The following is a 113,988-nucleotide window of genomic DNA, read 5'->3' as shown; positions in this document are numbered from 1 at the left end:
GTGTCGACCTGCCCGTGCACGACGGCAAGGTCGAGCAGGCTCACCAAGGTTCCCAGGCGCTGGAACTCAGCTGGGGTGGCGTCGTACACCTCGGCACCGGTCACCACCGGCCGGTTGGCGAGGAGCTTGTTGATGGTTCGTCCGACGGCACGCGGGCTGGTACCGGCGGCCAGCCGAAGGGCGGCTCGGTCCTCGGTGGGAAGCGTCCGGTGCTGCCCGGTGACTTCGACGACGACCTCCTGTGGGCCGTGGTCTCGCCATAGCTGGGTCTGGGAGATGTCGATGACGGCGAGAGGGCCCACGCCGAGCACGTCCTGCGGCACGTGCCGCAGCCCAGGCTCGGCCTGTACCCAGATGGCGCCGGCGTGCAGGGCGCGGTCGGCGAGGTTCAGCAGCCGCTGGTGTCGCCCATGGGCGGCGCGCGTCAGGAAGCGGCGCAGCGATGCGGACCAGCGCAAGTAGCCGTTCTGCACGTCGAGCTCTGCCGCGAGGAGGGTCGAGAGCATGCTGTCGAGTTCTTCACGTTGCGCGGCAGTCATGTGCTCGCGCGCGAACTCCTGGGCGAGAACCTGGTCGATGTCGGCGCGGATCTGTTCGGTCTGCCTAGACGACAGCAGCCGCGAGAACCCGAGGTATGCCGCGCCCTGGCTCGTCTTTGACAGCAGATCGTTCTCGCGAAGGTACTCCTCGACGAGGTCCGCCTTGGGCGGTCCATGGACCATGGCCCGCCGCGCGACCTCCTGGTGACGGTTCTCCACCATGGTGCGCAGCTGCCGGAAGTCAGCAGGCAGAGACCGTGTCATACCGAGAATCTCGCGCAGCTGCTGCGTCATCTCCTCCAGAGTCGCCAGGCGCACCCGGCCGGAGGCGATGTCGTCGCGTCTCTTGCGCAGCTCGGCGATCTGCTGATCGATTCGTCGCACCTGGACGCCCCGATCCGGACTGGCCATGTCAGCCAGGAGCCGTACCGCGTGCGAGATAGAGCCGAGGCGGGCGCTACTGACGGTCGTCTCACCTTCGACAAGCTCGCGGACGAACCGCAGCGCTCGCAGCGAGTACGGCGACAAGCGGTACCTTAAGCGTCCGTTGAGCGTCTCGGTCTCCAGCCAGCGCTTCTCAACCCAGTCGCGGCAATATTCGGCCGGCGTGACGTTGCCTTGCCACTCGGGGATCTGTACGCGCGCCTCGGAAACCCGTTCGTGGAACCACTCGGCGGAAACCGACCCGTCGGCCTGTTCGAGATGCTCAGCGAACAGGGGCAGCACCCAGTCCCTCGAGTACGCCTTAAGTAGCATCAGAGTCGGATTCGAATCCAGCGCCGCCCGGATCCGTTCGCTTGTGATCTCCATGATCGCCAATCGCGTCGGGCTTCGTGCCAACACCGCTGAGCCTGCCGGAGCCCACTGACAAAATGCGTCCACCCGGGCCTCGGGCCGCGCTGATTGCCGCGTGTAAGTGTGACCGATGAGTGAGACCAGACTTGGCGGTGTGCGGCAATCCTGCACTCATGTGGCACTTGGCATGATCAGACGCTCGAGGTTCGGACCTGCATTGAAAAGATTCTAAGGGTAAACGTTCAATACCTCTTGATTGATGGTTTTGCGTAGTTCATGCAGAATTCTTCTTTCGAATCGCGTATTTCCCGCTAGGTTCGGCTGGTGCACCGCTCAAATCGGACGCCCGAATTCATAGATTAATGTTCACGCGGGCTGGCTATCGGTGAGGCCGAGCAGGCCGGACTGGGCGTGGTCGTAGACGAGGGCGTCGCGTTCGGGGCCAGTCAGCCAGCGGGTTTGGGATCCGGTGGCGGCGCGTTGGACCCACAGGACGTCGTCGACTGCTTCGGCCACGGCGTGTAGGTGGCTGATGACCACGACGAGTTTGTCTCCGTTGCTTTCGTCGCGGAGGACGGCGAGGGCTGAGGCTAGCGTGGTGGAGTCGAGGGCGGCGAAGCCTTCGTCGAGGAACAGCGAGCCAAGGCGGGCGCCGTTGCGGCTGTGGAGTTCAACGAGCGCGAGCGCGAGGGCGAGGGAAGCGAGGAAGGTTTCGCCGCCAGAGGGACTGTAAGACGTTCGGTGTAACTCCCGATCATGGAAGATGCACCGATGAGCAGTGAGTACGTATCCGAGTCGGCGACCGCTTCGGAGGCGGTGCCGGCCAAGCCGGTTGATCAGCGGTTGGTCGATGAGCTGGTCGACCGGGCCCAGACCGAGGGCGTGCAGTTGACCGGTGAGGGCGGGCTGCTTCAGCAGCTGACCAAACGGCTGTTGGAATCCGCGCTGGAAGGTGAGATCACCGACCATCTCGGTTATGACAAGCACGACCCGGCAGGCCGTAACACCGGAATTCTCGTAACGGGTCCCGGTCCAAGACCGTGCTGACCGATGTCGGCCCGGTCGAGCTGGAGGTGCCGCGGGATCGTAACGGCAGTTTCGAGCCGAAGATCGTGGCCAAGCGGCAAAAACGTCTGACCAGGGTGGATGAGATGGTGATCTCCCTGGCGGCCAAGGGTCTGACGACCGGGGAGATCTCCGCGCATCTGGCCGAGGTCTATGGAGCCCAGGTCTCCCGGCAGACGATCTCCACGATCACTGACAAGGTGATCGAGGGGATGACCGAATGGCAGAACCGGCCCCTTGACGTGGTGTACCCGGTGATTTTCATCGACGCCGTCCACGTGAAGATCCGGGATGGCCAGGTCGCCAATCGCCCCGTCTACCTGGCCCTGGCGGTCACCTGTGAAGGTCACCGCGACATTCTCGGGCTGTGGGTCGGTGACGGCGGTGAAGGTGCCAAGTATTGGCTCCATGTACTCACCGAGATCAAGAACCGTGGCGTCGCCGATGTGTGCATGGTCGTCTGTGACGGCCTGACCGGACTTCCCGATGCCATCGGAACGGTGTGGCCGGCCGCGATCACCCAGACCTGCATCGTTCACCTGCTCCGCAACAGCTTCCGCTATGCCGGACGCCAGCACTGGGACGCGATCGCCAAAGCCCTCAAGCCCGTCTACACCGCCCCGACCGAGGCCGCGGCCAAAGAACGGTTCGCCGAGTTCACCCAGGCCTGGGGCGTCAGGTATCCGGCGATCATCCGGCTGTGGGAGCACGCCTGGGCCGAGTTCACCCCGTTCCTATCCTTTGACCCCGAGATCCGCCGGATCATTTGCTCCACCAACGCGATCGAGTCGGTGAACGCCCGGATCCGCCGCGCGGTCAAAGCCCGCGGTCACTTCCCCAACGAGCAAGCCGCGCTGAAGTGCGTCTACATGGCCGTGACGAGCCTGGACCCCACCGGCGCCGGACGAAAACGCTGGACCATGCGATGGAAACCAGCACTGAACGCCTTCGACCTCGCCTTCGACGGCCGCTTGGCCGCCGGACGTAAGTAACCCCCACAACCCGAGTTACACCGAACGCTGGACAGACCCACGCCCGGCGGGCAGTGGTCAAAGAGGCCAGGCCTGGGGCGATGTCCAGGTGCGATCCCAGCGCGAAGGGTGACCGCGGCGAGGACCTCGCCGCGGGGCCGATGGGGTGGAGCTGGCGTTGGGTCTGGGCGCTCTGATGATCACCTTGGCGCTGGCGTCTCCGGGCTCTTCGTACCCACGTTCAGTGGCTGGCGGACTACAAGAAACGCGATAAGTGCCGCTAAATAGTAATTAGTGTATCGGCGAGTGTGGGCGACGAGTTAGGTACGGCAGGTGATTCTGTCGTTTGTTATATATGTGCATCGTCTTTCGTGAATGCTGGAATCGCAGAGTTGTGTTGGGTTCGGTGAGAGGTACGAGTTATGGCTGTGTGGGTGCCAAGCGTGCTGGCGGAGGCGGCACAGGATGCGGGTGACACGCTCTGGCGTGGGCTGAACGGTTCGCCGATCAGCAGATGGTGCCCAGAAAGGGCGGGCTGCGTTTCGCGTTCTACGGGCGGGTGTCGACGGAGGATCGTCAAGATCCGGTGACGTCGCGGGCGCGGCAGCAGAATCAGGCTGCTGCACTCGTCCGCGGGCATGGATGCATCGTGGCTGAGTTCTTCGATGTGGGGCGGAGCAGGGTGCTGCCGTGGGCGCGGAGGCCGGAGGCTGCGGCTTTGGTGGCGGCGATGGCGGATCCTAATCGCGATTTCGACGCGATCGTGGTGGGGGAGTACGAACGGGCGTTTTACGGCAACCAGTTCAGCCTGATGGCGCCACTGTTCGCGCATTACGGCGTCCAACTGTGGATGCCCGAGGTCGGCGGCCGGGTCGATTTTGAGGCTGAGGGGCATGAGCAGCTGATGATTGGGCTGGGTATCCAGTCGAAGCGAGAGATCACCCGCACGCGGATCCGGGTGAGCACCGCGATGGCCACCCAAGTTCGCGAGCAGGGCCGGTACCAGGGAGGCCGTCCTCCCTACGGCTACCGCCTGGTGGACGCGGGCCCGCATCCTAACCGTGCACATGCCGCCTGGGGGCGCCGAGCCCATCGGCTCGAACCGGATCCTGATACCGCGGCGATCGTGAAGTGGATATTCGCTCAGCGGCTGGCCGGTCACAGCGTCGCGCGGATCGCGCGGGCGTTGAATGAGATCGGAATCCCCTGTCCGTCGGCGGCCGATCCAGAACGGAATGCGCATAGGTCTGGGCGTGCCTGGCCGCTGACGACCGTGCGGACGATCCTGGCGAACCCGCGTTACACCGGCCGGCAGGTCTGGAACCGGCAGCCTGCCGCTCATGATCTGATCGATCCGGCCAACACCGGGCTCGGGCACCGGCAGGTGCAGCGATGGAACCTGCCTGATGGCTGGGTCATCTCCACCCGGCCCGCCCATCCAGCGCTGGTCAGTGAGTCCGATTTTATCGCGGCTCAGAACATCCGTGCCCCACGCGGTAACCCCAGCCCCGATCGGTGCTACCAACTCGCCGGGTTGCTGGGCTGCGGGATCTGCGGGCGGCGCATGGAGTCGTGCTGGGCGATCAACCGGGTCGCCTACCGCTGTCGGCACGGACACACCAGTGCGTCCAAGGCGGATCCGGACCGGCCGAAAAACCTCTATATCCGTGAGGACCGGATTCTGCCCCACCTGAGAGCCCTATGGGTCCTGCTGTCTGGGGCAGACCTCGAACCGGGCACCGTTCCGCCGGCCACCACCGAGGTCATCAGCCACCTGCGATCCCAGAAGATCACTCTGACCTACGACCCCCAAGCCAGCGCTCTACAGGCAGACACACTGCAGGAGGTGAGGATCACCCTCGACCGCACACGCTGATACGCCTACACGCGACCACGGCGTACCGCTCTACATGCGGTGCCGATGACACCGGCGGGAAGCAGAGTGCGATTCGATGCCACACCGAAACTGGGCATCGAGAGGCGCTCCGTCATGTCCGAAAATAACCGGACATGTACAAATAGTGTGTCCGAGGGGGGACTTGAACCCCCATGCCCCGTAAAGGGCACTAGCACCTCAAGCTAGCGCGTCTGCCTATTCCGCCACCCGGACGTGGTGCGCCGCGCGGTCACCCGCGGCGGCTGCCACACGATAGCAAATCCCCGGTGATGCCGCGAAGTCACGTGCCCCACTGGGGTGGGGGCTCAGCGGGGATCGCCCTCGGCAGGCGGACCACGGGATCGGCGTCGCGGTCGGCTGAGCGTCTAGGTGCCACGGCCGGACGCGTGAAGACAGACCCCCCGGCCACCGGAGGCCCTCGAAAGCAACGATGCCCGGTAAACCGAGGGAGGAGTCCGGCTCGCATGCGCGGAGGGTGACTGCGGGAGGATGGAGGTCAGGAGTCAGCGAAACCCCGCCACCGGCTGCGGCGTCGGCCACCGGAGGCGTAAGGAGGAGAGACCGTGAGCAATCCTTCGGCGGAGGACGAGGTCGTCGAGCTGTGCAGTGACCTCATCCGCATCGACACGACCAACCCCGGGGACCACAGTGGGCCGGGGGAGCGGAAGGCCGCCGAGTACGTCGCGGACAAGCTCGCCGAGGTCGGGCTCGAACCCAAGATCTACGAATCGCACTCCAAACGATCCAGCCTCGTCGTACGGATCGAGGGGACGGACCCGCAGCGGGACGCGCTCCTCATTCATGGGCATCTCGACGTCGTGCCCGCGCAGAAGGAGGACTGGACCCGTGACCCCTTCGGCGGGGAGATCGCCGACGGCTGTGTCTGGGGGCGTGGGGCCGTCGACATGAAGGACATGGACGCCATGATCCTGGCCGTGATGCGTGAGCGCCTCAGGCAGGGCAGGCGACCCGAGCGCGACATCGTCCTGGCGTTCCTGGCCGACGAGGAGGCCGGCGGCAAGTGGGGCGCGCACTGGCTGGTCGACAAGCATCCCGAACTGTTCGAGGGCTGCACCGAGGCCGTCGGCGAGGTCGGCGGCTTCAGCCTGACCCTCCCGAATGACGAGCGCCTCTACCTGATCGAGACGGCCGAGAAGGGCCTCGCCTGGATGCGCCTGACCGCGCGAGGAACCGCCGGGCACGGGTCGATGGTGCACCGCGACAACGCCGTCACCGCCCTCGCCGCGGCCGTGCAGCGGCTGGGTGACCACGCGTTCCCGATTCAGCTGACCAAAACGGTGAGAGCGTTCCTGGAACAGGTCTGCGACGCGACCGGTATCGAATTCGACCCGGCGGACGCGGAAAAGATCGTCGAGAATCTCGGGCCGATGAGAAGAATGATCGGCGCAACACTCAGGAACACCCTCAATCCCACCGTTCTCGAGGCCGGCTACAAGGCGAACGTCATCCCTCAGAGCGCCGTGGCCCAGGTCGACGGCAGGTTCCTGCCCGGCCACGAGGAGGAGTTCTTCGCCACGGTCGACGAGCTGCTCGGCGAGCACGTGAGCAGGGAGTTCATCCACCACGACATCGCCGTGGAGACGGAGTGGGACGGGCCGCTGGTCGCGGCCATGGGGGCGGCGCTGCGCGCCCACGACCCCCAGGCGCGCCCCGTGCCGTACACCTTGTCGGGCGGTACGGACGCCAAGTCATTCGCGACTCTCGGCATGAAGTGTTACGGCTTCGCGCCGCTCAAACTGCCCAAGGATCTGGACTTTTCCGGAATGTTCCATGGCGTCGACGAACGCGTCCCTCTCGACGGACTCCGCTTCGGTGTGAGAGTTCTCGACCATTTTCTAGATCACGTCTGAATCCGCCACTTCGATCGCTCTCCGTGGTGCTACGGTAACCGACCGTACGGAACGCATCCGCGCTCCGTGAGGTGGTCGACGCCAAGGAGGGCGCGTGGTTCCTGGACGGTCGCGGGTGCGGAGGCTTGCCTCTGCGGTCGCATGCTGTCCGGGCGTCCTGCCGATGATGCGACTACCGGTGATGCGATCCGTCGCACGGCCGGTGACCAGACGCCTGCTGATGATGGTGGGCGTCGCGGTCGCCGGCTGGCTGCTCGGAGTCGCCGGCCAGGCACACGCCGACCAGGCACACGCCGACACCGTTCCGGGGGCACGCCTTCCCGGCGTCGCCGTGCGGACCGAGCACGTGACCGCGACAGCGGCTCGCGTGCTGGGCGAGCGCCGCGTCGTCCCGGCCGTGCGGAAAGCCGGAGCGGTCCTTGCGCCCGCCCGTCCATCGGCGATCCTCGCCCTGCCACCCGCGGTGATCGACAAGCTCGGCGAGCTTGACAAGTTCGACTCGCCGCGGCCCCGCACGCCGGTGGGCTCGGCCGGACCTTCTCGGACACGACGGCACGGCGATGCCGGTTCCCAAGCCGGAGTCTCCGGCGGACCGGTGAGCCACATCGGACCGCACGCCGTAACGGGGGCGTCCGAGAAGGCTTCTACCGATGGCGCGACGCATACGGCGCCGTCCTTCCCCAGGCAGCCACGACCGCTGCCAGAGCGGGGGCACGCACTGCCCCCGTCCGCCGGCGACGGCGGCACTCACCAGGCCGGGGTCCGTCGCAAGACCGAGCCGGGTACGGCCTACAGCCTTCCCGCCATCCCCATCCTGCGCATCGGGACACTTCCCCCGGCCGTTCGCACCGCGGCGGACGAGCCCTCCTTCTCCCCTGACTGACCCCACCACCGGTCCGTACGGACCGGTCTGAGACACGTCCACGTTCCAGCGGCCGTGTCCACCACCCCGAGAAGTTGTTCGGTTAACCCTGTCCAAAATGAGGAGCAACACATGCGTAAGTGGGCGAAAGGCACGACACGTGCCGCCCTGCTCACCGCGAGCTTCGTCGCGCTCGGGGCCGGTCCGGCCCTCGCCGACGTGACCAACGGCGACGGCAGCATCCTGGGCGGTAACCAGGTCAATGCCCCGATCTCCGTTCCCGTCGACATCAGCGGCAACGCGCTCGCGGTCCTCGGCCACTCTGTCGCCGGCTCGACCGGTGGCGCGGCAGTCCACGGCGCCGGCGCCGGCTTCGGCGGCGGTCACAGCCGTACCTCCGGCCGCCACAGCATCGGTGGCGGCAACCAGATCAACGCACCGATCAGCGTCCCCGTGAACGCCTGCGGCAACGGCGCCGCCGTGCTCGGCGGCGCGCTCGCCGGCTGCCGCGGCGGCAGCCTGGTCGGCAGCGGCGGCTACGACGACGACGGCTACCACGGCGGCGGTCACAACCGCACCTCAGGTCGCCACAGCATTCTCGGCGGCAACCAGGTGAACGCGCCGATCACCGCCCCGGTCAACGTCTGCGGCAACAGCGCCGCGGTGCTCGGCGCCGCGCTCGCCGGCTGCCGAGGCGGCGCCACGGCCGCGGGCCTCCCCGGAGGCGGCTTCCACGGCCGTACGTCCGGCCGGCACAGCATCGGCGGCGGCAACCAGCTGGACGCGCCGGTCAACACCCCCGTGAACGTCTGCGGCAACGCCATCGGCGGCCACGCGCTCGCCGGCTGCCACGGGGGAGCGTCGGTCGCCGGCTTCGGCGGCAGCGGCTTCCACGGTCGTACGTCCGGCCACCACAGCATCCTGGGCGGCAACCAGCTGCACGCGCCGGTCAACGCGCCCATCGACGTCTGCGGCAACACCGCGGCCGTCCTCGGCGACGCCGTCGCGGGCTGCGCCGGTGGCGCGGGCGTCGTCCCGGGCGCCGGCGGCTACTACGGCGGCTTCCACGGCCGTACGTCCGGCCGGCACAGCATCGGCGGCGGCAACCAGGTGCACGCGCCGATCTACGCGCCCGTGGACGTCTGCGGCAACGCCGCCGCCGTTCTCGGACGGTCCCTCGGCAGCTGCGGCGCCGATGGCGGCTACAACGGCTACAACGGGGACGACTGCATCACCCCGTCGAGCGCCCGGATGAGCGGCCTGCCGCAACTTCCGGTCGACCCCGACTCGCTCGGCGCCGGCGCCATGCCGGTGGCGATGGGCGCCACGCCCGCGCTCCCGAAGCTGCCGGTCCGTCCGGCGAACCTCGGGCTCCCGGGCAAGTCGCTCGACCTGTTCGGCCGGTCGATGACGCCGCAGTCCTCGCCCGTGCAGAACCTCACCGGCGGACTGCACGTCCCGTCGGTCGGCGGCCCGCCGAAGGAGCTGCCTCCGGTCAAGATCGCCGCGGCCGAGTCGTCGACGAGTTCGCAGAGCGGGGCACTTCTCGCGCTCGTGCTCGGTGGCCTGTTCGCGGCCTCGGCCGGAACGATCTCGGTGGCGCGCCGGATCACCGGTCGCCGCTAGCGAAAAGCCTTGCGGGGCCTGGCCTCGCAGGGTGAAGCGGTAACGCCTTGCCTGCCCCGGAGCCACGGCCCGGGGCAGGCAAAGCCCTATTAAAGGGACGACTGCTCCCGGATCGCCTCGGGTCGCGCGTTCGGCACATTGATGTAGCTTCGTAGGAGACAAGGGGTGGCTGCCGGTCAGAAGGTACGCTTCGCGCGAATCACCTTTCGGCGTAGTTGGATTCGGCGTCTGCCGTCCGGGTAGACCCGGACGCGGACGAGCTCCCACCCACCACGCTCGGCGTGCTCGACCAGGATTTGCCTGGCGGCATCCCGTGTGGTGCCACGCGGCAGACGCAGTACTAGGTAGGAGTACTCAAGCATTGCCCTTATTCTGCTCCGTCTAGGGTCCTAACGGGGGGCACGGATCCTCTTACGGCAGAACCGGTCTACTGTCTGTCAACGTTGACCGGGTGCAAGACGGCACCCAGAGCGACTCCCATCCGAGTCGAGACTTGCGAGGTTCAGGCATCGTGCCCGACAACAACGGCACAAAGAAGCCAGACGGCATCCGGCTGGTGATCGTCGAGTCACCCGCGAAGGCCAAGACCATCGCGGGCTATCTCGGCAGCGGATACGTCGTGGAGTCCAGTATCGGCCATATCCGCGATCTTCCGGAGAGAGCGGCCGATATCCCGCCCAAGTTCAAGGGTGAGGCCTGGGCCCGACTCGGAGTCAACGTCGATCATGACTTCGAGCCGCTTTATGTCGTCAACGCGGACAAGAAGCAGCAGGTCGCCAAGCTCAAAAAACTGCTGCAGGATGCCGACGAGCTCCTGCTCGCCACTGATGAGGACCGCGAGGGCGAGGCGATCGCCTGGCACCTGCAGGAGGTCCTGAAGCCCAAGGTGCCGGTGCACCGCATGGTGTTCCATGAGATCACCAGGGACGCCATCCGCGCCGCCGCGCAGAGCCCGCGCGAGCTGAACATCAAGCTCGTCGATGCCCAGGAGACCCGCCGCATCCTCGACCGGCTGTACGGCTACGAGATCAGCCCGGTGCTGTGGAAGAAGGTCATGCCGAAGCTCTCGGCGGGCCGTGTGCAGAGTGTCGCCACCCGCCTGGTCGTCGAGCGTGAGCGTGAGCGCATCGCCTTCGTCCCGGCGAGCTACTGGGACCTTTCCGCCACCTTCGACACCGGCAAGACCGAGAAGCCATCCGACTTCGAGGCCACGCTCGTGGCACTCGACGGCAAGCGCGTCGCCCAGGGCCGTGACTTCTCCGCCCAGGGGCAGATCAGGTCGGCCGAGATCCTCCATCTCGACGAGGACGCCGCACGCGGCCTCGCCGACCGCCTGCGCGACCGGCCGTACGCGGTCAAGTCGATCGAGCGCAAGCCCTACAAGCGCAGCCCGTACGCCCCGTTCCGTACGACGACGCTGCAGCAGGAGGCCAGCCGCAAGCTGGGCTACTCCGCCAAGTACACGATGCAGGTCGCGCAGAAGCTGTACGAGAACGGCTTCATCACCTACATGCGTACCGACAGCATCCAGCTGTCCGAGACCGCCATCAACGCGGCCCGCAGCCAGGCGCAGACGCTGTACGGCGCCGACTACATCCCGGACAAGCCGCGCGTCTACAAGAGCAAGGTCAAGAACGCCCAGGAGGCGCACGAGGCGATCCGTCCTTCCGGCGACACGTTCCGTACGCCGGGTGAGACCGGTCTGAAGGGCGACCAGTTCCGGCTGTACGAGCTGATCTGGAAGCGCACCGTCGCCAGCCAGATGAAGGACGCCGCCGGCCAGTCGGTCTCGGTCCGCGTGACGGGTCAGTCGACCGCCGGAGAGACCGCCGAGTTCGGCGCCTCCGGCAAGACCATCACGTTCTACGGCTTCCTCAAGGCCTACGTCGAGGGCTCCGACGACCCGGCGTCCGACCTGGACGACCAGGAGCGCCGGCTGCCCACGCTGGAGGAGGCCGACCCGCTCACCGCGACCGAACTGGCCCCCGAGGGGCACTCGACCCGGCCGCCCGCGCGCTACACCGAGGCGACCCTGGTCAAGGAGCTGGAAGACCGCGAGATCGGCCGCCCGTCGACGTACGCGACCATCCTCGGCACCATCCTCGACCGCGGCTACGTCTTCAAGAAGGGCACCGCGCTGGTGCCCTCGTTCCTGGCGTTCGCCGTGGTCAACCTCCTGGAGAAGCACTTCGGCCACCTGGTCGACTACGACTTCACCGCGCACATGGAGGACATCCTCGACGAGATCGCCCGTGGCGAGGCCGAGCGCGTGCGCTGGCTCCAGGCCTTCTACTTCGGCGTGAACGGTGACGAGGGGCTCAAGGAGCTGGTCTCCGACCTCGGCGACATCGACGCCAAGGAGGTCAGCTCGTTCCCGATCGCCGGCAGCGACATCGTGATCCGGGTGGGGCGCTACGGGCCCTACCTCGACCGCGACGGCGAGCGGGTCAACATCCCCGAGGACATCGCGCCGGACGAGATGACCATCGAGAAGGCCGAGGAGCTGTTCGCGCAGCCGAGCGGCGACCGCGAGCTGGGCCCCGACCCCGAGTCCGGACGTCTCATCGTTGCCAAGACCGGCCGGTTCGGCCCGTACGTCACCGAGATCCTGGACGAGAACGCGCCCAAGTCCGCCAAGCCGCGCACCGGTTCGTTGCTCAAGTCCATGACGCTCGACACCGTCACGCTCGAGGACGCGCTGAAGCTCCTGTCACTGCCGCGCGTGCTCGGCGACATCGACAAGGAGCCCGTCACCGCGCAGAACGGCCGCTTCGGCCCGTACCTCAAGAAGGGCACCGACAGCCGCTCGCTGGAGAGCGAAGAACAGCTGTTCACGGTGACGATCGAGCAGGCCAAGGAGATCTTCGCCCAGCCCAAGCAGCGCGGACGCGGGCGGGCCGCCGCGGCTCCGCCACTGCGCGAGCTGGGCAAGGACCCGGCGTCCGGCGAGAATGTCGTGGTCAAGGAGGGGCGTTTCGGCCCTTATGTGACTGACGGCGAGACCAACGCCAGCCTTCGTAAGGGTGACGAAGTCGAGTCGATCACGATCGAGCGAGCGGCCGAATTGCTCGCCGAGCGTCGCGAAAAGGTCGCCGCAGGTGGCGGTAAGAAGACGACGAGACGGCGACCGGCCAAGTCCCGCTCCTGACAGGTCTCTGTGTCGATACTCTGACACAATGACCAGAACGGGCAGCCCCGCCGGCGTGCTTTCGATCAAGCCGTTCCGGCGGCTGTGGATCGCCCTCTCCCTGTCCAGTTTCGGCGATTGGCTGAGCATTCTCGCGCTCACCGCGCTGGCCGGTTCCCTGACCAAGGGATCGGCGGAGAATTACGCCATCGGCGGCGTGCTCGTCGCCAAGCTGCTGCCGGCCCTGATCTTCGGCCCGCTCGCGGGCGCCGTCGCGGACCGCTTCGACCGTCGCATCACGATGGTCGTCGCGGACATCATGAGGTTCGCGCTCTTCCTGTCGATCCCGCTGGTCGGGCGGCTCGACTGGCTGTACATCGCGACGTTCCTGATCGAGGTCGTGACGCTGTTCTGGATCCCGGCCAAAGAGGCCACCGTCCCGAACCTCGTCCCCAAGGACCAGCTCGAACGTGCCAACCAGATCAGCCTGACCTCGACGTACGGGTCCGCGCCGGTCGCGGCGGCGACGTTCTCAGTGCTGGCGCTGATCTCCAAGGTGCTGTTCTCCCAGCCGCAGCAGCAGGCCAACCTCGCGCTGTACATCAACGCCGTGACGTTCCTCGTCTCCGCCGCGACGATCTTCTCGCTCCGGGAGATCCCGAAGCAGCGCGGCAAGGTCTCGGTGCCCTCGATCCTCAAGCAGATCGTGGCGGGCTGGAAGTTCGTCGGCTCGACGCCCCTCGTACGCGGCCTGACCATCGGCATCCTCGGCGCGTTCGCCGCCGGCGGCGCGGTGATCGGCATCGCCAAGGTCTACGTCAAGCAGCTCGGCGGCGGCGACGCGGCGTACGGCGTGGTGTTCGGGATGGTGTTCGTCGGCATGGCCGCCGGCATGTTCCTCGCGCCGCGCATCCTTCAGGAGTTCAGCCGCCGCCGGCTGTTCGGGCTCGGCATCATCGGCGCGGGCGTCGCGCTGGCGCTCATCGGCATCATCCCCAACCTGGTGATCGTCGCGCTGCTGACCGCGCTGTGCGGCGCGGGAGCGGGCATCGCCTGGGTGATCGGCTACACGCTGATCGGCCTGGAGGTGGAGGACAGCGTACGCGGCCGCACGTGGGCGTTCCTGCAGTCGCTCGTCCGCGTGGTGCTGCTGCTCGTGGTCGCCTCGGTGCCCTTCATCGCGGGTGTGGTCGGCAACCACCGGCTCCACCTTCCCGGCAAGAACATCTACCGCTTCGACGGCCCCAACGCCGTCCTGCTGATCGCCGCGGTGGTCGCAGTGATCGTCGGTCTGGTTGCATATCGGCACATGGACGACCGCCGGGGCATCCCGCTGATCCGCGACTTCGTGGCCGCCCTGCGCGGCGAGCACTACACACTGGAGGAATCCACCCGCGAGCACGGCGTCTTCATCGCCCTGGAGGGCGGCGAGGGCGCGGGCAAGACCACCCAGGCACGGCTGCTGTCGATCTGGCTGCGCGACCAGGGCTTCGACGTGGTGATGACGCGCGAGCCCGGTTCGACGAAGATGGGCATGCGCCTGCGCGCGCTGCTGCTCGACAAGGAGAGCTCCGGGCTGTCCTCGCGCGCCGAGACCCTGCTGTACGCCGCCGACCGCGCCCAGCACGTCGCCGAGGTCATCCAGCCGGCGCTGCGGCGGGGCGCGATCGTGGTCACCGACCGTTATATCGACTCCTCGCTGGCCTACCAGGGCTCCGGGCGCGAGCTGAAGGTGGGCGAGATCGCCGAGGTCAACCGGTGGGCGACCAACGGGCTGGTGCCCGACCTGACGATCATCCTGGACGTGCCCTCCGACATCGGCCTCACGAGGTTCGCCTCGCCGGCCGACCGCATCGAGTCCGAGCCGAGGGAGTTCCACGAGCGCGTACGCCGCGGGTTCCGTGCGCTCGCCGACGCGGAGCCGCACCGCTACCTGGTGATCGACGGCACGCAGTCCCAGCCGGACATCACGCGGAAGATCCACGACCGCGTGCGCGCCATCCTGCCCGACCCGGTCCCGCCGAGCGCCGAGGACGAGACCAGCACGATGCCCGCGATCAGGGACTGATCCGGGTCCACGCTGCAATAGCATCGCTGGTGTGACGGTCTACGACGACTTGGTGGGGCAGGGGCCCGTCATCGAGCAACTGGAGGCCGCGGCGCACGCCGCCGCCGGGGTTCTGACCGGTGACGCGGGCGCGGGCATGACGCACGCGTGGCTGTTCACCGGCCCGCCCGGCTCCGGGCGGTCGGTCGCGGCCCGTGCGTTCGCCGCCGCGTTGCTCTGCCCCGACCAGGGCTGCGGTCACTGCGCCTCCTGTCACCAGGTCCTGTCCGGCACTCACGCCGACATCGAGGTCGTACGGCCCGCCGGGCTGTCGTACAGCGTGCGCGAGACCCGTGAGCTGGTGTTGCGGTCGGCGTCGTCGCCGACCGGCGGCAGGTGGCGGATCGTGCTGTTCGAGGACGCCGACCGTTCCACCGAACAGGCCGCGAACGCTCTGCTCAAGGCGATCGAGGAGCCGCCGTCGCGTACGGTGTGGCTGCTCTGCGCGCCGTCGCCGGACGACCTCGTCGTCACCATCCGCTCCCGTTGCCGCCTCGTGACACTCCGTACGCCGCCCGCGGACGCGGTCGCGGACGTTCTCGTGCGCCGCGACGGCATCGAACCCGAGCTCGCGGTGGCCGCGGCCAGGTCCGCGCAGGGGCACATCGGCCGGGCCAGGCGGCTCGCCACCGACGAGGAGGCGCGGCGCCGCCGTGCCGACGTCCTCGCGGTGCCGTCGCGGCTGACCGGTCTCGGGCCGGCGGTCGAGGCGGCCGGGGCACTCGTCAAGGCGGCGGAGGCCGAGGCCAAGGCGGCCGGCGTCGAACGCGACGCGGATGAGACGACCGCGATGCGGCAGGCGCTGGGAGAGAGCGCGAAGGGCCGGATGCCGCGGGGTACCGCCGGCGCCATCAAGGAGCTCGAGGACCGTCAGAAGTCCCGCGCGACCCGTACGAAGCGCGACGCTCTCGACCGGGCGCTGCTCGACCTCGCGTCGTACTACCGCGACCTGCTCGTGGTGCAGCTCGGCGCGGACGTCGAGCTGGTCAACGTCGAACGCTCGCGTGAGTTGCGATCCTCCGGCGGCACGCCCGAGGCCACGTTGCAGCGGCTCGAGGCGATCATGACCTGCCGCGAGCGGCTCGAGGCCAACGTCAACCCGCAGCTCGCGGTCGAGGCCATGGCGATGGCGCTGCGTACCGGCTGACCTCGCTCTTTCCCCGCGCTGACCATAAGCGGCCACAGCTCACATAAGACGCAGTACTGGACATTCACCGCGCTGGCCGTTCTGATGCCTCCATTGCCAGAATTTTACTGGCGAGTCCTTGGAAACCCTTATGGAGGTGTGCAGTGCGGCGCGCCATCGTCTTCGTCGCCTGCGCCGTCGTCACGGCGGCGCTCGCGGCACCCGCGCAAGCGGGACCGAGCAGTAGCAAGACTCAGGGTCAGACCACTGAGTACGTCGTTCTGTACAAGGACGGAGTGTCGCTGGAGAAGGCGCACTCGGCCGTGAAGGCGGCCGGCGGCACCATCGTCAAGGAGAACGCCGCGGTGGGCGTGGCGACCGTACGCTCCTCCAGCACCGCGTTCGCCGTCGACGCGCGCAAGCAGTCGGCGGTCGACGGCGTCGCGCGGAACCGCGCGGTCGGCGAGGCGCCGAAGCTCGCCCGTGCCGCGGTGAACAAGAGCCAGGCGGTCGAGAAGGAAGGCCGCCACGGGAGCCGGGGATCCACCTCCTCCCACAAGCCGTCGGCGGAGCCGCTGGCGAACCTCCAGTGGGACATGAAGCAGATCCACGCGACGGCCGGCGGCTCGTACAAGAAGGAGCCGGGAGACCACCGCGTGCTCGTCGGCGTCATCGACACCGGCATCGACGGCACGCACCCCGACATCGCGCCGAACTTCAACCGCGCGCTGAGCCGGAACTTCACCACGGACATCCCGGTTGACGCGAACGGCACCGAGGTCGACGGGCCCTGCGAGCACCCCTCGTGCGTCGACCCGGTCGACGAGGACGACAACGAGCACGGCACGCACGTCGCCTCCACGATCGGCGCTCCGCTGAACGGGCTCGGCATCGCGGGCGTGGCACCGGACGTGTCGCTCGTGAACGTACGAGCCGGCCAGGACTCGGGCTACTTCTTCCTGCAGCCGGTCGTCGACGCGCTGACCTACTCGGGCGACCACGGCATCGACGTGGTCAACATGTCCTTCTACACCGACCCGTGGCTGTTCAACTGCACGAACAACCCGGCCGACTCCCCGGAGAACCAGGCCGAGCAGCGTACGGTCATCCAGGCCTCGGAACGGGCCCTGGCGTACGCGCACCGGCACGGCGTCACCCTCGTCTCCGCGGCGGGCAACGGCGCCACCGACTACACCAAGACGATCACGGACGCGTCGAGCCCGGACTACCCGTCCGTGCCCGGCGAGGCGCCGTACTCGCGGACGATCCCGCCGTCCTGCGTCTCCGAGCCGAGCGAGGGCCAGAACGTCATCGCCGTCTCGGCGCTGGGCATCAGCACCCGCAAGTCCTACTACTCCGACTACGGCAACGGCTACGTCGCGGTGTCCGCACCGGGCGGCGACTCGTACGACACCGCCGACAACAAGGCCGACGTGACCCACGCCATCCTGGCGGCGTACCCGAAGTCTCTGGCCGTCGCGCGCGGTGAGCTGAACCCGGACGGGACGCCGAACGTCCCGTACGTGGTCCGCTCGTGCAAGGGCTCGACCTGCGGCTACTACCAGTACCTGCAGGGCACGTCGATGGCCTCACCACACGCGACGGGCGTGGTGGCACTGATCGTGAGCCGGTACGGCTCGCGCGACCGCGTCCACGGCGGCCTGACACTGTCCCCGGCCCGCGCCCAGTCGATCCTGGAGGGTACCGCCACGGAACACGCCTGCCCGACACCGCGCGCGTTCACGTACACGCGCCAGGTCCTGCAGTCCGACGGCACCTACCTGACGGTGACCACCACTCACACCTGTGAGGGCTCGAAGAGCAGCAACGGCTTCTACGGCCACGGCATCATCGACGCCCTGGGCGCCGTGTCGCACTGATCGCGTTTCTCCGCGAGGGCACCCCGGGCCGCGGCCCGGGGTGCCTTCTCATATGCGTACTTCTGCCGTGGGTAGGGTCAGCACGGCTGCTCTGTCCGCTGAGCTACGTGGAGACGCGGCCGGGAGTCGAACCCGGACATCGGTCGGCTTTGCAGGCCGCCGCCCGCACCGGCGAGAACCGCGCCCTGGTGATATGCGGTCGTGGCGGGACTCGAACCCGCGGTCTCCTGTTCGACGGACAGGCGAGCACTCCACTGCTCCGCACGACCTCGATCGGGGCTATGGCAGCGCAGACGGGATTCGAACCCGCATGCACCGGAGTGAAAGTCCGGCGGCTGTATCCATTTTGCCTACTGCGCCAAGGCGCGCCGCCCGGGACTCGAACCCGGACCCTGCCGCTTAGAAGGCGGCTGCTCATCCTGTTGAGCTTGCGACGCCCAGTGCCGCCCAGAGGACTCGAACCCCTTCAGTCCGGCTTAAAAGGCCGGTGCCCGTCCCGTCGGGCGCGAGCGGCAAGTACTTACCGGGCCCCCGCTGGGCCCCGAGCCTCCGGCCGGAATCGAACCGGCGCCGTCGCTTTACAAGAGCGTCGCTCTGCCTGCTGAGCTACGGAGGCATCGTGCGCCGTCAGAGTCTCGATCTCTGTTCCCCGGGGTAAGAGCCCGGTGCATCACCTGTCATGCTCACGGCGCTGGAATGGGCTCTCGCCCACGTCGGGATGGCTGGATTCGAACCAACGTCCTCCCGGTTCCGAACCGGGCGCGCACTCCAAACTGCGCCACATCCCGTGCGGCCGACGTGGTCGGCCAGAGCCGTACCCGGGATTCGAACCCGGTTCCCCTGCTTGGAAGGCAGGTGCCTCAACCGTTTTGGCCTGTACGGCGTGATGAGTGGACCAACCGGGATTCGAACCCAGGAACTCCTCGGTGCGAGCGAGGCGTGATTCCGTTGTCACCATCGGCCCGTGCGCTCGTCGCGGGCCTGCCCGCCTACGGCGGCCCCACGAGCCCTGACCAGAGGTCAGCCATCCCCAGGACCCGAACCTGGGGGCGAACGGCGGACTGAGCCGCCTTTCTTTGGTGTGTTCCGCTGTTGATTTGTCAACGTACAAGCCCGGTGAGAAGGCATAAGAAAAGACCGCTGGGGATGTCTCCACCGGCGGCCTCTGAAATCAGGACTGATCGTCCCTACCCAGAGGCACCAACAGGCTCATCGCACTCTTTGGCCAGGCCACACGGCTTGGCGGTGGTTGCGTACGTCACTGCGAGAGTCCTTCCTTGTCGCCTTCTGATATCCAGCATAAGAAGTCGCTCCGGGGAATCAAACCGATTTAACCGCGAGGAAGCCTTCATAGGTTCTGACGCAGAGTGGACAGGTCGCGGTTCCATCGGAGAAGTGACGTCCGAGTAGGCTGATCGGCATGCCGTACCGCGTCACCTTCGTCTGCACGGGCAACATCTGCCGCTCGCCGATGGCCGAGCACATCTTCCGCCGCCACGTCGAGGACGAGGGACTCGACGTCGAGGTGGACAGCTCCGGCACCGGGCACTGGCACGTCGGCGACCCGGCCGACGAGCGTACGGTGGCGACCCTGCGCAAGGCGGGGTACCGCTCCGCGCACCGGGCGCGCCAGTTCGAGGCCGGCTGGTTCGGCCACTACGACCTGATCATCGCCCTGGACCGGAGCCACCAGACCGACCTGGAGGCGATGGCGCCCGACGAGGCGGCACGTCGCAAGGTCAGGTTGCTGAGGGAGTTCGACCCGGACGCCCGCGACCCCGACGTGGCCGACCCGTACTACGGCCGCGCCTCCGCCTTCGAGGAGGTACGCGAGCAGGTCGAGGCCGCCGTCCCTGGTCTGATCGAGTACGTACGCCGCGGAGCCAAGGAGCCCTCGGGCAGGTGAGGAGCCTGCTCGGCAGCACGGTCACCGAGGAGAGCGACCTCGGTGCCGGCCACGAATGGAGCCTGCGCCGCGTGACGCTCGCCGACGGACGCCGGGTGTTCGTAAAAGAGGCCGGTCGAGTGCTGGAGGGCCTGTTCGCCGCCGAGGCCAACGGACTGCGCTGGCTGGCCGAGGGCTGGCGCGCCTCCGCCCGTACCGAGCCACCGCCGGTGCCCGGCGTGCTCGCCGCCGACGACACGACCCTCGTCCTCCCCTGGATCGAGAGCGGATCACCGACGCCGCAGGCCGCCGAACGCCTCGGCCGCGACCTGGCCACGCTGCACGGGAGCGGCGCGGACTCCTACGGCGCCCCATGGCCGGGATACATCGCCGAACTCCCGCTCGACAACACCGGCGGCGACGACTGGCCGGACTGGTACGCCCGCCGCCGCGTCCTGCCGTACGTGCGCATCGCGGTGGACCGTGGCGCGATGTCCGGGCGCGACGCCCAGGAGATCGAAAGCGCCGCCGGCCACATCGCCGACACCGCAGGCCCGCAGGAGCCGCCCGCCAGGATCCACGGCGACCTGTGGTCCGGCAACGTTCTTTGGGGCCACGACCACGCCTGGCTGATCGACCCGGCCGCGCACGGCGGCCACAGAGAGACCGACCTGGCCATGCTCGCCCTGTTCGGCGCCCCGCACCTCGACCGGATCCTCGCCGCCTACGACGAGGCGTACCCGCTAGCGGACGGCTGGCGGGCCAGGGTGCCGCTGCACCAGCTGCACCCGCTCCTCGTCCACCTGGCGCTGTTCGGCGCCACCTACCGTGACCAGGTGCTCGCCGCGGCGCGGCGTCTCTGATCCGCGAGCGATGAACAGTCTTTTCCGGCGCGGTGCGAGCGGCGCTTCCCGTCTTGCCGTGAGTACACGGAGATCAAAAGCACGGGACCGGTCGTCGCTCCGCCACCGGCATTTCTGTCGATTCCCGAGTGGCATTTGACACGTAAATGCATCCGAGCTCAGGCGTTTCCTGGTTTTGGCCCTCACCTATCAACATTACATTAGAGCCAATATGGCGTGGTGTAACATTCTGATGCTCTTGTCGTATACGTCGGCAGGGGGTGATTTGGAACTGTGTCGCCGTATTCTCGGTCTAACTTGGGGCGAACGGGGGAGGCGAGTTTGAGCGACCCGCGAAAGATCTCAAGAGAGCTGCCGAGACTGGCTCTGTACACTGTTTTGTGGATCATGACGGTGGCCGGCACCCTCGGCGGCGTGGTCTTCGGGGCGCTGGGGGGCTCTCCCGGCAAGCATCAGGTCCAGAACCTTTTGATAGCGGCAGCGTGTGCGATCGCGCCCATCGCCGCCTCTGCGATCAATCAGCTGCGCGCCACGAAAGTGAGACGTGCACACCTGAATGATCAGAAGCGCGCCATCGTCGCCTTCCGCTCTTCGCTGAACACCGCGCATCATTATCTGGGCAGACTGGCAAGTGCCACCTCGGATGTGACGAAAATCCAACTGGGTGGCCACTTCATCCAGGCCGTCCTGAGCGCCGCCAGCCTGCTCCCCTCGGCTCCCGACACGCGGAGCCTGTTCTTCCGGGTGACCGACGCCAAGATGGAGTGCGACGGCTTCTCCGCCAAGGACGCACGCTCGGAGGCATCGACGACGATCTTCGCGGACGACCCAAGCGATCCGGGTGGCCGGAACATGTTCAAGATGATGAGGGAGGGACAGTCCCTCATCTACCCGGACCTGACAAAGGATGCACCCGAGGGGATGAGGCCAAATCGTTCGTACCGTACTTTTATCGCAGTTGCGGTCACCGCCGGGGACCTGCGTTTTGGTGCGCTCCTGGTCGATTCGCCGGAGGCCGATTCGTTCAGCGAACTCGATATGGCAATCATGAAGACGCTCGGCAATCTCTTGGGTGCCGGACTGGCTCTTATTCCAAAAAAGGCTTGAGAAGTGTTCGGTGGGGGAAGAAACTGTAATGAGTGTGTGGTTTGAGGAGGGGCTCATGAAACCACGAATCGAAACGATCGTTGATCAGGACTCCGTGCACTGGATCGAAAGTGAGGGCGCCGCCATGGACGCGCCTTATCTGCGATCCGCTTACGTGCAGGCATTGGATGAAGTCCGCACCTATCAGGCAAGTCGTGAGATCGCCCGGCTTCGCCGGCGGACCAGGCCGCTTACGCTCATCGGGTCGATCACTGCCGGTGGAGTCTTAGGTGCGGCCGCCACTGTTGTCACAAAAGGGCCGATCGTTATCGGCGTACTCATCAGCCTCATGCTCGTTGTGGCCGGAGCGGCTTTCGCGATAACGCTCGCCTCGGTCGAGCAGCCGGCCGGGTCCACACACGGCTGGAGCGGCCCGCACGCGAAGAAATCGCGCAACACCTGACCGATCCGGTCTTAACGCGATCAACCGCCGCGCACCGCGATCCTCAACGGCGCCCCGCATCGCGCGCGACGGCCAGGGCCCAGGCGACCAGAGGTGCCTGCAGGGGGAGGCGGCCGTACGCCGCGGCGCGGTGCGGCAGCGGCCGGTGGCGCCAGTCATAGGCCATTTTCACGTTGGCCGGGAAGACGCCGACGAACAGGCCCGCGGTGGCGAGCGCACCGGCCCGCCGCGTACGGGGAGTGGCCACCGCGACGGCGCACCCGAGCTCGGCGAGACCGCTCACGTACGTCCAGGTACGCGGCTTGCCCGGCAGCCGGGAGGGGACGATCGCGTCGTACGGGCGGGGGCGGAGGAAGTGGGTCATGCCGGCTCCGGCGAGAAACGCGGCGAGCCCGAGGGGTGAAAGGGACTTCATGGGCGCCCACCGTACTGAAGGGGACCGCCCAGGACGCCGCTGCGGCCCTGGACGGTCCCCCTCGGAGGAGTCAGCTCGGCAGCGTCCACTGCTGAGCGGTACTCGCGTTGCAGGTGTAGATCTGCAACTGGGTGCCATCCGTCGTCGTACTGTTCGGGTCGTCCAGGCACTTGCCCGACCCGGGGTTGGTCAGTGACTTGGCCGTGGCGTTGTAGGTCCATTGCTGGGCGCCGGAGCTGTTGCAGTCGTACAACTGGACCTTGGTGCCGTTCGCCGTGCCGCTGTTGCTGACGTCCAGGCACTTCCCGAACGCGGTCAGCGTCCCGTTCCCCGGCACCGTCCACTGCTGGGCGTTGGAGGAGTTACAGGTGTAGATCTGCACCGCGGTGCCGTTGGCCGTACCGCTGTTCTTCACGTCGACGCACTTCCCGGCGATGCCCGAGGTGATCGGACCGGTGTGCCCACCGGATCCGCCGGACCCCGCGTAGGACGGGGGCGCGGAGGACGCCGCGGTCGCCCAGGACGTGTTGGCGGCGGTGCCCAGCGTGGTGTTGAGCGTGCCGCCGCTCGACACCGCGGACGCCGGCAGGTACGCGTTGTTCCAGTTTCCGCCGTTCCACGTCGCACTCTGCACGTACGGCGCGTTGGTGGCGGCCTGGGGTGCGTTGATCGTCAGCTTGTTCCCGGTGCTGAGCGTGATCACGACCTGCGTGAACATCGAGCTGCCCAGTGCCAGGTCGGCCGTGCCGGGCGTCTCGGGGAAGATTCCCATCGCCGACCAGACGTACCAGGCGCTCATCGTGCCGAGGTCGTCGTTGCCGACGCCCCAGCCGGTCGGGGAGTCCGGCCACAGCTGGTTCTGCACGTTGCGGATGACCGACTGGGTCTTCCACGGCTGGCCGACGTAGTCGTACTCCCAGGGCAGTTCGACGCTCGGCTCGTTGCCGAGGTCGGCGTGGTCACCGCCGCTGCCGTTGAAGGCGCCGAGCACGTGGTCGAGGTAGGAGATCAGCCCGGCGTTGCCGCCCTTGGCGTCGGCGAGACCGCGCACGTTGAACGGCACCATGCCGGTGTACTGCCAGGATGTTCCCTCGACCATGTTGTCGCCGCTGGTCGGGCTGAAGCCGCCCGCCCACCCGCCGCTGGCCGTACGTGGCTGTACGAAGCCGCTGGAGGTGTTGAGGACGTTCTTCCAGTCCTGGGCGCGGTTGACGAACTTCGTCTGGTTCGCGGTGTCCCCGAGTGCCCCGGCGAAGGCCCCGAGTGCGAAGTCGGCGGTGTTGTACTCCAGAGTGGTCGAGACCGACCCGTAGTAGTTGCAGCAGCCGTACGACCCGTCGCTCGGCAGGTAACCGATGCTGTCAAGGTAGTTCAGGCCGGGGCGGTCGTTGTTGGCTACGGTCGCCCCGTGGATCATCGCGTTCTTGGCCGCGGTGGTGTCGAAGCCCTTACCGCCGAAGGCGTAGATGTCGGCGATGATCGAGTCGGCCGGGTCGCCGACCATGACGTAGGACTCGCCGTTGGCCTGGGCCCACTTGGGCAGCCGGGTGCTCTGCGCGTAGTCGTTGACCGCCGACTGCGCCACGTCACTCGCCTGCGATGGCGCGATCATGCCGATGAGCTGCGCCTGACTGCGATAGATGTCCCAGCCCGAGTAGTTCGCGTACTGGGCGTGGCCCGAGGCGACCGAGTGGACGGCGTTGTCGAAGCCCATGTACTGGCCGTTGGCGTCGCTGAACACGTTCGGGTGCAGCAGCGCGTGGTAGAGCGCGGTGTAGAAGACGTGCTGCTGCGCGGTCGTGCCGCCCGACGTCTGGATCTTGCCGAGCGCGTCGTTCCAGGCGTTGTAAGCGGCGGTGCGCTTGCCGTCGAAGTCGAAGTTCGCCACCTCCGCGTCACGGTTGGCCTTCGCGTTCGCGTCCGAGGTGAACGAGATGCCGATCCGGGCGTTCACGACGTGGTTCGTCGTGGTGTTGAACGTCAGGTAGCCGCCGTTCGGGTCCGCGAGCGGTGCCGCCTGGGCCTGTTGCGTACCGTGCAGCTTCGGCTTGCCGACCTGCTCGGCGGCGTTCTTGGCGGCCGCCTTGCGGGTCGTCTGCTGCGCGGACTTCGCCGAGATCGTCCTGGCGCCGGCCTTGACGCCCGAGGCGAGCCACGTGCCGGTGGTGAACGGCTGGTCGAAGGCGACCGAGAAGTGCAGCGTGTAGGTGTTGCCGGCGCCGCAGAAGTGGCCGCTCGTCACCGAGCCGACGACCTCGGTGTTGCTGACCGCCTGCCAGGAGTCGGCGTAGTCGCCGTTCTGGCTGCCGGTCAGCTTGAACAGCAGGTTCGCCTGCGTCGTGGCCGGGAAGGTGAAGCGCCCGATCCCGCCGCGCGTGGTGGTGGTCAGCTCGGTCTTGACGGCGTTCCCCAGCGTCACGCCGTAGTAGCCGGGGGAGGCGGATTCGTTCGCGTGCGTGTACGACGAGCTCGCCGTGCTCGGACTGCTGATCGCGCCGGTGGTCGGCATGATCGGCACGTCACCGTACGCGCCGCAGCCGGGGCCGGCCATGTGAGTGAGGCTGAATCCGGTGATCGTGGGGCTGGTGTAGGTGTAGCCGCCTCCCTGTGCGCGTGAGGCGGTGTCAGGGCTCCACTGGGTCATGCCGAACGGCACGTCGGCGCCGGGGAAGTCGTTCGCCCCGTTCGTCGTGCCGAGCAGCGGGTTGACCAGGGAGGCGGGGTCGGAGACGGCGGCGTACGCCGCTCCTTGGACGGGGACGATCAGTGCGGCGAGCAGCGTGCCGGCGGACACGAGCAGGCCGAGGGGGCGGGGCAAGGCCATGCGGATGCGCCCTTTCGCGGAGGGGAGACAGGGCTCATGACAACGTTGTCAGATCACTCGTACGCCGCCGCGGTGGCACAGTCAAGGAATCTGTCACCACCTGGCCACCCGATGATCTTGCCCGTTTGATGCTGGTTCGCGGGCGCGTAGGCTGACCATTGAGTCGACCGGACGGAGCGAGGCATGGGCATGATGATGGCCGTCAGCTTCACGCGGTACGGACGGCTCTACTACCTCGATCCGGGGCCGCACACCCCCAAGGTCGGCGACAAGGTGCTCGTGCCCACCGACTCCGGCCCCGAGGTGGCCGAATGCATCTGGGCGCCGCAGTACATCTCCGAGGACGTCGAGGGCCTGCCCCTGTGCGCGGGCATCGCCGACGAGGAGCACCTGGCCCGCGACGAGGCCAACCGGCGCCGGCGGGCCGAGTCCCGCTCGATCGCCAAGAAGCTGATCCGCAAGCACGAACTGCCGATGAAGGTCATCGGGGTCGACTATCTCGACGCCGACAACGTCTTCCGCGTCTACTTCTCCGCGCCGCACCGCGTCGACTTCCGCGCCCTGGTCCGCGACCTGGCACGTTCCATGAAGGCCCGGGTCGAGCTGCGGCAGGTCGGACCGCGCGACGAGGCACGGCTCCAGGGCGGCATCGGCCCCTGCGGGCGTGACCTGTGCTGCGCGACGTTCCTGAAGGACTTCGAGCCGGTGTCCGTACGGATGGCCAAGGAGCAGGACCTGCCGGTCAACCCGCTGCGCATCGCGGGTGCCTGCGGCCGGCTCATGTGCTGCCTGAAGTACGAACACCCGCTGTACGTCGAGGCGCACGACCGCATGCCCAAGCTCGGCGAGCGCGTCGGCACACCGTCCGGCAACGGGCAGGTCGTCGGCCGCAATGTCCCCTCCGACACCGTGAACGTCCGCCTGGACGGCGGCCGCAAATGCGCCTGCCCGGTCGCCTCGGTCTGCTCACCACGCCAGCAGCACGAGGAGCGCTACGACGACAATCAGGATGACTCGCCGAACGCTGGGTAACGGTGTTGTGGCAGTCAGCGAGCGTAGGCTGCCTGCGAACACATCGGCGACGAGAACGGTAACGGCGTGAAAAAGTTCCGTACGGTGACCGGGCTGGCCGTGGCCGCCTTCGTGGCGGCAGCATGCACGGGCACCCCGAATTCGAAGGCGGCCCCGTCGCCGAGCGGGATCGCGCATTTCTATGCGCAGCGCGTCTCCTGGAAGGACTGCGGCGGCGGCTTCCAGTGCGGAACCCTCCACATGCCACTCGACTACGCCCGCCCGGACGGCACGCGCATCACGATGTCGGTCATCCGCCTGCCCGCCGAGGGCCAGCGCAAGGGCTCCCTGCTGATCAACCCGGGCGGCCCCGGCGGCTCGGGCGTGCAGTTCGTCCGCGACGCCGCCCGCCAGTACGGCGCGGACCTGCGCAAGAACTTCGACCTCGTCGGCTTCGACCCTCGAGGCGTCAACCAGACCAAGCCCGCCGTCCGTTGCCTCTCGAGCAAGGAGCTCGACCGGTTCTTCGCCACCGACACCTCGCCCGATGACGCCGGCGAGATGAACGACCTGGTGCGCGTCAGCAAGAACTGGGCCGACGACTGCAGGACCCGCATCCCGTCCCTGCTGCCCTACGTCGGCACGATCAACGCAGCCAAGGACATGGACATCCTCCGAGCCGCCGTCGGCGACGCCGGCATGACGTACTACGGGGCGTCGTACGGCACGTACCTGGGCGCCTACTACGCCGACCTGTTCCCGCGCCGCGTACGCGCCATGGTCCTGGACGGCGCCGTCGACCCGAAACTGTCCGGCGACGCGGTCAACATCGAACAGGCCAAGGGCTTCGACACGGCGGTGCACGCGTTCGCCGCGGACTGCGTGAAGGTCGCCGACTGCCCCCTGGGCAGCGGCACGACGCACTCCGCGCTCGTACGGCTCCAGAAGCTGTTCGCCCAGACGGACAAGAAGCCGTTGAAGAACAACCTGGGCGACGGACGCGTGGTCGACGAGTCCCTGGTCGAACTCGGCGTGGCATCGGCGCTGTACAACAAGCAGACCTGGCCGATCCTGCGCCTGGCCCTGAAGAGCGCCATCGAACAGGGCGACGGCACGACACTGCTGCGCCTGGGCGACCTCTTGGTCGAGCGCAACAAGGACGGCTCGTACTCCAACCAGAGCGAGGCCAACATGGCCGTCAACTGCGTGGACAAGCCGTACTCGCGGTCGCTCGGCCCATGGAAGGACGAGGCGGCCAAGGCGAAGAAGGCCGCCCCGATCTTCGGCCAGTTCGTGGTGTGGGGCACACTGCCGTGCGCCTACTGGCCGGTCCAGAGCCACGAACAGCCCCGCCCCCTGCACGCCGGCGGCTCCAGGCCGATCGTGGTCGTCGGCACGACACGCGACCCGGCCACACCGTACAAGTGGGCCCAGAACCTCGCCGCCGAACTCCGGTCCGGAGTCCTGCTGTCGCTGGACGGCGACGGCCACACCGCATACCTTCAGGGCAACCCGTGCATCACGAGCGCGGTCGACCGCTACCTGGTCACGGGCAACCCGCCGAAGAAGAACAGCATGTGCCACTGACTGGGTTGCACGAGGAGTACGGGGAACCCGGTAGACTCGTCGGGCGTCGCACCCCTGGTGCGACAAGCCGCCTTAGCTCAGTCGGCAGAGCGATTCACTCGTAATGAATAGGTCATCGGTTCGATTCCGATAGGCGGCTCCCAGCTCAAAGGCCCCTTCCGATCTTCGGAAGGGGCCTTTTGCTAACGGCCTTGCTAACAGGACGGGTTACGCGGCCTTGATGGCCTTGGCGAAGACGTCCGCGGCTGCCGTCTCGGCGGATCGGATGACGTGGGCGTAGACCCTCAGGGTGATGGCCGGGTCGCCGTGGCCGAGCCTCGCGGCGACGACGTGGACGGGGACGCCGGCCAGGAGCAGCGTCGTGGCGTGGATGTGGCGGAGATCGTGCAGCCGCGCGTACGGGAGCGGCTCGGCCAGTGGCTTTCCGTCCTTCGGGTCGTTGTGGGCGTTGATGAGCTTGCGCGGAAGTGCGGTCACGGTGTCCGGGTAAATGGGCTTGCCCCAGGCCGTAGCGAAGACGTGGCCGTTCTTGTCGCCGCGCCATGCTTCGCCAGCGGCGAGTTTGTCGGCTGACTGGGCCGTGTGGTGCTCGCGAAGAACGGTCACCGTCTCGTCATCAATGCTCACGATGCGTTTTCTTCCGCTCTTCGTCGTTCCTTCGAGCCGCTCACCCTCGACGACGCCGGCCGAGCCGGTGATGGTGATCTGCTTGCCGTCCAGATCGACGTCGGCCCAGCGGAGGTTGAGGAGTTCGCCTCGCCGGGCGCCGGTGTAGGCGGCGACGTGGAAGAAGGCGAACAGGCGGTGTCGTCGTGCCACAGCCAGGAAGGCCCTGAGCTGGGCGGGTGTCCAGACGGTTCCGGGCTCCGCCATGTGAACGCGTGGCCGCTTCGCCCGTTCGACGGGGGAGTTGTCGATGAGCTGGTCGACCACGACGGCATCTCGGAACGCGCGGCGAAGGATGGCGTGAGTGTGGACGACCGTGGACACGGCGAGCGGCTTTCCCTTCCGGCCGCCGCCCTTCAGTAGGTCTCGGTAGAGCTTCGTGATCGCGGACGGCCGGACTGCCTGGACCTTCAGGCCGCCGATGTACGGGTTGACGTAGAGCCGGATGCCCTTGCGGTAGTCCTCCAGCGTCCCCGGCTTGATCTCCATGGCGTGGCTCTCCAGCCACTGGTCGAGGTACTCGGCAACGGTGATCTCGTTCCGGTCGATGTACTCGCCGCGACGTGCCTTGACGCGCGCTTCGTCTCGGGCGGCTTTCGCCTCGTCCTCGGTAGGAAATCCGCCCATCCAGCGCGGCTTGCTGACGCCGGTCTCTGGATCTTTGACGCGAATGACGTAGGACCAGGTGCTGCCACGCTTCATGACGCCATCGCGAAGCTTCGGCTTGGTCGTCCTGGTCCGCTTGCGACGGTTCGGCTCTTCCGGGGTGGCGATTGAGGTCTTCGTCATCAGGCGGCCTCTTCCATGAGCTGGTCGACGTAGGAGGTCAGGGCGCGGTACGGCACGCGGCGTGAACCGTCGATGCGTAGTGAGGCGACGGCGCCGGCCTTGATGAGCTCGTAGAGCTTGCTGCGAGAGATGCCGAGAGCTTCGGCCGCTTCCGGGACGGTCAACAGGAGCCGTGTCATGCGGCCCTCCGGGTTGTGTCGTGCGGTCGCATGGGTTGGCCGCTGAGTGCAGCGGTCAGGAGTGCTTCGCCATGGGTGAGGCCCTGGCCGAGGTAGCGCCAGCGGGCGACTTTGAGGACCTGGTCCTCGTCGAAGTACGGAAGTCGTCCGGTCGTGATCTCGTGTTCGGTCTGGTTGTGCTCGATGCGGGCGGCTCTGAGCGCGCCGAGGGTCGTGGAGTAACGCCGTGACTTGGTGGAGAAGTGGCCGCGGAAGCCGAGCATGTGCGCCCAGTCGGTCAACTTCAGGTGAGTCAGCTCATCGAGCGCTCCGAGACGTAGACACTCGGCGATGAGCCGTCGAGCGTGTTCGCTGACCGGGAGCGTCTCCAGTTCATCCGTTGGGTGCACACGACGGTCGAGTGTGCCGACACATTCGGCGGCCTTGGTGGCGTACTTGGCGATGTAGCCGGCAACCGCTCGTTCGGTGAGTTCGCCGCTCATCGTGATCGGTCGTACGTCGACTTGGTCACCCCACCGCAGCGCACGCGCCTGCACGCCAGGCGCGACAGGGCTGACGGCCGAGACTGCCGCGGCGGCGTGTTGGACGGCGTCGTCCAGGCGATCGAGGGTGGCCCAGCCTGGCGGCTGGCAGGTTGGGCCGTCTGGTCCGTCGAATCGGATAACGGCGTGGAAGTGGACGACGCCTCGGCGCTGGTATTCGGCGACCTTGGCGAAGGACACCACCAGGACGTTCTTCAGTTCCTTCGTGCGTAGACCTGCGGATTTGGCGAGGCGTCGCCGGAAGGCCAGAACGAAGCGGCGCCACAGTTCGGGTGCGTACGCGTTGAAGAGCACCGAGGCGGTGTAGTCGTAGCAGTCCGGGCACAGCGGCTCGCCCAGGCCCGGTGCGTCCTCGGCATGGCGGATCGTGCACGACAGTGATGAACCGTGTGAGCAGGCACCTGCACTGCGTCGGGGGTGGCACGGCAGGACACGACCGGCCTTTTCCCGCCGTGTGTGCACCGGACCAAAGGACGGTGCGGTCAGGGTGGCGAAGACGGTCGGATGGCTGGTGACGGTCTCCGGTACGCCTTTGCCGCCGATCAGGCCGGCGCGGACGAGTTGGTAGGTGTCGGCGCGGTAGATCTCGGCGCAGGCCGGGCAGCGGGAGGCGCGGCGGGTCTTGCAAGCCACGCGGAGTACGCCGCCGGGCTCGTGGACCGTTGAGTAGTGGTGCAGGACTTCCCCGGTGGCCACGTCGAGGTGATCGACGCGTCCGCGGAGTTGGATCGGCTGGGCGCATCCTCCGGTGCGTCTTGCCTGGGCGGCCAGGTGTCGCATGTCGATGGTGGTCAGCCGTTCGCCGAGTTCGCGGGCGGCCAGCCGGATGATGTTGTCGGCAGGCAAGATGAACTGGTCTCCTCCGTTGGCAACGGTTGGGGATGGCCCCCGACGTGGCGCGGAACTTGGTGGTTGTGTGGCCACGCCGGGGGCGCAGAGCTTCAGCAGAAGCCGAGGCCCTCGCAGTGCTCGCAGATCTCGCCGTGTGAGTCGAGGCCGGTACCGCCGCAGTGGCAGCACTGGTAGGTCTCGACGGGCGGGACGTACGGCGGCCGGTCGTCTCTGTCCATCAGGCCGCCGCTGTGTCGCCGATGTGAAAAGCCGGGGCGTAGCTCATGTGCGCCTGGTGCGCGGCCTGCTGACGGGCGGAGACGTGGACGGCGCTGTAGGTGATGCGTCCGAAGGTCTTGGAGACCCGGTAGTGCCCGCCGCGTCCGGTGTCGTCGGTGACAGTCTCGCCGAGTGCGGCGGCGATGCGGTCGATCTCGGCCCGCTCGGTTGGGTCGTCGTCGGCACGTGGGAAGACGGTGTACTCGGCGCCGTACTCCCGGACGGGCACGGCGGGGTTGGTCTCCAGGAAGTCGGCCAGGGTCCGGAGGCCGGCGATGGTCTGGGCGCGGGCGAACAGGTCGCCCGGAACGATCGGCTGTGCGGTCATCTGGTTTCCCTTCAGGCGGTGCGGATCTGGCGGAGCAGGTCGGAGGCGAGTTGGTTGGACACGCCCAGCCGCGCGCGGAGGGCATCGCGGGTGATCGGCCGTCCGTGCCGGGCCTGGTGCTCGTCAGCGACCCGGCGGGCGAAGGTGAGCAACTCGGCCGCCGGACGCTCAGGCTCGGCGGACTCGTCCTGGCCGAGCTGGTCGTCCGGGACGGGAGCCAGAGCAGGGGACGGTCGTCCGAACGACGGGGGAATCGGGGACGACTCGGTCACCGGATGGTGAGCCGAGGAGCGGCGTTCGAGCATCGAGACGGCGACGAGGAACGCACCCGCCGGGGTGGCCGCGGTTAGCCACCCCCACACCGTCCGCTCGGCTTGGGCGAGGTTTGCGGCGAGGGACAGCAGAACTCCGCCGACCAGGACCACGGTCGGCCATGACACGCCTCGCACCGTCCGACCCGTACGGCGGTCGCGTTGGCGTTCGCGGGCGGCCATGACGCAGGTCAGGTCGATACAGACCGCGATTGCCCAGGCCATCCAGCCGTGCTGTCCGTGCTGGTCGGCCGTGTCGCGGATGTGAGTAAACGAGCCAGCCGCAGCGATCGAGGCCAGGACCACCACCGGCCCGGAGTCGGCCGCAACGCCTGCCAGGCGAGGTCGCATCAGGCGGCCCGCCGGTCGAGGACTTCCGCCAGCAAGGCGACAAGCTCAGGGTCACAGCGATGCTCGTCGGCCCAGCCATAGGCCTGGTCGAAGCGTTCGGTGATGAGGGTCTCGGTACAGCGTTCGCACACCGCGACGTACGTCTCCCGTCCCTCGTCCCACTCGACGGAGACGGGGCCGTCCTGGTCAGGACGAGCGGGGACGGGACGAGCAGCGCGGGGACGAAGCGGGACGATCTTGGCGTTCGCCATTAGCGGTCTCCTGATTTTGGGCATGCGTCGGGTAAGGACTTGGCGCGAAGGCCCGCGCCGGAGCGGTTGGGTTCGGGTTATGCGGCCAGAGGCTCGGCGGCCTGGCCGCCGGTTGCCGGCCCCGTGGCGGTCAGTTCGGACCAGCCGGGGGACAGGTGAGCGAAGCGGCGGGCAGCTGCCTCGGCTTCCTCTTCGCTCACATAGACCGAGCGGGCGCGATGCCAGCTCCCGTCTTGTCCGGCGATCACGGCGACGCCGGGAGTCTCAGCCGCGATGGCACGTGCGGCGTCGAGGGCGTCGGGGTCCATGTCGCCAAGGGTCATGTTGGCGGTCTCGGGATCGTTGACGCGGTGGCAGATACGGCCAGAGAGTTGCGAGCGGAGTGCGGTCACACCGGGCCCGAGATCGGAGCCGATGCGCTGGCCGCACACGACCAGGTAGACGCCGAAGGCGCGGCCGAGCTGGGCCACCCGCAGTAGCGCGGTCGCGCTCTTGGAGACCTCCTCCTTCTCTCGCTTGTCCGCCATCAGGAACAGCTCGGCGACCTCGTCGACCAGGACCACGATCGGCACAGGCTGAAGGTGATCGGGAAGCCGCCAGATGTTCCGTGCGCCATGGGTGCGGCAGAGCGCCATCCGGTCGGTGACGACCTGGACGAGGTCATCGAGGAGTCCGACGCATTCGCCGCGTGTGGTTGCGAGTGCCGACAGCCGCGGAGCGTACGGGGTGAACTCCACGCCGCCCTTGAGGTCGAAGCCGACCAGGGCGACCGGCTGAGGCGCGAGGCCCTTGATGATGGCGTTTGCGAGGTTGGACTTGCCGGACTGGGTCGCTCCGGCGTTGAGCCAGTGCGGCACCGTACGGAAGTCGATGATCCACGGCTGTCCGTTCTCGAGCATGCCGGGCCGTACGGTCAGCAGCTCGCCGGTCTCCGGGGCGATGTTCACCACGGTGAGCGGGTCGCGCATGGTGGCCAGTAGCTGCACGCGGCCCGGCTTGGACGCGATCACTCGGACGGCGTGGACCCGCCAGGCGTGCGCGAGTCGCTCGCCTACTTTCACGTAGTCGTCGGGCACCTGACCGTCGTGCAGCTTGACCCACACCCGCCAGCCGAGTGGCGTCGGTCGCAGCAGCCGCAACCGCGGAGCCTTCTCGACTTGCACGCTCCGGACCCGCCGCTGCTGGACCATCACGGCTGACGTGTCTTTAGCCGATCGCGAGACGGAGCCGGCCAGCGAGACGGCGTCGAGAGTGAAGCGCCAGCGGCGGCGCTTCCGGGCCAGGCCGCAGCCCGAGGCGACATGTGTCCAGGTCAGGTAGACCAATGTGGCTTTGGCAGGGAACTCGACGGCATACCAGAAGGACCGAGGAGCCCACTTGCGCCACGCCCAGCCCCCGGCCGCAAGAGCGGCCAGGGCGCCGAGCGCGACGAGCATCGTCGTGTAGTTCACGGTCGAGGTCCTCAGGCCGCTGCCTGCTCGGCGATGGGCCTGATGGAGCTGGCCCGGTAGGCGATGCCCCAGCGCATCTCGCCGCCTCGGGCCTGCTCCCAGACGAACCCGACCAGCCCGACCGGTTCGACGACCTGGCCGACCGCGACATCGGGGTCGCCGGAGACATTGACGTTGATCAGCTCGACTCGGCCGGAGTCGATCTCGGCCGCGGACAAGCCCACCTGGAAAACGGTGTGGCCCTGCTTGTCGACCTTCACTTCGCCGGTGTCCTTGTTGACCAGACGCGGGCGCGGCACGGCCACGCAGACGAAGCTGAGCCGGTTGGTGTCGACGGGAATCGGAATGTTGCGCATGCGAAACCCCACTCGTGACGGACCCGCGTACGGGCCGCTGTCGGATACGAGAGAGGCGCCCATCAGGGCGAACGCGAGATAGCATCGAAAGCGCCAACTAAGCGGTGCTTACCGCGTTCGGCCTGGGCGGGTGCCTCCCGCTCAGGCCGCTTTTCTTTGCGGCCTGTCCGCCAACCGCTCTCATGCGATCGGCGCACGTGGTGTGGTCGTTCCCTCCTTGACGGTGGTGTTGACCTTCATCACGTACGCTAGTCGCACCCCAAGTACGTGTCTAGTACTTCGAGTATCAGGACACGTACTTTTTCTACGCGGCCACTCGTTGGGCCAGGTCACGCAGTGCTTGGCTCGGGGGATTCTGCATCGTGAGCAGGTCGGCGACGAGCTGCCGGACCCGAGGATGGGCGCGAATCTGCTCGGGTGTGATCTCTTCGCCTCGACAGAGCACGGCGACGGCCTCGTCGACCTGGCGGCGCTGCGCGTGCGCGCGGGCGACGTCGATGAGCATGCGCGCTTGACGTTCGGCCGACAGGCCGGAGGTGTCGACCTGCTCGGCGGCTCGCAGGGCGCGACCGGCGTCACCCAGCTCGACGGCGACGGCGATCTCGTACAGCCCGACATTCGCGGGCCCGAACTCGGTGTTGTAGTCGTTGCGGCCCTCACTAAGCCGCGCGGCGATATCCCGCGCCCGGTCGAGGTGTGCGTACGCGGCTTCGCTGTCGTTCGTACGCGAGGCGGTAACGGCGCGCTGCAGAGTGAGCCCGCCCCACAGCGACATCGCCTCGGGCTCTCCCTGGTCGGCCAGTGGCCACAGGGCTTCGGCCGCCGTACGGGCGGTTTCCTCCGCCTGGTCGAAGTGCTTGGCGCTGAGGAAGACGAAGGCGAGCCGGAAGGCCCCGGCGGCGACCAGGAGCGGAGCCTCCGCCCGCTCGGCCGCGGCCATGGACCGGTCTGCCGCGATCCAGGCCGCTTCGGGTTCGGCCAGTTTGGTAAGTGCGGCCGAGCATGCCTGGTAGGCCGCAGACAGCAGCTCGAAGAGCTCGGCCCGCTCTTCCTGCGTCACCGCACGCGCGGCCGTCTCAAGCTCCGGTATGAGGCCCCGCAGGAGTTCGGTCAGCTCGGTGTAGCGGCCGGCGTGCGTCAGCTCCCACGCCTCGTCGACCTTCTCCCGCAACGCGGCGGGGTCGGGGGTGATCTGACCGCTGAGCATGGCGCGGAGGGCGTGCGCGCCGGACAGGACAAGCCTTAGGCCGGTTGCCTCGGGTGGTCCGTCGGTCGCCGCCGCGACAACGGGCGCCTCGGCGGCCAACTCCGCGAGCGGTACGTCGAGCGCCTGGGCGACGGTCTCCAGGACCGACATCCGATCGACCTTGCGCACGCCGCGTTCGACCTGCGATACCCACGCCACAGACCGATCGATCTGGCGGGCAAGCTCCGGCTGAGACAGGCCGCGCCGGCGTCGATGCTGAGCGATCTTGCGTCCGAGCGCTTCCTGATACTCCGTACTCACCCGTCTGTTCCTTTTCCGGTCAGGAGCGTCAGCCAGTCGACCTCGGTAGCCGACAGGTACTGCCCACGCTCGTCGAGGAACTTCTTTGTGTGCTCCTGCTCCTCGTGCGCGTCGAACCCGGCACGGTCACGGTAGAGCTCGTAGAAGACGCGCTGAAGCGGTTCGCCGTCGACGCGGTTGACCGCGTAGACCAGCGTCCCAGGCTCGTCCGTACGGATCTTGTCGACGGTCGCCGCCACGAGCCGATCGAACCCCTCAGCGCTCGCCTGATCCTTGCACGTGAAGCGGACGACGAGACCGAACATCGCAACCTCCCGGGATAGATCATCCAGTTAAGCAGTACTAATTGTGCGGCACAGGTACGCCAAAGCGCTTGTACTTCAAATACTGTACCCGTACTTTGAGTACCAAAGCTGAGTAACCAAGCCGCTACAAGCTGTGTGATCGCGAGGTGAGTCGCCATGGCGCTCAACGAGCCGCAAGAGGATCCGGGTACCCGTACGTACCGCCGGATCTTTCCTGGATGCCCTGACCAGATCGGTGAGGTCCGCCGCTTCGTCCGCGAGCACCTGGCCGACCACCACCGCCTTGAGGACGTCACGCTGGTGGCGAGCGAACTGACCACCAACGCGTGGGAGCACACCGAGAGCAGCACGCCACAAGGCACATTCAGCGTCTGCGCCCGGTTACGCCCAGACGACTCGATCCGCCTGGAGGTCGAGGACAACGGGGGACCGTTCGTCTTCGGCCAACCCAAGCCCGACGACGAGGGAGGCCGCGGACTCGGCATCGTCGACGCCCTGACTGTGGAGTGGGGCGTGTCCGGCGACACCAGCGGCCGAGTCGTCTGGGCCGAATTCAAATGAGCCCCGCGCGACCATCCCTAACCCCCCGAGGGGATCGTCGCGCGGCGCAGGAGACCGCGGTGAGCTTAGGCAACCTGCCGCCGTCGCGGTCCTGCAGTAGGGGGCGCCGGAGCAGGGGAGGGCCGGCGCCCCCTTCTTCATCCCTCAGCCGACCTCCCCGCCTTCCCCTCGACCAGATCGGCCCTGTTGTTATGCGCTTTGCTTCAGAACCTGACGAGCCGTTGCTGCGGCCGCGTGAGGTAGCGGCCCTGTTCGGCGTACGCCCGGCCACCATCGCCCGATGGGCCCGTACGGGCCAGCTACAACCCTTAATGACCCCCGGCGGCCACCGCCGCTACCGCGCGAGCGATGTAGGTGAACTCCTCGGCCTCGACGAGACCTCTGCCGAGCAGCAGCAACTCGAACAAGACGCCGTCCGGCTGTACGACCAGGGCTGGAGCGTCCGCCAGGTCGCCGAGCGGTTCGAATCCACCTACGGCGCCATGCGCCGCATCCTCGCAAGACACACGACCTTGAGACCCCGCGGCGGAGCCGAACGTCCCGGGCCGAGTGTCAAGCATCACCCGAGCACGGACGGCGCCAACGACGTCGCCGGATGAGAACTTTCTCTACGTCTTCAAGGGCGCTCCGCTACGCGGACCGCCGGTGGCCGGCCGCCCTCGGGCCGGGCATGCGGCCTCTTCGGGCCGACCCGTCCCGAACCGGCCGACCGCCCAGCAGCACAGAGGCACCCAAGAAGGCGAGAGAAGCCCCTCGATCCCGTTCATCCCGTTCTCCACGCTGCACGAGTCTCCCGGCCACGTCCGGCGCGTCAAGACCAAGCCGCTACGCGGTCGACAACGTCGAGTCTTGACCCGCCAGCCGCAGCCTTGGGGTATGGCAGCTACGAGGAGGACGGGGGAAGAAATGGAGTTCTCGAGGCTGAGGCCGTGACGATGACTGTAGGTGGTACCAGCCCGGCATTGGTTTGGGCGATCGGCTAACGCGGCGATTCCGGTCCTCGGGCCATGGCCAGCCCTGCGGTCCGTGATCGACACCGCAACCCTGAGCCAAGGAAGCAAGTCGCGCCGAAGCTACCTAAGGACTGCTGCACGCTTTGCCCTGGTTCACGCCTGCGCGCCCGACTACCTAGCACGAACTTGGCAGCACACGCGACAGCGTGTTATGGCAGGTCAGGCAGCGTTCTGCGGCTATAGCTTGGTGCAAGTTGATGAAAGCTGCTGTAATCATCATGAACAACTTTTGGCGACAAAAGGGGCATACGTAACAAACCACCCACACCTGTACTGTGGGTACACATAGAGATGGCCCCCGCGCTGACCCGGCCAAGGCGCAACGCGAGGGCATCCCTAACGGTGGCTCTGGGATCCTCTCCTCGTCAGAGGAGAGGCCCAGGGCCGTCACCGCGGAACAGGTCGAGCACGAACCTCGCCAGGGTGACGAAGAACGTACCGGCCCTCCACGGATCTCCAGACGGCGGGCGCTTGTCCCGCATCTGCATCACCTCCACGTGCCGACCCGCTGAGGTCGGCCTCGGTACCGGTCTGGTTGACCGGCCCGGCGACTGTCCACGCAGTCGACCGGTACCGCGACGGCTGTGTGGACCACTCGGTGGTGATGTTGAAGACGGTACCGCGCAGCACGACAGTCGTGCGCCGACGAACCCCCAGATGCCCGGAATGCCCCCTGAAGTTGTTTCGTACTCGGGTGCGAACAGGCCATTCTGGACGCCGAGTGTGGTAGCTCGCGCACTTAGGGTGAGCAATAGAACTTTTCGTCGGTCAAAGACCCACTGCGAACTTGTATCGATCTCCCCGTGCATCCCTGTTCAGAAGGGCTGCTTCGGCGTCCGGCCGCCAGGGAGCACGTCGTGAAGATGATCGACGTCTTCTTGCCGCGCATCATGATGTCCTCGCAGATGCCGCCCACGGCACGAGTTGACCTGACGGCGGCGAGCATCGATGCCGGCGCGAAGCCGGGTCGACTACATCGGCCGGACGGACAATCTCGGGGTACTGGCGACCGAGTTCATCGCACTAGGAACGCCGCCTCACGTCGGAGCAGGGCGGGCTAGCGCTGGCCACGGTCCCGCCGGTAGTTCGGGACGAAGAGGCCAGAGGGGGAGCCTCAGGCGTTCTTGTCGATCGCGGTCTCGTAGAACGCGTCGGCGAGCGCCACGATGATCCCGTTGATCGCAGGCCCGTCGGTGAAGAAGTAGTCGGCCATGGTGTTGTGCGCCTCCTGGTTGTCGGCGATGGCCTCGGTGACGGCGGCCTGGAAGTCCTGCGACTCCATGAACTGCTTCTTCGAGTTCACCTGGGTCTGCTGGACCAGGTTAGGGTTGGCGAGCAGCCGCTGCACGAGACCCTGCACGAACTCCCGGATCTGGGACTCGGCGAACGACTCGGCGCCGAAGAGGTCGTTCATCTTGTCGATGACGACCTGGAGCGCGACATACTTCGGCTCCTTCTTGGTGCCGGTACCTGCTCCGCTGATCCCCTTCAACTCGCCGTCTCCGATCAGAGAGATATCGACGGCGATCTTCTTGGTGTGCTTCACCCCGACCAAGACCACGTCGGAAAGGTCGACGTCGGCGCTCCAGGAGGACTCGGCAATGACCTTCTCCAAGAGTCGGAGGAAGATCGAGAGCATCTCCATGTACGCGTCGCCGTAGTCGACGATCTGGCTCATGAAGTCGTAGAGCCTGACGTAGGTGGAGACATCCTTTCGGAAGAGGTCGAGGTTATTTAGCGTGACCTTGTCCTCGGCCTCGATCGCTGCCGCGTAGCGACGCCGGAAGTCGTGCTGGGCGGGGCTAATCGCCGCCGAGAGCGCGTTGTTGCCCTTGCGGGCGACCCACAGCCCGGCGACCTGGCGGACCTGCTCCTCGGTGTAGATCCCCGCCTGGGCGAGCTTGTTCGCGAGATGTACGACGACGTACGGGTCGGTCTCGGTCTCCAGGGTGGCGTTGGTGAAGTACGGCTCGAAAGCGGTCCTGATGTCGTCGGGCTTGTTAACGAAGTCGATGATGAACGTCTTCGCCTTCTTCTCCCCGCCGGCCGTGCGGTGGGTGCGGTTGAGCCGGGAGAGCGTCTGCACGGCGGTGACCCCGGAGAGCTTCCTGTCGACGTACATCGCCGAGAGCAGCGGTTGGTCGAAGCCGGTCTGGAACTTATTGGCGACCAGCATGATCTTGTACGTCTCGCCCTTGAACGCCGCGGCCAGGTCGGCGCCCGCTCCGGGGTTCATGGTGGTCTCGGTGAACTCGTCGTCCTTGGACGGCGTCGGCCCCCAGTCTTGGCTCCACTTCTCGTTCTCGGCCATCGACACCGACCCGGAAAACGCGACCAGGGTCCGGTAGTCGTACGACGCGTCCTTGGCGGCCCGCTTGGCGATGTAGGCGTCGATCGCCTTCTTGTACTTCACCGCGGCCTTGCGCGAGTCGGTGACGACCATCGCCTTCGCCTTGCCCTCCAGGAGGTGGGCGACGTTGGCGTGGAAGTGCTCGACGATGATCTGCACCTTCTGGCTGATGTTGGTCGGGTGCAGTTGCACCCACCGCATCAGCCCCTTACGCGCCGCCGACTCCTCGACCTCGCCACCGTCGCCGCTCTCGGCCTTGCCGGCGATCTTCAACGCGGTGTCGTAGGACTGGTAGCCCTTGAGCACGTCGAGGATGTAGTCCTCCTCGATCGCCTGCTTCATCGAGTACAGGTGGTACTCACGCGGCTTGCCGTCCGGTCCCTTGCGGCCGAACAGCTCCAGGGTCTTGTTCTTCGGGGTCGCGGTGAAAGCGAAGTAGGAGATGTTCTCCGACTCGGCCCGCTCGGTCATCTCCGAGGCCAGGACCGTCTCGACGTCGACCGGGCCACCTTCCTCGATCTCTTTTATCTCGTCGGCGGTCAGGACCTGCTTCAGCTTCGAGGAGATCTGCCCGGACTGCGAGGAGTGTGCCTCATCGGCGATGACGGCGAACCGCTTGCCTTTCAGGCCGGAGTCGGCCCGGATCTCATCGAGTGCGTACGGGAAGGTCTGCACCGTCACCGCGATGATCAACTCGCCGTTCTTCAGCGCCTGGGCCAGCAGGCCGGACTTCGACTTCGCGCCGGCCTTGCGCACGTCCTCGGGGCTGATCGTCGTGACGATTTTCTTGGAGCCGTCCATCTGCTGGATCGCGTCCTGGAGCTGCCCGTCGAGTACCGTGCGGTCGACGACCACGATGACCGAGTCGAAGACCTTCTCGTCGTTGACGTGCAGCCGGGCGAGACGGTGCGCCGTCCAGGCGATCGTGTTCGTCTTCCCCGACCCAGCGGAGTGCTCGATCAAGTAGCGCTGGCCGACACCCTCCTCAGCCACGGCGGCCACGATGTTCGTGACCGCCTCCCACTGGTGGAACCGGGGGAACAGCATGCTCGTACGACGCACCGACGTGCCGGTCGCGACATCCCACTCCTCCTTGGTCTCCACGATCATCAGCCGGCCGATGATGTTGAGCCATGCGTGCTTCTCCCAGACCCGCTCCCACAGGTACGCCGTCGCCGCCTTCCCGTCGGCGCCGGGCGGGTTCCCGGCGCCGTCGTCGTAGCCGGTGTTGAACGGCAGGAAGTGCGTCTTCTCACCCTCCAGTCGGGTGGTCATCGCGGCCAGGTCGTTGGAGACGGCGAAGTGGACCAACGCCCGATGCCCGAACGACAGCAGCGGCTCCGGCCGACCTTTCGTCAGCGGGCTGCGGTCCTTGCGGTACTGCTGGACCGCCTCGTCCAGCGACTGGGTGAAGTCGGTCTTCAGCTCCACCGTTGCGACCGGGAGCCCGTTGACGAAGAACACCAGGTCGATGCTGCGCTGGTCAGCGGTCGAGAAATGCACCTGTCGCATTACTCGAACCCGCATCGCCGCATACTCGGCGTTCGTCGTCGCGTTCAGCGTCGTCTCGGGCCGGAACTGCGCCATCTTCAATCGGCCACCGCCGACGTACCGCACCCCGCTCCGCAGGATGCTCAGTATCCCACCGCCATGTTCCAGCGGCTTATCGAGCGCCGTGCTCAACACATCGAGGAATTTCACCCGCGACCCAGCCGCCTTTAACGCCTTCTCGTACGCCAGCTTCTGGGTCGCCTCCAGCCACGCGAACAGATCCTCGGGGAACAACGCCCGCTCACGGTCATAGCCCGTGTCATTTGCCGAATAGAGCCACCCGTGGGCCGCGAGGTGCTCGCAGATCTCGGCCTCGAAGACGACCTCGTTGTGGTCGGCCATCACATGCTCCTCATACGTCGATCTGGCCAGTCACTGCGGCCGTGATCAGCGCCGCGCGGCGTTCCTTCGATAGCTCGACGAACCGTGCGGTTTCGGCCATGAGTGTGTCGATCTTTGTGATCTGCTCCCTGATCCGCTGTGAAACTCGGCGCTGCTCATCGACTGGAGGGACTGGCACCGGAACTTGCACCAATCTCGACTGCCGGATACCCGAGACGGTGGACCCGCTTGCTCCATCCCGCAAGAGCGCTTGACCTCGGTCACTTTCAAGGAAGAACCGGAGGTAGGTGGAGTCCAGAATATCTTCACGGCTCCGAAGTGCGAACAGACGCTGACTCAAGACAAGAGGCGCGTCTGTGGGAACCTGCGCAACGTTGCCCAGCGGTGCTTCCGATGTGAGCAGCACATCCCCTGTGCGCAGCCGAACGGGCATCCACTTCTCGAACATCCAGTAGGGCACAAACCGCTCACGCTCATCCCAGGAGATCTGTCCGTTCTTAATGTGAATGGCCGAAACAACAGGCACGCCCTCATCGGTGAAGTCGTCGGTCTTGTCCCCAACCTTGCCAGGCGTCTTTCCCCTGTGATCGATCAGTTCCTCAAGCACCGCGCCAAGGGGCGCCGTTGGATGTGCCTGACCGAATGGATCCGCCATGACAGCAACACGGCGCTCAGCGAGGAGTCTGACAAGGGTCTGCTGCTCCTCGATGAGCGTATCGATGCGGGCGGTCTCTCGGTCGAGGTAGTCGGCGATGGCGCGCTGCTGCTTCACCGGCGGCAGCGGGATCGGTATGCGTGCGAGCTTTTCGGCCGTAAGGTGTGGCATCGACACGACGTTGCAGTAGGCGCGGATGTAGCCGCTTGCCCGCAGCGCGATGAGGTAGAACGCGATGAAGCGTCCATCGAAGTCGCCGATGGGGCGGAGTCGGTTGATTGAATTCTGGAAACCCCAGCCCGGAAGGTCGTTTTCGACGTAGGCAGCACGGCCGAATCCGCCTTGCCCGCCTTCGACAACGACGACATCGCCCGCCCGAATGCTCAACTGCTCCAGTTCAGCTTCGCTGAACCACATCTCGTTCACGTCGTCGAGGGCAAGCACGCCATTGGGTTGCACGTTGGCTGCGCGCATGTATGGCGTGGGCATGTCACTGCCGCTGTCCTTGCTCTGGAGCATCTTGCCGAGCGTAACCGTCGCGACATTCCTGACCTGGCCAGTCAGCCAACCGTCCGGCAATCTCGTCCACAGTGGCCCGGTCACTGCTCGACCTCCCGCAGCAGGTCAAGGATCTTGGCGACCTGCTTCTCCAGGTCAGCGTCGATCTCTGCGAGAGGGCGAGGTGGAATGTACTCGTAGAAGTAACGAGTGAAGGGGATCTCGCAGCCGGTCTTGATCTTTGCCCAGTCGATCCAGGCGTCGGGAACGTGTGGCTTCACCTCTGTGCCAAAGTATGTCTGGATCACCTCGGCCTTGCCCGCAGGTCCGGCGGTCGAGCCGCCGTAGGTGAAGGGCACGTTCTCAGTGTCGCGCTTCTTGGAGTCAGGCTTCGGCTTCCCCTTGCGGTCGACGACGGGCTTTCCGTCCTCGTCCAGCAGAGGGCGTTCGATGGTGATGGTCCAGTAGCCGAACTCGTCGTTGCGCAGCACTTTGGAGTAGTCGGGGTCGGCGTCGGTGAAGTCGGCGTACAGGCGGAGAACTTTGGCGCGGTCGGTGTCGCTGAGTTCGCGGTTCTTGTTGCCGAGGTTCTTGCGCATCTTGGTCCAGAACGAGGTGCCGTCGATGAGCTGGACCAGGCCCTTGCGGTCGGGGTGCTTGGTGTTGTCGAGGATCCAGATGTAGGTGGCGATGCCGGTGTTGAAGAACATGTTGGTCGGCAGCGCGACGATCGCCTCGACCAGGTCGTTCTCCACCAGCCACTTGCGGATGTTGGACGGGCCGGACTCGGCGGCCCCGTTGAAGAGCGGCGAGCCGTTCATGACGATCCCAACCCGGCCGCCGCCGTCCTCGGGGGCGCGCATCTTGTGCACCAGGTGCAGCAGGAAGAGCATCTGCCCGTCCGAGGTGGCGGGCAGGCCTGGCGCGAAGCGGCCGTACGGGCCTGCCTCGTCGCGCTCTTTGGTGACGGCCTTGGCGTACTGCTTCCAGTCGACGCCGTACGGCGGGTTGGACATGCAGAAGTCGAACTGGCGGCCCTTAAAGGCGTCGTTGGTGAGTGTGTTGCCGAAGGCGATGTTGGACGCGTCGTGGCCCTTGGCGAGCAGGTCGGACTTGCAGATCGCGTACGACTGCGGGTTGTACTCCTGGCCGTACAGGCTCAGCCGGGCGTCCGGGTTCTGTGCGAGCAGGTGCTCCTCGGCCAGGGAGAGCATGCCGCCGGTGCCGGCGGTGGGGTCGTAGAGCGTGCGGACGATGCCCGACTCGGTCAGGTCGGCGTCCTTCTCGGCGAAGAGTAGGTCGACCAGCAGCCGGATCGCGTCACGCGGCGTGTAGTGGTCACCGGAGGTCTCGTTCGCGGCCTCGTTGAACTTGCGGATGATGTACTCGAACGCGTCCCCCATGTCGGCGTTGGAAACGACATCGGGGTGCAGGTCGACGGCGCCGAAGGACTTCACGATCTCGCGCAGGAGACCGGCTTTCTCCAGGGCGATGATCTCCTTTTTGAAGTCGAAGTACTCGAACACATCGACATCGGCGGAGAACCGGTCGACGTAGTCGACGAGGTTGTCCTCGAGCCCGTCCGCGTCCTTCAGAAGGTTGGCGAAGCTGTACTTCGACGTGTTGTAGAACGGTCGGCCGGTGGCCTTCTTGACCTCGATCCGGAGCCGGCTCGGGTTCTCGTATGCCGCAGCCAGGTCTCGGACGGTCTCGCGGTCCGGCTCCAGGATGCAGTCGAGGCGCCGAAGGATCGTGAACGGAAGGATCACGTTCCCGTACTGGTTGGGGCGGTAGGGACCCCGAAGCTGTTCGGCGATCGACCAGATGAAACTACCGAGCGTGCTCACAAGGCTCCTCACGGGAATCACTCAACGTGTATGGCTGCGCCGGCCCACTGGGGTAGTCGCGCCCCGCAAAGCAACGCACATCGCTAACGGGGCGTCATGAGGCCATCTTCGCGCACCTCGGCCTCCTGCGTACGCGGGAGTCAGGCGGAGTTTCAGGTCCGCCCGCACCGTAGCGGAGGGCGGCGACACGAAGCGCGAGCAACGAAAGGTCACGCAGCGTCGTTCGGGCGGTTGCTGTTCAAGATGATCGACGCTTGTGGTTATCGCCAGTCGTGGCCGGGGGCGATCGCTGCCGCGCGGCTTTCGGTGCTCGGGCCGTGGCCGGCCCTGCGCTCCGGGTCCGCTTGCCCTTGGACACTCGGCGTGCTTTGGTCGCCGTGGATGAAGCGGAGGCGAGCGGCCAGGCGTAGAGGGACGAGGTTCGATGTCGGGATGGTCTAGCTGGACCGGGTCGCTCTAGCGCAGCTTGTCGATCGGGATGTCGAGTTGATCACCATTTGTGTGAACAAGTGGCCTGGGTCACGATCGGTCGGGAGCGGTGAGAGCGGCACCAAACCTGTCAGGAGCCAGATCGGTGCTGGTCGAGCTAACGACCCGGTCGGGCATGCAGCCTCTGGAAACATCGCAGCAGCATCGGCGGAGAGTTTGTCGTGCCAGGAGGTGCGGGTACCGTCGACGGGCCTGGTCTGTCGAAGGGGTCTTGAGTGGAAATATCGAAGCTCATCTTGGATTATTGGAAAGCATCTGTGTGGCCGATGACCGCAGTTTTGGTCATCGTAGTTTTTCGTAACCAGATACGAGACGCCCTTCGGCGCGCGCGGTCGATTGACGCCATGGGCATAAATATGAAACTTGCTGAAGAGACTCGAGAGGTGCAGGAGGCTCTTGCCGAAACGCGATTCGAGGCCGAAGAAGTCTCTTCGGATGAAGCCACTTCGGAGATCATTGCAGATGGTGACACCAGGAAAAGACTCGAACCTTTCACGGTGGATGCAGCTCGTAAGGCAATGGGCTCAGTGGTATCGCTTAAAGCAGCCATGGCTGAGCTTCCGCTAACTTCACCGCGACGAGCGACTCGCAGTAAGCACGGCCTTGATATGGTACTCGCCGCAGTCGCCGTTGCTTTCGGCTACGACATTTTTAGTCGGCAGGTAGCTGCGGCCATTGCTGCTCGCACCGGCCAACTTGGTTGGCTTGATCTTTATGAAACTCAGGAGAAGGTCAAGGAAATGATAGAAGATAAGAGCCTCCCCGTGAATAATCGTGAGACTCGACGGATCTTGGTATCTGATGGCATCGAAACCGTCGAATCGCTTCTTGAACAGATCCTTGGCGTCCAGCGATAGTAAGGTCAATCGCTCGATCACACCACCGCTTAAGACGGTGGGGCGGCGTGGATCTGATTGACCGTCGTGACCGCGGCGTCAGTGTTCGCTTCGATGTCGCAACGGATCCAGTCTGCAACCCCGTGCCACTGCGGGTTCTATTCCCGGTTTTACTCGAACACCCCTCGTCAGTGCGGTGGCGAGTAGGGCCGTTCTCAAACACGCTCTAAGGCTCCGGCGGTTCCTACTGGGCGCCGGGCCACCCTGTCACGAGACCGCCCGGTTCCTTTCGGAGGGGCTGGCGGCTTTTTGGTGCCCAGGGCAGCGAACCGTTGCACGGGATATTAGTATGCATTAATATCCAAATATGGATCCAGATTCAGAACGTAGATCATTCGGGCGGTACATCAGGGAGCGCAGAGAGTCGGCTGGCTTAACGCAAGGGGAGTTGGGGGCCGCGGTGGGTGCCAGCCAGCCGACGGTGTCGACGTGGGAGCGCGGAGAGAGTTGGCCGAACGGGGATAATGCTCTCCGTTTGTCTGAAGCTCTCGAGGTCAGCCTAAAACGCCTCCTCGTGGAGTGGCATGGATTGGTCGATCCCGTGGAACGGGCGATCGTCAAATCCAGCCTGACGCGAAAGGAACAGGATTCACTCTTGGCCGCTTACGGAGTCCTCGCCGGCCGCGACTCGATCACTGCGGCATCACTCCTACGTGCTCAGGACGATCCCCGGGAAGACTGATATGAACCACACGAAGCCGCCCGGTCCCTCCTCGGAGGGCCGGGCGGCTCTTGTCGTGCGCCTGCTAACGCCGTCGCTCGATTAGCGCATGATAGGTGTATTCGGTGGTGCTTCGCCTGCTTAGCGGGTCGATCCGCTCTTCCACGGTGACCTCGACCGCTACCCATTCGCCGAAGGCGAGACCGAGTCCGATCAGCTCATCCGTTGTGATGTCAATCTTGGGACCGCTGCGGCCGGCCGTTGATGTTCGCAGCCTGATGCGGCCCTTCCCGGATGGTGCGCTTAGTTCGCTTACGTAACCCCGCATGGTTCGCAGGCTGCGTTTGATCTGTGGCTGCATGCGGCGCTGTGCGTATTGGCGGCCCTCGGCGGTGAGGCGGCCTGTGCGGACCGTCCCAGTGCCGGCGTGCCAGCCGAAATCCACATCGATTGCGGACTTGTCGAGGGTCCTGACCAAACCCTCGAACGCCTCCAGCATTTCCGGCTCCGCGTAAAGCGGCTCATCGTTTTGCGCTGCGTCAAAGAGCTCTAGGAGCTGGTGCATCGCCGCGTCTAGGGAAGATTCCGCGGCCGGTACGGCAACCGGGATGCCGGGAAGGTCGTCATCCTGGTCGTCGTCCGGTTCGGGCTCGTCGCCGGTCTGTCCGTGCAGGTATACCGGGCAGACGTGCAGGACCGTACTGCCCGATGAGATACCAACGATGCCGAGCTGGATGTCTTCGTCGGCCGAGGCGCTGATTGCCTTTTGCAGGTTCCGCAGGATCGGATCGGCGGTCCCGGGCATGAGCAAGCCGGTGCGGATCTGCTCGCTGATCAGCCTGATGGTGATCTCTTCGTCGAGTTTAGCGTCGGGCTCGACGGCCTGCATCGCGGTGAGGCGGTTGACACGCATCGCGGTCTCAAGCTCATCGGAGGTCAGCGGCTCATCTCGCAGGAGCTCCTGGAAGCGTGCTTCGACTTCGGCGCCTACCTGTTCGCGGGCGCGGTCTCGCCAGGTGCCGCTCACAGGGTCACCTCCAGGTATCCCCTCGCCGGAACGCAAGACTCCACCGTCGGGGCTTGCTTGTCCACCGTTCCCGGCGGATGAGTTCGCTGCCACCAGTCATCGAACCGTCCCCGGTCCCTGAAGTAGTCGCGTTCTCGCAGAGTCATGTCAGTAGGTCTGAATACCCTCGGGACCGCCACGTAGTTCACCTGGTGGGGATCGAGTCCATACCTAACCTGGATCTTGTCTCGGTTAAAGGCATCCTTGATCCAGCCCGACCCCGGCTTGTTTTTGAGCGCATCGATGGCTTCGGCATCGGTGAACACGGTGAGGTCGATGTCGTCGGGCTCGTTCTTGGTGCTGACGAAGCTGCCACCGATCCACAGGTTATGGATGATCGAGCAGCCGCCTAGGATGCCGGCGTACTCACGTTCGAGGTCATCAAAGACCAGTAGGTATATCGTGAGGTTGCGCCAAAGGTGCGGCCTGGTCGCCGAGCTTTTAAAACGGTCAGCACCGACCAGAAGGTCGTACGCGGCTTCCATGTCGACCCGGTACCGGCCGCACGGCAGATGTCCGTCCGTTCCGAATGCGGGTGTGACACCAGATGCAAGCACGCCAGGCTCCTCCTGAATGCCGAGATTGTCTCCATGAGACGCTCTGGCGCCAGGCATGGGTTACGCCCAGGTTTGCGATTGGATGGCCGGATCTTGCCATAGGCAAGGGCGTGCCGGGGTCGGCTTCCAACGTCGGTGCCGGAGTCGCCGGCTGTCGCGCCTGATATGACACCCCGCGGATAGGCGGACAGTAGTCGGCCCTGGCCCCTACGACGTGAAGCCCCCACTCCCTCCGGTTCGCCGGGATGGCGGGGGCTTGTCGCAGCGGATCAGGCAAGTTCGACACCGACGCTTGGGACCTCGTGCACGTTGACCGGCTCCCGCTGCCCATCGACCACCGTCCAGTCGGGGTGGGTGTTGTTCGGAAACGGAATGCCGATGGAGCGGTGCTCGCGCACGAGGTTCCGCAGCCGCTCGGCCTGATTGGCGTCCTTGGTTCGGATGACGACGATGTCGTCGGTCTCAGGGATGATGCGGGCGATAGTGCGGTTGTAGTGGATTACGACAGTGCTCTCGCCACGCTTCGCGCGGTCGAGGACGTCTCGCCAAGCCAGCCGGGCCTGGTCGGATTTCATGTGAAGTGGTTCGCTCATATCTAGAGAGTCTCAAGACTCACGAGAGATTTCAAGAGGACAGCCTGTCGTCCTCAAGGCGGTACCGTGCCCAGCTGCGCGCTACGTCGGTCAGGTGCGCTGAGTGAGGCCGAGCGGACGATGACCGCATCTTGTGCCCCCCACAGCCCCAGCGCAGTCGCCGCGAACGCTGTCACAGCACAGGCCGGTGGCGCCCGCCACGCCGGGATCTGTGCCGCCCACGCCTCCGCGCTCGCTGGGGCGTGTTGCTGTACAGCACGGGAGACAGCAACACGCCCATACAGTCCCTGTCGCGGCCACACGTCACCACACGTCCGAGCAGGCCGAGCAACAGCCAGCCTCGATCGCGCCGGTAGTTCGGGACGAAGAGGTACCCGCCGGTCGGCCGGTCGGCCGGTCGCTTGAGTCCAGAACCCCGGCCGTTTAGTTTAGTCCTCGTCGTAGGAGTCATTCTCGATGTTGGCGAATGCGTTCCAGTTGTCCTTGTACCTTTGGAAGAACTCGCGCTGAGAGACAGGCTTCTTGTTACTAGGAGTTAGCTCGACATATGCGGTATAGACTGCAGCCAGGATGCTTACGCGGTGGTCGAACGATAGTTGGTTAACGACCTCTTCGTCTTTAAGCGTGAGATGCACCATCTTTGGTCTCCCTGTTCGAGCTAGACGTCACTCTTGCGGGGATTTTCTGCGCGGCACGGCATTTGCACGAACCAGCGCTTCCTTGCCCGCCACGACGCAAGCTTCCCGCCCCGTAAATCACCGCCATCCTAGACGAGTCGTGCCAATTACCGCAGGCCGCCCGGAGTGCGATGCAAGGGCTGGACCGCCGGCTCGGGAACGGCGGCGGCTGCACGGCGCTGATCACCGTGATGGTCGCGGGCCCAGCGCTCGTGCTCGCCTGGTCGTTCGTCGCCGCTCACGCCATGGCGCTATGGCTGCTCGCCCTGGCGGAGGCCGCCGCGGCGCACCTGGTCAAGGTCGTACGGACGCTGCAGGGCTGAGGGATGAGACGTCCGTGTCGAGGACTACGCGATCCACGGCGGCTCAGGCGAGGTTGGCGTGGCGGGGGGCGTGGACGTGCGCCAGGAAGGCGTCAAGGTCCTCGTCGGTGTCGAAGACGTCGTCCTAGGCGGGGTCGTCGGCACACTCGATTAACCGGACGTGCTTGCGCCGCGCCAGTTCGTCGAGCGACACTGAGCCGCGCTCGGGCGGCTCGGCCGCGTACTCCGCGCTGCTGGTCACCGTCACCTCGTGTCACCGACACCACGAGTGTCGCACGGCCGCCGACCTTACGGCGAGCGAAGTCAGCGCCTACGCCACGAGCACCGTGCGGGATATGCGCGGGATGACGCCCGTCTCAGCCTGATCTCGACGGTAGTCCGGCGCGGGTCAGGCCCACTACGGCTGTCAGGTCGCCTGTGGATTCCTAAACCGTGCGACCGAGCCCAGACGACGCGGCTAGCGCGGGCGCTTGCTAACGCGGTTGCTAACAACTGCTCCGGACGACGCTGGACACATACGGACTCTTCTTAAACGGGAGGCCAGGTCACAGGTCAGATCTGGACCGCCGTGGACATGGCTCGCCTCACTCGTAATGAATAGGTCATCGGTTCGATTCCGATAGGCGGCTCCCAGCTCAAAGGCCCCTTCCGATCTTCGGAAGGGGCCTTTGGCTAACGAGTGAGTGACCAACTGGGTGACTACGACCCAGCGTCGGGCGGCGGGAAGATGCCGTCCATCGCGTCAGCGCTAGCGAGCAGGACGTGCCGAATCTGCTTCCGGTAGACCTTCTCCGTCACGATCGTCCCCGCGTGACCGACGTGGTTACTAGTTGCGGCCGGCTATGAAGCCGCCGTCGACGTCCCAGATCGCGCCGGTGACCCAGCTGGCCTGGTCGGAGAGCAGGAAGGTGATGACGGCAGAGACGTCCTGGGTGGTGCCGATCCGGCCGATCGGGTGGAGTTTGTCGAACCCGGCCAGCACGGTGCTGACGTCGGCCGGCGGGATGAAGCTCTCGTAGATGGGGGTGGCGACCACGGCCGGGGAGATGGCGTTGACCCGGATCTTGTGGGCGGCCAGCTCCATGGCCAGGTTCTTGGTCAGTGCGTGCAGGCCGGCCTTGGCCATCGAGTACGCCGACGACGGGGTCGCGGCGATGGCCTGCTTGGCCCACATGCTGCCGATGTTGACGATGGCGCCGCCGCGGTCACCGCGCACCATGTTCTGTGCCACGGTCTGGGTGATCAGGAACGTGGCCTTGTTCAGGTCGTGGTAGCTGTCGTAGTCGGCCTCGGTGTGCTCGAGGAACGGCAGTGGTTTGAACACTCCGGCCGCGTTGACCAGCAGCGTCGCGTCAGCGTGCTGGCCGGTCAGTTCCTCCCGCACCCGGATCGTCTCGGCGGGGTCACGCAGGTCGGCGGTGATGCCCCACGCCTGTCCTCGGGTGGCCAGGTCGGCCACCGTCTTGTCGACACGCTCCCGGCGGGAGCCGATGACGACCGCGCTGCCGCCACGGCTGACGACGTCCGCGGCGACCTGACGGCCCATGCCGCTGCTGCCGCCGACCACGACGATCTTATGTCCGGTGAAGTCCTGTCCCATGTTCGTTCTCCTCACGTGACTACCTACTAGTTGGTAGGTTGCTTGGTCGTGCCGAAATCCACCGCGCACATCTCGCGCGCAGCTACCTTGGATGGTGCGTTTTCAGAGCAGGGCGTCGATCAGGGTCGTCGCCACCGACCGGACCACATCCCGGTCGGGCTCGGTGATGCCCTCCGGCTGGCCGTGAGCACGGGCCAGCAGCAGGGCCCCCTCCAGGGCGGCCAGATAAGCCTCCGCCGACGCGCTGGTCCGGGCGGCGGGCACGCCCGCCTCGGCCAGCACGCCTGCCACCCATCGCCGCTGATCGTCGAAGAATGCGTCCGTCGCCCGCCGCACTTCAGCGGGCAAACTCTCCGCGTCCACGGCGAAGACGCCACAGAGACAGATGCGGCCGCCTCGGGCAAAGGTCGCGGCGTACAGCCCGGCGTAGTCCACCAGACGCTGTCGCGCGCCGCCGGTGTTGTCCTCGACCTCCTTCAGTGCTGCGGCGAACTGCTCCCGATAGCGCGCGATCAACGCCTCGGCCAGCGCCGCCTTGGTAGGAAAGTAGTAGTGGATGCTCGGTTTCGTGATGGACAGCCCGGCACTGATGTCGGCGTAGGAGAAGCCGTTGTACCCCCGAACCTGCACCAGCGTCTGAGCGCTGTCCAAGATCCGATCCGCTGTCGTCGCCACACGAGATTTCTACCATCTAGTTGGTAGATAGGCAAGGTGTGTGGCCTCGCCCTCAACGCACAACGGCCCCTGCCGACCCCTCACCGGCCTGCAAGATCAGGTTGAAAATGGCTCAGTGCTCATGGCCCGAGGCTCCTCTCGACTGGCAGGCTCGGGTAGAGCGCGCCTGGCCGGCCACAGTTGCAGTGATGATGCCCTGTCCGCGATGACGATCGGTGAGCCGATCCCCTCGGGCTCCGCCGGCCGGTCGGGAAGCCGCTTTTTCGAGGCGGACATCGCGGGGTTCTCCGAGAGGACGCAGGTGATGCTGATCGACCACCACATGGGTGAGGAGGACTCACCGGTGGAGGCCGTGGTCAGCCCGACGCGGACGTGTGTGGGCGTTGTCTTGGCAACCGGGTTCGGGCTCGCCGCCGCCATCATCGGACAAGGTGAGATCGTCGACGACGAGGTCGGTATGCTTCGGCCGCCCATCGAGGATCCGTTGACGTTCATCGAGCGGACTCGGCTGGCCGGGCGGCAAGGAGACTTCGCCCTCCAGTGTGAGAGGTTCATGCGCCAGTTCCCTCACCTGAGCGGATGGCCGCCAGACCGATGTGTCCTGCGTGGCTAGGTGAGCGGCCTGGTCACATCGGCTGCATGAGTGACTGGTCAACAGCAGCGCCCGCTTCCTAAGACCCAGACCAGAGGGCGGACGACCCCGGCTCAGTGGGCGGCTCCGGCTAGATGATCTGTTGTTCTTGGGCTGGCTTGGGGTAGCGCTGTGCGGGCGGAATGTTCCTGGATGTGTCCGGGCTGGTGGATGTCGATCTGATGGTCGCCGGTTCGTGTAGGTGGTGAGGGGCCGGCGATACGGCCCACACGAGCGGAAGGACACACCCATGATTGAGTACCTGCCTCCACCCCGCACGCTGTTGACCGGCCTGGCCATGGTCGAGTCCGCCCGGTGGCACGACGATCGGCTGTGGTTCGCCCACTGGGGTGCGGGCGAGGTCGTCGCCGTCGACATGGACGGTAAAGCCGAGGTGATGGCCGAAGGCCCGCCCAGGATGGGCTGGGCGATCGACTGGCTGGCCGACGGGCGTCTGTTGACGACCGGCCCGGCCGTGACCCGTCACGAGTCGGACGGTGCGCTGGTGACGTACTGCGAGCGGGGCGGTAACGAGATCGTGATCGATCCGCGCGGGCACATGTACGTCAATGGTTTCGACTTCGACTTCATCGGGGGCGGCACGCCGGAGCCGGGCTGGATCAACCTCGTCGCGGCCGACGGGACCTACCGTCAAGTGGCCGGTGACATCGAGTTTCCCAATGGCATGGTGGTGACGCCGGACGGCTCCACCCTGGTCGTCGCCGAGTCCTTCGCCGGCCGGCTCAGCGCGTTCGACATCCAGGACGACGGTGCACTCACCGGCCGCAGAGTGTGGGCCGACGGGCAGGGGCCGGACGGTATCTGCATGGACGCCGAATCGGCGATCTGGACGCAGACCGCCGACACGGCCGCACACACCGATGATCCGAACGCTCCGGCCGGCGCTTGTGTCCGGGTACTCGACGGGGGGACGGTCACCCACCGTGTCGAGACCGAGCTGCCATGCTTCGCTGCCACCCTCGGCGGTCCCGACGGCCGCCAGCTGTTCCTGCTCTGCAACGAGTTCGAGGGTGTCGGCCAGATGCAGGCAGTGCAGGCCCGCCGATCCGCCACGATCTTCGTGACCGAAGCACCGGTCCCACGGGCGGGCTGACCCCGCTCGACTCCACCAGCATTCGGCAGAGTGTCACGCAGGTCATCGGACCCGACACGACGTAGACGCACGCGTGCAACCTCGGTTGATGGGCGACGTTTCGTTGTCGGGTGATGCTTTCCGCCGACCCTAGGTTTCGTAGTTGATGTGTCCGCTTGCTCGGGTGCGGGTGACCTCCATAGTGGTGGTTCGGGGGTGGGTGGCCAGTTCTTGTCCTTGGTGGAGGATGCGGACCTGGGTGTCTTCAAGGACGACGGTGACGACCTTGCCGCGGTGGGCGTGTCCGATGGGAACTTGGTGCTGGCGATCATGAGCGAGCCGCTGCCGAGACGATCCGTTGAACGTGGGTGGGCAGGCCGGGGGCTGGTCCGGACATCCAGGCGGCGTGCGCGGCCGTGGCGTCGAGATGTCCGTCGGGAATGGGGGCCGCAGACCGTTTCCATCGAGCAATTCTTCCCAAGGCCGTACTACGCCAGAAGCATTTGCAGGACAGCTAGCGCGGCACCGTGAATACGGCAGGGTCGCCTCACAAGGCCAACCTGGAGCCTGCGGCCACGTTGTCCGAGCCATGTCGCACGGCGGCCGCTTCCCAGGTCGAGTACATGATCAGCCGCCACGGCACACCGCCGGCCCAGGCGACGTTGGGTAGACGGCGGAAGAAGTCCGCATGCGTGCGCGACACCGCACGCTCGGCGACCTTGCTCACCGTACCTCCCCACCGTCGGAGCACACCGGGTCTACGACGTCCCTCCGGCGTCCTTTGACACTGTCTTTCGGCCGGTGCCGAGGGCGAAGACGGCGGCGAGCGCACCGAACCCACAGTTACCGAGCCAGGACGACCGATAGTCGGCCGAGGACGTACCGGCGCCGATGAGGGCCACGGCGAGCGCGACCCCGGCGGCCGATCCCGTCTGGCGCGCCGCGTTGATCATCCCGGTGCCGGTCGCGTACCAGTCGGGCGGCAGTACCGCGGTACCCGCGCCGATGATCGACGCGGCGAACAACCCGAACCCGACGCCGCAGATCAGCAGCCCGGGAAGCATGCCTGCGACATAGGCGGGCTGATCACCCAGTGACACGAACCAGAGAATCCCTGCCACACACCACATGGTGGCTCCCGCCACGGCCAGCGTCCGGCGCGGCGTGGACAGCCGCCCTGTCAGGAGGCCCGCCGGGATGGCGATGGCGGGCGCCGGTACGAACGCGAGGCCCGCACGTACGGAGCCGTAGTGCCAGACCGTCGTCAAGAAGAGGATCGTGGCGAGCAGGACCATGGCGAAGCCCACGAAAAAGCAGATCATCGCGAGGTTCGCGAAAGCGAAACCGGCCTGGCGGAGCAGCGCGAGGTTGATCGCGGGCCGTGGGTGGCGCGCCGAGCGGCGTACGAAGGCGACGAGTGCCACGACCGCGGCTGAGAGGCAGAGCCACAGGCCGAGGCTCCCGGCACCCCAGGTGTTGGCGTTGGCCAGGGCGGCCACGGCCGCCGCGACCCCCGCGGCGAACAGCGCCGCGCCCACCAGGTCGGGCAGGCCCCCGCGCTCCCCGGACCGGGTTTCGGGCAGGTTCCGCACGGCGTACACGACCACAAGGGCGATCGGCAGGTTCAAGACGAAGATCCATCGCCAGTCCGCCTCGACCAGGAGCCCGCCCAGGAACGGGCCCAGCGCGGAGCCCACCGCACCGGCGACCGACCAGATCGCGACCACGTTCCGGTGCCGTCGTTCGGGGAACACCGCCAGCAACAGACCGAGGCTCGTCGGGACCATCAGCGCCGCTCCTCCCGCCTGCACCGCACGCCAGGCCACCAGCAGGCCCAGCCAGGGCGACGCGGCGCATCCCGCACTCGCGACCGCGAACAACGTCATCCCGGCGCGGAACAGCCGCCGCCTGCCGTACCGGTCGGCGAGACGGCCTGACGGCACGAGCAGCGCGGCGAACGCGATCGCGTACGCGCTGAGAACCCAGGACAGACCGCTGTTGGTCGCCCCGGGGAAGTCGGCGTGAATCGAGGGGAACGCCACATTGACGACGAACAGGTCCAACGTCGCGAGGAACTGTCCGGCGCTCACCAACACCAGGACCAGCCCTCCGCGGAGCGGGGACCGCGGAACCCCTGCGGTGCCGGTGCCCGCAGTCTCCAGACGTTCGCTCACTGCCGGTCTCCCGTACGGCGAGCGGTCTCCTGGTGCGTGTCGAACATTGGAATCCTTTGGTTTGTGGGGCTTTGGCCAACGGATTCGTATACTCCCCCCATGCTGGAGATCGTCCGCACCTCAGAGCACGGCGGTTCCCCGAAGTCCGTGGCGATCGCTTCGAGGAATCCCCGAAGCGCCGCCCGATGACGGTCGGCGAGTGGACCGCGCGGCGTAGTCAGGCCCTGCTGGGCGAGGTCGACGAGCTGACGGCGCGGATCGTCGGCGGAATCCGCTCCGAGCTGCCCGGCTACGAGAAGATCCCCATCGAGAACCACCGGGCGGCCGTCCGGGAACAGATCCGGCATGTACTCCTCGGACTGCATCACGGCCGGCCTCCCGATCCCGCCGGCCTCGCGATAGCCGAGCGGCTCGGCCGCGAGCGCGCTCACGCCGGTGTACCGGTCTCGGCCGTCATGGAGGCCTACATCGTGGCGAGCCGCGAGCTCTGGACCCGGTTCGCGACGGGCCTGGATGAGGACCCGTACGCGATGCGGGCGCTGCTCGACGTGGTGCCCGAAATTCTGTTGTGGGGCCATCGTCTCGGCGGAGCGGCGGCCGATGGGTACCAGATGGCGACCGCCGACATCCTCGCCGACGACACCAGGCTCTGCGGCGAGTTCTGTGCCGCGATCCAGAGCGATCCGAGCAGCGCGCGGTCCGCCGACCTTGCCCGCGAGCTCGGGCTCGATCCGGACGGGGAGTTTCAGGCGGTCGCGTTCGTCTCGCACGGCGGGGAACACACGATCGCCCGGCTGCGTGTACGCCTGCGCCCGATCGGCGTGGCAGGCTCGGACGGCTCGGTGTGCTTCGTCCTGTTCCAAAGACGTGGGGCGCGAAAGTCGGCGGAGGGTCTCGCCCGCCGGTTCGCCCGCGACGGTGTCCTGGGGATCGGGCGGAGCCGTCAGGGCCTCAACGGCGCCCGGCTCTCCGTCGAGGATGCCGAGCGCGCTCTCGGCCTGGCGACGGCGGTCGGGCACGACGTGGAGTTCGAACGACACTGGCTGCTGGCCACGATCGTCGCCGACACCGAACGCCGGGACGACCTTTCCTCCGGCATCGAGGCGGCGACTGAGAATCCCCATGTCGCGGACACGGTGCTGGCGTTCGCCGAAGCCGGATTCTCCGCGGCCGGCGCCGCGCGTGCCCAGCACCTGCACGCCAACAGCGCCGCCTACCGGCTGGAGCGCTGGGAACACCTGACGGGATGGCACCTGAAGGACTTCGAAGGCCTCGCCCGATCGATCGTGGCGATACGGATGGCCCGCGCCACCACGGCGTCCGAGGGCGGCGCGGCCCCGGCGGTTAAGGACGGGCCGGGAGATCCTTAGCAGGGGCGAGCGGCCGCTGGTCAACGCCTCGAACCTTTGAGTTCCCCGATCCCCTGGGCACGGACCGCGACGGGGTCCCGCCGCCGCTCACCGAGCAGGTGGTCGGGTGAGTACGGCGGAGGTGTGCTGCAGCGCCGGGCGGGCAGGCCCTACCGTTGAGCGCGTGCCTCCCGATCTTCGCATCCGCGTCGGCTCCCGTACCTCACCCATGGCGGTCGCCCAGGCCGCACATGTCCGAGATCTGCTGCTCAAGTTCTCCGAGAACCTCGACGTCGAGCTGATCGGTATCGAGACCTCAGGGGACCGGTGGCAGGGCGAACTCGCCGAGCTGGGCGGCAAGGGCGCGTTTCTCAAGGAGATCGACCGGCAGCTGGTCATGGGCGCCATCGACGTCGCGGTGCACTGCATCAAGGACGTACCGGGCGATGTCCCGATGCCGGAGGGCACCGCGTTCGCCGCGTACCTGCCGCGCGAGGACGTGCACGACGTCGTGCTCTTCCCGGCCGGCTCCCCGTACCGCAGTCTCGACGAGCTGCCGGCGGGCGCGCATGTCGGGACCTCGGCCGTACGCCGCAAGGCCCAGATCCTGCGCAGGCGACCCGATCTGCAGGTTGACCGGATCCGCGGCAACGTCAACTCCCGCATCTTGCGCTTCGACTCCGAACACGGCTCCGAGCACGGCTTCGACGCGATGGTGCTCGCTCTCGCGGGCCTGCGCCGGATCGGGATGGAAGACCGCGCGGTGGAGGTTCTGCCCCTCGACGTGATGTGCCCGCCGGTCGGCGCTGGAGTGATCGGGATCCAGTGCCGTACGGCCGACGAGGGCATCGTCGAGCTTCTGCGCCTGCTCGACGACCAGGAGACCCGCACCTACGTCACCGCCGAACGCGCGATGCTGCACGACCTGCGAGGCCACTGCAACAGCCCGATCGCCGGCCACTGCACCACCACGGCGGACGGACGGCTCTCCCTGCTCGGCATGGTCTTCAGCGGCGAAGGCGGCGAGTTCGCCCACGTCCAGGAGTGGGACACCCTCGACCACGCCCAGCGACTCGGCGCGAACGTCGCCGCCGCCCTCGCCCGCAAGGGCGCACACCGACTCATCGCCGGCACCGCCCGCTGAGATGCCAAGTACGCGCGCCCGCCGGCGGCGGTCGCGCGATGCCGAGCCCGTCGGCCGGTCGAGGTTCTCGATGACCGCGACGACGGCCGGGCGGGGGTCATGGCCCCTGCCAGGCCCGTCACGGACTCACATGATTTCGTTGTACGCGCCGGCACCGGTGGCTGGGACGCTCACTCGCAGAGGGCGTTGTCGACGGCGGACAGCACGTGGCCGACCTGGTCGTCGTTCTCCAGCAGATGGGTGACGGCGATCGTCACGGCGCGGCCATCGTCCGTGGCGAAGTCGCTGGTGTGGTAGCCGTCGATGTCACCGCCGTGGCCCCAGGCCACGCCGCCGCAGCTCATCGGGGTACTGATCAGACCGAGCCCGTACCGGGCGCCGGGCCACAGGTCGGGGGCGCTGACGGTCTTGCGCATCTCCTTCAGCTGCTCGGGCTTGACCAGCCGCCCGCCCAGCAGCGCGGAGAAGAACCGGTCGATGTCGCTCGGGGTGGCGACCATCTGGCCGGCCGCCCAGCCCCACGAGGGGTCCAGCTCTGTGACGTCGGTGAGCGGCTGGTCCGGCTTGTCCCGTGTGTAGCCGTGGGCGTGCGGCTCGTGGATGGTCTGGTCGCCGACGTTCGGGAAGTAGGTATGGCGGAGACCGGCGCGGTCGATCACCCGTTGGGTGATCTCCTCGACCAGCGGCCGCTGCGTGATCTTCTCGACGAGCAGCCCGAGGACGACGTAATTGGTGTTGCTGTACTCCCACTTCGCGCCCGGCTTGAAGTCGGCCTTCTGCGCCAGGGCCATGTCGAGCAGCTGACGCGGCTGGAAGTAGGTGTGCTGGTAGGGCAGGAAACCGTCGGCCAGGAAGTTCGTGTAGTTCGGCAGTCCGCTGGTGTGCTGGAGGAGCTGCCGTACGGTGATGCGCCGGCCGTCGATGCCGTCACCGCGGAGGAGCTTCGGCAGGTACGTATCGATCGGTTTATCGAGGTCGACCTTGCCCTCGCCGACGAGCTGCATCACGACCACGGACGTGAAGGACTTGGTGTTGCTGCCGATGCGCACCTGCCCGTCCACCGGAACCTTCGCCCCCGTCTTCAGGTCGCCGACCCCGGCGGTGTAGTTACGGATGCGCCCGCTCCGGTCCTGCACGGCGGCGAGCGCGGCGGGGAACCCGTCATCGCGGACCAGCCCGTCCAGGTGTTGCTGAACGGAACCGGTGGCCGGACGGGTCTGCGCGGTAAGTGCGTCGGCGATGGAATGAGCGCCCGGCGTTACCAGGCTGCCCAGTGCGGCGAGGCCGCCCACGGCTGCGACGGCGGCGATACGAGTGCGGAACCGATTACTTTTCATGCCGATAACGCTAGGCACGGAATGAATCCCGATCGATGGTGCAGCCACGCCATTTCACGGTATAGCAGGCTGTACCACTGAACGGCATCCACCACAGGCCGTGTTAGCCCTGAGGAATTCGACCCATCGACATCATTACAGCCACCAAGGAAACGCCGAACGTACGGCCCAAGTGGCCTGGCGGTTTATGCATGAAGTGGCCCTTCTGGCGGATCGCTCCGTTCCATAACCTGGTGATTCGACCGTTTGCGTGCGCATGATGAGCGAATCGGGGAATGTGGTGAAGGACCAGAACCTCGACGGAGCCTACGAGCGTCTGCATCAGAGTGGGCCGGAGTGGGGCGGCAACATGGCGAACCACGCTCCGATGGCCGCCGAGGTGATGGCGCGCCGCGATCGGGCCGACGAGATCCCGGGCTGGATCGACGCCTACGCGCCGCGGCTCATGGAGGCGCCCGCGCCCAGTGAGCCCATCACCGACGCCACCTGGCAGGCGGCGCTGGGCGATCGCGTCGGGGACTGGTGCGTGTACCTGACCTGGCAGATGAGGGAACGGCCGTGGCGTGAGGTGCTCGCCACCTGGTGGCCCAGGCTGCTCCCGGGCATCACGGCCGGCGCCACGCACGGGACGATCAGGACGGGACACGCCGTACGAACCCTCCTCGCCATCGAGAGCGAAAGCGGCGAGAGCGGCGAGAGCGCCCCGGCACTGGACGAGCTCGCGCACGGGCTGGCGTACTGGGCGGCCCGGTTCCGCGGGGTTCCCGGCGTGGCAACGCCGGCGGGGACGCTCGACGCCGCCCACGCACTCGATGCCGTACCGCGGATCGACCAGCAGGAGGGGCCGATCCGGATCCGGCTCGGCATGCTGGGCGAGCTGCGCGGATGGCCGGAGTCGGTGACGGCCCTACGGCCGGCGATCGAGCCTGAGCAGGTACGCGACCGGCTGACCGAAGTGGTCGACGCCGCGACGTTGCGGTACCTCACGCATGGTCACGCCGGCCCGACCCTTCTGGTCCACACCGCGACGGCGCCGAACGCGATCCTGCACACCCTCCCGGCATTGCCCCGCGAGCAATGGGCGGCCAGTTTGACGGTGGCGTGGGCGGCGAGCGCGGCGATCACCTCGATGTACGGTCCGTCGGAGGCGCTGCCGAGGAGCGATCTGCCGACGGCGCCACGCGGGAACGACCCGGCCGCCGAGGTACTGGATCGCGCGTTCGCGCACGGCGACGAGCACGTCATCAAGTTCACCGACACGGCGGTCGAGGTCTACGCACGTACCGGCGATCCCGACGCCCTCGCGGCGGCCGTGCACGCCACCGCACTCTTCGAACGCCAGTAGGGACGGACGACAGGGACGTCGCAGGCGTGAAGGGAACGCCGGAGGGCCAACGCTCCATCCGGACAGGCGCGTCTGGTATCTGAGACAGGCGTTTTGCCGGATGCGTCAGCTCGCCTAAAGTCGGTCTGACCAGGTATGCAGCGCTGGTTGGTCTCCGGACCAGAGTCGCCGCTCCAGACCCGTGTGGCACTCACATCGACTTCGACGTGGGTGGGGGTTTCATGAGCGTGAGCCTGTTCGACGCGGCGTCTCCGAATCCCGCGGACGCGTTCCCCCTGCGATGTGCCACGGGGAACCTGTGCGCGGGACGTACGGCGGGGACCCCCTGGGTCAAAGCGCCGGCCGATGCTTACGGAGCTCGGTGCGTGATCGTCGACGACAACGATCGCTTCGTCCATGCGCTCTCCGAGCTGCTCGTGCGGGATGGGTTCGACGTGGTCGGTACGGCCTGTGACCGGACACAGGGACTGTGGCTGGCCGCCGAGATGTGTCCCGACGTCGCACTCATCGATCTCTGTCTCGGAAGGGAGAGCGGTGTCGAGCTGATCGCGGACTTCGTCCGCCTGGGCCTGGCGCCGCAGATGTTCATGATCTTGGTTTCGAGCTGGGCCGAGGACGACCTCCGTGAGCTCTACGGGCTGAGCGACGCCGACGGGTACCTGTCGAAGATGGGCCTGTCCGGCGGTGCGGTCCGTGACATGTTGTGCGCGCTCGGAGCCTGACCGGCGGCACCAGGGCGTCAACGCACCTTCTGGGCGAAACGGAAGACCTCCAGCGCCTGGTCCTCGTCGGAGACGACCTCGCGGGCGAGTTCGGCGAGGAACACGTTGTGGGCGCGCGCGTAGCCCCGCAGCGCCTTGAACGCATCGTCGACGCTGACCCGCCCATGCCGGGACAGCACACCCTTGGCCTGCTCGATGATCACCCGGCTGTTCAACGCTCCCTGGAGTTGCTCCACCAGACTCTCAGTGTGGGCGAGGGCACGCTCCTGCAGGATCGCGATGGTCGTGATGTCGGCCAGTGCCTGGCCGAGCGCCAGGTCCTCCGCGGACAGCGGCGTGATGCCGGTACGGAACAGGTTGAGTGTGCCGACGGTGTGCTCCCGCAACAGCATGGGCAGGGCGTGCACGGTCTGGAAGCTCAGCCGTCGCGCCTCGCGGACGAACCGGGGCCACCTTTCCCACCAGCGGGACAGGTCCACGGCGCTGACCGCCTTTCCGGTGTGGAAGCACTCCAGACATGGACCTTGACCTTCGGCCTGTGACTGGAACAGCTCGATCAGCCGCGCCTGCTCATTGGACGAGGCCAGCACCCCGAGCCTGCCCTGACCGTCGGCCAGCAGCAGCCCAGCCGCCGCGACGTCCAGCAGATCGACGCAATGGCGGCTCAGACGGTGCGCCACCTCGATCAGGTCGTAGTCCGCGACCATGGTGTCGGCGATATCGATGAACGCCGCGGTCAACGCTGATTCGCGTGGAACCGTAGTTGACATCTCTCCCCCTCACAACGGCAGTGAGGTGATCCGCGCCGGACCCTGCCCTACCGGGCGAGCTGCAGCCTCCCGGCCAGCACGTCGTCGGCGACCGCATCCACCAGCCGTGAATAGCGGAACGCATGTGCACGCAACCTGACCAGCGCCTCGGCGATGGAGATCCCGAGATCGGCCGACAGCGCTCCTGTGGCCTGATGCACCACCGCGTGATTTCGCCAGGACAGGTCGAACAGGTCGACATCGGTGTCCGCGCCGTCCCAGCCAGGCGTCTGGGCGTTCAGCAGGGCCATCGTGACCGCGTCGGTGACCGCGAGGGCTTCCGCGACCTCTGCCAATGGCCCCGCCCGCGATCGGTGGCAGTCGAGCACTCCGATGCCGATAGCGCCGATCTGCAGCGGAAACGCGAACACCGCGCCGATCCCGGAGCGCACGGCCTCCCGGGTGAACATCGGCCACCGCACCGCGGCGTCGTGGGCCCGCAGGTCCGGCACGAGTACCGGCCGTCCCGCGGTGAACGCCGACACGCACGGGCCCTCGCCCAGACCGAACTGCAACTCTTCGATCCGAGCGCCGCGCTGGTCGCTCGCACCCAGCAGCACACGGCTGTCGGGCCGATCATGCACTATCAACGACAGCCCCACCCCATCCACGGGCAACGCCGCGCTACACGCCCCGCACAACCTCTTCGGGAACTCCCCGGTCCACGAAGGGTCGGCGACGATCTTCGCCAACGCTCCCGTCAGCCGTACACGATCAACAGCCATGGCAACCCGCCTCCGGATACAGGATCCGCCGGGTACGCCACAGGCGTCTGGATGAACGCATCCGACTGGGTCAGATACCCCCACGCTACCTCTAGCGCATCTGAACAGCGCAAACGCCCGTACGGTACGCCCCGCAGGAGGGTCAGTCTTCGCCGTCTGGTCCGGTGACCTTCTTGGCGAAGGCCACGGAGTCGTTGAAGATCGCGCGCAGGTCGGTGACGCCCGTCCATACGTGGTCGGCGCCTTCGATCCATTCGGTGTCGACGCTCACGCCCGCCGTACGCAGGGCGGTGGCCAGTTGCTCGCTCTGGGCACAGGGGACGATCTTGTCGTCGACGCCGTGCTTGATCTGGAACGGCGGGGCCCCGGGCCGTACGTAGCCGATCGGGCTGGCCGCGATCGCCGCGTCGTGGAGCTCGCTGACCCGGCCGCCGATGAGCCTTCCCTCCGGGGACTCCGGAGAGTCGTGCTCGATGCCGGCTCCGGGCGGCATCTGGGCCTGCATCGTGGTGAAATCGGCCGGCCCGTACCAGTCGATGACCGCGGCGACCGCACTGGACTCTTCATCGCCCGCACTGTCGCCCGTCAGGCCGAGCAGTGAGGCCAGGTGCGCGCCCGCCGACTCGCCCCACGCCACGATCCGCCGCCCGTCGAGGCCGTGTTCGGAGGCGTGTCGGCGCAGCCACCGTACGGCCGCCTTCACGTCATCCAGCTGGGCAGGGAAGATCGCCTCACCGGACAGCCGGTAGTCGACGGACGCGACCGCGAAGCCGGCCAGTACGAGCCGCTCGAAGAACCCGTCCTCGAACGCCGGCCCGCCGCGCGTACGGTCGCCGGACCTCCAGGCACCGCCGTGTATGAACAGGATCACCGGTCGTTCCGGCCCGGACGATGGGAGGTGAAGATCCAGCAGGAGCGGACGGAATCCCAGCACCGACGCGTACTCGACTCCCTTGACGACGCGGACGTTCAACGGCTGGCTCCTCTCAGGCGACCCGGGCAATGTACACCGATATTGTCGAAGATCTCGTACACATCCAGGAGGCGCAGCGCATGGCCGAAACACCGATCACTGCCGAGACCGCCGGACGTCCGCCGTTCCGTGCCGACCACGTCGGGAGTCTGTTGCGCCCGCCAGCGCTGCTGCGAGCCCGCGACGACTTCGCGGCCGGGCGGATCGACGCGGAGCAGCTCCGGGCGATCGAGGACGAGGCGATCCGCGAGGTCGTACGGAGGCAGCGCGAAGCCGGGCTGCGCACGGCGACCGACGGCGAGTTCCGCCGTGAGTCGTGGCACATGGACTTCATCTACCAGCTCGGCGGCATCAAACAGGTCCAGGACGGCACGATCAAGGTGGCCTTCCACAACAAGGAGAAGACCTACGAGTGGGCGCCACCGTCGGCTCACGTCGTCGCGCCGCTGACCCTCGAAGACACGATCTTCGGCGAGGCGTTCACGTTCCTGCGTGACAACGCGGACGGCTCCACACCGAAGCTCACCATCCCCTCGCCGAGCATGGTGCACTACCGCGGCGGGCGTTCGGCGATCGACGAGTCGGTCTACCCCGACCTCGACCGTTTCTGGGCCGACCTGACGGCGGCGTACGCCGAGGAGGTCCGCCGGGTGTACGACCTCGGCTGCCGCTACCTGCAGCTCGACGACACGAGCCTCGCGTACGTGAACGATCCCGCCCAGCGCCGTCATGTCGCCGAGATCGGTGGCGACCCGGAACACCAGCACGAGCAGTACATCGCGAACATCAACCGCGTCCTGGCGGACCGCCCGGCGGATCTCACGGTGACCACCCACATGTGCCGGGGTAACAACCAGAGCATGTGGGCGGCCGAGGGCGGCTACGACTTCATCGCCGAGACGCTGTTCAACGAGCTCGCCGTCGACGGTTTCTTCTGCGAGTGGGACGACGAGCGGTCCGGCGGGTTCGAACCGCTCCGCTTCGTGCCGAAGGGCAAGCGCGTCGTGCTCGGGCTCGTCACGACCAAGCGCGGCGAGCTCGAGAGCAAGGACGACCTCAAGCGGCGCATCGAGGACGCGTCGCGCTTCGTCGACGTCGACCAGCTGTGCCTGTCGCCCCAGTGCGGCTTCTCCTCGACCAAGGAGGGCAACGACCTCACGCAGGAGCAGCAGTGGGCGAAGCTGGCCCTGATCGTCGAGACGGCCGAAGAGGTGTGGGGTTCGCTGTGACATCGAGTGGCGTCGCGGTGGTCACCGGAGCCGGTTCCGGGATCGGACGGCACGTCGCGCGGGCGCTGCTCGGAGCCGGTTACCGGGTGGCGCTCGCGGGCCGGCGCGCCGAGGCCCTGCGGGCGACGGCGGAGGGCTCCGGCGACGCGCTGGTGGTGCCGGCCGACGTCGGGTCGCCGGAGTCGGTGGCGCACCTGTTCGAGGAGGTGCGCCGCGCGTGGGGCCGGATCGACCTGCTCGTCAACAACGCGGGTACGTTCGGCCCCGCCGGTGCGGTCGACGAGATCTCCTACGAGGACTGGCAGCACGCCGTCGACACGAACCTCACGGGTACGTTCCTGTGCTCACAGCACGCGGTGCGGCTGATGAAGGAGCAGCGGCCACGCGGCGGCAGGATCATCAACAACGGCTCGATCTCCGCGCACACTCCCCGGCCCGGCAGCGTCGCCTACACCGCGACGAAGCATGCGATCACGGGCCTGACCAAGGCGATCTCTCTCGACGGGCGCGCGTACGACGTCGCGTGCGGCCAGATCGACATCGGCAACGCAGCCACGGAGATGACCGCGGGGATCGCACAGGGCGCCCTCCAGCCGGACGGACGCCGGATCCCGGAGCCGACGTTCGACGTCGAGCACGTGGCCCGTGCCGTGCTGTACATGGCGGGGCTGCCGCTCGACGCCAACGTGCAGTTCATGACCATCACCGCGACGAAGATGCCGTTCATCGGCCGAGGCTGACCACGAAGAGGGGGCCGGCGGCAATCCTCGCCGCCGGTCAGGTCTGGAGTGCCGCCTCGCGGGCGGCCATGACCTCGCTCATGTTCTTCTCGGCCCAGTCGGTGATGGCCTGGATCGGACCCTGAAGTGACATGCCGAGCGGGGTCAGCTCGTACTCCACTCTCGGGGGCACCTCGGCGAAGACCCGGCGGGTCAGCAGGCCGTCGCGTTCCATCGCGCGCAGTGTCTGGGTGAGGACCTTCGGCGTGACGCCGTTGACCGCCTTGCGCAGCTCGGTGAACCTCCGGGCGCCGTCGCGCAGGCTGAGGACGATCAGTACGGTCCACCTGTCGCCGATGCGGTCGAGGACCTGCCGCGTCGGGCACTCCGGGTCGAAGGCGTTTCCCTGGGTCATGGTTTCCTAAGGGTACCAATAGCACGTTGAAGTAACCGATATCCGGTGGATACCGTCATTCTCCAACGTCACAGGGAGATGTGCCATGAGGATTCTGCTGATCGGTGCGAGCGGCATGATCGGAAGCCGGGTCGCGGCCGAGACCCGCGACCGGGGACACGAGGTCACCGGCGCCACCCGCAGCGGTGCCGACGGAACGGAGAAGGCGGACGCGAGCGACACCGCGGCCATCGCCGCACTTGCCGCCGGTAAGGACGCCGTCGTCTTCTCGATCTCGGCGGGGCGCGACGGTACCCCCGCGGAGGGCCCGCTGCTCGCGGCCGGGCGAGCCGTGCTCGACGCCATGCGCCAGGCCGGGGTACGACGGCTGTTCGTCGTCGGGGGAGCGGGCAGCCTGGAGGTCGCGCCGAGCGTACGGCTGATCGACACGCCGGAGTTCCCCGAGATCTACAAGAACGAGGCGCTGGCCCAGTGCGCGCTGCTCGACGTGATCCGCGCGGAGGCCGAGGACCTCGACTGGACCTACATCTCGCCCGCGGCCGAGATCCAGCCCGGCGAGCGGACCGGGACGTACCGGAGAGGCGTCGGCCGGCTGGTCACCGACGCCGAGGGCCGGAGTGAGATCAGCGCCGAGGACTTCGCCATCGGGCTGGTGGACGAGCTGGAGAAAGGCGCGGCGGCCGACCGCCACATCACGTTCGCCCACTGAACGGCGACGGCCTGGCACCCACAGGGGTGCCAGGCCGCGACGCGGATCGGGTCAGTGCGAGTGTGCGGCTTCGAACTGGTCCATGATCTTGCCCAGCTGGGCGAACTTCTCGGTGTAGGCGACCGGGTGGGCGCCCGGCTCCGTCGGGGGACGGTTCGGGTCCTGGTACTGGTCACCGAGGTTGGAGAACATCGTGATGATGTAGCTCCGGCCCTGCTTGCCGGGCAGGGACTTCACGATGCCGGCGTCCGAGCCCGAGTTGCCGACCAGCCCGGTCTTGTGGGCGAACGTCACCTGAGCGGCCTGGTTGCACGGGCGCACGTCGTGGGCGTACGCGTCGCCGTCGACGGTCGTGGTGCCGTCCGCGGCGATCCAGCGGGACGCGGTGAGCTGGGGGATGCCCGGCGCCGGGTAGTCGGCGCCGCACCAGCTCGTGGTCGACAGCACGTCGTTGAAGCCCTGCTGCGCCAGCTCGCTCTTGAAGAACTGCCGCGAGGACGGGCTCAGCGCCGCGCTCGTGACGGCCGTGCCGTTCGGCGTCGTCCACAGCTTGCCCGAGCCGCCGTTGATGATCATCAGCAGCTTGGCGGTGTCCAGCGACGTCATGGTGACGGGGTTGGACCAGTGCCCGCCGTTCGCCGGGTTGGTCTCCTTCAGCTGCATCGTCTCCAGGCCGAGGTCCTGGAACGTCTGGTTGAGCCCGTCGACCGCGTTGTGGTCCCAGAGCAGCTTGGTGAGTGCGCAGGACGCGCCGTTCGAGGAGTACGTGATCGACGCGTCGATGTAATTGCGAATGGTGTTGCTCGACGCGTCGCCGCACAGCGAACTCGGCGTCGTCGGCTGATAGTCGTAAGTGTCGTCAAGGCTGATGACACCCTGGTCGACCAGGCGGAGTACACCGAAGTTGACCATCAGCTTGAGTACCGATGCCGGATAGGGCTCCATGAAATCGAGAGGAGCGCTTTCCCGGCCGGGAACGATGTCGATGGTGCCCTGAGCATGGTTGGTGTACCAGCCGGCGTCATCCCATTGACGCCAGCGAACGGCGTCCGTGTGGTAATTCTTGTCGACCGGTACGACGACTCCGTGCGGATACTGCGGGCTCATCAGCACGGTGCCGGAGGACAGCGGCCGACCGTTCTTGTCCAGCTCGATGACGCTCATGTCGATCTGCGGCTGCTGCGAGATCGGCGCCGGTGCGGCAAGGGTGGAGAACCTCTGTGCGCGCTGGGCCGGCGACGCTGCGTCCTTGTCCACCGACTGGGCGGCGAGGGTACGGGCCTGCGCTGTTGTTGTCGGCGGAGCAAGGTCGAGGACCTGCTCGAAATGCAGCTGGTCCATCGCCTGCTGAAGCTTCTGTGCTACGCCGCTCGCGGAGTCATTCGAGTGCTCGGCCGCCTGGGCCGGCGCGATGGCGGTACCCAGCAATGCCGTCGTCGCCGCGAGGCCGACGAAGGCACGTGTACCTATTCCCCGGATTTTCACATCGAAGACCATAGCAAGATCAAACACACCTGATGCGGCAAAAGTGGACAGATAAAATATTTCGATATTTGTGGAAACTTGGTGCAACAGATTGGGTTGTGTGGCCCCCACATGCGGAGATAGAGCCGCGCTGTGGACGGGTGGCACCGATGACCGAATCCGGCTCTCAGACGCGCGACGGCACGCCGGCTCAGCCGAAGATGGCCTTGGGCTCACCGGTGTACCAGACGTTGTCGATGCGGATCCGCCGGATCGTCCACCGCGCGCCGTCGCGTACGAGGTCGGTGTCGTAGAGGTTCTTGAGCAGGGCGTACTTCGTGTGGTCGGCCTTGAGCAGGTGCTGGGCCTCGACGATCGCGGTGAGCCGGGCGGTGTCGCCGTCCACCCGTACGCGGGGGTTGGTGACCACGTGGGTGGTGTCGACGCGGTCCGCGAACAGACCGAAGATCACGTTTACGATCGTGTCGCGCCCGGTCATGAGGTCGCTCTCGATCCCGGCCTTGACCGCCGCCGGGCGGAAGTCGAGTTCGGCGTCGGCGGAGAACGCCGAGGCGAACAGTTCCCGGTCGTGCAGATCCTGCCCGAGGCCGAACCGGTACAGCGCGTCGATCACCTCCGTACGGTCCCTGAGCCCGTCCTCGGCCGACAGCGCCTGATGCGTGGTGACGTACATGTTCTCTCCTTCGGAATCCTTCGATGTCTTCACGATCAGGCCGTGGCGTGCTCGGAACAACGGCGGGTGCCGCAACGCTCCTTTAGCGAGGATTAACGAGGAGTCACGGATGGAACAGCGGGAGATCGAGGCGTTTCTGACGCTCGCCGACGAGCTGCACTTCGGCCGTACCGCCGAACGCCTCCACGTGTCGACGGCCCGGATCAGTCAGGCGATCAAGACGCTGGAGCGCAGGGTCGGCGCTCCGCTGTTCGAGCGGACCAGCCGCCGGGTGGCGCTGACCCCGCTGGGACGCCGCCTTCACGAGGACCTGCGACCGGCGTACCAGGGGATTCAGGAGGGACTGGAGCGAGCGATCGCCGCGGGCCGTGGCGTCGACGGTGTCCTGCGCGTCGGCTTCGTCAACGCGGCGGCGGGCCGGCTCATCCTGCTGGTCGCGGACGGCTTCCGCGTGCGTCATCCCCGTTGTGCGGTCGAGATCCGCGAGGTCCAGGTCGGCGACTGCCTCGTCGCGCTCCGCGCCGGCGAGATCGACGTCCTGCTCGCCACCTTCCCGATCGAGGAGGCCGACCTCACCACCGGTTCCGTGCTCCTGAGCGAACCCCGCGTACTCGCCGTCTCCTCCCGGCATCCCTTCGCGCGCCGGGAGTCGGTGTCACTCGAGGACCTGGCCCGCGACGAGGTCCTGCGCGCCCCGTGTTCGGACCTGGACTACTGGGAGGCCGCGCGGGTACCCGAGCGGACGCCCGGTGGCCGACCCATCGAACGCGGGCAGCCGACCGCGACGTTCCAGGAGATGCTCACCCTCATCGGTGCGGGGCGAGGCATCTATCCCGTCGGCGCCCACGCGACCCGGTACTACACGCGGCCGGACGTCACCTACGTCCCGTTCCGCGGCGCCCCACCCCTCGAATGGGGTCTCATCTGGCGAACCTCCGCCGAGACGAGCAGAGTCCGCGCCTTCGACGAGGCGGCCCGCGACGTCATCACGGCGCGCGGCGGCCCCGAGCACGACGCCGTCAGGCCGAGGGCCGTCGCGGCCCGGTGACGGGCGCTCATCGCCTGCCCAGGGCGTGCAGCACGTCCACGGCGTCGCGGGCGCGCGGCCACGGGACGAAGAGATGGTCGTGGTGGTAGGCCGAGACGGCGTTACAGCTGATCCCGGCCTCGGTCAGGGCCGTGGCGATCGCGGCCATCATGCCGACCGCCTCCAAAGACGAATGGACGCGCAGGGTGATCCACGCGCTGGGTGAGACGTACGGGACGCCGGCGCGGTCCGCCTCCTCCGCGGGGAGGACCACCGTACGTCCCTCCGCCTCGGTGAAGGTCATCACCGGGTTCAGGCCCGGCACGTCCTCCGGCAGGGTCGCGAAGACGTACACGCCCTCGTGCAGCTCGGGGTCCAGGCCGGACAGCAGCCGGTCAAGGTCGGTTTCTCCGCTCACGCCGGCCACCGTACGAGGCAAGGAAGATCTTGCGTGACACCAGGTCCCCCCTAGCCGCGCCCGGTTACAGGTTTCCCGACAGGGTCGACGGAACACGGGGGGAGCGGCCGGATGCGAGGCTGGCGGAACAGGGTGGGCCGGCTGGTGGCGATCGTGGCCGTGGCGCTGGCCGGTACGGCGGGCGCGGCGTTCGCCGATCCTCTGCCCAGGCCGGGCGGCCACGGCGTCGCGGGCAAGGGGAACACCGCGACGCGGCACGGCGTCGTGCACAAGGGGCACCATCACCTGCGGCCCCATACGGTCGTCCGCTGCCAGAACGACGACACCGAACAGATCGATGACTTCGACAGTGATGGCGGCGAGCCGGTGCACATCGTCTCGCCCGGCGCCGCGGAGGCGGCCGGCGGGGGCTGCCCCGGTGCCCAGGACGCGCTCGGCATCGCCGACGTGCTCGCGGGCGGCCACCGTACGCGCGCGGGCGTCCCGCTGAGGCGCTGAGAACCCCTCCGCCCGTACGGTGGGAAATCCGCAGGCCGAACGGGCGGGGATTTCCCGAGCAGGGATGTCGAGGATCCGTCCTCCGCTCCGACTGATCGGCGAGAGGCGGCCGGCACGGCCGCCCCCGTACTCGACGAGGAGTCACGACCGTGAAGTACATGGTGCTGATCTACAACCGTCCCGGGTTCGTCGAAGAGCTGTCCGAGGCCGAGCGCAGCGAGCTGTTCGGCGATGTCGACGCGCTCCTCAAGGAGCTCACCGACTCCGGTGAGCTGCTGAGCACTCACGCGCTGGCCGACCCGGCGACGACCCGGACCGTACGCGTGCGCGACGGTGTCCAGGCGGTCACCGACGGGCCGTTCATCGAGGCCAAGGAGCAGTTCGCCGGCTACCTCCTCCTCGAGGCGAGCCTCGAACGGGCCATCGACGTCGCGGCGCGCTGGCCGGACGCCAAGAAGTTCGCGATGGAGGTGCGGGAGGTCCTCTGAGAAACACGCCCCACGGACGGGAACAAACTCTCCAACCCCTCTTGTTACACTCGACGTGGCCGGTGCGTCCGGAGTCCCCCGGGCCTAACCACTGCCTTCACGGAATACCGTTCGGCTGGAGCCGTGTTGTGCCTTTCGCCGTGAGGCGACCCGCGCACCGGTACACCTACGTGGAAGGCCCCGTCAGGATTCTGGCGGGGCCTTCCACGTCGGAAGCTCAGATCACGTCCCAGGTCACGGACTCATACGCCTGCGTCACGGTCTTCATGAACGCCTCGTCCACTCCGAGCCGCAGGTCATCGACGCGCTCGACGGCGGCGACGCCGCGGGAGTTGGTGACGAAGACACCGCGGAACTTGCCCAGGTCGGCGACGAGCACCGGACCCCGCCGCGACGGAACCCCCTGCGCCGGCAGCGCCTTCTCCAGCAGCAGCATGGTGATCCCGTCCAGGGCCGGCGCGTCGGGCCAGATGACCGAGGTGCCGTCGAAACAGCCGAGGTTGGTGATCGCGCCTTCGGAGATGACCCCATCGGGATCGGTCAGAAGCGCCTCGTCGAAACCCTCACGCTCGGCGAGCCGCCGGTGGTAGCTCTGCCCGAAACCCCCGAGATGCTTCACGTGGGCGAGGGGGCGCTGGTAGGAGACCGTACGCAGGCCGAGAGCGGTGTCCGGTCCGGCGATCGGAGGCCGTACGACGACCATCACCGACGGGCTCTCGCCGAACACGATGACGCGTACGGCCGCGTCGGAGATCTCGCCGAGAGCGTGCCGGATGCGGTCGCGCACCAGCTCACCGGGCAGACCGGCGCCGTAGAGCTCGCGGTTGGCCGCGTCCAGCCGTGCGAGATGCAGATCCAGGCCGCGCGTGCGCCCGCCGCGTACCTGCATCGCGGTGAAGTGACCGTAGTTGAGCATCGCGAGGACGCTGAGCTCGGAGGTCGTCGCGGCGTGGCCGTCGATCTCGAAACGCGGGAGAGCCGTCACGGCGTCCACGTTAGCGACCAGGACCGCCCGCCGGTCGAGCAGAGCCGACGCCGAGCCTGTCCGGTGCCGGGCTGGTGACCGCCCTCGGGGTGATGGTCCTCGCCATCACGCACGCGTGCACCTGCAGCGCGATACGAATGCGTTCCTGTCGCGATCTTGACAGCCGCCCCCGTCGTCGCCGTCCGGGCGATGGTCTCGTAACCTGTGAACCGGCGCACTCCTTCGATGTGGGTGGTCCTCCAAGTCCAGCTGTGGAGTGAAACTGCACGCTCCGATGTACCGACTCCTGTTCGCCACGCTGCTGCGCCGCATGCCGGCCGAGACCGTGCACCGGCTCAGCTTCCGTGCCCTGCGCGCCCTGGCCGCCGTCCCCGGGGCGCTGCCTCTCGTCCGCCGCCTGTTCGGCCCGCGTGACCCCGCGTTGCGGGTGCGGGCGCTCGGGCTGGACTTTCCCGGTCCGCTCGGGCTCGCGGCCGGGTTCGACAAGGACGCCGAGGCGTACGAGGCGCTGGGCGCCTTCGGCTTCGGGTTCGTCGAGATCGGCACGGTCACGGCGCGTGCGCAGCCCGGCAACCCGCGGCCGCGATTGTTCCGCCTCGTGCGGGACCGGGCGATCGTCAACCGGATGGGCTTCAACAACGATGGCGCACGCGCGGCGGCGGCCCGGCTGCGCGGGCCACGCAGGATCATCGTCGGCGTCAACATCGGCAAGACGAAGGTCGTCCCCGAGCACGAGGCCGTCGCCGACTACGTCGAGAGCACCGAACGCCTCGCCGCCCTCGCGGACTACCTCGTGGTCAACGTCAGCTCTCCGAACACCCCCGGCCTGCGTGACCTCCAAGCCGTCGAGCACCTCAGGCCGCTGCTGGAGGCCGTGCGCGCGGCGGCCGTCCGCGCGACGCCGCGTCGCGTACCGCTGCTCGTGAAGATCGCCCCGGACCTCGACGACGCCGACGTCGACGCGGTCGCCGACCTGGCGCTGGACCTCGGTCTCGACGGCATCATCGCGACCAACACCACGATCTCCCGTGACGGACTGACCAGCGCGAACGCCGAGGAGGCCGGAGCGGGCGGGCTGTCGGGCGCGCCGCTCAAGGGCCGCTCGCTGGAGGTCCTGCGACGCCTGCGCGAGCGGGCCGGGGACCGGCTCGTGCTGATCTCGGTCGGCGGCATCGAGACCGCCGACGAGGCGTGGGAGCGCATCCAGGCCGGCGCGACCCTCGTCCAGGCGTACACGGGGCTGATCTACGGCGGTCCGTCGTGGCCGCGCGGCATCAACCGCGGCCTCAGCGCCCGGCTACGACGCGAGGGCCGCACGACGCTCTGATCGCGTACCGTGACCGGCCCATGACTCGGTCGGCATGTCGTCAAGTGCCTTGAACCCTCGTCCGTGCGACATCACTCTTGCCTTTGAGGAGGAGTGGTGCCTGGACGAGGTGCTTCCGTGGCCGGTGCGTCGGCGCAGGCCCGTTACCGCAGTCTGCGGGCCCAGTACCGGCAGGAGCGGGTCCTCGCGCGGCTCGTTCTGGCGGGCGTCGCGGGCTCCATGACGGCCGGGCTGTTCGACTGGCTGCCCGGAATGTCGGTCGCCCTCGGGATCCTGCTCCTGCACTCGCTCTTCCTGCGCGTCAAGCCGGACCCGGTCACCCGGTGGCGACGCGGTGCCGCGGCCGAGCGGCGTACGGGACGGCGGCTCGCCCGGCTCGACCCCGCCTACTTCCACGTGCTGCACGACCGGGCGCTTCCCGCGGCGTCCCGCGCGAACCTGGACCACCTCGTCGTCGGGCTCACCGGCGTGTACGCGATCGTCTCCCGCCGGTGGCCGCCGCTCACCCGGCTGCGCGCCGCGGACGAACGCATGTGGGCCGGCCCGCGGCCGATGACGCGAGTGCTGGTGATGGCGAGGGACGCGGCGCGTACGGTCGCCGAACACCTCTCGGACGATCTCGGTCGCCGCGTGGAGGTCAACGCGGTCATCGTGGTGCACGGCGCGCGAATGCCCCATGCGGGCTTCGTGTTCGACGGGGTCACGGTGCAGCGCGCCAAGCGGGCGGGACGGCTCATCCAGCGGCAGCCGGCGGTGTTCACCACGGCCCAGGTGGCGGCCATCGCCGCCGCGGCGGAGCGGATCCTCCCCCCGATGATCGACGTCTGACGAAATACCAGCACGCTTTGTGACTGATTAGTACTCTCAGCGCAACAGGTCGGATTTCGACATGTAGCTGGGGGGAGTCGTCATGGCGGGCCGCATCGTCGTCTTCGGCGCCACCGGCTACACGGGGACCCTGACCGCCCGTGCGCTCGTCGCGCAGGGCGCGCGGCCCGTTCTCGCCGGACGCAACCCCGAGACCCTGGCGAAGCTGGCGGACGACCTCGGCGGCCTGGAGACACTGCCGGCCGACGTCGAGGAGCCGCGTACGGTGCGGGCCCTGGTCGAGCGGGACGACGTGCTCGTCAGCACGGTGGGACCGTACCTGCGGTACGGCCGCGCCGCCGTGGAGGCGGCGGTCGACGCGGGTGCGCACTATCTGGACTGCACCGGTGAGCCGCCGTTCGTCCGCGAGGTCTTCGAGGTCTACGGCCCCCAGGCGCATTCCGCGCTGATCCCGGCGCTCGGATACGACTTCGCGCCGGGCAATCTGGCCGCGGCCCTGGCCCTCGACCGGGTCGGCGACGACGGGTTCCGTGTTGACATCGGCTACTTCGTCGGCGGCGGCGACCTGTTCCGCGGGCTGTCGGTCGGCACCCTGCGGTCGATCGCCGGAGTCGCGTCCGCGCGGATGTACACCTTCCGCGGCCGCATCCATGACGAACGCCGCGCACGCGTACGGGACTTCGACGTGGCGGGCCGGTCGCGTACGGCCCTGTCGATCGGCGGTTCGGAACACTTCGCGCTGCCCGCCTCCTACCCGGCCCTGTACGAGGTCAACGTCTATCTGGGCTGGTTCGGGCGTGCGACGCGGACGGTCGCGGTCGCGCCGCGCGGGGCCGCGGCACTCGGCATACGGGTGGGCCTGGGCGCGCTGGCACGTCTCGCGGGCCGGTGGCGAGGCGGGAAGAGCACCCTGACATCGCGCATCGTCGCGGTGGCCTATGACGCCGAGGGTGCGCTTCTGACCGATGTGCACCTTTCCGGCGGAGATCCCTATGATTTCACCGCTCGCGCCCTTTCCTGGGCCGCCTGCCAGGCCGCTCAGGGAATGGTCGAAACGGGTGCACTCGGCCCAGTCGGGGCATTCGGACTTTCGGAGCTCGAAGCGGGCTGCGCCCTGGCCGGGATCGCTCGCGTCACCGGCTGAGCCCACGGCTGTCCCGTGTCCTGCGAGGCATCCCCGCCGGTACGGAGCAATACCCGCAAGCCAGGCAAAAGCACCAAACCCATCTAAAAAATGGCTTATCGCGATAAAGGATTGAATTCTAAAGACGCTTTCCGTAAGCGGTGGTAATAATCTCCGACGGTTCTTCGGAAACTGTTGAACGTGAGACGGAAAAGGCTTTAACTTCAGCGCCATGGAAGACCGGCTTTTGGTCGAGGCGCTGCGGTCCCGTGATCCGATCGCGATGGGTGCGGTCTACGACGACTACGCCGAACCCCTCTACGGCTACTGCTGGTTCCAGCTGCGCAACGCCGACGCGGCCCAGGTGGCCTTCCGCGACACGTTGATGTGCGCCGAGGCACATGTCGGCAGGTTGCGGACGCCCGCGCGGTTCGGCGCGTGGCTCTACGCGCTCGCGCGGATCGAGTGCCGCCGCCGGCGGCCGGGCGGCCCGATCCAGCCCGACCTGCCCGTCGCCCGGCACGACCAGGACGACGTCGATCTGCGGCTGATGGCCTGGCGTGCGGTCACCGGGCTGCCATCGCTCAGCCGCGAGCTCCTCGACCTTCGCCACCGGCACGGCCTGACCACCGCCGACATCGCTCTCATCACGGGCCTGCGCACCAGGGAGATCGGCGAGCTCCTGGCACAGGCCGGCGTGCTGCTCGAGGCCGCGCTCATCGCCGAGATCCTCGCGCACGACGGCCTCGACGCCTGCGCGCGGCGTGCGGCGATCCTGCGGCCACGCACGGACGAGATCAACGAAGACCTGCGCGAGGCGCTCGTACGGCACTCACTCGAATGCGGCCGGTGCGCACGTCACCTGCCCGAGAACATCGCACCGCGCAAGGTGTACGACCTCCTGCCGCACGCGCCGCTCCCGCAGCTGCTGCGCGCCCAGGTCATGAACTGCTTCACCGACCCCGACCTGGCCGGATACCGGCTCTTCGCGGCCGCACGCGTCTCCCGCTTCGGCGCGCACGGCTTTCCGGCGCAGCCGGGTACGGGCCGCCGGGCCGCCTTCCGCCGGTTCTCCGAGGACGCCTCGCGCCACACCGCACGCGGCTGGGCCCGCGCCCTGACCGCGATGGCCGGCGCGTTGATCGCGGCGGTGACCGCGACCGCCCTGTGCCGCTACTTCGGGGAGGAGGCCTCACACGGCTCCCACGGGGTCGTCGCCGCACCGCCGGGGGCCCGCTCGCCACGGCCGAGCCCCGCGCCGCCAGGCGACCCCGGGGGCGCGCGTCCGGTGGCGGCGGCACTGCCGCTCGGGACACCTCAGGTGGCCGGTCCCGCGGCGCTGCTGGACGGCCTGCCGCCGAAGGACTTCCTGCGAGCGCCTGGTGCCGATGACTTCGGCGTCTCTCCCGGCCGTCTCTCGCTGCCGGCCGGCGGCACGGGTGCGATCATCCTCACCTCGGGCGGCGGCGACGCGGTCGCGTGGCGCGCTTCCGTCGCGGGCCCGGTCCGCGTCAGCCCCGGTGGGGGCACGCTGGAGCGGGGTGCCGCCCAGGTCATCACCGTTCAGGCGCCACGTAACGGGCCCGGCTCGGCGGTCGTCACGTTCTGGCCCGGAGGGCGCCAGGTCGAGGTCGCCTGGGCCGCCCGGCCCACGCCGCCTCCGCCTCCGCCACCCCCGTCTCCCACGCCCACACCGACGCCGACGCCGACGCCGACGCCGACGACGCCCAGCCCCACCGAGCCTCCGCCGACCCAGCCCCCGCCGCCCAAACCCACGCCGGCCGAGCCCACACCCGCCACGCCACCGTCGCCCGCTCCGCCCGCGGCACCACCCCCGACGCCGAGCGAGCAACGGCAGCTCGCACCTTCGTCCGGGCAGACCGACTGACGGGCGGAGGTGCCGATCTCCGCCCTCGTCCCGATACTCCGGAATCCAGGGCACAGTCTTGGATCATGAGGTCACCGGGATGTGAGTGACGGGGGACATCGCGTGGTGCGCGTGTTTTCGGAGCGTCGCTAGTGGTAACCCTTCGTGATAGCCCGCTCGGCGGCGGGCGGACCTCCGGGGGGAGAAGTTGGCAGGTTCCCATCCGCGCCGGCGACGGCTCGGCGCGATCGCGTTCGCCGCGATCGCGGTCACGGTGCTGCTCTCCGGCCCGTCACGTGCCGACCCCTCCCCGAGCTCGCGCGACCTCGCCAAGAGCGACAAGCAGGTGCGCGACCGTGCCGCCGACATCGGCCGGATCGGCGCCGAGCTGGCGCAGGCCGACGGGCGGCTCGACGACATGAACGACCAGGCCGAGCTCGCGATCGAACGCTTCAACGGCGCGCGTGCCCGGCTCGAGCAGGCCGGCCATGACTATCAGGCCGCGCGCGACCGGTCGGCGCACGCACATGACCGGCTGGGCCAGACCCGCCGAGAGCTCGCGAGGTTCGCCGCTAACGCCTACCGGACCGACAACACCTACCCCTCGGCCGCCGCGGTGCTCGGCGGGCGCGGAGGCCCGGCGGGATTCTTGGAACGGGCCTCCTTCATGCAGTTCTTCGCGAACCGGCAGCACTTCGCCGTACGGCAGGAGCAGGCCGCCGAGACCATCGCCGGCCTGTTCGAGAAGCAGTCGCGCCGGGCCCTGGAGGCGCAGCGTGGTGCGACCCGCGCCGCCGCGAGCGCACGTCAGGCCGCGACCGCCGCGGTGGCGCGTCAGCGGGCGAGCGTCAAGCAGATCCAGCAGCGAAAGACGGCTCTGCTCGCCGCCCTGGGCAAGGCACGGGCCCGCTCCGCCGAGCTGCGGCGTGCGCGCGACGCGAACGCCGGCGTACCCAAGGTGACCCCGGCCGGCGTACGCCAGATCACGCGTTCCCTGCCGCACGGCTCAGGGATGGGCGCGGTGGCCGTACGCGCCGCGCTCAGGTGGATCGGCACGCCGTACTCCTGGGGCGGCGGCAACCCGGCCGGACCCACGCTCGGCATCGCGCAGGGGGCGCACACCGTCGGCTTCGACTGCTCGGGACTGGTGACGTACGCCTGGGCACGCGCCGGCGTCCCTCTCACTCACTACGCGACGTCGCAGTACAACTCGGGCCCGCACCCGGCACGCAACCAGTTGCGCCCGGGTGACCTGGTCTTCTTCGCGCACAATCCGTCGAACCCGAGCACGATCCACCACGTCGGGATCTACATCGGCAACGGTCAGATGATCGAGGCCCCGTTCACGGGGGCGAGAGTACGGATCTCGCCCGCGTTCCGCCCGGACTACGCGGGCGCCACCCGGCCGGCCGGACCTCGGTAGGTGGCTCGCCCGGCCGGACCGAGGGGACGGCCGGACCGGGCACCGGACCTCAGTGTTTCTCGGCTCGCTTGAACGACCGCTCGATCTCGGCCTCGGCGTCACTGCGGTTCGCCCAGCTGGCACCCTCGACCGACTTGCCGGGCTCGAGGTCCTTGTAGACCTCGAAGAAATGCTGGATCTCCAACCGGTCGAACTCCGGCACGTGGTGAATGTCGCGCAGATGTTCCATCCGGGGATCGGTGGCCGGCACGCACAGAACCTTGTCGTCACCGCCGGCCTCGTCCGTCATCCGGAACATGCCGACCGTACGGCAGCGGATCAGGCAACCGGGGAAAGTGGGCTCCTGGAGGAGCACGAGAGCGTCGAGCGGATCGCCGTCCTCGCCCAGCGTGTTGTCGATGAAGCCGTAGTCCGCCGGATACTGGGTCGACGTGAACAACATCCGGTCAAGTCTGATTCGTCCGGTTTCATGATCCATCTCGTACTTGTTGCGCTGTCCCTTAGGGATCTCGATAGTGACGTCGAATTGCACAATGTCCTCCGCTCCCCGGGGCGGGCCGAGGTGGTTCTGGTTGGATGTTGGCCTGTACAAGAATGTCGCACGTCACTAGTGCTGCGGCGATGAGAGGGGCGTTAAGGTGCGGAGGCCCGAGCGCGCCGTGGCCATGATCACACTGGCGCTGCTGAACGTCTTCCTGGTCACCGCCGCCCTGGCAGTGGTGAAGCTCACACCGGATCGTTCCCTCGCGCTCAGACCGCCAACCGTGGCGGCCAGAGCGATCGTTCCCGCCGGTCCGCTCACGATGGCGCCGGCCGCCGCGACCGCACCGCTGCCGTCGGCCGGTTCGCTGGCGGCACGGCTGGCCGGTCCGATGCAGAGCGCCGGCCTCGGCCAGAACCTCAGCGGTGTCGTCATCGACGCGATGACCGGCCGGTCCCTGTTCAGCAGCAACGCCGGACAACCGGCGGTGCCCGCCTCGACGACCAAGCTCGTCACGGCGGTGGCCGTGCTCGCCTCGGTGGGCTCGGACCGCCGGCTCACGACCAGCGTCGTACGGAGCAACCGGGGTGTCGTCCTGGTCGGAGGCGGCGATCCCACGCTGACGACGGTCAGCCCGAAGAACGCTTACCCCAAGCCGGCATCACTCGCCGAGCTGGCGAAACAGACGGCCGCGGCGCTGAAGGCCGCGGGTACGACACAGGTGAGGGTCGACTACGACGTCTCGGCGTACCAGGGCAGCCGGATGGCCCCCGGCTGGAAGCAGCTCTACTTCTCCCCGGAAGGCGACGTGGCCCCGGTGAGCGCGCTCGAGCTGGACGCGGGCCGGATCGTGCCGGGATCCCAGTACACCCCCCGCGTCCAGGACCCGCCGTCGGCCGCCGCGCAGAGATTCGCCCAGATGCTCACCAGCCGTGGCGTGACGGCGCATGCCGGGTCGCCTGCGACCGCGCCCAAGGGGGCCCACCGGCTCGGCGCGGTGCAGTCGCCGCCGATCTCGGCGCTGGTCGAGCAGCTGCTCACCCACAGCGACGACGACGTCGCCGAAGCCATGGCCCGGCAGGTGGCGATGAAACTCCACCGGCCGCCGACGTTCGCGGGCGGTGCCGCGGCCACGCGCGAGGTGCTCGCCGGGCTCGGCATCAACGGGGGCGTCGAGCTGTACGACGGCAGCGGGCTGTCGCACAACAACCGGATCACACCGTCCGCGCTGGCCAAACTGGTCGCCCTGGCCGCTTCGCCCGCCCATCCCGAGCTGCGCACCGTGCTGTCCGGCATGCCCATCGCCGGGTTCTCCGGCACGCTCGACGACCGGTTCGACACGGGTACGGCCTCCGCCGGGAGGGGCACCGTACGGGCGAAAACGGGCACCCTCGACGGGGTCAACACCCTTGCCGGAGTCGTCGAGGACGCGGACGGGCGACTGCTGGCCTTCGCCTTCATGGCGAACCAGGTGCCGGCGAGCCGGGTGGACGCCGTGCTCACTTCGCTGGACACTCTCGCCGGCACCCTCGCCGGCTGCGGTTGCCGTTGATCGAGTGAACGGGAGTTCATCGCGTGTCCACAGGCGTTGGAGTCTGTGAGGCATGCTCCCCAGGCGATCGGGGACGTACCGTTAGGTGGAGGGCCCGGCCGGAGAGGGTTGTAATGCCAACTGCCATGATCGACTGGAATGTCGCCGTTCAGACGGGGACCCGACTTGTCCGCCCAGGGCCGCAGGTGAGCCCGACCGAGGCGCGCCAGGTCGTCGCGGAGCTACGCGAGCTTTCCGGAGTGGCGCAGGGCCACGTCCGTGACTTCACCGGCATGGACGGCGGCATCGACGCGTCCCCGGCCAAGGTCGTGGACCGGCCCGGCTGGATCCAGGCGAACGTCGACGGCTTCCGCGTCGTCCTCGAACCCCTGATGGAACAACTCCAGGCGCGCCGCGGCAGCGGGCTGCTCGGCGGTGGCGCCGGCGGCGCGGTGATCCAGGCCGTGGGATCGCGGGTGACCGGCATGCAGGTCGGCGCGATCCTGGCGTACATGGCCAGCCGCGTGCTCGGCCAGTACGAGCTGTTCCTGCCGCCGGACCCGACCGGCCGCGCGCCGACGGGGCGGCTGACCCTCGTCGCGCCCAACATCGTCGGCGCCGAGCAGGAGCTCAAGGTCGACTCCCATGACTTCCGGCTGTGGGTGTGCCTGCACGAGGAGACCCACCGGGCCCAGTTCGCCTCGGTCTCATGGCTGCGCGCCTATGTCCAGGACCAGATGACGGCGTTCCTGCTCGCCTCCGACCTCGACCCCGGCGCGCTGCTCGAACGCCTGCGCGGCGTGGGCGAGGCGGTCGCGGACGCCGTACGCGGCGGCGAGGGCAACCTCATCGACGCGATGCAGACCCCCGAACAGCGCGAGATCCTCGACCGCCTCACGGCCGTGATGACGCTGGCCGAGGGCCACGGCGACTACGTCATGGACGCGGTCGGACCCGAGGTCGTGCCGAGCGTCGCCGACATCCGCGCCAAGTTCCAGCACCGCAGGGAGGGCGCCTCCCAGGTCGACCGGGCGTTCCGGCGCCTGCTGGGCCTCGAGATGAAGATGAAGCAGTACGCGGAGGGCTCGCACTTCGTCAACGAGGTCATCCAGCGGGTCGGCATGGACGGCTTCAACCGCGTCTGGACCTCACCCAACACGCTGCCGACCCATGCCGAGATCAAGGATCCGGGACTGTGGGTGGGCAGGGTCATCGGCAAGCCGGAGCTGCCGGCCACCGAGACCTCCGACTAGTCCGGCCCGGCGCTCGTCGTCACGCGCGACGACGCCGCCAGGCCGAGATGGGGCATCGTCCGATGCCGCACGCCACGAGCCGCGACAATGGGTGCCGTGGGACCTGATCCGGCGGTGGCGGCGGTACGCCTGGCGGTCCGCCGCACCCTCGGCATGATCGAGGTCGGCGATCTGGTGCTCGTCGCGTGCAGCGGCGGCGCCGACTCGCTCGCGCTCGCCGGGGCGCTGGCCTTCGAGGCGTCCAGATCCGGCCACCGCGCGGGCGGTGTCACGGTCGACCACGGCCTCCAGGAGGGCTCCGCCGAGCGCGCCGCCGGCGTCGTGGCGGTCATGGCCGACCTGGGCCTGGCGCCCGCGGAGGCGCACGCGGTCACCGTGGGCACGGACGGCGGCATGGAGGCGGCGGCGCGTACGGCGCGGTACACGGCCCTCGACGAGGCCGCCACGCGCCACCGGGCCACCGCCGTACTGCTGGGGCACACTCTGGACGACCAGGCCGAGACCGTGCTCCTGGGGCTCGCTCGCGGGTCCGGTGCCCGTTCGCTGGCGGGCATGCCCGCCGTCACGGGCCGCTACCACCGCCCGCTGCTGGAGCTCGGCCGGGACCTCACCCACCGTGCCTGTCACGCCATGGGCCTGGTCGCCTGGGAGGACCCGCACAACCGTGACCCGGCGTACGCGCGGGCGCGGGTTCGCGCCGACGTCCTGCCCGCCCTGGAGAAGGACCTGGGCCCCGGCATGGCCGCAGCCCTGGCTCGTACGGCGCGCATGCTCCGCGACGACGCGGACGCCCTCGACGACTGGGCGGCGCGGGTACGTGCCGAGGCGGGTACGGACGAGGCGGATGGGACCGTCGCGCTGGATGTGTCCACGTTGACCGGCCTGCCCCGTGCGGTGCGGACGCGTGTGATTCATCGCACTGCCATCGCCGCGGGCAGCCCTCCCGGTACGCTCGCCGCGGTACACGTCGAGGCGGTGGACGCGCTGGTCACCGGGTGGCACGGCCAGTCCCACGTCGACCTCCCCGGCCGCGTACGTGTTCGGCGCAGGTATGAAAAGCTGCTCTTCGGACCGTCCGAAACCCGGTGATTCCCGTCAAAGGTGACCTGACCACCTCGGACGGGCAGGGAGAGACGGGCATCTGGCCGCGCGATCGGGAAGGGCTTTCGGTGGACGAAGCGGACATGGGAGCGGACCTCGAGAAGGTACTGATCCCAGAGGTCGAGCTCCAGGCCAAGATCCGGGAGCTCGCCGCTCAGGTCGATGAGGACTACGCGGGCCGGGAGCTTCTGCTCGTCGGCGTCCTGAAGGGCGCGGTCATGGTCATGGCCGACCTCGCCCGCGCTCTGCACTCGCCGGTCTCCATGGACTGGATGGCCGTCTCGTCGTACGGCTCGGGGACCAAGTCCTCCGGCGTCGTGCGGATCATGAAGGACCTGGACGCCGACATCATGGGCCGCCACGTCCTGATCGTCGAGGACATCGTCGACTCGGGCCTGACGCTCTCCTGGCTGATGAGCAACCTCGAGTCACGCGGACCGGCGTCGATCGAGGTCTGCACGCTGCTGCGCAAGCCCGACGCGGCCAAGATCAAGGTCAAGGTCAAGTACGTCGGTTTCGACATCCCGAACGAGTTCGTGATCGGGTACGGCCTCGACTACGCGGAGAGGTACCGGAATCTGCCCTTCGTGGGCACACTTGCGCCGCACGTCTACGGTGGAAGTGGGGAACAAGAGGCTTAGCCTCGTACGTTCCTAGTTGCGAAGTGGGGCGCCGGACGTCGTGCTGCGGTCTTCCGCGACACCGGTGTACCTTCATTATCTCAGGCTCCTTGCGGGCCACACTCAGGAAGGCCGCCTCGGCGGGCGTTCGCGCGACGAGGTCTGATGACGCTGGTCAGGAGGGACGGGGCCCCACCACGGGGTTCCGCATAAATGGATCTGAAGCGCTACTTTCGCGGGCCGTTGCTCTGGATTCTGGCCTTCGGGGCGCTGGTACTCCTCGTCATGTACGGGATCAATCCCGGCGGCTCGTACGAGAAGGCCGACACCTCGAGGGTTGTCCAGGCCATCCAGAACAACGAGGTGACCTCCGCCCAGCTTGTTGACAAGGACCAGCGGATCGAGGTCAAGCTCAAGAGCGGCAAACAACTGCAGGCGTCGTGGGTCGACGGCCAGGGCGTCAATCTCGCCAACCTGCTGCAGGAGAAGACCAACGCCGGTCAGCTGAAGAGCTACACGGTGTCGGTGCCGAAGCAGAACGTCTTCTTGAGCCTGCTGTTCAGCTTCCTGCCGATCGTCGTGGTCGTGCTGATCTTCTTGTTCATCATGAACCAGATGCAGGGCGGCGGCTCCCGGGTGATGAACTTCGGGAAGTCCAAGGCCAAACTGGTCACGAAGGACACACCGAAGACCACATTCGCCGACGTGGCCGGGGCCGACGAGGCCATCGAGGAGTTGCAGGAGATCAAGGAGTTCCTGGCAAACCCTGCAAAGTTCCAGGCAATCGGGGCGAAGATCCCCAAGGGCGTGCTGCTGTACGGCTCGCCGGGTACCGGTAAGACGCTGCTCGCACGCGCCGTCGCCGGCGAAGCGGGCGTGCCGTTCTACTCGATCTCCGGCTCGGACTTCGTCGAGATGTTCGTCGGTGTCGGCGCCTCCCGGGTGCGCGACCTGTTCGAGCAGGCGAAGGCCAACGCTCCCTCGATCATCTTCGTGGACGAGATCGACGCGGTCGGCCGGCACCGTGGCGCCGGTCTCGGCGGCGGTCACGACGAGCGCGAGCAGACGCTCAACCAGCTGCTCGTCGAGATGGACGGCTTCGACGTCAAGGGCGGCGTCATCCTGATCGCCGCGACCAACCGGCCCGACATCCTCGACCCGGCGCTGCTGCGTCCGGGCCGTTTCGACCGGCAGATCGTCATCGACCGGCCGGACCTGGAGGGCCGTAAGGGCATCCTCCGGGTGCACGGCCGTGGCAAGCCGTTCGCGCCCGACGTCGAGCTCGACACGATCGCGCGCCGTACGCCCGGCTTCACCGGTGCCGACCTGGCGAACGTCATCAACGAGGCGGCTCTGCTGACCGCGCGCATGGACCGCAAGCAGATCGACATGGACACCCTCGAGGAGTCGATCGACCGGGTCATGGCGGGTCCGGAGCGCAAGAGCCGGGTCATGTCCGACCGGGAGAAGAAGACCATCGCGTACCACGAGGGCGGCCACGCCCTGGTGGCGCACGCACTGCCGAACGCCGACCCCGTGCACAAGATCACGATCTTGTCCCGTGGCCAGGCGCTGGGCTACACGATGACTCTTCCGATGGAGGACAAGTTCCTGGCGAGCCGTTCGGAGATGCTCGACCAGCTCGCCATGCTGCTCGGCGGCCGTACCGCCGAGGAGCTGGTCTTCCACGAGCCCACGACCGGCGCGGCCAACGACATCGAGAAGGCCACCGCGATCGCACGGAAGATGGTCACCGAGTACGGCATGAGCGAGCGCCTCGGCGCCCGCAAGTTCGGCGAGGGCAACGGCGAGCCGTTCCTGGGCCGTGACATGTCGCACAACCGCGACTACTCCGAGGAGATCGCGTCCGCGATCGACGACGAGGTCCGGCGCCTGATCGAGTCCGCCCATGACATCGCGTGGGAGATCCTGGTCGAATACCGGGACGTCCTCGACGACCTGGTGCTCCACCTGATGGACAAGGAGACCTTGTCCAAAAACCAGGTGATCGACATCTTCCGCCCGATCGAGAAGCGGCCGGCCAACCCGTCCTACAGCGGGTACGGCAAGCGTCTGCCCTCCGACCGTCCGCCCGTCCTGACCCCCAAGGAGCTCGCGCTCATGGGACCGAAGGACGTCAAGGACCTGACACAGGGCAACGGCAGCAGTGGAGCGTCGCATCCGGCGGACCGTGAGGAGCAGGACGACAGCGAAGGCAAGGCGTGAACCCAGCTCCAGAGTCGCACGGACCGCCGATCGACCAGGCACGTGTCGAGAAGGCGGTCCGTGAGATCCTCATCGCGGTCGGGGAGGACCCCGACCGCGATGGTCTTGTTGACACGCCCGCGCGAGTCGCGCGGGCGTACGCGGAGCAGCTCGCCGGGATGCGCCAGCGACCCGAGGACGTCCTCAACACGGTGTTCGACGCCGGTCACGACGAGATGGTGATCGTCAAGGACATCGAGGTCTACAGCCTCTGCGAGCACCACCTGGTGCCGTTTCACGGTGTGGCGCACGTCGGCTACACCCCCAACGCGAAGGGTCAGATCACCGGGCTGTCCAAGCTGGCCCGGCTCGTCGACGTCTACGCCCGGCGCCCCCAGGTGCAGGAGCGGATGACGTCTCAGATCGCCGACGCCCTCGTGGACGTGCTCCAGCCCCGCGGCGTGATCGTCGTCGTGGAGGCCGAGCATCTGTGCATGACCATGCGCGGGGTACGCAAGCCCGGCGCCAAGACGCTGACGTCCGCCGTACGCGGCGACTTCCGCGACGAGCCGAGCACGCGTGCGGAGGCGATGAGCCTCATTCTCGGCCGTTGACCTGGCCGCGAACCAACGCCCCTGACTCAACGTCGAATCAAGAGTCCGCGGTGTTACCGTGACACGGGACAGGCCGCCGTCCACCCCTTCCCTTACAGGGCAAAGTGGCATGATTGGGGATGTAGGCGTGCGGCCGAACCCGGCTGACTACGCTGTGGGGCCGTGATGGTGGAGTCGAAGCGTGAGGCGACAGGGCGTCCCGAGGACGAGGGGCGCGATGCCGTTCAGGAGCGCCGCCGCCAGAGACGTTGGGTGCCGACCCTCGCCGGCTGGCTGACCTTCCTCGTCGGACTGCATGACGTCGTCGGTGCCCTACTGCCCGAATGGCACCGCCGCATGGTCCGCGTCGACGAGTTCGTGCCCGGCTCGGTCAACGACGCCGCGCGCACCGCGACGCTGGTCGCGGGCATGCTCTTCCTGCTGCTCTCCCACGGCCTGCGGCGCCGCAAGCGACGCGCGTGGCGCGCGGTCGTGGTCCTGCTCGCCTTCACGGTCTTCTCCCACATCATCAAGGACTTCGCGATCTCCGCGGTCGTCGCGGTCGTGATGCTGGCGGCGCTGGTCTACTTCCGTACCGAGTTCTACGCGACCGGTGACCCGCGTACCCGCTGGCGCGCGCTCTGGGTGGGGTCGTTCCTCGCGGCGTTCAGCGTGGCGATCGGCCTGCTGTTCATCGCCCTCAACACCGGTGGCCTCGACCACAACTACCCCTTCCCCGACCGGCTGGAGCACGTGGTCGCGGGCCTCGTGGGTGCCACCGGGCCCGTCACGTTCGTCTCCGACCGAAAGAACGACCTGTTCAGCCTGATCCTCGGGTCGCTCGGCCTGTTCACCGGGCTCATGACGGCCTTCCTGTTCCTTCGGCCCGCAGAGCCCGCACCGTCACTGTCGGCCGAGGACGAGCAGCGCATCCGCGACCTGCTCGACCGCCAGGGCGCACGTGACTCCCTCGGCTATTTCTCTCTGCGCCGGGACAAGAGCGTGATCTGGTCGCCCACCGGAAAGGCCTGCGTGACCTACCGGGTGGTGTCCGGGGTCATGCTGGCGGGCGGCGACCCGATCGGCGACCCGGAGGCGTGGCCGGGCGCCATCGAGGCGTTCCTGGAGGAGGCGGCGCGGCACGCCTGGGTCCCGGGCGTCATGGGCTGCAGCGAGCTCGGCGCCGAGGTCTGGTGCCGCGAGTCGGGACTGTCCGCGCTGGAGCTCGGCGACGAGGCCATCGTGGACACCGCGGAGTTCTCCCTCGACGGCCGCACGATGCGCAACGTACGGCAGATGGTCAACCGCGTCGGGCGGCAGGGATACGTCGCCGAGATCCGCAGGGAGAAGGACTACGCGCCCGCGGAGCTTCGCGCGCTGTGGGAGCGGGCCGGCACCTGGCGCGGCACCGACAACGAGCGCGGCTTCTCGATGGCCCTGGGCCGGGTCGGCGAGCCGGGCGACGAGGAGTGCGTGTTCGCCACCGCCACCAAGGACGGCGAGCTGCACGCCATCCTGCATTTCGTCCCCTGGGGCACCGACGGGCTCTCCCTCGACCTGATGCGCCGCGACCGCTCGGCGCAACCGGGACTGAACGACTTCCTCATCGTCGAGGCGATCAAGGTGGCGCCCGACCTCGGCGTCAAACGGATGTCCCTCAACTTCGCGGTCTTCCGCGCCGCCCTGGCACGCGGCGAGCGGATCGGCGCCGGCCCGGTGCTCAAGGCCTGGCGCGGGCTGCTGATCTTCCTGTCGCGCTGGTTCCAGATCGAGTCGCTGTACAAGTTCAACGCCAAGTTCCAGCCGGTCTGGCAGCCACGGTTCTTCGTGTACCCGAGCCTCAACGACGCGCCGCGGATCGCGCTGGCGGCGCTGGAGGCCGAGGCGTTCATCGTCTGGCCCCGGCTGCGCATCCCGGGCCTCAAACGCCCGCCCAGGCGTGCGCTGCCCTCGCCCTGAGGGCCGAGCCGCGGAACGGCTCCGCGCTACCCGTGGCGGGGGCCGTCCGGTCCGGCGGGGGTCAGTTCACGGTGAGGGTCTCCGCGGCGGGCCGTGGCTCGTTCGGCGTGCAGGGGACCGTGATGTTGCCCAGGATCGACACGTTCGCCTCGACGGTGACATCGCCGCCCTGGAACTCATCGGTGCCTGCCGTTCCCGGGGTTCGGTCGCCGGCCAGGTCACCGGTGATCGGCTTCTCCGCCTCCTACACGTGCGACATCCCGTTGTCAGGGTCCCAGGACGTCACCATCACCGGTCCCTGACCGCCTCCCCCCAGCCCGCGTCGACCGCGGGAACATCGACCCACTTCACCCTGAGCCTGTCCGCGCCGGTGGCCATCAACTCCTGGACCGCGACCGCCGACATCGACGCGAGCGGCGCCGAGACGGCGACGTTCCAGATGACCGGGAGCGGCGGTACGGCCCCCGCGGAAGCCGGAGGCGTGGGCGGGCGCCTGGACGGCGAGGCCTCCGAGTGCGACTGCGGAGACGGTCACGGCGCGTCTGGCGAGGTACCCGATGTCGTGCCGCGCCTTCCTGCTCGGGCGAGCGAGGGGACGTCATGTCTTGACCAGAGCCTCTGTAATAAGCCGGTCAGGGCCAGCTTACTTATGAGTAAGTTTCATGTTTTGCGACGCAGTGGCCCCGCTCCGTACCCCTGCCGGCCGGTCGGCCGTGGTGTGCGACACGCTCGCGTACGTGAGGCGAACACGACGCGGCGAAGGTCCGGGTCTCGGCACTAGGCTGACCGATATGACCACGAGCATCGCCGGCCTGCCCACCCCCGGGCGCTGCCTCGTGATGGGCGTGGTCAACGTAACCCCCGACTCCTTCTCCGACGGTGGGGCCTTCTTCGACCACCGCGCGGCCATCCGCCACGGTCTGGACCTCGTCGGTGAGGGTGCCGACATCGTCGACGTCGGCGGGGAGTCCACCCGCCCCGGGGCGCAGCGCGTTTCCCTGCAAGAGGAGCTGCGCCGGGTCGTCCCGGTGATCGAGGCACTCGCCGCCGAAGGCGTACCGGTGAGCGTGGACACCATGCGGGCCGAGGTGGCGGACGCGGCGGTCACCGCCGGCGCACGCCTCGTCAACGACGTCAGCGGCGGGCTGGCCGACCCCGCCATGCCGCGCGTGGTGGCCAAGGCCGCCGTGCCGTACGTCGTGATGCACTGGCGCGGGCACAGCCACGACATGGACACCCGTGCCGTCTACGCCGATGTCGTAGGTGAGGTCAAGGACGAGCTGCGGGCCCGCATCAATGCGATCGTCCGTGAGGGCGTCGATGCCTCGCAGCTCATCGTGGATCCCGGCCTGGGCTTCGCCAAGCGGCCGGAGGACAACCACAACTGGACGCTGCTGGCCCATCTCGACGCACTGCTCGATCTCGGGCACCCGGTGCTGGTGGCGGCCTCACGCAAACGCTTCCTGGGCCGGCTGCTCGCCGCACCGGACGGCACCCCGCGGCCGTTCGCCGAGTCCGACGACGCGACCGTGGCGATCACCGCCCTCGCCGCCGCGGCGGGAGCCTGGTGCGTCCGGGTGCACAACGTAGGTCCCAACGCCGACGCCGTACGCGCCGCCGCCGCCTGGGGAGCCGCCCGGTGACGGTCCTGGAGGAAGCCACGTGACGCAGGCCGACGTGAGTGCCGTCGAGACGGTCAACGCGGAGTTCTACGCGGCGTTCGAATCCGCCGACCTCGACCGGATGGGCCTGGTCTGGGCCGACGGCGGCCACGCCGAGGACGTGGTCTGCGTGCACCCGGGCTGGCCACTCCTGCGCGGCCGTGGAACGGTGCTGCGGTCCTGGGCGCTGATCATGGCGAACACCCCGTACATCCAGTTCGTGCTCACCGACACCCAGGTGCGCATCTCTGGTGACCAGGCCATCCTCACCTGTTCTGAGAACATCATCACCGCCGTCGAGGAGTCCGCGAACGCGCTCACCTCGGGGGGAAGCGTCGTGACGACCAATGCGTTCATCCGTACAGATGAGGGCTGGCGGATGTGGCTGCACCACGGTTCGCCGGTGCTGAACCACGAGCAGGACGACGAGGACGGGTGATGGCGACGGACCGGATAGTCCTGCGCGGACTGCGGGCTCGCGGGCGGCACGGCTGCCTGCCCGCCGAGCGCGAGCTCGGCCAGGAGTTCGTGATCGATGTCGCGCTGGGTCTCGACGCCCGCCCGGCGGCGGCAGATGATGATCTCTTGCGTACCGTGGACTACGGCGCCCTGGCCGACCGGCTGGTGGCCGTGGTCGAAGGTGAGCCCGTCAACCTCATAGAGACCCTGGCGGAACACCTGGCGGCTGTCTGCCTCGGTCCGTCCCAGGTCGAGGAAGTGGAGGTCACCGTGCACAAGCCGAGTGCCCCCGTGCCGCACCCCTTCACCGACGTTGCCGTGACGATTCATCGGAGCCGCCCATGACGACATCCGCCGAGAAACGCCGCACCGTGCTGTCCCTCGGCAGCAACCTCGGAGACCGGCTGGACAATCTCCAGGAGGCGATCGACGCGCTGTTCGACGCCCCGGGGCTCGACTTTCTCGGGCTCTCGCCGGTCTATGAGACCAAGCCGGTCGGCGGCCCCGAACAGGGTGACTTCCTCAACGTCGTCATCGTGGCGAACAGCCGCGTCGCGCCGGAGTCGCTGCTCGAACGCGTACTCGCGATCGAGGAGTCGATGGACCGTACGCGCGAGGTCCGCTGGGGACCGCGCACCCTCGATATCGACATCGTCATGATGGGGGATGTGACCTCCGACGATCCGGACCTGCTGCTGCCGCACCCGCGGGCGCGCGAGCGCGCCTTCGTACTCCGGCCGTGGTGCGACCTCGAACCGGACGCGACGCTGCCCGGCCAGGGCCGGGTGACCGACCTCCTGCCCGGCGTCGCCGACCAGGAACTCCACCGCCGCGACGACCTCGCTCTCCAGCCGCCCGCGTGAAGCCGACCCGACTTCCCGTCGTCGCCGTCACGCTGATCGTGGCGGCCGCGCTCACGTGGGCCGTGGTGCGCTTCTGGTACACCTCGCTGCCGCTGCTGCCGTGGACGATGGTGCCGTCGCTGCTGCTGCTCACGCTGGGCGAGCTGTACGCCGCGCAGGTCACGCGGGCCCGCATCCAGCGGCGACCGGACACCAAGCCGATCGACCCACTGGTGGCGGCACGCCTGGCGGCCCTGGCCAAGGCGAGCGCCCACGCCGCGGCGGCACTGGGGGGCGTGTTCGCCGGCATGGCGGTCTACCTGGCATCCTCGCTGGACAAGCCGTCGCCGCGCCGCGACTTCTTCGTCAGCGGCGGCACCGCGCTCGCGGCCGTCGCCCTGATCGTCGGAGCCCTGATCCTCGAACACGCCTGCCGCGTCCCTAAGGGCCCAGAAGACGAGGACGAGAACCGGCCCGCCTCCCGCATCTGAGGAGCCCGATGGCAACAGGTGAGGACCTCCGCAAGCTCGCCCTGTCCCTCCCGGAGGCGTCGGAACGCGAGACCTGGGGCAGCGCGACGTTCCGGGTACGCGACAAGATCTTCGTCATGATGTCGGCGGACGGCACGGGGGCGAGCGTCAAGGCGACGAAGGACGAACAGTCCGCGCTGATCGCGGAGGACCCGGAGACGTTCACCTATCCGGCGTACGTGGGGCAGCACGGATGGATCGGTGTGGACGTCGAGCGCATCGGTACCGACCACCTCCGCGAACTCGTCACGGAAGCCTGGCGCATGACGGCCCCGAAGCGCGTGGTCAGGGCGTTCGACGCCGAGTAGCTCCGGCCTCGCTGCGCAGTCGAGCTGTGGCAGCGGCCCCCGCCGTACCCGATCGGCGCCGCATGGGCGCCATCGCGAGTCGCCGCGACGAAGCAGTGCCGAGGTCGCATGCGTGCGGTCGTGGTCGCGGGCCGTCCCTATCGGCGGAGCGTCCGACTACTACGGTCCCGGCGGGGTGGACACCACCGTCGGCACGACGGTCTTCGGTGCCGCCGCTCCAAGAAGCTCCAAGAAAAGGTCGCCCGCTGGGTCGGATCCCTCGACCAGCGCAGCTCGCCAGAACGGTGACCCGCCAGGACCGACTCGCCGCGAACGGTGGCGGTGGCGTGGTCGTGGGTGGCGATGGCGTGACCGTGGTGGCGATGGTGGTGGCGAGGGCGTGGTCGTGGGGTGGCGCCTGGCCGACGTGCCGTGCATGCCGATCCGCATCGAGGGCGACTGCCTGGTCCGGTGCGAGTGGCTGCTGCTGGAGCAGGTGTACGGGTCGCCGGATCTCCCCGACGCCCGCGTGGTGACGCGGGTGCCGGGGTGGCGGCGGGCGAGGTCGCAGTCGCGGGGTAGCGGTGGCGCGGCGTCGTACGACGTCATGCCCCTGTGGCGTCCCCTCGCTCAGCCACCACCCGGCCTTCCATCCCGCCGACGCCGCGCACCCCCGCTCAGCACGGGGGGCGTTGAGATGGTGAAAGTTATCCACAGCCTGTGGACCCCTCTTGTCCGCACATTTTGAGGGCGCGAGGATCGAGTGAGTTCATCATCACGCAGCCCAGGGAGAGGAGGGATAGGACACACAGGCAGGCGAACAGCGCTTAAGCGAGCGCTCAGCCTCGGCGCGACAGACGTGTCTCCGGTCACTGCTGCCGTCACATGCCGCCCTCCATCACCACTGCCCTGGCTACCGCAGCCCTGGCTACTGCAACCCCGGCTACCACGCTGCCCGGCCCCGTGGGGGCGGCCGGGCTGGGGAGCCTCGTCAGTTGCCGGCCAGGCTTGGGTCGAAGGCGGCGGAGGCGATTTTGATGACGTACGGCATCTCCGAGCCGTCCTTGTTGCCTGTCGGGTTCATGGAGTAGACCAGTACGCGGCTCAGGTCGCGGGTGGCGAACAGGCCGCTCGTGTAGCCCGGCCTTGAGCCGGTCTTGCCCCAGCCCGTGAGGCCGTTGGGCATGGTGGCCTTCATCAGGCCGGCGCTGTAGCAGGCCTGGCCGGCATCCGGGCCGATGACGCAGTTGTCGGTGCCGAGGTACTTCACCTTGGGGACGGTGAACATCTCATCGAGCTCCGACGACGGCACCAGCCGCCCCTTGAAGATCGCCGAGACGAACCGCGTCAGGTCGCCGCTGTTGGAGATGAGGCCGCCCTCCGCCCACGGGAACGGGCTCTGCTCCGAGACGTCGTGCAAGGTCGTCGTTCCGTCCTTGGTGAGCGCGACGTAGCCGTGCGAGTGCGGGCCCGGGAGGCGGGGGTCGTGGCGGTCCAGGACGTAGGTGTTGTGCAGGGACAGCGGCTTGATGATCCGGTTCCGCACCTCCTGGGCGTACGAGTTTCCGGTCACCCGCTCGATGAGCATGCCGGCGATGTAGTAGTTCGTGCCGTTGTAATCCTGCTCCGTGCCCGGGGCGAACTTCATCGGGTACTTGACGGCGTCCGCGACGATCTGTTGTGGTGTCCAGCTGTCCAGGCGGTGGTCGACGAACCACTGCGCGTCGCCGCCGCCGAGGGTGCCGTCGGGCAGGCCACTGGTGTGGTTGAGGAGCTCGCGTACGGTGATGGCCGGTATGGAGGCGGGCAGCAGGCCGGGCATGTAGTGCTGGACCGACCGGTCGAGGTCGATCTCGTGTTCGGCGGCGAGCTGCAGAACGACCACCGCGGTGAACACTTTGGAGATGCTGCCGACGCGGAAGTTCCCATCGGCGGCGACGGGCTTTCCCGACTTGACGTCCCGTACTCCCGACGTGCCGCTCCACTGGCCGGCCGAGCCGGTCACATTGATCAGGGCGCCCGTCACGGTCGCGTTCGGCAGCCCCGAGATCGCGGCCTGCAGCACGGCCGGGTCGAGGGGTGGCAGCGGGTCGGAGGAGGGGCGTACGGCGGCGGAGGCGGTGCTCGCGGAGCCCGCTATGGCAAGGACGGCGCCGATGGCGGCCAGATGTTTTCTCATGGCCTCAATCGTTGGCGTCGAGGCGGCCGGGCGAATCGCCCAGCCCACCGATCTTCACCCCTCGCCCGTACGAGCGAGTCGGCCGCCCTATCTCCGTCGCGCGGGTGAGGCGGGGCCCGGTCACCTCGCCGGATACTGGGCACGTGCGTCTCCCCAGCATCCGGCTGCGTGTCAGCGATGCCTACCTCACCGACGGTGTCGTCGCTCTGGTGGTCCTCGCCGTTCTGTACGCGCCGTTCGTGATTCCGCGAGAGAGCCAGCCCGGTCCGTTCTCGCGCTGGGCATGGGTGTTCAGCGCGACCTCGGCGCTGCCCCTCATCTGGCGCAGGCGATTCCCGCTGCTCTGCCTGCTGGTGATCTTCGCCTCGCTCTTCTGCTACAACCAGGTGCACCACGCGGCGAACCAGCCGATCGCCTGGGGCATGCTCGTCGCCGCGTACTCCATCGCCTGGGGAGGCAGACGCGAGCAGCAGATCGTCGTGCTTCTCGTCGTCGGCGGGACCGCCCTGGCCACCTCCAGGAGCCTGACGACCAGCATCATCGGAGTACTCACCACGACCGGCGCGTACGTCCTGGGAATCCTGGCCAGGCGGCGCGAGATACGGCTCCAGGCTCTCGCGCACCGGGCCGGCGAGATGGAACGCGAGCGTGAGCTGGACCTGGCGCGCGCGACGACCGCCGAACGCGCCAGGATCGCCCGCGACATGCACGACATCCTCGCCCACGCCGTGAGCCTCATGGTCGTGCAGGCCGAGGCGGGGCCGGTCGTCGTACGAACGCACCCGGAGCGGGCCGAGCGGGCGTTCGAGGCCATCGCCGGGGCGGGGCGTGACGCGATGGTCCAGCTCCGCCGGATGCTCGGTGTCCTCAAGGACGAGCAGGACCTGGGCATGCGGGCGCCGCAGCCCACGGTGGCCGGGCTGTCCGGGCTGGTCGAGCAGGTCGGTGTCACCCCCGGGCTGACGGTCGGCCTCCAGACAGAAGGGGAGCCGCGCCGGCTCCCGGCCGACGCCGAGGTCGCGGCGTACCGGATCGCGCAGGAGGCCCTGACCAACACCCTCAAGCACGCCGCCGCGACCCGGGTGACCGTGCGCCTGCAGTGGAGGGAGACCGACCTCATGATCACAGTCGCCGACGACGGCGGGGGAGGTACGGGGCCCGCCGGCTCGGGCAACGGTCTGGTCGGCATTCGCGAACGCGCCGCCGCCTGCGGCGGCACCGCCCAGGCCGGACCGATCCCCGGCGGCTACCGCGTGACCGCCTCCCTGCCCTACGCGCCCGCAGGAGTGATCTCGTGAGCGCCGTGGGCGACCAAGAGGGCGGTCGGCGTTGGCCGTGGGTGGGCCGTAGGGGGTCGGCCCGAAGTGGGGGTGCCCGAAGTGAATGGGCGGAAGAGGCGTGGAACCAAGTGGACCGGTCCGGAGCGTCGATGTGGGCACGGGGTGGCGTGGCTGGGAGAGGGTCGGTCTGGGGTGTGTCAGGCCGGGGTGGCGTGGTCAGGGGAGGGTTAGAGATGCTTCGTGACCGGTGTCCGGCGCTCGGCCCGGTGCCGCGCAGCGCGCTCACACCGCATCAGACGCTGGAGACGGCGGTGGCCTGGAGTGTCGACCTGCTCTCCGCCGCCGACCGGGCACTTCTGTCGTCTGGAGTGAGCCGGTCCGGAGAGTCGCTGACCCGGGCTCTGGCCATCCGTACGCTCACGGATCCTCACATCCGGCTGCCGCACTTTCGCCGGATTTCGGGCGGGTGGCCCGCGCTTTCAGGTCCTGGCCGATGCCGTCTTGCGCACTACGTGCCACGGGCGGGGTGTTGTGACGATGGTGTGCGGTGAAGGGTCGGTCGGTGGTGGTTCTGGGATGCTCGCCGAGCAGAGCGGTCCTGCGCCCGGTGGTCACGGAATGACGGCGCCACCGCCAGGCGGCCACCTGGTGACCGCCCCGGTACCGAGCGCGCGTGTGGAGGTGGGCCTGTGACCATCCGGGTGGTCATCGCTGATGATCAGGAGCTTGTCCGTAGCGGGTTCGCGATGATTCTCGAGGCTCAGCCCGACATCGAGGTGGTCGGTGAGGCGTCCGATGGGGCCGAGGCGCTGGCGGCCGTGCGTGAGCATCGGCCCGACGTTGCCCTGCTCGACATCCGGATGCCGAATCTCGACGGTATCGAGGCCGCTCGCATGGTCTGTGCGCAGACCGACTGCCGTGTGCTGATGCTGACGACGTTCGACCAGGACGACTACGTCTACGACGCCCTGTACGGCGGGGCGAGCGGGTTCCTGCTGAAGGACGTGCGCCGCGACGACCTCGTGCACGCCGTACGCGTGGTGGCGGCGGGCGAGTCGCTGCTGGCTCCGACGGTCACACGGCGGCTGATCTCCGACCTGACCGCTCGCCGGCCCCGGCCGAGCGCGCGTCCGGAAGGGCTCACCCATCTCACGGCGCGAGAGCGGGAGACGTTGAAGCTCCTCGGGCGCGGCCTGTCCAACGCCGAGATCGCGGTCGCCATGGTGGTCAGCGAGCACACGGTGAAGACCCACGTCAGCAACGTGCTCAGCAAGCTCGGTCTGCGTGACCGGGTGCAGGCCGTCATCGCGGCGTACGAGTCGGGCCTGATCGCCCCCGGAGCACCATAACTGCCGCGACCAACGGCGCTACTTGTCGATGTCGCCCACGACGAAGAACATCGAGCCGAGGATGGCGATCATGTCGGCGACCAGGTTGCCCGGCAGCAGCTCGCCGAGCACCTGAATGTTGTTGAACGAGGCCGAGCGGAGCTTCAACCGCCACGGCGTCTTCTCGCCATGGGAGACCAGGTAGTAGCCGTTGATGCCCAGAGGGTTCTCCGTCCAGGCGTACGTATGGCCCTCCGGGACCTTGAGCACCTTCGGCAGCCGTACGTTGATCGGTCCCTGTGGCAGCGCCGCCAGGCGGGCGACGCAGGCGTCGGCCAGATCCAGCGAGACGTACACCTGCTCCAGCAGGCACTCGAACCGGGCCAGGCAGTCGCCCTCGGTGCGGGTCGGCACGCGCAGCACGTCGGCCAGCTCCCCGTAGGCGAGGTACGGCTCGTCGCGCCGCAGGTCGAAGTCGACGCCGGCGGCGCGGGCGATCGGGCCGGACACGCCGTACTGCTCGATCTGCTCGCGTGTCAGCACGCCGACCCCGCGGGTGCGGGCGCGGAAGATCTCGTTGCCGGAGATGAGCCGGTCGATCTGGCCGACCCCGCTGCGTACGGCGGTCACCGCCTCGGTCACCCGGCCGAGCCAGCCGGCGGGCAGATCCTCCTTCAGGCCGCCGACCCGGTTGAACATGTAGTGCATCCGGCCGCCGGAGATCTCCTCCATGACGCGTTGCAACTGCTCGCGTTCGCGGAAGGAGTAGAAGATCGGCGTGATCGCGCCGATCTCCAGGGGATAGGAGCCGAGGAACATCAGATGATTGAGCACGCGGTTGAGCTCGGCGAGGAGGGTGCGGGCCCATATCGCGCGCACCGGAACCTCCATGCCGAGCATCCGCTCGACCGCCATGACGACGCCCAGCTCGCTCGAGAACGCCGACAGCCAGTCGTGCCGGTTGGCGAGCACGATGATCTGGCGGTAGTCGCGGACCTCGAACAGTTTTTCCGCGCCGCGGTGCATGTACCCGACGATCGGCTCGGCGGCCGAGATGCGCTCACCGTCGAGAGTGATCCGCAGGCGCAGGACGCCGTGTGTCGAGGGGTGCTGTGGCCCGATGTTGAGCGTCATGTCCTCGGTCTCGAGGTCCTTGACCCCGGTGCCCACACCCACGATGCGCTCAGTAGTCACGGGGACCATCGTGCCACGCCTGCTCTCGCGGAATGCGGCCCACTTAAGGTTGACTTGTCGCGATGAACGAGAGCTACCCGACCGCGGGCGAGCCACAGGACATGCCGCCGGGCAGTCCGAGGATCCTGCCGCACGGCGCCCCGCCGGTGCCGCAGCGCGGGCCCCTGCCCCCGGCGCCCATGTCCAGCGGCCCTTCGGGGCCTTCGCCGGTGCCCCTCGGCGGCCGGGCGGAGCAGGCGTTCGACCCGCCGTCCGGCATGACGTGGGCACGGGTGTCGCCCCGGCTCACCTGGCACCGGCGCATCGCCGTGCTGTTGTGGGCGCTGCCGCTGACGATCGCCGGCGCCTTCGTCCTCTCGCGCATGATCGGTCTGCTGGGCGGGCTGATCTGGCTCGCGGCGATCATCGTCGCCTGCGCGATGGGCTGGATCGTGGCCGAGCTGGTCTACCGCTCGTGGGGGTTCGCCGAGCGCGCCGATGACCTGCTGGTCACCCACGGCTTCTTCATCAAGCACCTCGTCGTGGTGCCGTACGGCCGGATGCAGTACGTCGACGTGACGGCGGGGCTGCTGGAGCAGTGGCTGGGCGTGGCCACGGTGCGCCTGCACACCGCCGCCGCGGCGACCGACGCCCGCATCCCCGGTCTGCCCGCCAGCGACGCCGCCGTCCTGCGCGACCGCCTCGCGCAGAAGGGCGAATCGAGGTCGATCGGGCTGTGAGCATGGGACCGCCCTACGGGCCCCCGCCCGGGTACGGGCCGGGTCACGACCCACCGCAGGGGCCGCCGTACGGGCCCGTCCCGTACGGCGCTCCACCTCGGTACGGCGCCCCGCCCCCGTACGGCCCGCCGCCCAAGCCGCCGGTGCACTTCTCCGTCGGCGTGCACCGCCTGCACGTGGCCACGGCCGTGATCAACGCGCTGTCCGTCGTGGTGATCATGTTCGTCGTCGGCGGGTACTCCTTGTTGATCACCCAGACCGCCGACGGCGTCGCGCTGCTGTTGACCCCGCAGTCGCTCGCGAGGTTCGTGCTGGTCATGCTGCCGGTCACGGCCGTCGCGGCGCTCGTGGGCTTCTGGACCTGGTGGTCGGTGAAGTTCCGCATCGACGGCGACGACCTCGTGGTCGAGACCGGGATCATGCGTCGGCGCAACCGCCGGATCCCCCTCTCACGTGTCCAGGCGGTCGACGTCGTACGCCCGCTGGTCACCCGGATCTTCGGGCTCGCCGAGGTCCGCGTCGAGCTGGCCGGCGGCGACCAGGCCGAGACCAAGTTCCGCTACCTGGGCCGGTCGATGGGCGAGCAGCTGCGCGCCGAACTCCTGGCCCGCGCCGCCGGGCTGCCGGGCCACACGCCCGAGGCGCCCGAGCGGCCGTACTGGCGGGTCGGCTTCGGCTCACTGTTCGGCTCACAGCTGCTGAAGCTGCCGGTCATCGGCGCGTTGACCCTGTTCGTCGCGCTGCTGGCGTTCGGCGTGGTCTATCGCGAGCCGGGGGTCCTGGCCGCCGCGCTGCCCGTGCTGCTCGGCCTGGCGCGCGGCGTGATAGCACCGCTGCTGATGCACGGTGGCTTCAAGGCCGCCCTGTCACCTGATGGCCTGCGGCTGCGGTACGGGCTGTTCGAGACGCGCATGCAGACGGTGCCGCCGGGCCGCGTACAGGCGGTGCGGGTGATCGAGCCGCTGCTGTGGCGGGGGTACGGCTGGGCGCGCCTCGACGTCACCGTCGCCGGGTATGTCGGCGAACGCCAGGTCCTGTCCTCGGTGCTGCTGCCGGTAGCGCCCCGGCACATCGCCTTCCAGCTCGTCGGCCTGGTCTTCCCGGGCACCAACGCCGAGGCGGTGCCGCTGCTGCCCGCGCCGCGGTCCTGGCTGGCGCCGTTCGGCAACGGCGCGGCCGGCACGGACGACGCCATCTTCGTCACCCGGCGGGGCCGGATGTGCCACCGGCTCGACGTGATCGCCCACGCGCGGGCGCAGAGCGTACGCCTGACGGCGGGCCCGTTGCAGCGGCTGCTCAACCTCGGCACCGTCCACGTCGACGCGCCACCCGGCCCGGTGCAGGTCGCCGCCGAGAACCGCGAGCTGGGCGAGGCGAGGGCGATCGTGGAGTCCGCCGCCGGGCGCGCGCACCGAGCCCGTGCCGCCGACCAGCGAACCGACCGCTGGGCCACCTGACATGACCGAGCGAGGCCGGGGGGCCGACACGCGCCGTCTCCCGGCGAAGGAGGCCAGATGAGCTACGACCCGTGGTCTCCGGAGTTCGTCGCCGACCCGTACCCCGCCTATGCCGAGCTGCGCCGCGACAGGCCCGTCCACTTCGACGAGCCGACCGGCCAGTGGGTGGTCTCCCGTCACGAGGACGTCAACGCGCTGCTGCGGGATCGCCGGCTCGGCCGCACCTACCTCCACGTCGCCTCCCATGAGGAGTTCGGCCGGCCGCCGGAGGCGGAGTTCCTGGCGCCGTTCTGGCGTCTCATCCGTGCCGGCATGCTCGACGTCGAGCCACCGGACCACACCCGGTTGCGGCGGCTGGTGTCCAAGGCGTTCACGCCGCGCAGGGTCGAAGGCCTGCGGACCCGCATCCGTGAGCTGGCCGGAGAGCTCGCGCGCGGGCTCGCCGAACGCGGCGGCGGCGACCTGCTCGCCGAGGTGGCCGAGCCGCTGCCGGTGACGGTGATCGCCGAGATGCTCGGCATCCCCGCGGCGGACCAGCCGCTGCTGCGTCCCTGGTCGGCCCAGATCTGCGGCATGTACGAGCTGGATCCGCCGGACGAGACGCAGCGGACCGCCGTACGCGCCTCGGTGGAGTTCTCCGAATACCTGCGCGACCTGGCGCGCGCCCGGCGCGCCGACCCGGGCGAGGACCTGATCAGCGCGCTCGCCGCGGTCGAGGGCCTCACCGAGGACGAGCTGGTCGGCACGTGCGTGCTGCTGCTGAACGCGGGCCACGAGGCGACCGTGAACGCCACCGGCAACGCCTGGTGGGCGCTGCTCCGCAACCCGGACCAGCTGGAGCGCCTCCGCGCCGACCACGGCCTGATCCCCACGGCCGTCGAGGAGCTGCTCCGCTACGACACTCCGGCGCCGATGTTCGAGCGCTGGGTGCTGGAGGACGTCGAGGTGGCGGGCGTACGTGTGCCGCGCGGCGCCGAGGTGGCCCTGCAGCTCGCCTCCGCGAACCACGACCCGGCCGTCTTCGCCGAGCCCGAGACGCTGGACCTCGCCCGTGACCCGAACCCCCACGTCGGCTTCGGCGCGGGCATTCACTTCTGCCTGGGCGCCCCGCTGGCACGGATCGAGCTGACCGAGTCGATGGGCGCCCTGCTGCGCGCGGCACCGGATCTGCGGCTGAGGACCGAGCCGAAGTGGAAGCCGGGCTTCATCCTGCGCGGTCTGGAGTCGCTTCACGTCGAGGTGTAGCGGCGGCCAGCACCTGCGGCACGTCGACACCGACGGTCTGCACCAGCCAGCCGAACCCGCCCAGTCCCTCACGGTCGATCAGCTCGGCGTCCTCGCCCGCCGCGCGCAGCGCCAGGAGGTAGGCGCGCGGGTCGGTGCGTGCCAGCTCCAGCGGCGGCCGGGTGCCGTGCAGGCCGAGCGCCCGCAGGGCGGCGCGTTGCGTGGTCAGCAGCGTGCTCGTGGCGCCGGCGCCGACTCCCTCGTCGGCGCAGGCGTCGAGGGCGACGTGGGCGGTGATGTCGCACGAGCCGTCCGGCACCGGGGAGACGCACCGGCCGTCGCGGTAGCCGGTGAGCGTGCCGTACGCGGGCCGGCACTCGCGGTCGTGCGCGTAGTCGATGGCCAGGGCCAGGCCGCCGTCCAGCCGCCTGATCACCGAGGCCCACGCCGCGCCGCGGTGCCGCCCGATCTCGGCGCGGTCGCCGGGCTCGCGCAGCGGCCACCAGCGGTCCAGCCAGGCGGCGTCTTCGGCGGACGGCACGGGGCCGGGCAGCTCGGCTCCGGTGTCCGGGTCGACCACGACGAGCCGTAGCCCGTCGCCGGTGAGTTCGACGACATCGAGTGGCACGTTGTCGAGCCATTCGTTGGCGATGACGAGCCCGGTGATCGAGTCCGGCAGGCGGTCGCGCCATTCGATCGCCGGGCTCAGCCCGTCGGGGCGCGGGGCGACCTCCACGGCGATCGGGCGCAGCCGCCCGGACAGTCCGCCCGCCGCCAGGATCTCGGTGAGGAGCTCACCGGAACCGGCGCCGACGTCGACCAGGTCGAACCGCGCCGGCCGTCCGAGCGCGTCGTCCATCTCGGCGACCAGCCGTACCACCGCCTCGGCGAACCGCCGCGAGGCGTGGACCGAGGTACGGAAGTGGGCCGCGGGGCGTTCGCCGCGCGTATAGAAACCGTCCGGTCCGTACAGCGCCCGCTCCATCGCCGTCCGCCATCCGACCTGACTCACGCTATCGACGGTACCGTGTGCCCCCCTGGTCGTACGCGGGTTCCGACCTGGGACTGACGCGCGTCGACCTGAAGGTAAATACGCTGGGGCGATGTTCGCCCGAGTGTTCGCCTGGCTGCGACGGCACCAGACCTTCGTGGATCTGACGCTGATGCTGCCGCTCATCGCGCTGGCGCTGGCGGTCCGGCCTCGATACGTCGAGTTCTACAAAAACGGGCTGCCTCACGAGATCTCCCTGCCGATCCACCTCGCGCTGGCGCTCGTGATGTGCGTTCCGCTGATCTGGCGGCGCCGGTGGCCGCGAGCGGTGTTCGCGCTCATCGCCCTGGTGGCGTTCGGGCAGTGGCTCCTCGGGATCGGCATCGGCGTCAACGACTTCGCGGTCCTGATCGCCATGTACACCATCGCCGCGCAGTGTGCCTTCCGATGGGCGTTCGCGGCGGGGCTGGTCGTCGAGGCCGGCCTCACGATGGCGACCTACAGCCAGGTCAGCCTGGGCGGAGCCGGTGAGGCCGAGTGGAAGTCGCTCCTGCCCACGTCGATCGGCGTCTGGGCGGTCTGGCTGGCCGGCTCGTACATCAGCACACGCCGCAAGTACACCCTGAGCCTGGAGGAGCGGGCCAAACGGCTCGAACGCGAACGCGACGCGCAGGCCGAGGTCGCCGCCGCCGCCGAGCGGGCCCGGATCGCGCGGGAGATGCACGACGTGATCGCGCACAGCATCAGCGTGATGGTGATCCAGGCCGACGGGGCCTCGTTCACGGTGGACACCGACGCCGAGCGGGCCAAGCGCGCGATGCAGGCGATCGGCACCACCGGTCGGCAGGCGCTCACGGAGATGCGCCGGATGCTCGGGGTGCTCCGTGAGGGCGACGGCCAGGCCGCTCTCGCACCGCAGCCGGGCGTCGACCAGCTTTCCGAGCTGGTCGGGCAGATGCGCAACACGGGGCTGCCGGTCGAACTGGCGGTGCGGGGATCCGTCCTCGAGCTGCCCGGCGGCATGGAGCTGGCCGTCTACCGGATCGTCCAGGAGGCCCTCACCAACGTGATGAAGCACGCGGGTCCGTCGGCGAGCGCGTGGGTCGACCTCCACTACGGTGACCAAGCGATCGAGGTACGGGTCCGCGACGACGGGCGGGGCGCGACCTTCTCGGACGGGCGGGGCCACGGCCTGCTGAGCATGCGCGAGCGCGCCGCTGTCTACGGCGGGCAGGTGAGCGCCGAACCCGTCCCCGGCGGCGGTTTCGAGGTCATCGCGCGGTTGCGGGTGAAAGAAGAAGTGAAGGCGTGACCGAGCGGACAGAGGAATGCCCATGACCATCCGCGTCCTGCTGGTGGATGACCAGGAGCTCGTGCGCACCGGCTTCCGTATGGTGCTCGACGCCCAGCCGGGCATCGAGGTGGCCGGTGAGGCGTCCGACGGCCGCCAGGCCCTGGAGGTGCTGCGCTCCACCACGACCGACGTCGTGCTGATGGACGTGCGCATGCCACGGATGGACGGCATCGAGGCGACCCGGCACATCTGTGCGAGCCCCGACGGGCCCAAGGTGATCATCTTGACCACGTTCGACCTGGATGAGTACGCCTTCGCGGCGCTCAAGGCCGGGGCGGCCGGCTTTTTGCTGAAGGACGCACGGCCGGAGCAGCTGATCGAGGCCATTCGCGCGGTCAGCTCGGGCGACTCCGTCGTCGCCCCGAGCACCACCCGCCGGCTCATCGACCGCTTCGTGCAGCACATCCCCGACGAGGACCAGCAGCCGAACGCGGCGCTGGAGACGCTCACCGCCCGTGAGGGCGAGGTGCTGAAGCTCGTCGCGCGAGGCATGTCCAACGGTGAGATCGCCGAGATGCTGTACGTCTCCGAGGCCACCGTGAAGACGCATGTCGGGCGGATCCTGAGCAAGCTGGGCCTGCGCGACCGCGTCCAGGCGGTGGTTTTCGCATACGAGACGGGCCTCATCAAAAGCGGGCAGAACGGTGACGCTAAGTAACGATTACGTTACGTGATTGACGGATCGATTGCCGTTAGCAGAGAGTGCCTGGATAACTACCGTACGTATCGGCCGCCTTACGGGCGGTCGCGAATCTCCATGTACGGGAGGATTCACGTGCTCAAAAAGCTCACCGCGGCCGGCATCGTGGCGGCCGCAGCCTCTGGTGCCCTGCTCCTCGCCACCCCTGCCAACGCCGGCATGGGCGGCGGCAACGGCGGCGTGCTCTCCGGCAACCAGTTCATCGTCCCCGTCTCCATCCCCGTGAACATCTGCGGCAACTCCGTCGCGGTCCTCGGCCTCAGCCGGGCGGGCTGCCGGGGCGGCGCGTCGAGCGGGCAGTACCACCACGGTTACCACCACAACTGGGTCTCATGACCCAGCGCCGGTGACGGCCGGCCGCATCAGGCGACACCCCGAACGACGACCCCCGCACGGCTTACCGTGCGGGGGTTTTCGTCCACCTCAGGTCGCACACGGATCAACGCGAAGAGTGACACACGCCTGGCCGCCAGGCCGATGGCAGGGACCCCGCCCGTCCCTAGCTTTGGTCACGTCCCCGCTCAGTGATCAAGGAGTCATCCGTGACCAGTACCGCGATCAACGCGTCGCCCGCCGTCGCCGCCGGCGAGGTGACCAAGGTGTACGGCTCCGGCGACGCCGCAGTCCACGCCCTCCGCGGCGTCAGCGTCGGTTTCGCCCATGGGGCGTTCACGGCGATCATGGGGCCCTCGGGTTCTGGCAAGTCGACGCTCATGCACTGCCTGGCCGGCCTGGACACGGTTGACGGCGGCTCGGTGAGCCTCGGGCAGGTCGAGCTAACGCGCCTGAACGACCGGCAGCTGACCCAGCTCCGCCGCGACCGCTTCGGCTTCATCTTCCAGTCCTTCAACCTGCTGCCGACGCTCACCGCCGAGCAGAACATCCGGCTCCCGTTGGACCTGGCCGGCCGCCGGCGCGACCAGCTGTGGATGGACAAGGTCGTCGGCGCACTCGGCCTGCGTGACCGGCTGTCGCATCGGCCGAGCGAGCTGTCCGGCGGCCAGCAGCAGCGGGTGGCCTGCGCACGTGCGCTCATCCACCAGCCCGAGGTGATCTTCGCCGACGAGCCGACCGGGAACCTCGACTCACGCTCCGGCGGCGAGGTGCTCGGCTTCCTGCGCTCGTCGGTGCGCGAGATGGGACAGACCATCGTGATGGTCACCCATGACCCGGTGGCGGCCTCATACGCCGACCGGGTGGTGTTCCTGCGCGACGGCCGGATCACCGGCGAGATGTACCGGCCGACGCCGGACTCCGTGCTGGACGCGCTGAAGCGACTGGAGGCCTGAGGTGCTGAAGACGACACTGGCCGGCCTGCGCGCCCATCTGGTGCGACTGGTCCTCACCGCGCTCGCCATCACCCTCGGCGTCGGGTTCGTGTCCGGCACGTTCGTGCTCACCGACACGATGAAGGCCGGCTTCGACCAGCAGTTCACCGCCTCCGCGAACAAGGTCTCCGTGGCGGTACGGGGCAAGGACACCGGGAGTGAGCAGGGCGTACCGGTCGCGCTGCTCACGAGGACCAAGGGTCTGCCCGGCGTCCAGGACGCCCAAGGCCTGGTCCGTGGCACCGCCCCGCTGATCGGAAAGGACGGCAAGGTCTACGGCGACAGCTCCACGCTCGGCCTGTCCATCTCCACCGGAGCCCTGCAGCGCTACCAGCTCAAGGCGGGCCGCCTGCCCACGACGGCCGGCATGGTCGTGCTCGACACCAAGACCGCGCAGCGCTCCGGCTTCAAGGTCGGGGACACCGTCAAGGTGCTCGACCATCAGGACCGGCAGCGGTCGTTCACGGTCTCGGGCCTGATGGACTTCGGCGTCGACCAGGAGATCGCCTATCGCGGCGCGGTCGGCTTCACCGCCGCGGCCGCGACCGAGATGACCGGCGAGCGGGGCTTCACCGAGATCGACGTCAAGGCCGCTCCGGGCACCGCTGACGGGCGGCTGCGCGACGAGGTGGCGTCGGCCGCCGGCGATTCGTACGACGTGTTCACCAGCCACCAGCTCGCCAAGCGGCTGTCCGCCTCATCCGGCGTCTCGGCCGACCAGATCGCGGTGTTCTTCCTGGCGTTCGCGATCGTGGCGCTGTTCGTCTCGGCACTCGTCATCTACAACACCTTCAACATCCTCGTCGCCCAGCGGACGCGCGAGATGGCACTGCTGCGGTGCGTCGGCGCCAGCAAGGCGCAGATCTTCCGTGGCGTGCTGACCGAGTCGCTGATCGTCGGCTTCGTGGCCTCGGCGGCCGGCGTGCTCGTCGGCATCGGCCTCGGCAACGGCGGCGCCGCGCTCTTCGCCTCCATCGACAACTCCCCGGCCGGCCCGGTGACCGTGTCACCCACGCCGATCGTCGCCGGCATGCTGGCCGGCATGGTCATCACGGTCGTCTCCGCCTTGCTGCCCGCACGCGCCGCCACGCGTGTATCGCCGATCGCGGCGCTGCGCAGCCAGCTGGAAGGGCCGGTCACGGGGCGTGCGAGCAGGTTCCGCACGATCATCGGCGGCCTTACCGGGCTCGCCGGGCTGGCGCTCATCGGGCTGGCGCTGATCGAGCCGGCCGGTCAGGGACCGTTCCTGCTCGTGCTGGGCGGCGCGATCCTGACCTTCCTCGGGGTCGTCGCGCTCAGCCCGATCATCGTCCGGCGGCTAAGCCGCGTCGTGGGCTGGCTGCCCGCCCGTTACATGGGCGTGCCCGGGCGGCTGGCCGGGGAGAACGCGGGCCGCAACCCCAAGCGCGCCGCGGTCACGACCATCGCCCTCACGGTGGGCGTCACGCTGATGACGATGTTCTCGGTCGCGCTGGTCTCCATGCAGGCGACGGCGGACTCCAAGCTGAACACCCAGTTCCCTGTGGACTACCAGCTGACCACCGGCAGCGATCGGCCGATCCCGCGCCAGGCCGCCGCCGACCTGCGCACGAAGCCGCAGCTCGCCGACGTCATCGAGGAACGCACGGCCGACGGGCGGCTGTCCGGGCACAAGCTGGACATCGGCGCGGTCACCGACGGCTCCCTGGGGCGTACGGTCAAGCCGAAGCTGGTCGCCGGCTCGATCACCGATCTCCGGCCGGGCACCGTCGCGCTCGCCAAGCGCCAGGCCATGTCCCTCGGCGTCGGGGTCGGGCGGGGGCTGAGCCTGAGCGCGGGCGGCCAGGCGATCCCGCTGAAGGTCGCCGCCATCTTCAGCGACGAGGCCCCGATCCCCTCCGTCGTGATCACGGAGGAGGACTTCGCGCACACCTTCGGAGCGAAGGACGACACGTCGGTCGCCATCATGGCCAAGAAGGGCGTCTCGGCGGATGAGTCCCGCCGGGTGGTGGAGGAGGCCACCAAGGCGTACCCGATGGTCAAGGTGAGCAGTCTCGCCGACATCAAGGCGGAGTTCACCAAGGCGCTCAACCAGATGTTCTTGCTGGTGGGAGCGCTGCTGGGACTGGCGATCATCATCTCGCTGATCGGTATCGCCAACACGCTGACCCTGTCCGTGGTGGAGCGCACCCGGGAGTCGGCCCTCCTGCGCGCCCTCGGCCTGACCAGGCGGGGACTGCGCTGGATGCTCTCGCTGGAGGCCGTGATCATGGCCGTGATCGGCGCGCTGCTGGGCGTCGTGCTCGGCACCGGCTTCGGCTGGGCCGCGCTCGGCTCGATCTTCGACGGAGCCGTCCTGGGCTTCCCGGTGCTGCGCGTTCTCACCTTCGTCGTCGTCGCGGGCCTCGCGGGCCTGCTCGCGGCCGTCATCCCCGGCCGGCGTGCGGCCAAGGCGTCGATCGTGGAGTCGCTCGCGAGCGAGTGAGCGTGGTTTACCGCATGGGGCGGTGTAGGGGAGACAATCTCCCTACGCCGCCCTGCGGCGTGATCGGGGGAATACCGGCTGCGGTGGCGGAACGTTCCCCGAAGGTAGGCTGTGCCGGACCGTCCGGTACCCACGAAGGACTGGAACGAACGAATGAGCGCTTCTGACCAGCGCCCGGGGCGCCTCGCCGTGGGCGTGGTGGGCGCCGGCCGCGTCGGCTCGGCGCTGGGCCGCGCGCTCGGCCTCGCCGGCCACAAGGTCGTGGCCGCCTCCGGGGTGTCCGACGCCTCCCGTGAACGCGCGGGTGACCGGCTGCCCGGTGTCCCGCTGCTGCCGGTGCCCGAGGTCGTGGCCGCCGCCGACCTCGTCCTGCTCACCGTGCCCGATGACGCGCTGCCCTCGCTGGTCAGCGGTCTGATCACCACCGACGTCGACGTGCGGGGCAAGCTCCTCGCGCACACCAGCGGACGGTACGGCGCCGGAGTGCTCGACCCGGCGACGCGGGCGGGCGCCCTGCCGCTCGCGCTGCACCCGGTGATGACCTTCACCGGCCGTCCCGACGACATCGACCGGCTCGCCGGGATCAGCTTCGGCGTCACCTCGCCCGACCCGCTGCGGCCGGTCGCCGAGGCCCTCGTGGTCGAGATGGGCGGCGAGCCCGTCTGGATCCCCGAGGACCGGCGCACGCTCTACCACGCGGCACTGGCGGGCGGCGCCAACCACCTCGTGACCCTCGTGGTCGAGTCGATGGACCTGCTCGGCAGGGTCGGCGTCGACAACCCCGGCCGCATGCTCGGCCCGCTGCTCGGCGCCGCTCTCGACAACGCCCTGCGGCTCGGCGCGAAGGGCCTGACCGGGCCGGTCGCCCGCGGCGACGCGGGCACGGTCGCGGGACACGTCGCCGAGCTGGACCGCGTCTCGCCGGAGGCGCGCGGCGCGTACGTCGCGCTGGCCCGGCTCACCGCCGACCGCGCGCTCGCCGCGGGCCTGCTCAAACCGGACGCCGCGGAACGGCTGCTCGACGTACTCGCCGAGCGGCCCGAGCGGAGTGGCGAAGGGAACCAGCCATGACGCTCGTCATCGCCCGCACCCGTGAGGAACTCCTGTCGGCCCGTTCCTCCTTCGGGACCATCGCGCTCGTGCCCACGATGGGAGCGCTGCACGAGGGGCACCGGTCGCTGATCCGCCGGGCGCGCGGGCTGGCCGGCACCGTCGCGGTGAGCATCTTCGTCAACCCGCTGCAGTTCGGGCCGGGCGAGGACCTCGACCGCTATCCGCGCACGTTCCCCGAGGACCTGGCGATGTGCGCCGAGGAGGGCGTGGGGCTGGTCTTCGCGCCGACCGTGGACGTCATGTACCCCGACGGCCCTCCCGGTGACGGCGACGCCGCCGTGACGGTCAGCTCCGGAGAGATGGGGACGATCGTCGAAGGCGCCACCCGGCCGGGCCACTTCGACGGCGTGCTGACCGTCGTCCTCAAGCTGTTCAACATGGTCAAGCCGGAGATCGCGGTCTTCGGAGAGAAGGACGCCCAGCAGCTCGCGATGATCCGTCGCATGGTCGCCGACCTGAACATCCCGGTATGGGTCGACGGCTGCCCGACCGTACGCGAGAAGGACGGCCTCGCGCTGTCCAGCCGCAACCGCTACCTGTCCCCGCCGGAGCGCGTCACCGCCCTGTCGCTCTCGCTGGCCCTGGGTGTGGGAGCGGTCGCGGCGCCCGACGGGCCGGCCAAGGTCCTGGAGGCCGCGCACGCCATCCTCACCGACGCGACCGAGTCCGACCCGCCACTCGAGCTGGACTACCTGGTCCTCGTCGATCCCACGACGTTCCACGAGGTCGGCGAGGACTACGTGGGCCCGGCCGTGCTGGCCGTCGCGGGCCGTGTGGGCTCCACCCATCTGATCGACAACGTCCACCTGTACCTCGCACCCGTCCCGTCTCCGGAGTCGCCCTGATGTTCCGCACGATGTTCAAGTCGAAGATCCACCGGGCCACCGTGACCCAGGCCGACCTGCACTACGTGGGCTCCATCACCGTCGATGAGGACCTGATGGACGCGGCGGACCTGCTCCCCGGTGAGCAGGTGCAGGTGGTCGACATCGACAACGGCGCGCGGCTGGAGACCTACCTGATCGCCGGCCCGCGCGGCAGCGGCGTGATCGGCCTCAACGGCGCCGCGGCACGGCTCGTCCACCCCGGCGACCTCGTGATCATCATGAGCTACGCGGTCATGACCGACGCGGAGGCCCGCGCGTTCTCGCCCAAGGTCGTGCACGTCGACCGGGGCAACCGGATCATCGGGCTGGGCTCGGACCCGGCCGAGCCGGTCCCGGGCACCGAGACCGTACGCGGCGACGCGCTCCGTACCTGACCGTTCCTCAGGCGAGCAGGGCCGAGGCGTCTCGCCACATCCGGGCGACCACCGCGCCGGCCGGCTCCTCGGTGGCCAGCGCGGCACTTTGCCCGGCCCAGTGGCTCGCCTTGTCCACGCGGCCGGCACCGCCACGCCGCCACTGGTCGACCAGCCGCCGCTGGTCCGGGTAGGGCGCGGGGCGTGGCACGCCGGCCTCGGTCCACGCCGCCAGGTACGGCGTGGGCGCCGCCCGTGCCGGCCGGCCGGTGTAGGCGCGGGTGGTCACGGTGGCCTCCGGAGCCAGCCCGTCCAGTGCCGCCGACCACTCCTTGGTGATGCCCGTCTCCGGGCAGCGCAGCAGCGCGGTACCCACCTGGACCGCGCTGGCCCCGAGCGCGAGCGCGGCCGCCACGCCGCGTCCGTCGGCGATCCCGCCGGCGGCGACCACGGGCACGTCCAGGTGGTCGGCGAACCGCGGGAGCAGGGCGACCAGCCCGACCTGGGTCCGCTCGGCGGCGTCCTGGTCGAAGCCGCCACGGTGACCGCCGGCCTCCATGCCCTGCGCCACGATGGCGTCCGCGCCGGCCTCCTGGGCGGCAAGCGCCTCATCCAGCGTCGTGGCGCAGGCGAACCAGGCGATGCCGTCGGCGTGCAGCCGCCGGACGTAGTCCGGCTCGAACAGCCCCATGATCGAGGAGATCGCCGTCGGGCGGGCGGCCAGCATCGCCTCGCACTGGTCGCGGAACACCGGGGATGATCCGCCGCCGGGCTCACCGGGAGCGCCGAAGCGCCCGAGGAACGCGCGGGCCGCCTCGACCCGGTCCCGGTCCTCGCAAGGGGGGCCGGGCACCCAGATGTTGAGCTGGAAGGCCCCGGACGAGCCGGCACGGAACCGCTCCGCCCACGCGGCGATGCGCTCCGGGTTGTCCCGCACCATGCCGCCGGCGCCCATCCCACCGGCCTCGGCGACCGCGATGGCCAGGCCGGGCGGGCAGGTCCCGGCCATCGGCGCCTGCAGGATCGGCACCCGAAGTCCGTACCGATCGCAGAAGGCTCCCACCCGCTGCCGTATCTCCGTCATCAGGCCTCCTCGTTTCGCGCCTCATCCGGCGGCACGTCACGCTCTCACTGTCAGTCATGCCCGGTGCCATGGGGCGGTACGAGCGGGCATCATGCGCGGATGAGCATCATCATCAAGTTCTTCGTGGCCCCCGATGACACCTCGGCGGCGGCCATCGTCGATCGCGGCCCGACCGGCCTTTTCGAGTCGCTGGACGCCGGCAACTTCGATGCCGCGGAGGCCGTGATCGAGTGGGAGGGCATCTTCACGGGACGAAGCTTCGAGGCGCTCGTCTCGGCCGGTGAGCCGCGTATGGTCGCCGACCCCGGTGAAGATGGCGGCCCAGTGGTCTTCGCCGCCTCGGGTGCGCTTCGAGGGGCGCTGGCCGGTGCCGCGCCGGCCCGTCTCGCCGAGGTCGGCGAGCTGTGGATCCAGGAACGGGCCGAGGAAGGCGAGGTATTCGACCCGGAAATGGTGGGGGATCTCCTGGGCGAGCTGGCGAACCTGGCCCGCACCGCCGCCGGGCGGGGTCACTCCCTGTACTGCTGGATGGCCTAGCGATCCAGCCGTCGCCGCCTTCGCCGGGCATCAAGATCACGATCTGCGACGGGAGCACCAACCGCGCCCCCGGAGGAATCAGGCGCTTGCGCGAGGAGTTAGAGTCAGATTGACGAGAACTCGCCTCCCGCCTTCTCTGGAGGGCTCCATGCTCCCTCGACGTCTCACCGCCCCCGAACCCGGCTGGACCATCGACACCGACATCGTCGTGATCGGATCGGGCATCGCGGGCCTGGTCGCGGCTCTGCGGGCCCGTAC

General features: G+C 68.3%; 103 protein-coding genes, 11 tRNA genes and 2 pseudogenes (2 of these 116 only partly in view). 66 read left to right on the top strand and 50 right to left on the bottom strand.

The window, feature by feature from the left end:
- Together FB559_RS12595 and FB559_RS45475 are read right to left on the bottom strand one after the other, a co-directional pair.
- Positions 1 to 1,349, bottom strand: the 5' portion of a protein-coding gene (locus FB559_RS12595; RefSeq protein ID WP_141955779.1) for a DUF3375 family protein. The gene continues 112 nt to the left of window position 1, outside the view; 1,349 of the gene's 1,461 nt are visible here — the first part of the coding sequence; it begins with the start codon at positions 1,347 to 1,349; the stop codon falls past the left edge of the window.
- A gap of 351 nt (positions 1,350 to 1,700) precedes the next feature.
- The gene (locus tag FB559_RS45475; protein WP_425455062.1) at positions 1,701 to 2,303 is read right to left on the bottom strand and encodes an SbcC/MukB-like Walker B domain-containing protein; all 603 of its coding nucleotides are present in this window, start codon (positions 2,301 to 2,303) and stop codon (positions 1,701 to 1,703) included.
- On the opposite strand from FB559_RS45475, the pseudogene FB559_RS12585 reads away from it, so the two are divergent.
- Both FB559_RS12585 and FB559_RS12580 read left to right on the top strand, forming a co-directional pair.
- A pseudogene (locus FB559_RS12585) lies at positions 2,217 to 3,391 on the top strand (IS256 family transposase). The gene FB559_RS45475 and the pseudogene FB559_RS12585 overlap by 87 nt on opposite strands.
- Positions 3,392 to 3,884: 493 nt before the next feature.
- Positions 3,885 to 5,246, top strand: a complete 1,362-nt coding sequence (locus FB559_RS12580) for a recombinase family protein (protein WP_185792163.1) — start codon at positions 3,885 to 3,887, stop codon at positions 5,244 to 5,246.
- 148 nt (positions 5,247 to 5,394) lie between these two features.
- On the opposite strand, the gene FB559_RS12575 is transcribed toward FB559_RS12580, so the two are convergent.
- A tRNA-Leu gene (locus FB559_RS12575) sits at positions 5,395 to 5,480 on the bottom strand.
- 350 nt (positions 5,481 to 5,830) lie between these two features.
- Here FB559_RS12575 and FB559_RS12570 point away from each other — a divergent pair.
- The 3 genes from FB559_RS12570 (at position 5,831) to FB559_RS45470 (ending at position 9,626) form a co-directional block, all read left to right on the top strand.
- Positions 5,831 to 7,138 (top strand): M20/M25/M40 family metallo-hydrolase, encoded by a 1,308-nt coding sequence (locus FB559_RS12570; protein WP_141955778.1) that lies wholly within the window; start codon positions 5,831 to 5,833, stop codon positions 7,136 to 7,138.
- A gap of 181 nt (positions 7,139 to 7,319) precedes the next feature.
- Positions 7,320 to 8,021 (top strand): hypothetical protein, encoded by a 702-nt coding sequence (locus tag FB559_RS12565; protein ID WP_141955777.1) that lies wholly within the window; start codon positions 7,320 to 7,322, stop codon positions 8,019 to 8,021.
- Positions 8,022 to 8,132: 111 nt separating this feature from the next.
- Positions 8,133 to 9,626 (top strand): chaplin, encoded by a 1,494-nt coding sequence (locus FB559_RS45470; protein WP_141955776.1) that lies wholly within the window; start codon positions 8,133 to 8,135, stop codon positions 9,624 to 9,626.
- Positions 9,627 to 9,802: 176 nt separating this feature from the next.
- On the opposite strand, the gene FB559_RS44565 is transcribed toward FB559_RS45470, so the two are convergent.
- Positions 9,803 to 9,988, bottom strand: a complete 186-nt coding sequence (locus tag FB559_RS44565; RefSeq protein ID WP_141955775.1) for a DUF5703 family protein — start codon at positions 9,986 to 9,988, stop codon at positions 9,803 to 9,805.
- A gap of 149 nt (positions 9,989 to 10,137) precedes the next feature.
- On the opposite strand from FB559_RS44565, the gene topA reads away from it, so the two are divergent.
- The 4 genes from topA (at position 10,138) to FB559_RS12535 (ending at position 17,866) form a co-directional block, all read left to right on the top strand.
- A complete protein-coding gene (topA, locus tag FB559_RS12550) occupies positions 10,138 to 12,774 on the top strand; it encodes a type I DNA topoisomerase (RefSeq protein WP_141955774.1) in 2,637 nt (878 codons plus the stop codon).
- Positions 12,775 to 12,802: 28 nt separating this feature from the next.
- Complete coding sequence (gene tmk / locus FB559_RS12545; protein WP_141955773.1) at positions 12,803 to 14,821, top strand: dTMP kinase; 2,019 nt, start codon at positions 12,803 to 12,805, stop codon at positions 14,819 to 14,821.
- Positions 14,822 to 14,852: 31 nt separating this feature from the next.
- Positions 14,853 to 16,007, top strand: coding sequence for a DNA polymerase III subunit delta' (locus FB559_RS12540; protein WP_141955772.1), 1,155 nt, complete (start codon positions 14,853 to 14,855; stop codon positions 16,005 to 16,007).
- Between the two features lie 143 nt (positions 16,008 to 16,150).
- Entirely contained in the window at positions 16,151 to 17,866 is a 1,716-nt protein-coding gene (locus tag FB559_RS12535; protein WP_141955771.1) for a S8 family peptidase, read from the top strand.
- A gap of 108 nt (positions 17,867 to 17,974) precedes the next feature.
- Here FB559_RS12535 and FB559_RS12530 read toward each other — a convergent pair.
- From FB559_RS12530 to FB559_RS12490, 9 genes are all read right to left on the bottom strand, one after another.
- Positions 17,975 to 18,051, bottom strand: a tRNA-Cys gene (locus FB559_RS12530).
- Positions 18,052 to 18,062: 11 nt separating this feature from the next.
- Positions 18,063 to 18,135 (bottom strand) — tRNA-Asp (locus FB559_RS12525).
- Between the two features lie 13 nt (positions 18,136 to 18,148).
- A tRNA-Glu gene (locus FB559_RS12520) sits at positions 18,149 to 18,226 on the bottom strand.
- A gap of 4 nt (positions 18,227 to 18,230) precedes the next feature.
- A tRNA-Arg gene (locus FB559_RS12515) sits at positions 18,231 to 18,303 on the bottom strand.
- A gap of 4 nt (positions 18,304 to 18,307) precedes the next feature.
- Positions 18,308 to 18,380: transfer RNA gene (locus FB559_RS12510), tRNA-Lys, on the bottom strand.
- Positions 18,381 to 18,410: 30 nt separating this feature from the next.
- Positions 18,411 to 18,482: transfer RNA gene (locus tag FB559_RS12505), tRNA-Thr, on the bottom strand.
- A 97-nt stretch (positions 18,483 to 18,579) separates the two neighbouring features.
- A tRNA-Pro gene (locus FB559_RS12500) sits at positions 18,580 to 18,654 on the bottom strand.
- A 22-nt stretch (positions 18,655 to 18,676) separates the two neighbouring features.
- Positions 18,677 to 18,749: transfer RNA gene (locus FB559_RS12495), tRNA-Gly, on the bottom strand.
- A gap of 8 nt (positions 18,750 to 18,757) precedes the next feature.
- Positions 18,758 to 18,830: transfer RNA gene (locus tag FB559_RS12490), tRNA-Ala, on the bottom strand.
- A 456-nt stretch (positions 18,831 to 19,286) separates the two neighbouring features.
- Here FB559_RS12490 and FB559_RS45465 point away from each other — a divergent pair.
- The 4 genes from FB559_RS45465 to FB559_RS12475 all read left to right on the top strand — a co-directional run bounded on the left by FB559_RS45465 (position 19,287) and on the right by FB559_RS12475 (position 22,163).
- A complete protein-coding gene (locus tag FB559_RS45465; protein ID WP_246121547.1) occupies positions 19,287 to 19,772 on the top strand; it encodes a low molecular weight protein-tyrosine-phosphatase in 486 nt (161 codons plus the stop codon).
- The gene (locus FB559_RS12485) at positions 19,769 to 20,614 is read left to right on the top strand and encodes a fructosamine kinase family protein (RefSeq protein ID WP_246121545.1); all 846 of its coding nucleotides are present in this window, start codon (positions 19,769 to 19,771) and stop codon (positions 20,612 to 20,614) included. Before FB559_RS45465 ends, FB559_RS12485 begins: the two co-directional genes overlap by 4 nt.
- A gap of 321 nt (positions 20,615 to 20,935) precedes the next feature.
- Complete coding sequence (locus FB559_RS12480) at positions 20,936 to 21,721, top strand: GAF domain-containing protein (protein WP_141955769.1); 786 nt, start codon at positions 20,936 to 20,938, stop codon at positions 21,719 to 21,721.
- A 55-nt stretch (positions 21,722 to 21,776) separates the two neighbouring features.
- A complete protein-coding gene (locus tag FB559_RS12475; RefSeq protein ID WP_141955768.1) occupies positions 21,777 to 22,163 on the top strand; it encodes a hypothetical protein in 387 nt (128 codons plus the stop codon).
- Between the two features lie 43 nt (positions 22,164 to 22,206).
- Here the strand turns inward: FB559_RS12475 and FB559_RS12470 are convergent, their stop codons facing one another.
- Positions 22,207 to 22,578 (bottom strand): DoxX family protein, encoded by a 372-nt coding sequence (locus FB559_RS12470; RefSeq protein ID WP_141955767.1) that lies wholly within the window; start codon positions 22,576 to 22,578, stop codon positions 22,207 to 22,209.
- 70 nt (positions 22,579 to 22,648) lie between these two features.
- A complete protein-coding gene (locus FB559_RS12465) occupies positions 22,649 to 25,402 on the bottom strand; it encodes a lectin (protein ID WP_141955766.1) in 2,754 nt (917 codons plus the stop codon).
- Between the two features lie 183 nt (positions 25,403 to 25,585).
- On the opposite strand from FB559_RS12465, the gene FB559_RS12460 reads away from it, so the two are divergent.
- The 3 genes from FB559_RS12460 to FB559_RS12450 all read left to right on the top strand — a co-directional run bounded on the left by FB559_RS12460 (position 25,586) and on the right by FB559_RS12450 (position 28,139).
- Positions 25,586 to 26,434, top strand: coding sequence for a PSP1 domain-containing protein (locus FB559_RS12460; RefSeq protein ID WP_221639992.1), 849 nt, complete (start codon positions 25,586 to 25,588; stop codon positions 26,432 to 26,434).
- A 66-nt stretch (positions 26,435 to 26,500) separates the two neighbouring features.
- On the top strand, positions 26,501 to 28,000 hold the full coding sequence (locus FB559_RS12455; protein ID WP_246121543.1) for an alpha/beta hydrolase: 1,500 nt from the start codon (positions 26,501 to 26,503) through the stop codon (positions 27,998 to 28,000).
- Between the two features lie 66 nt (positions 28,001 to 28,066).
- A tRNA-Thr gene (locus FB559_RS12450) sits at positions 28,067 to 28,139 on the top strand.
- 68 nt (positions 28,140 to 28,207) lie between these two features.
- On the opposite strand, the gene FB559_RS12445 is transcribed toward FB559_RS12450, so the two are convergent.
- The 11 genes from FB559_RS12445 to FB559_RS12400 form a co-directional block, all read right to left on the bottom strand.
- Positions 28,208 to 29,455: a site-specific integrase gene (locus FB559_RS12445; RefSeq protein WP_246121541.1), complete on the bottom strand. Its 1,248-nt coding sequence runs from the start codon at positions 29,453 to 29,455 to the stop codon at positions 28,208 to 28,210.
- Entirely contained in the window at positions 29,455 to 29,634 is a 180-nt protein-coding gene (locus tag FB559_RS12440; RefSeq protein ID WP_141955765.1) for a helix-turn-helix domain-containing protein, read from the bottom strand. The genes FB559_RS12445 and FB559_RS12440 overlap by 1 nt, the downstream gene beginning before the upstream one ends.
- Positions 29,631 to 31,022, bottom strand: coding sequence for a replication initiator (locus FB559_RS12435; RefSeq protein WP_221639991.1), 1,392 nt, complete (start codon positions 31,020 to 31,022; stop codon positions 29,631 to 29,633). The genes FB559_RS12440 and FB559_RS12435 overlap by 4 nt, the downstream gene beginning before the upstream one ends.
- A gap of 95 nt (positions 31,023 to 31,117) precedes the next feature.
- A complete protein-coding gene (locus FB559_RS46175) occupies positions 31,118 to 31,246 on the bottom strand; it encodes a hypothetical protein (RefSeq protein ID WP_281286257.1) in 129 nt (42 codons plus the stop codon).
- Positions 31,246 to 31,614 carry a hypothetical protein gene (locus FB559_RS12430; protein WP_141955764.1) on the bottom strand — a complete coding sequence of 123 codons (369 nt, stop codon included), beginning with the start codon at positions 31,612 to 31,614 and terminating at the stop codon, positions 31,246 to 31,248. Before FB559_RS12430 ends, FB559_RS46175 begins: the two co-directional genes overlap by 1 nt.
- Positions 31,615 to 31,625: 11 nt before the next feature.
- Positions 31,626 to 32,276: a DUF2637 domain-containing protein gene (locus tag FB559_RS12425; RefSeq protein WP_141955763.1), complete on the bottom strand. Its 651-nt coding sequence runs from the start codon at positions 32,274 to 32,276 to the stop codon at positions 31,626 to 31,628.
- Positions 32,276 to 32,527: a hypothetical protein gene (locus tag FB559_RS12420; RefSeq protein WP_141955762.1), complete on the bottom strand. Its 252-nt coding sequence runs from the start codon at positions 32,525 to 32,527 to the stop codon at positions 32,276 to 32,278. Before FB559_RS12420 ends, FB559_RS12425 begins: the two co-directional genes overlap by 1 nt.
- 77 nt (positions 32,528 to 32,604) lie before the next feature.
- Positions 32,605 to 33,963 (bottom strand): FtsK/SpoIIIE domain-containing protein, encoded by a 1,359-nt coding sequence (locus tag FB559_RS12415; protein ID WP_141961648.1) that lies wholly within the window; start codon positions 33,961 to 33,963, stop codon positions 32,605 to 32,607.
- A gap of 26 nt (positions 33,964 to 33,989) precedes the next feature.
- The gene (locus FB559_RS12410; protein WP_141955761.1) at positions 33,990 to 34,334 is read right to left on the bottom strand and encodes an SCO3933 family regulatory protein; all 345 of its coding nucleotides are present in this window, start codon (positions 34,332 to 34,334) and stop codon (positions 33,990 to 33,992) included.
- Between the two features lie 304 nt (positions 34,335 to 34,638).
- Positions 34,639 to 35,841, bottom strand: a complete 1,203-nt coding sequence (locus FB559_RS12405; protein ID WP_141955760.1) for a helix-turn-helix domain-containing protein — start codon at positions 35,839 to 35,841, stop codon at positions 34,639 to 34,641.
- Entirely contained in the window at positions 35,838 to 36,146 is a 309-nt protein-coding gene (locus tag FB559_RS12400) for a putative quinol monooxygenase (RefSeq protein WP_141955759.1), read from the bottom strand. The genes FB559_RS12405 and FB559_RS12400 overlap by 4 nt, the downstream gene beginning before the upstream one ends.
- Before the next feature lie 156 nt (positions 36,147 to 36,302).
- Between FB559_RS12400 and FB559_RS12395 the strand changes: the two genes are divergently transcribed.
- Together FB559_RS12395 and FB559_RS46440 are read left to right on the top strand one after the other, a co-directional pair.
- Entirely contained in the window at positions 36,303 to 36,707 is a 405-nt protein-coding gene (locus FB559_RS12395; protein ID WP_141955758.1) for an ATP-binding protein, read from the top strand.
- 191 nt (positions 36,708 to 36,898) lie between these two features.
- Entirely contained in the window at positions 36,899 to 37,306 is a 408-nt protein-coding gene (locus tag FB559_RS46440; protein ID WP_141955757.1) for a helix-turn-helix domain-containing protein, read from the top strand.
- 1,528 nt (positions 37,307 to 38,834) lie between these two features.
- Here the strand turns inward: FB559_RS46440 and FB559_RS12385 are convergent.
- From FB559_RS12385 to FB559_RS12375, 3 genes are read right to left on the bottom strand one after another with little or no spacing between them, the layout of a single operon-like run.
- Positions 38,835 to 41,963: a type I restriction endonuclease subunit R gene (locus FB559_RS12385; protein WP_141955756.1), complete on the bottom strand. Its 3,129-nt coding sequence runs from the start codon at positions 41,961 to 41,963 to the stop codon at positions 38,835 to 38,837.
- Between the two features lie 10 nt (positions 41,964 to 41,973).
- Complete coding sequence (locus tag FB559_RS12380) at positions 41,974 to 43,221, bottom strand: restriction endonuclease subunit S (protein ID WP_141955755.1); 1,248 nt, start codon at positions 43,219 to 43,221, stop codon at positions 41,974 to 41,976.
- Positions 43,218 to 44,963, bottom strand: coding sequence for an HsdM family class I SAM-dependent methyltransferase (locus FB559_RS12375; RefSeq protein WP_141955754.1), 1,746 nt, complete (start codon positions 44,961 to 44,963; stop codon positions 43,218 to 43,220). Before FB559_RS12375 ends, FB559_RS12380 begins: the two co-directional genes overlap by 4 nt.
- A gap of 704 nt (positions 44,964 to 45,667) precedes the next feature.
- Here FB559_RS12375 and FB559_RS12370 point away from each other — a divergent pair.
- Together FB559_RS12370 and FB559_RS46670 are read left to right on the top strand one after the other, a co-directional pair.
- Entirely contained in the window at positions 45,668 to 46,309 is a 642-nt protein-coding gene (locus tag FB559_RS12370) for a hypothetical protein (RefSeq protein WP_141955753.1), read from the top strand.
- 346 nt (positions 46,310 to 46,655) lie between these two features.
- Positions 46,656 to 47,030, top strand: coding sequence for a helix-turn-helix transcriptional regulator (locus FB559_RS46670; protein WP_141955752.1), 375 nt, complete (start codon positions 46,656 to 46,658; stop codon positions 47,028 to 47,030).
- Between the two features lie 64 nt (positions 47,031 to 47,094).
- Here FB559_RS46670 and FB559_RS12360 read toward each other — a convergent pair whose 3' ends face one another.
- The 3 genes from FB559_RS12360 to FB559_RS12350 all read right to left on the bottom strand — a co-directional run bounded on the left by FB559_RS12360 (position 47,095) and on the right by FB559_RS12350 (position 49,225).
- Positions 47,095 to 48,036, bottom strand: coding sequence for a hypothetical protein (locus FB559_RS12360; RefSeq protein ID WP_141955751.1), 942 nt, complete (start codon positions 48,034 to 48,036; stop codon positions 47,095 to 47,097).
- The gene (locus FB559_RS12355) at positions 48,033 to 48,689 is read right to left on the bottom strand and encodes a DUF6932 family protein (protein ID WP_425455061.1); all 657 of its coding nucleotides are present in this window, start codon (positions 48,687 to 48,689) and stop codon (positions 48,033 to 48,035) included. Before FB559_RS12355 ends, FB559_RS12360 begins: the two co-directional genes overlap by 4 nt.
- 212 nt (positions 48,690 to 48,901) lie before the next feature.
- Positions 48,902 to 49,225, bottom strand: coding sequence for a hypothetical protein (locus FB559_RS12350; RefSeq protein ID WP_141955749.1), 324 nt, complete (start codon positions 49,223 to 49,225; stop codon positions 48,902 to 48,904).
- 808 nt (positions 49,226 to 50,033) lie between these two features.
- On the opposite strand from FB559_RS12350, the gene FB559_RS12345 reads away from it, so the two are divergent.
- A complete protein-coding gene (locus FB559_RS12345) occupies positions 50,034 to 50,225 on the top strand; it encodes a hypothetical protein (protein ID WP_141955748.1) in 192 nt (63 codons plus the stop codon).
- A gap of 826 nt (positions 50,226 to 51,051) precedes the next feature.
- On the opposite strand, the gene FB559_RS12330 is transcribed toward FB559_RS12345, so the two are convergent.
- Positions 51,052 to 51,825, bottom strand: coding sequence for an SDR family NAD(P)-dependent oxidoreductase (locus FB559_RS12330; RefSeq protein WP_141955747.1), 774 nt, complete (start codon positions 51,823 to 51,825; stop codon positions 51,052 to 51,054).
- A 102-nt stretch (positions 51,826 to 51,927) separates the two neighbouring features.
- Positions 51,928 to 52,476 carry a TetR/AcrR family transcriptional regulator gene (locus tag FB559_RS12325; RefSeq protein ID WP_221639989.1) on the bottom strand — a complete coding sequence of 183 codons (549 nt, stop codon included), beginning with the start codon at positions 52,474 to 52,476 and terminating at the stop codon, positions 51,928 to 51,930.
- Positions 52,477 to 52,705: 229 nt separating this feature from the next.
- Here FB559_RS12325 and FB559_RS12320 point away from each other — a divergent pair, with 229 nt between their 5' ends.
- Together FB559_RS12320 and FB559_RS12315 are read left to right on the top strand one after the other, a co-directional pair.
- Positions 52,706 to 53,113: a hypothetical protein gene (locus FB559_RS12320; protein ID WP_141955745.1), complete on the top strand. Its 408-nt coding sequence runs from the start codon at positions 52,706 to 52,708 to the stop codon at positions 53,111 to 53,113.
- Positions 53,114 to 53,381: 268 nt separating this feature from the next.
- Entirely contained in the window at positions 53,382 to 54,245 is an 864-nt protein-coding gene (locus FB559_RS12315; RefSeq protein WP_141955744.1) for an SMP-30/gluconolactonase/LRE family protein, read from the top strand.
- 526 nt (positions 54,246 to 54,771) lie between these two features.
- On the opposite strand, the gene FB559_RS12310 is transcribed toward FB559_RS12315, so the two are convergent.
- Complete coding sequence (locus FB559_RS12310; protein ID WP_141955743.1) at positions 54,772 to 54,951, bottom strand: hypothetical protein; 180 nt, start codon at positions 54,949 to 54,951, stop codon at positions 54,772 to 54,774.
- Positions 54,952 to 54,982: 31 nt separating this feature from the next.
- Positions 54,983 to 56,398, bottom strand: coding sequence for an MFS transporter (locus FB559_RS12305; protein ID WP_185792162.1), 1,416 nt, complete (start codon positions 56,396 to 56,398; stop codon positions 54,983 to 54,985).
- A 185-nt stretch (positions 56,399 to 56,583) separates the two neighbouring features.
- On the opposite strand from FB559_RS12305, the gene FB559_RS12300 reads away from it, so the two are divergent.
- Complete coding sequence (locus FB559_RS12300) at positions 56,584 to 57,768, top strand: PucR family transcriptional regulator (RefSeq protein WP_141955741.1); 1,185 nt, start codon at positions 56,584 to 56,586, stop codon at positions 57,766 to 57,768.
- A gap of 163 nt (positions 57,769 to 57,931) precedes the next feature.
- Positions 57,932 to 58,891, top strand: a complete 960-nt coding sequence (gene hemC / locus FB559_RS12295) for a hydroxymethylbilane synthase (RefSeq protein ID WP_221639988.1) — start codon at positions 57,932 to 57,934, stop codon at positions 58,889 to 58,891.
- 170 nt (positions 58,892 to 59,061) lie between these two features.
- Here the strand turns inward: hemC and FB559_RS12290 are convergent, their stop codons facing one another.
- Positions 59,062 to 60,228: a serine hydrolase domain-containing protein gene (locus FB559_RS12290; protein WP_141955740.1), complete on the bottom strand. Its 1,167-nt coding sequence runs from the start codon at positions 60,226 to 60,228 to the stop codon at positions 59,062 to 59,064.
- Between the two features lie 259 nt (positions 60,229 to 60,487).
- Between FB559_RS12290 and FB559_RS12285 the strand changes: the two genes are divergently transcribed.
- The gene (locus FB559_RS12285) at positions 60,488 to 61,573 is read left to right on the top strand and encodes a questin oxidase family protein (protein ID WP_141955739.1); all 1,086 of its coding nucleotides are present in this window, start codon (positions 60,488 to 60,490) and stop codon (positions 61,571 to 61,573) included.
- 365 nt (positions 61,574 to 61,938) lie between these two features.
- On the top strand, positions 61,939 to 62,295 hold the full coding sequence (locus tag FB559_RS12280; protein ID WP_185792161.1) for a response regulator: 357 nt from the start codon (positions 61,939 to 61,941) through the stop codon (positions 62,293 to 62,295).
- A 17-nt stretch (positions 62,296 to 62,312) separates the two neighbouring features.
- Here the strand turns inward: FB559_RS12280 and FB559_RS12275 are convergent, their stop codons facing one another.
- The 3 genes from FB559_RS12275 to FB559_RS12265 all read right to left on the bottom strand — a co-directional run bounded on the left by FB559_RS12275 (position 62,313) and on the right by FB559_RS12265 (position 64,802).
- Positions 62,313 to 63,065: a GAF and ANTAR domain-containing protein gene (locus tag FB559_RS12275; protein WP_141955737.1), complete on the bottom strand. Its 753-nt coding sequence runs from the start codon at positions 63,063 to 63,065 to the stop codon at positions 62,313 to 62,315.
- A 47-nt stretch (positions 63,066 to 63,112) separates the two neighbouring features.
- A complete protein-coding gene (locus FB559_RS12270) occupies positions 63,113 to 63,796 on the bottom strand; it encodes a GAF and ANTAR domain-containing protein (protein WP_185792160.1) in 684 nt (227 codons plus the stop codon).
- A 175-nt stretch (positions 63,797 to 63,971) separates the two neighbouring features.
- Complete coding sequence (locus FB559_RS12265) at positions 63,972 to 64,802, bottom strand: alpha/beta hydrolase (RefSeq protein ID WP_141955735.1); 831 nt, start codon at positions 64,800 to 64,802, stop codon at positions 63,972 to 63,974.
- An 80-nt stretch (positions 64,803 to 64,882) separates the two neighbouring features.
- Here FB559_RS12265 and FB559_RS12260 point away from each other — a divergent pair, with 80 nt between their 5' ends.
- Together FB559_RS12260 and FB559_RS12255 are read left to right on the top strand one after the other, a co-directional pair.
- Positions 64,883 to 66,031, top strand: coding sequence for a 5-methyltetrahydropteroyltriglutamate--homocysteine S-methyltransferase (locus FB559_RS12260; RefSeq protein WP_141955734.1), 1,149 nt, complete (start codon positions 64,883 to 64,885; stop codon positions 66,029 to 66,031).
- Positions 66,028 to 66,771: an SDR family oxidoreductase gene (locus FB559_RS12255; RefSeq protein ID WP_141955733.1), complete on the top strand. Its 744-nt coding sequence runs from the start codon at positions 66,028 to 66,030 to the stop codon at positions 66,769 to 66,771. The genes FB559_RS12260 and FB559_RS12255 overlap by 4 nt, the downstream gene beginning before the upstream one ends.
- Positions 66,772 to 66,808: 37 nt before the next feature.
- Here FB559_RS12255 and FB559_RS12250 read toward each other — a convergent pair whose 3' ends face one another.
- Positions 66,809 to 67,165, bottom strand: a complete 357-nt coding sequence (locus tag FB559_RS12250; protein WP_141955732.1) for a winged helix-turn-helix transcriptional regulator — start codon at positions 67,163 to 67,165, stop codon at positions 66,809 to 66,811.
- A gap of 85 nt (positions 67,166 to 67,250) precedes the next feature.
- Here FB559_RS12250 and FB559_RS12245 point away from each other — a divergent pair, with 85 nt between their 5' ends.
- The gene (locus tag FB559_RS12245) at positions 67,251 to 67,874 is read left to right on the top strand and encodes an NAD(P)-dependent oxidoreductase (RefSeq protein WP_141955731.1); all 624 of its coding nucleotides are present in this window, start codon (positions 67,251 to 67,253) and stop codon (positions 67,872 to 67,874) included.
- 51 nt (positions 67,875 to 67,925) lie between these two features.
- Here FB559_RS12245 and FB559_RS12240 read toward each other — a convergent pair whose 3' ends face one another.
- Together FB559_RS12240 and FB559_RS12235 are read right to left on the bottom strand one after the other, a co-directional pair.
- On the bottom strand, positions 67,926 to 69,359 hold the full coding sequence (locus FB559_RS12240; RefSeq protein ID WP_221639986.1) for a serine hydrolase: 1,434 nt from the start codon (positions 69,357 to 69,359) through the stop codon (positions 67,926 to 67,928).
- Positions 69,360 to 69,549: 190 nt separating this feature from the next.
- A complete protein-coding gene (locus tag FB559_RS12235) occupies positions 69,550 to 70,032 on the bottom strand; it encodes a nuclear transport factor 2 family protein (RefSeq protein ID WP_141955729.1) in 483 nt (160 codons plus the stop codon).
- Positions 70,033 to 70,141: 109 nt separating this feature from the next.
- Between FB559_RS12235 and FB559_RS12230 the strand changes: the two genes are divergently transcribed.
- On the top strand, positions 70,142 to 71,080 hold the full coding sequence (locus FB559_RS12230) for a LysR family transcriptional regulator (protein ID WP_141955728.1): 939 nt from the start codon (positions 70,142 to 70,144) through the stop codon (positions 71,078 to 71,080).
- Positions 71,081 to 71,087: 7 nt separating this feature from the next.
- On the opposite strand, the gene FB559_RS12225 is transcribed toward FB559_RS12230, so the two are convergent.
- The gene (locus FB559_RS12225) at positions 71,088 to 71,477 is read right to left on the bottom strand and encodes an ACT domain-containing protein (protein ID WP_141955727.1); all 390 of its coding nucleotides are present in this window, start codon (positions 71,475 to 71,477) and stop codon (positions 71,088 to 71,090) included.
- Positions 71,478 to 71,588: 111 nt separating this feature from the next.
- On the opposite strand from FB559_RS12225, the gene FB559_RS12220 reads away from it, so the two are divergent.
- Positions 71,589 to 71,975: a hypothetical protein gene (locus FB559_RS12220; protein ID WP_141955726.1), complete on the top strand. Its 387-nt coding sequence runs from the start codon at positions 71,589 to 71,591 to the stop codon at positions 71,973 to 71,975.
- A gap of 158 nt (positions 71,976 to 72,133) precedes the next feature.
- Entirely contained in the window at positions 72,134 to 72,463 is a 330-nt protein-coding gene (locus FB559_RS12215) for a YciI family protein (protein WP_246122440.1), read from the top strand.
- Positions 72,464 to 72,680: 217 nt separating this feature from the next.
- Here the strand turns inward: FB559_RS12215 and FB559_RS12210 are convergent, their stop codons facing one another.
- A complete protein-coding gene (locus tag FB559_RS12210) occupies positions 72,681 to 73,448 on the bottom strand; it encodes an aminotransferase class IV family protein (protein WP_141955724.1) in 768 nt (255 codons plus the stop codon).
- 274 nt (positions 73,449 to 73,722) lie between these two features.
- On the opposite strand from FB559_RS12210, the gene FB559_RS12205 reads away from it, so the two are divergent.
- The 5 genes from FB559_RS12205 (at position 73,723) to FB559_RS12185 (ending at position 80,016) form a co-directional block, all read left to right on the top strand.
- Positions 73,723 to 74,775 (top strand): quinone-dependent dihydroorotate dehydrogenase, encoded by a 1,053-nt coding sequence (locus tag FB559_RS12205; protein ID WP_141955723.1) that lies wholly within the window; start codon positions 73,723 to 73,725, stop codon positions 74,773 to 74,775.
- Between the two features lie 117 nt (positions 74,776 to 74,892).
- Positions 74,893 to 75,603 carry a nuclease-related domain-containing protein gene (locus FB559_RS12200; RefSeq protein ID WP_141955722.1) on the top strand — a complete coding sequence of 237 codons (711 nt, stop codon included), beginning with the start codon at positions 74,893 to 74,895 and terminating at the stop codon, positions 75,601 to 75,603.
- An 82-nt stretch (positions 75,604 to 75,685) separates the two neighbouring features.
- Positions 75,686 to 76,747 carry a saccharopine dehydrogenase family protein gene (locus tag FB559_RS12195; RefSeq protein WP_141955721.1) on the top strand — a complete coding sequence of 354 codons (1,062 nt, stop codon included), beginning with the start codon at positions 75,686 to 75,688 and terminating at the stop codon, positions 76,745 to 76,747.
- 211 nt (positions 76,748 to 76,958) lie between these two features.
- Positions 76,959 to 78,614: a sigma-70 family RNA polymerase sigma factor gene (locus FB559_RS43800; RefSeq protein WP_185792159.1), complete on the top strand. Its 1,656-nt coding sequence runs from the start codon at positions 76,959 to 76,961 to the stop codon at positions 78,612 to 78,614.
- Between the two features lie 187 nt (positions 78,615 to 78,801).
- A complete protein-coding gene (locus tag FB559_RS12185) occupies positions 78,802 to 80,016 on the top strand; it encodes a C40 family peptidase (RefSeq protein ID WP_141955720.1) in 1,215 nt (404 codons plus the stop codon).
- Positions 80,017 to 80,065: 49 nt separating this feature from the next.
- Here FB559_RS12185 and FB559_RS12180 read toward each other — a convergent pair whose 3' ends face one another.
- A complete protein-coding gene (locus tag FB559_RS12180) occupies positions 80,066 to 80,548 on the bottom strand; it encodes an inorganic diphosphatase (RefSeq protein ID WP_141955719.1) in 483 nt (160 codons plus the stop codon).
- A gap of 106 nt (positions 80,549 to 80,654) precedes the next feature.
- Between FB559_RS12180 and dacB the strand changes: the two genes are divergently transcribed.
- From dacB to FB559_RS12115, 13 genes are all read left to right on the top strand, one after another.
- Entirely contained in the window at positions 80,655 to 82,049 is a 1,395-nt protein-coding gene (dacB, locus tag FB559_RS12175) for a D-alanyl-D-alanine carboxypeptidase/D-alanyl-D-alanine endopeptidase (RefSeq protein WP_246121537.1), read from the top strand.
- Between the two features lie 125 nt (positions 82,050 to 82,174).
- The gene (locus tag FB559_RS12170; protein WP_141955718.1) at positions 82,175 to 83,281 is read left to right on the top strand and encodes a zinc-dependent metalloprotease; all 1,107 of its coding nucleotides are present in this window, start codon (positions 82,175 to 82,177) and stop codon (positions 83,279 to 83,281) included.
- An 87-nt stretch (positions 83,282 to 83,368) separates the two neighbouring features.
- Positions 83,369 to 84,370 carry a tRNA lysidine(34) synthetase TilS gene (gene tilS, locus FB559_RS12165; RefSeq protein ID WP_141955717.1) on the top strand — a complete coding sequence of 334 codons (1,002 nt, stop codon included), beginning with the start codon at positions 83,369 to 83,371 and terminating at the stop codon, positions 84,368 to 84,370.
- Positions 84,371 to 84,450: 80 nt separating this feature from the next.
- The gene (gene hpt, locus FB559_RS12160) at positions 84,451 to 85,023 is read left to right on the top strand and encodes a hypoxanthine phosphoribosyltransferase (protein ID WP_141955716.1); all 573 of its coding nucleotides are present in this window, start codon (positions 84,451 to 84,453) and stop codon (positions 85,021 to 85,023) included.
- A 192-nt stretch (positions 85,024 to 85,215) separates the two neighbouring features.
- Positions 85,216 to 87,228 (top strand): ATP-dependent zinc metalloprotease FtsH, encoded by a 2,013-nt coding sequence (gene ftsH / locus FB559_RS12155; protein WP_141955715.1) that lies wholly within the window; start codon positions 85,216 to 85,218, stop codon positions 87,226 to 87,228.
- The gene (gene folE / locus FB559_RS12150) at positions 87,225 to 87,821 is read left to right on the top strand and encodes a GTP cyclohydrolase I FolE (protein WP_141955714.1); all 597 of its coding nucleotides are present in this window, start codon (positions 87,225 to 87,227) and stop codon (positions 87,819 to 87,821) included. Before ftsH ends, folE begins: the two co-directional genes overlap by 4 nt.
- A gap of 165 nt (positions 87,822 to 87,986) precedes the next feature.
- A complete protein-coding gene (locus tag FB559_RS12145; protein ID WP_141955713.1) occupies positions 87,987 to 89,759 on the top strand; it encodes a phosphatidylglycerol lysyltransferase domain-containing protein in 1,773 nt (590 codons plus the stop codon).
- 791 nt (positions 89,760 to 90,550) lie between these two features.
- Complete coding sequence (gene folP, locus FB559_RS12140; RefSeq protein WP_460359715.1) at positions 90,551 to 91,402, top strand: dihydropteroate synthase; 852 nt, start codon at positions 90,551 to 90,553, stop codon at positions 91,400 to 91,402.
- Between the two features lie 19 nt (positions 91,403 to 91,421).
- A complete protein-coding gene (locus tag FB559_RS12135) occupies positions 91,422 to 91,859 on the top strand; it encodes a nuclear transport factor 2 family protein (RefSeq protein WP_141955712.1) in 438 nt (145 codons plus the stop codon).
- Positions 91,859 to 92,224, top strand: a complete 366-nt coding sequence (gene folB / locus FB559_RS12130; protein ID WP_141955711.1) for a dihydroneopterin aldolase — start codon at positions 91,859 to 91,861, stop codon at positions 92,222 to 92,224. Before FB559_RS12135 ends, folB begins: the two co-directional genes overlap by 1 nt.
- On the top strand, positions 92,221 to 92,742 hold the full coding sequence (gene folK / locus FB559_RS12125; protein ID WP_141955710.1) for a 2-amino-4-hydroxy-6-hydroxymethyldihydropteridine diphosphokinase: 522 nt from the start codon (positions 92,221 to 92,223) through the stop codon (positions 92,740 to 92,742). Before folB ends, folK begins: the two co-directional genes overlap by 4 nt.
- Positions 92,739 to 93,212: a DUF3180 domain-containing protein gene (locus FB559_RS12120; protein WP_141955709.1), complete on the top strand. Its 474-nt coding sequence runs from the start codon at positions 92,739 to 92,741 to the stop codon at positions 93,210 to 93,212. Before folK ends, FB559_RS12120 begins: the two co-directional genes overlap by 4 nt.
- Positions 93,213 to 93,220: 8 nt before the next feature.
- On the top strand, positions 93,221 to 93,559 hold the full coding sequence (locus tag FB559_RS12115) for an MmcQ/YjbR family DNA-binding protein (protein ID WP_141955708.1): 339 nt from the start codon (positions 93,221 to 93,223) through the stop codon (positions 93,557 to 93,559).
- 970 nt (positions 93,560 to 94,529) lie between these two features.
- Here FB559_RS12115 and FB559_RS12110 read toward each other — a convergent pair.
- A complete protein-coding gene (locus FB559_RS12110) occupies positions 94,530 to 95,717 on the bottom strand; it encodes a serine hydrolase domain-containing protein (protein ID WP_141955707.1) in 1,188 nt (395 codons plus the stop codon).
- A 143-nt stretch (positions 95,718 to 95,860) separates the two neighbouring features.
- Here FB559_RS12110 and FB559_RS12105 point away from each other — a divergent pair, with 143 nt between their 5' ends.
- Both FB559_RS12105 and FB559_RS12100 read left to right on the top strand, forming a co-directional pair.
- Positions 95,861 to 97,015: a sensor histidine kinase gene (locus FB559_RS12105; RefSeq protein WP_141955706.1), complete on the top strand. Its 1,155-nt coding sequence runs from the start codon at positions 95,861 to 95,863 to the stop codon at positions 97,013 to 97,015.
- A gap of 671 nt (positions 97,016 to 97,686) precedes the next feature.
- Positions 97,687 to 98,346 (top strand): response regulator, encoded by a 660-nt coding sequence (locus FB559_RS12100; RefSeq protein WP_141955705.1) that lies wholly within the window; start codon positions 97,687 to 97,689, stop codon positions 98,344 to 98,346.
- Between the two features lie 18 nt (positions 98,347 to 98,364).
- On the opposite strand, the gene FB559_RS12095 is transcribed toward FB559_RS12100, so the two are convergent.
- Entirely contained in the window at positions 98,365 to 99,528 is a 1,164-nt protein-coding gene (locus FB559_RS12095) for an NADH-quinone oxidoreductase subunit D (protein WP_141955704.1), read from the bottom strand.
- A gap of 53 nt (positions 99,529 to 99,581) precedes the next feature.
- Here FB559_RS12095 and FB559_RS12090 point away from each other — a divergent pair, with 53 nt between their 5' ends.
- From FB559_RS12090 to FB559_RS12080, 3 genes are read left to right on the top strand one after another with little or no spacing between them, the layout of a single operon-like run.
- Positions 99,582 to 100,238 (top strand): PH domain-containing protein, encoded by a 657-nt coding sequence (locus FB559_RS12090; protein WP_246121536.1) that lies wholly within the window; start codon positions 99,582 to 99,584, stop codon positions 100,236 to 100,238.
- Between the two features lie 2 nt (positions 100,239 to 100,240).
- Positions 100,241 to 101,695, top strand: coding sequence for a PH domain-containing protein (locus FB559_RS12085; protein WP_141961643.1), 1,455 nt, complete (start codon positions 100,241 to 100,243; stop codon positions 101,693 to 101,695).
- A gap of 57 nt (positions 101,696 to 101,752) precedes the next feature.
- Positions 101,753 to 102,940, top strand: coding sequence for a cytochrome P450 (locus FB559_RS12080; RefSeq protein ID WP_141955703.1), 1,188 nt, complete (start codon positions 101,753 to 101,755; stop codon positions 102,938 to 102,940).
- Here the strand turns inward: FB559_RS12080 and FB559_RS12075 are convergent.
- Positions 102,900 to 103,931, bottom strand: a complete 1,032-nt coding sequence (locus FB559_RS12075) for an SAM-dependent methyltransferase (protein WP_342780928.1) — start codon at positions 103,929 to 103,931, stop codon at positions 102,900 to 102,902. The genes FB559_RS12080 and FB559_RS12075 overlap by 41 nt on opposite strands.
- Before the next feature lie 91 nt (positions 103,932 to 104,022).
- Here FB559_RS12075 and FB559_RS12070 point away from each other — a divergent pair, with 91 nt between their 5' ends.
- The 8 genes from FB559_RS12070 to panD all read left to right on the top strand — a co-directional run bounded on the left by FB559_RS12070 (position 104,023) and on the right by panD (position 112,130).
- A complete protein-coding gene (locus tag FB559_RS12070; RefSeq protein ID WP_141955702.1) occupies positions 104,023 to 105,222 on the top strand; it encodes a sensor histidine kinase in 1,200 nt (399 codons plus the stop codon).
- A 22-nt stretch (positions 105,223 to 105,244) separates the two neighbouring features.
- The gene (locus FB559_RS12065) at positions 105,245 to 105,922 is read left to right on the top strand and encodes a response regulator transcription factor (RefSeq protein WP_141955701.1); all 678 of its coding nucleotides are present in this window, start codon (positions 105,245 to 105,247) and stop codon (positions 105,920 to 105,922) included.
- 117 nt (positions 105,923 to 106,039) lie between these two features.
- Positions 106,040 to 106,300, top strand: coding sequence for a chaplin (locus FB559_RS12060; RefSeq protein ID WP_141955700.1), 261 nt, complete (start codon positions 106,040 to 106,042; stop codon positions 106,298 to 106,300).
- A gap of 206 nt (positions 106,301 to 106,506) precedes the next feature.
- Complete coding sequence (locus tag FB559_RS12055; protein ID WP_141955699.1) at positions 106,507 to 107,253, top strand: ABC transporter ATP-binding protein; 747 nt, start codon at positions 106,507 to 106,509, stop codon at positions 107,251 to 107,253.
- Position 107,254: 1 nt separating this feature from the next.
- Positions 107,255 to 109,756 (top strand): ABC transporter permease, encoded by a 2,502-nt coding sequence (locus tag FB559_RS12050; RefSeq protein ID WP_141955698.1) that lies wholly within the window; start codon positions 107,255 to 107,257, stop codon positions 109,754 to 109,756.
- 153 nt (positions 109,757 to 109,909) lie between these two features.
- On the top strand, positions 109,910 to 110,827 hold the full coding sequence (locus FB559_RS12045) for a Rossmann-like and DUF2520 domain-containing protein (RefSeq protein ID WP_141955697.1): 918 nt from the start codon (positions 109,910 to 109,912) through the stop codon (positions 110,825 to 110,827).
- Entirely contained in the window at positions 110,824 to 111,714 is an 891-nt protein-coding gene (panC, locus tag FB559_RS12040) for a pantoate--beta-alanine ligase (protein WP_141955696.1), read from the top strand. The genes FB559_RS12045 and panC overlap by 4 nt, the downstream gene beginning before the upstream one ends.
- Positions 111,714 to 112,130 carry an aspartate 1-decarboxylase gene (gene panD / locus FB559_RS12035; protein WP_141955695.1) on the top strand — a complete coding sequence of 139 codons (417 nt, stop codon included), beginning with the start codon at positions 111,714 to 111,716 and terminating at the stop codon, positions 112,128 to 112,130. The genes panC and panD overlap by 1 nt, the downstream gene beginning before the upstream one ends.
- Positions 112,131 to 112,137: 7 nt before the next feature.
- Here the strand turns inward: panD and FB559_RS12030 are convergent, their stop codons facing one another.
- Positions 112,138 to 113,193 carry an NAD(P)H-dependent flavin oxidoreductase gene (locus FB559_RS12030; protein WP_141955694.1) on the bottom strand — a complete coding sequence of 352 codons (1,056 nt, stop codon included), beginning with the start codon at positions 113,191 to 113,193 and terminating at the stop codon, positions 112,138 to 112,140.
- Positions 113,194 to 113,292: 99 nt separating this feature from the next.
- Here FB559_RS12030 and FB559_RS12025 point away from each other — a divergent pair, with 99 nt between their 5' ends.
- Complete coding sequence (locus tag FB559_RS12025) at positions 113,293 to 113,730, top strand: hypothetical protein (RefSeq protein WP_141955693.1); 438 nt, start codon at positions 113,293 to 113,295, stop codon at positions 113,728 to 113,730.
- Between the two features lie 148 nt (positions 113,731 to 113,878).
- Positions 113,879 to 113,988 (top strand): annotated as a pseudogene (locus FB559_RS12020) (L-aspartate oxidase) (it continues 2,394 nt past the right edge of the window).

This window comes from Actinoallomurus bryophytorum (genome assembly GCF_006716425.1).
GTDB lineage: Bacteria > Actinomycetota > Actinomycetes > Streptosporangiales > Streptosporangiaceae > Actinoallomurus > Actinoallomurus bryophytorum.
This window is presented reverse-complemented; position numbering and strand designations above follow the sequence as displayed.

What these genes read in the sequence shown, in the direction of transcription:
- FB559_RS45475 (WP_425455062.1), bottom strand. Translation starts at nt 2,303, where the DNA reads ATGGTCGGTGATCTCACCTTCCAGCGCGGATTCCAACAGCCGTTTGGT.
- FB559_RS12580 (WP_185792163.1), top strand. Translation starts at nt 3,885, where the DNA reads ATGGTGCCCAGAAAGGGCGGGCTGCGTTTCGCGTTCTACGGGCGGGTG.
- FB559_RS12565 (WP_141955777.1), top strand. Translation starts at nt 7,320, where the DNA reads ATGCGATCCGTCGCACGGCCGGTGACCAGACGCCTGCTGATGATGGTG.
- FB559_RS45470 (WP_141955776.1), top strand. Translation starts at nt 8,133, where the DNA reads ATGCGTAAGTGGGCGAAAGGCACGACACGTGCCGCCCTGCTCACCGCG.
- FB559_RS44565 (WP_141955775.1), bottom strand. Translation starts at nt 9,988, where the DNA reads ATGCTTGAGTACTCCTACCTAGTACTGCGTCTGCCGCGTGGCACCACA.
- tmk (WP_141955773.1), top strand. Translation starts at nt 12,803, where the DNA reads ATGACCAGAACGGGCAGCCCCGCCGGCGTGCTTTCGATCAAGCCGTTC.
- FB559_RS45465 (WP_246121547.1), top strand. Translation starts at nt 19,287, where the DNA reads ATGCCGTACCGCGTCACCTTCGTCTGCACGGGCAACATCTGCCGCTCG.
- FB559_RS12475 (WP_141955768.1), top strand. Translation starts at nt 21,777, where the DNA reads ATGAAACCACGAATCGAAACGATCGTTGATCAGGACTCCGTGCACTGG.
- FB559_RS12470 (WP_141955767.1), bottom strand. Translation starts at nt 22,578, where the DNA reads ATGAAGTCCCTTTCACCCCTCGGGCTCGCCGCGTTTCTCGCCGGAGCC.
- FB559_RS12465 (WP_141955766.1), bottom strand. Translation starts at nt 25,402, where the DNA reads ATGGCCTTGCCCCGCCCCCTCGGCCTGCTCGTGTCCGCCGGCACGCTG.
- FB559_RS12460 (WP_221639992.1), top strand. Translation starts at nt 25,586, where the DNA reads ATGGGCATGATGATGGCCGTCAGCTTCACGCGGTACGGACGGCTCTAC.
- FB559_RS12445 (WP_246121541.1), bottom strand. Translation starts at nt 29,455, where the DNA reads ATGACGAAGACCTCAATCGCCACCCCGGAAGAGCCGAACCGTCGCAAG.
- FB559_RS12440 (WP_141955765.1), bottom strand. Translation starts at nt 29,634, where the DNA reads ATGACACGGCTCCTGTTGACCGTCCCGGAAGCGGCCGAAGCTCTCGGC.
- FB559_RS46175 (WP_281286257.1), bottom strand. Translation starts at nt 31,246, where the DNA reads ATGGACAGAGACGACCGGCCGCCGTACGTCCCGCCCGTCGAGACCTAC.
- FB559_RS12430 (WP_141955764.1), bottom strand. Translation starts at nt 31,614, where the DNA reads ATGACCGCACAGCCGATCGTTCCGGGCGACCTGTTCGCCCGCGCCCAG.
- FB559_RS12425 (WP_141955763.1), bottom strand. Translation starts at nt 32,276, where the DNA reads ATGCGACCTCGCCTGGCAGGCGTTGCGGCCGACTCCGGGCCGGTGGTG.
- FB559_RS12420 (WP_141955762.1), bottom strand. Translation starts at nt 32,527, where the DNA reads ATGGCGAACGCCAAGATCGTCCCGCTTCGTCCCCGCGCTGCTCGTCCC.
- FB559_RS12415 (WP_141961648.1), bottom strand. Translation starts at nt 33,963, where the DNA reads ATGCTCGTCGCGCTCGGCGCCCTGGCCGCTCTTGCGGCCGGGGGCTGG.
- FB559_RS12410 (WP_141955761.1), bottom strand. Translation starts at nt 34,334, where the DNA reads ATGCGCAACATTCCGATTCCCGTCGACACCAACCGGCTCAGCTTCGTC.
- FB559_RS12400 (WP_141955759.1), bottom strand. Translation starts at nt 36,146, where the DNA reads ATGTTCGGTCTCGTCGTCCGCTTCACGTGCAAGGATCAGGCGAGCGCT.
- FB559_RS12395 (WP_141955758.1), top strand. Translation starts at nt 36,303, where the DNA reads ATGGCGCTCAACGAGCCGCAAGAGGATCCGGGTACCCGTACGTACCGC.
- FB559_RS46440 (WP_141955757.1), top strand. Translation starts at nt 36,899, where the DNA reads ATGCGCTTTGCTTCAGAACCTGACGAGCCGTTGCTGCGGCCGCGTGAG.
- FB559_RS12385 (WP_141955756.1), bottom strand. Translation starts at nt 41,963, where the DNA reads ATGGCCGACCACAACGAGGTCGTCTTCGAGGCCGAGATCTGCGAGCAC.
- FB559_RS46670 (WP_141955752.1), top strand. Translation starts at nt 46,656, where the DNA reads ATGGATCCAGATTCAGAACGTAGATCATTCGGGCGGTACATCAGGGAG.
- FB559_RS12355 (WP_425455061.1), bottom strand. Translation starts at nt 48,689, where the DNA reads ATGCCTGGCGCCAGAGCGTCTCATGGAGACAATCTCGGCATTCAGGAG.
- FB559_RS12350 (WP_141955749.1), bottom strand. Translation starts at nt 49,225, where the DNA reads ATGAGCGAACCACTTCACATGAAATCCGACCAGGCCCGGCTGGCTTGG.
- FB559_RS12345 (WP_141955748.1), top strand. Translation starts at nt 50,034, where the DNA reads ATGCAAGGGCTGGACCGCCGGCTCGGGAACGGCGGCGGCTGCACGGCG.
- FB559_RS12330 (WP_141955747.1), bottom strand. Translation starts at nt 51,825, where the DNA reads ATGGGACAGGACTTCACCGGACATAAGATCGTCGTGGTCGGCGGCAGC.
- FB559_RS12320 (WP_141955745.1), top strand. Translation starts at nt 52,706, where the DNA reads ATGACGATCGGTGAGCCGATCCCCTCGGGCTCCGCCGGCCGGTCGGGA.
- FB559_RS12315 (WP_141955744.1), top strand. Translation starts at nt 53,382, where the DNA reads ATGATTGAGTACCTGCCTCCACCCCGCACGCTGTTGACCGGCCTGGCC.
- FB559_RS12300 (WP_141955741.1), top strand. Translation starts at nt 56,584, where the DNA reads ATGACGGTCGGCGAGTGGACCGCGCGGCGTAGTCAGGCCCTGCTGGGC.
- FB559_RS12290 (WP_141955740.1), bottom strand. Translation starts at nt 60,228, where the DNA reads ATGAAAAGTAATCGGTTCCGCACTCGTATCGCCGCCGTCGCAGCCGTG.
- FB559_RS12285 (WP_141955739.1), top strand. Translation starts at nt 60,488, where the DNA reads ATGAGCGAATCGGGGAATGTGGTGAAGGACCAGAACCTCGACGGAGCC.
- FB559_RS12275 (WP_141955737.1), bottom strand. Translation starts at nt 63,065, where the DNA reads ATGTCAACTACGGTTCCACGCGAATCAGCGTTGACCGCGGCGTTCATC.
- FB559_RS12260 (WP_141955734.1), top strand. Translation starts at nt 64,883, where the DNA reads ATGGCCGAAACACCGATCACTGCCGAGACCGCCGGACGTCCGCCGTTC.
- FB559_RS12250 (WP_141955732.1), bottom strand. Translation starts at nt 67,165, where the DNA reads ATGACCCAGGGAAACGCCTTCGACCCGGAGTGCCCGACGCGGCAGGTC.
- FB559_RS12245 (WP_141955731.1), top strand. Translation starts at nt 67,251, where the DNA reads ATGAGGATTCTGCTGATCGGTGCGAGCGGCATGATCGGAAGCCGGGTC.
- FB559_RS12235 (WP_141955729.1), bottom strand. Translation starts at nt 70,032, where the DNA reads ATGTACGTCACCACGCATCAGGCGCTGTCGGCCGAGGACGGGCTCAGG.
- FB559_RS12230 (WP_141955728.1), top strand. Translation starts at nt 70,142, where the DNA reads ATGGAACAGCGGGAGATCGAGGCGTTTCTGACGCTCGCCGACGAGCTG.
- FB559_RS12220 (WP_141955726.1), top strand. Translation starts at nt 71,589, where the DNA reads ATGCGAGGCTGGCGGAACAGGGTGGGCCGGCTGGTGGCGATCGTGGCC.
- FB559_RS12215 (WP_246122440.1), top strand. Translation starts at nt 72,134, where the DNA reads ATGGTGCTGATCTACAACCGTCCCGGGTTCGTCGAAGAGCTGTCCGAG.
- FB559_RS12205 (WP_141955723.1), top strand. Translation starts at nt 73,723, where the DNA reads ATGTACCGACTCCTGTTCGCCACGCTGCTGCGCCGCATGCCGGCCGAG.
- FB559_RS12195 (WP_141955721.1), top strand. Translation starts at nt 75,686, where the DNA reads ATGGCGGGCCGCATCGTCGTCTTCGGCGCCACCGGCTACACGGGGACC.
- FB559_RS43800 (WP_185792159.1), top strand. Translation starts at nt 76,959, where the DNA reads ATGGAAGACCGGCTTTTGGTCGAGGCGCTGCGGTCCCGTGATCCGATC.
- FB559_RS12170 (WP_141955718.1), top strand. Translation starts at nt 82,175, where the DNA reads ATGATCGACTGGAATGTCGCCGTTCAGACGGGGACCCGACTTGTCCGC.
- tilS (WP_141955717.1), top strand. Translation starts at nt 83,369, where the DNA reads ATGGGTGCCGTGGGACCTGATCCGGCGGTGGCGGCGGTACGCCTGGCG.
- ftsH (WP_141955715.1), top strand. Translation starts at nt 85,216, where the DNA reads ATGGATCTGAAGCGCTACTTTCGCGGGCCGTTGCTCTGGATTCTGGCC.
- FB559_RS12145 (WP_141955713.1), top strand. Translation starts at nt 87,987, where the DNA reads ATGGTGGAGTCGAAGCGTGAGGCGACAGGGCGTCCCGAGGACGAGGGG.
- folP (WP_460359715.1), top strand. Translation starts at nt 90,551, where the DNA reads ATGACCACGAGCATCGCCGGCCTGCCCACCCCCGGGCGCTGCCTCGTG.
- folB (WP_141955711.1), top strand. Translation starts at nt 91,859, where the DNA reads ATGGCGACGGACCGGATAGTCCTGCGCGGACTGCGGGCTCGCGGGCGG.
- folK (WP_141955710.1), top strand. Translation starts at nt 92,221, where the DNA reads ATGACGACATCCGCCGAGAAACGCCGCACCGTGCTGTCCCTCGGCAGC.
- FB559_RS12115 (WP_141955708.1), top strand. Translation starts at nt 93,221, where the DNA reads ATGGCAACAGGTGAGGACCTCCGCAAGCTCGCCCTGTCCCTCCCGGAG.
- FB559_RS12110 (WP_141955707.1), bottom strand. Translation starts at nt 95,717, where the DNA reads ATGAGAAAACATCTGGCCGCCATCGGCGCCGTCCTTGCCATAGCGGGC.
- FB559_RS12095 (WP_141955704.1), bottom strand. Translation starts at nt 99,528, where the DNA reads ATGGTCCCCGTGACTACTGAGCGCATCGTGGGTGTGGGCACCGGGGTC.
- FB559_RS12090 (WP_246121536.1), top strand. Translation starts at nt 99,582, where the DNA reads ATGAACGAGAGCTACCCGACCGCGGGCGAGCCACAGGACATGCCGCCG.
- FB559_RS12085 (WP_141961643.1), top strand. Translation starts at nt 100,241, where the DNA reads ATGGGACCGCCCTACGGGCCCCCGCCCGGGTACGGGCCGGGTCACGAC.
- FB559_RS12080 (WP_141955703.1), top strand. Translation starts at nt 101,753, where the DNA reads ATGAGCTACGACCCGTGGTCTCCGGAGTTCGTCGCCGACCCGTACCCC.
- FB559_RS12070 (WP_141955702.1), top strand. Translation starts at nt 104,023, where the DNA reads ATGTTCGCCCGAGTGTTCGCCTGGCTGCGACGGCACCAGACCTTCGTG.
- FB559_RS12065 (WP_141955701.1), top strand. Translation starts at nt 105,245, where the DNA reads ATGACCATCCGCGTCCTGCTGGTGGATGACCAGGAGCTCGTGCGCACC.
- FB559_RS12045 (WP_141955697.1), top strand. Translation starts at nt 109,910, where the DNA reads ATGAGCGCTTCTGACCAGCGCCCGGGGCGCCTCGCCGTGGGCGTGGTG.
- panC (WP_141955696.1), top strand. Translation starts at nt 110,824, where the DNA reads ATGACGCTCGTCATCGCCCGCACCCGTGAGGAACTCCTGTCGGCCCGT.
- panD (WP_141955695.1), top strand. Translation starts at nt 111,714, where the DNA reads ATGTTCCGCACGATGTTCAAGTCGAAGATCCACCGGGCCACCGTGACC.
- FB559_RS12030 (WP_141955694.1), bottom strand. Translation starts at nt 113,193, where the DNA reads ATGACGGAGATACGGCAGCGGGTGGGAGCCTTCTGCGATCGGTACGGA.
- FB559_RS12025 (WP_141955693.1), top strand. Translation starts at nt 113,293, where the DNA reads ATGAGCATCATCATCAAGTTCTTCGTGGCCCCCGATGACACCTCGGCG.